Raw genomic sequence first — 115,343 nt, 5'->3', positions numbered from 1 at the left:
ATCGATTTCAACAGGTTTTGAGATATATGGTACCGTTGCGGATGCCTGTACAGCCTTGAAGATATCTGTACATTTTCCCTTCTCAAAATAGACTGGCTTTCCTGTTTCCAGGTTTGTTGCAACAGCGACAAATCTTCTGTCGGGATTTTCAAAGGCAGCCTGATCAAATCCCTCGCCCTGATGAAACAGTGTATCAAATGCATAGCTGAAGCCGGTGATGCCATGGTCATTTTTCATTGCCCCGATACCGCAATAATTCTGATCATTGCGATAGGTCAGATTCAGCCTGCCGGAAAAGCCGATCTGTCCGCTTACGTAGGCAAGACCTGACATGGCACCGGCGGAAACACCAATCGTGCAGTCCATATTGATGCCGTTTTCCATCAGGGCATCCAGTGCCCCCTGGGTATACAGGCCGCGCCAGGCACCGCCTTCCAGCACCATGCAGCCATGAAAAAGACCTCCGGCTGCCCTTCCCTTTGGCAGCTGATCCAGTCCACTGTAAACTTTCATCTCATATCCTCCTTCAGATGATGCCGAGCTGTTCCACCATCTTTGCAACGCCATCGTTCTCACAAAGATCTGCACTCAGATCAGCATGTTCTTTTACCCCATCCTTGGCATTGCCAAGGGCAACGCCGATGCCTGCTTTTTCGATAAATGGAATATCATTGCCGGCATCACCAAATGCCAGTACATTGTCCCACGAAAGGCCTTCATCATCCAGTACCCGCTGCACGGCAGTTGCTTTTGTCACATTGCGTGAGAAGACATCATAGCCATCCCGCTGCGACCAGGCAAAGATCAGATCGGGCAGTGTGTGGGAAAATGGCTCAATGACAGATTCATCACCAATGATAAATGTACCAAGCGGTGTACCGGCAGTCAGATGATGTGTTCTTTTCTCATCATCATTGATAACCAGTTTCCATTCTCTGGGGTTGCGGACATAACCCTTCATGAACTTGTCATAGTTGGCATAGGTCACGATGGCATCCTCAAACTTGAAGCCAAGACCGATGTCATGGGCAATACACAGATTGGTAATGGCATTCATATCTTCCAGAGACATCGGGTGTTTATCAATGACTTTGCCAGACCGGTCCACCAGGCAGGCTCCATTGATCGTGCCGATGATATCCATTGGCAGATCATCAAAGAAGCTCGGCGGTATGAACGTATAATGTCTGCCTGTGCAGATCATCAGCTGATAGCCATTGTCCATTGCCTTGTGCAAAGCCTTGACGGTATATCTGGACAAAGCATCATGACCAGCAGGTAAAAGGGTATTATCAATGTCACATACGATCAGCCGGATGTTACGAACATTTTCTCTCATTGCTTTGTAATCTCCTTCATTCAATGGTATTATTTTAACGTTACGTGCCCGTGGCGCAACTGGATAGCGTATTTGATTCCGAATCAAAAGGTTGTGGGTTCGAGCCCCATCGGGCGCACCATAAGTATTTGAAGAAAACCGTTTATTAAAGCGGTTTTTTCATTTGTGAAATAGTTTATGCACAGTTTTTCGCGCAATTCGCACACAGTTTTTCTGCTTTTCAAAAGAAAAAGCACTCAGTGTGCTTCCTCTTCATCAATAAAATTCAGATCTGTGCGCTGGCCATCATGAGCAATGACAGTGTTGGCGAAGATCGCCTTTACCTGATCTGCATACTGGTCGGGATCTATCATGCTGGGTGAATAATGGGTCAGCCAGAGCTGTCTGACATTTGCCTTTGCGGCAATGGCAGCTGTCTCATACATCATGCTGTGCTGGTTGAGTTTGGCTTTATCGGCTTTTTCGGGGTCGCCATACATACCTTCCCCAATGTAAAGATCCGCATCTCTGCAATAGGTTTCAAGTGCTTCTACAGGCCTTGTATCGGTACTGTAGACAACTTTGAGTCCCCTTCTTGCCTTGCCGCAGACCATATCCGGGGTATAGGTGACACCGTCCATTTCCACCGTATTCCCCTTCTGCAGCTGATTCCATGCTTTGAGCGGCACATGGTTGCTTTCCGCTTTGGCTTTATCAAAGCGCGGGCTGCGCCGGAGAATAAACTGATACGAATAGCATGGCACAGAGTGGCGCACAGCAAATGCTGTGATCTGCAGGCCTGCTTCTTTGAATTGTTCCTGGCGTTCTCTGATCTCATGATAATGGATGGGAAAAGGAACATAGCGGGCAATCATGGAAATGCCCTGCAATAGATCCGGCAGACCTTTTGGTCCATAGATTGTGATCGGATCGGTGCGGTCCGCCTTTGCCATGGACAGCAGCAGACCTGGCAGGCCGGCTGTGTGATCGGCATGATAATGGGTCAGCAGGATCGTATCGATATGCTTAACGGAGAAGCCCATGCCATGCAGCGCAATCTGGGTGCCTTCCCCACAGTCAATCAGTATCATCTTGCCATCACACCGCAGCAGGCACGATGTCAGCCATCGCTGGGGCAGCGGAACGGTTCCACCCGTTCCCAACAGACATACATCCAGCATGTCAGATTCCTTTCAGTATCTGCGACAGGCGCGGCATCAGCTGCTGCTTGCGGGAGATGATGTTGGCATCAAATCCGCTGTGCGCATCAAAGGTTGTCTGCAGCATGTCGCTGAGTACATAGCTCAGCGGTCCATAGTAGACAAACAAGGAGCCTTCACCCATCACATCCGTAAACAGCATGACCATCAGATCAAGACCATTGGCAGCCTGCTCCTTCTGCAGATTTTCCTTGAAGGCAGGCAGAATCTTCTGGACTTCTTCCATGTGGGAGTAGTTTGTCTGGCCAATGGCAAACTGAAAGCGGCCGATCTGGTAGGTCTTCAGGTCACGGTTGAGGATCTCATGCGGTGTGGAATCCTTCAGAGCAACTGAAGCACCAAGCATTTCTCTTGCATAGGCAGGCACATCATCAATGCCGGCAATCGGAGCCAGCCAGGATACAGCAAAACGGTCCTGATCGGTTGTGGTTGCACTCTTGAAATGGAGTGTGTCTGACAGAATGGCCGAGAGTAACAGGCCAGCCATGTCATGATCCGGCAGCATGCCGTTTTCCTGATACATGGACGCAATGATCGTGCATGTACAGCCTACTTTCTGGTTTCTGTAGAGAATCGGATGATCAGTCGTGATGCCGCCGATGTGGTGATGGTCGATGATCGCCAGCAAATTGGCGTTTTCAATGTGATTGATCGTCTGGTTCAGTGCAGAATGGTCAACCAGAACAAAATTACGGTGATGATAGTTGCGGGTATGGTAGCGGGAAATGCCACCGATGACTTTTCCATTTTCATCGAGCACCGGATAAGAGCGGACTCTGGAATTCATCATCTTGGCAGCTACATCTTCCACGTATTCTGTATCACGGAAAGTGATGATCTTTGTTGTCATGACCTGCTCGACACTGTAGCTTTCGGTGATGACTCTTGCTGTATTCATCGTATCGGCATCGGTTTCAATGATGGCAGTATGGTGTTTCTCTGCAAGATTCCTGACATCCTGGCTTACCTTCTGCCCACAGGTGATGACCAGACAAGCTGCTCCTGCCTCAATGACCATCTTCTGCTTGTCTTCACCGCTGGACAGTACACAGATACCATCCGCAAGGGAATACATACTTGCTTCCCTGCCCTCCAGGGTGATGATGTGCACTCTGCCATTGGAATGAAAATCAGGCATATCCAGCACAATGGTGCCGCCCACTGTATGGGCAATATTCTTCAAAGAACATGTGCTCATCAAAGAATCCAGATCTGCCTCCGGATGAATGCGAACCCGGGAGAGATCCGTGGTTGTACAGATGCCGGCAAGGCCGCCCTGATCATCTGTGACATACAGGGAGCGGTTTTGTGTCCGCAGCATCACGTGCCAGGCATGATGCACCGTCGCATCGTGGGGAATCATTGTCGGTGCATCCAGATCAATATCCTTCAGCATTGCTCTGGCATCTGTCAATAACAGCGGATTTTCCTGATGAAAACGGCGCAGAATAAACTTGGTTTCTTCATTGAGCGGTCCCTGCCGGCAGGCAATGGCATGATGGCCAAGCCGGTTGAGCAGATTGCTGTACGTCAGGGAAGCGCAGATGGAATCCGAATCAGGATGTTTGTGGCCGATTACATAGATATTGTCATTCATTGTGCATCCTCCTGCACGATGGAAAAGATATTCTTTTTGCGGTTTGTGGGAACAGGCCGTTTTTCATCCGGTACGCCGATAGCCAGAGCCCCAACAGCAAAATAGTCATCCGGTACACCAAGTGCTCCTGCCAGCTTGTCATAGGCCGGGCAGTTGAATACTTCCGAGACAAAGTTGATGTAGCATGACCCAAGTCCGATGGCTTCGCATGCATACATGATATTTGCCAGGGCAAAGATTGTATCCCTGACTGGCTCCAATGCCTTTTTGTCGGCAAAGGCACATAACAGCAGCGGCGCATTGTAGCAGTTTCCTGCTGGTTCATGAAGCTGCTCGATCTGGTGAATAATCTGTTGATTTTCAATGGCACAGAAGAACCACGGCTGCTCGTTGCGGGCACTGGGAGAAAGCTCGGCTGCTTCCTGCAGCAGTGCCAGCTGCTGTGATGTGACTGGGACTGGCTGAAAGCGGCGGATGCTGCGGCGGTTTCTGATCAGATCCAGACAGATCTCAGTACGAGAGGATTTCATTGCCGGTTTCCGTAATCAGAATGGTGTGTTCCCACTGTGCAGAATCGCTGCCATCCTTTGTGTAAATTGTCCAGTCGTTATAGGGGTCAATGACAACTGCGGCTTTGCCGGCATTGATCATTGGCTCAATCGTGATCACCATGCCCGGTACCAGCACCATGCCGGTGTGGGCTTTGGCAATGTGGGCAACAAACGGATCCTCATGGAAGCCGTTGCCAACGCCATGTCCGCCCAGTTCACGGACGACGCTGTATCCCTGATGATGTGCATATTTGGCAATGGCAGCACCGATATCACCGACGGTGTTCCAAGGCTTGGCTGCTTCCATGCCGATCTCAAGACACTTCTTTGTCTCAGCAACAAGTCTTTCCCTTGCTGGAGAAACCTTACCGATCATGAACATGCGGCTGGCATCGCCATAATAGGAATGATAGATTGTCGTGCAGTCCACGTTGATAATATCGCCGTCATGAATCTTGCGGTGGCGGGCCGGGATGCCATGGCATACTTCATCATTGATGGATGTGCAGACATTCTTCGGATAGCCCTCAAAGCCAAGGCATGCACAGATGGCATCATTGTCTTTGGTCACTTTGGCGACAATATCATCGATCTCCTGGGTGCTCATGCCGTCATGAATCTCTTTTGCGACGGCATCGAGTACCAGCGTATTGATGCGGCCTGCTTCACGGATGCCGGCAATCTGGGAAGGCCGCTTGATCAGCTTCTCATCCGGCACTTCCATATGCTGCTGACGGCAATGCTCCATATGTTCCAGAATATGTTCCGGAATTGGTTCACTCTTAAAATAACTTTCTTTTAATTCCTCATCTGTCATTGATATATCTCACTCTTTTCTATCTGTACTGCCGAATCCGCCGGTGCGCTTTGTGCTGACATCATCATCTTCGCTGATGCCAAATGGCACAAAGATCCCCTGCATAAAGGCCTGTCCTGCTGACAGTTCCAGCATCTTGCCATCAGATTCATTGGTCATTCTGGCAAAGATGTGGCCTTCATTGTCAGCCTGATAATAGTCACTGTCAATCACTCCGACCGTGTTATCGAGCCGCAGTCTGTATTTAAAGCCAAGCGAACTGCGCGGAAACAGCAGAAATACGTAGGCCGGATCCATTTTAACACGGATCCCGGTCGCCACCAGAACACTCTGCCCCGGGGCGATCCGGATATCATACGGCATGCAGAAATCATAGCCTGCTGAACCGGCGGTTGCCCTTTCCGGCAATACAATGGCTTCATATGCTGCCTGGACATCACCGGTAAAGCCGGCTTTTTCTGCACCTTTGACAAACTGGCCGAAACTGACCTTTTCGAATTTTCCTACTGCCTGTCTCATTCCTGTGAAAACTCCTTCATCCACATATAGATAAAATCGGCAGCTGCCTTTTCAAACGGATACAGGGTCAGAACGGTATTCTCATTGGCAAAGACATGATCCGGATAAAAATCCGCATGCAGCAGCCGGGCGATGGTTTCCTTCTGATCCAGCATCGTGCCAAGCTGACTGAATCCGTTTGGCTTATAGGAAAAATCTTCTTTTGCACAATCCGCAAATGATGCAAAGATCAGATTGCGTGCTTCCTTCAGTGTATACACCTTTGTTTCCTCAGCCTGGATCAGATCCAGCAGGAAGTCCATCATGCCTTCAAAGTAATTCTGCGGCTTGAGATACGGCAGCTGCATCCTGCTTTTCAATGTATCGGTGATAAAGGTATCTGAACGCAGACGGTCATTGATCATACCCGCCTGCTTGATGCGTGCTTCCAGCAGTTCGACATTGACATACCAGCGGTCAAAGAAATGCGGCCGGTGATACAGTGTGAATGTATACTTGTATCCCTTATAGCGGTCAAACATTTTGCCGGCATCATTGTAGCCAAGTGTGAACAGACGGTTCAGACGTTCCCGGGAGAAGTCCAGGAAGTCACCGGTTTCACTCTTGGGAAACATGTAGCGGATGTTTGCCCTGCCAACATAGCCGGGATGGTTTGGTGAATGGTTGAGGTCCATGACCAGTACTTCATCTGCGCCTAACCGCAATGCAAAGTCGATCGGACAGTTATCAAAATAGCCGCCGTCCACATAGTCAGTGCCGTCAATATTGCGCATTGGAAAAGCCGGGTAGGCACTAGCGGTAGCGACCAGCCAGTCTTCGCCATGTTCTTTCATCATGTCTTTGGTTACATAAACGCCTTCATGCCCTTTTGCTGTGGCAGCGATGCAGCCAAAATCGATTGGTGAAGAGAAGAATCTATCCGGATTGTACAGTTCATGCACGCGGCTCAGGAATGGTGAAATATCCAGTCCCTGGTCCTTGACATATTTGCGCAGTTCCTTGATGAATGCATCGCGTTCATTGAAGATTGTGCGCAGGTTCATGTCTGCCGGTGACATGCCGTTGAGGATCATATCCACAGACAGGTTGTCATACAGGGCAAACAGTTTATCGTAGTCTTTCTGCACGACCAGGCATGCATTCAGGGCCCCGACCGATGTGCCGGTCACAATATTCCAGTCATTCCGTCCCATTTCAATCAGGGCTTTGATGGCGCCGGCCTGATAGGCGCCTCTGGTGCCGCCGCCCGCCATTACGAGTGCTTTCTTCATATCTGCAGTCCTTTCTTGTATTCTCTCACTGACATTTTAGCATCCTGTGCCCTCATTTCTGATTCCATCCTGCAAAATGTGCAATTCAGGATATAATATCTTCCGGAGGTTTTGACTATGAAACTGAATGTTGGTGTCTTCTTCGGCGGCGAGTCCGTCGAGCATGAAGTCTCCGTGATTTCCGGCCATCAGGCCATGGCTGCCCTGGACCCGGAAAAATACAATGTAATTCCCGTTTATGTTGCCAAAAACAGAAAGCTGTATGTGTCTGATCTGCTGAACGACATCAGCAATTTCCGTGACCTGAATGCCCTTGTGTCCAAGTGCACACAGGTCATGCTTGCCAATGTAGACAATCAGGTACAGATTCTGCCGGTCAAGCATTCGATGTTCGGACCGAAGAATCTTGGCACGATTGATGTCGCCATCCCGGTGATGCATGGCACCAATGGTGAAGACGGCACCATTCAGGGTTTCTTTGAAATGCTGAAAGTGCCGTATGCAGGCTGCGATCTGTATGGGGCTGCAGTCGGTCAGGATAAGGTTCTCATGAAGCATATTCTCCACGATGCCGGTCTGCCGATGACTGACTGGTTCTGGGTCTATGGCTCTGAGATGGATACGAATCAGGATGAAATCCTGAAAAAGGTGCATCAGCTGATTTATCCGGTGATTCTGAAGCCGGCAAGAACAGGCTCTTCGGTAGGCATTGCCATTGCCCATAATGATGAAGAGTATCTGTCCTGCTTTGAAGATGCCCGCCAGTATGATGAGAAAGTCATTACGGAAAAGGTTGTCAAGCCGATGCGTGAGATCAACTGCTCTGTATTGGGTGATGGCCATCATTGTGAGGCTTCTGTGCTGGAAGAGGTTACCAAGCAGTCTGCTGAGGACAATATGCTTGATTTCAAGGACAAGTATATGGGCAACGCCAAGGGTTCTGCCAAGGGCGGCGTCAAGTCCGGTGCTTCCAAGGGTATGGCAAGCACAGCCCGCAGAGTGCCGGCGCCGTTAAGCAAAGAAGAAACCGAGATGATTCAGAAGTATGCCAGACAGACATTTGAAGTGCTGGGTGCTTCTGGTGTATGCCGCATCGACTTCATGATGGATGCGGAAACAAAGCATATCTATGTCAATGAGATCAATACCATTCCAGGTTCCCTTGCCTTCTATCTCTGGGAAGCAGGCGGTGTATCTTTCCCGCAGCTGATGGACAGACTTGTGCAGCAGGCACTGGACAGAGAAAGAAGAAGATCCCGTATGACCTTCTCATATGAGACAAACCTGCTGGCAAACTATTCTGCTCAGGGTGTCAAGGGTGCCAAGGGCGTAAAGTAAACAGATTTCTGAAAAGATGCTGTCACAGCATAATTGCTGCAGCAGCACCTTTTTTTACATCAGATTTTCGTCATAGATGGCGCGCTGGCCGCCAACATACTTTGGTCTTCTGCGGGCACAGATGATATGCGCGGCGCCGATATGGTCAAATGAAATTCTGACTGGTACCACGACCGGATGGATATGCATGCCGATCAGGGTGCCGCCGATATCAATGCCGGCAGATGCTCTGGCATTGAGGCTTTCAACAAGTACCGGATGATGCATATGCGCATATGCCTGGGTGCCAAAAGCACCGCCGGCATGGTTTGGCTGAGGGATCGCATTGACCTGTTCAAGATCATATTTTTCCATGCATTCTGCTTCTACAACAAGTGCCCGGTTGAGATGTTCGCAGCACTGGGCAGCCAGGTAGAGTTCATGTTTCTTCAGGACGCTGGCAATGCCTTCATACAGCTGCGCGGCTGTATCCATCGAACTGTGGGTGCCGATCTTTTCACCAAGCACCTCACTTGTTGAGCAGCCGACCACAAAGATATCCCCTGGTTTCAGATGGGCCTGGGCAAGAATCTCTTCCACTGCTCTGGCTGCCTGTTCCCGTATATTCATTTCTTCCATGGTGCACACTTCCTTTCCCTATCATGATACTATGTGCCTCCGGATGTGTGGCAAAGGTTTGTCTTTTGCATGCATGATTTCTGCTATAATTGAGAAAAAGGAGTTTTGTGAAATGTCAACACCTCATAACAGTGCAGCGCCTGGCCAGATCGCTAAAACCGTTCTGATGCCGGGTGATCCGCTTCGTTCTAAATTCATTGCTGAGCACTTTCTCGACAATCCTGTGCTGGTTAACAATGTGCGCGGTGTACAGGGGTATACCGGCAGCTATCATGACGTACCGGTTACCGTCATGGCCAGTGGAATGGGCATGCCTTCAATTGGCATCTATTCCTGGGAATTGTTCAAGTTTTATGATGTCGACAACATCATCCGGGTTGGTTCTGCCGGTGCTTATACTGCTGATCTGAACCTGTTTGATGTCTTCCTGGCAGATGCAGCTTATTCGGAAAGCACCTATGCCCTTGTGCAGGGCGGCAATACCGCCCATACGCTGTATCCTTCTGCTGCATTGAATGCAAAGCTGGAAAAGGCAGCCGCAAAGCTTGGCATTGAACTGCATGAAGGCACGACCCATTCTTCGGATGTGTTCTACCGTGCCAATGATGGCTATCTGCAGGATGTGATTTTAAATCATCACTGCAAGGTTGTGGAAATGGAAAGCTTTGCCCTGTTTGCCAATGCGGCAGTTCTGCATAAGAATGCGGCGACAATTCTGACGGTGTCAGATTCTTTTGTGACACATCAGGAAACAACCCCGCAGGAGAGAGAAGAAAGTTTTACAAGGATGATGCAGGTAGCGCTGGAAGCTGCTGCAGATCAGAGCTTGTGATGCTGACTGTACAACACTACAATAAGAGCAGAGGAAAAAATGGTCTATTGGGGACCGGGAGGTAATCATGTTACGAATTGGAATGCTTACCAGCGGCGGTGACTGTCAGGCACTGAATGCTGCGATGCGCGGCGTGTTCAAGGGTGTGATGAACAATGCCAAGGAACCAGTAGAGTTTTATGGCTTTGAGGATGGCTACAAGGGAATGATCAATTCCCGTTTCCGCCTTCTGACAGAGGATGATTTCTCGAATATTCTGACTGTCGGCGGTACGATTCTTGGCACTTCCAGAACACCGTTCAAGGAGATTCACAATCCCCTGCCGGATGGCCGTGACAAAGTGGAGTGCATGAAGCAGACGTATTATAAGCTGCAGCTTGACTGCCTGGTTATGCTGGGCGGCAATGGCTCTGCCAAGACTGCCAACCTTCTTTCTGAAGAAGGACTGAATGTGATCACCCTGCCGAAGACAATCGATAATGATCTGTGGGGCACAGATATGACATTTGGTTTCCAGTCCGCTGTGGATATTGCGACACGCTGCATTGATGAGATTCATACAACTGCATCCTCACATGGCCGTGTGTTCATTGTTGAAGTGATGGGCCACAAAGTTGGATGGCTGCCGTTGAATGCGGGCATTGCCGGTGGTGCTGATATCATTCTGCTGCCGGAGATCCCGTATGATCTGGATAAGATTATTGATGTGATTGAAACACGTGACCGTCAGGGCAAGCGGTTTACGATCATGGCTGTTGCAGAGGGTGCTATTTCCAAGCAGGATGCACGGCTGAGCAAGAAAGATTACCGCAAGAAGCTGGAAAAGTATACATTCCCTTCTGTTTCGTATGAACTGGCAGATCAGATTACCAAGAAGACCGGCCGAGAAGTGCGTGTGACGATTCTCGGCCACATTCAGCGCGGCGGCACGCCGGTTGCGTATGACCGTGTCTTTGCATCAAGGCTTGGTGCAGAGGCTGCAAGACTGATTCTGAAGAAGAAGTATGGTGTCATGGTTGCCTATAAGAACCGTGAGATGACAACCGTTCCGCTGGCAGAGGTCGCTGGCAAGCTGAAATATGTAGATCCTAATGCAGAGATCATCAAGGAAGCCAAGTCGATCGGCATCAGCTTTGGTGACTGATACAAAAAAGGAGACAGCTACGGCTGTCTTTTATTGTGCTGTTTATGACTGCACTCTTGGAAGTGACCAGCGGTAGCGGGCTGCCAGCAGGCGGATGAGCACGATGATGCCGGTGCCAATATAGATCGCTGTATAGGGATCACTGTGGCGGAAAAGATACAAAGAAATCAGTGCCCCGGCAATAGAAGCCACGGCATAAACATGCTTGGAGAAAATCTCCGGCAGGATATGGATGGATACATCTCTGAGAAAGCCGCCGCCTACACCAGTGACAACACCGGAGAAAATGACCAGGAATCCATTGTCTGCGGAAAATCTGGTGATGGCAGTATACATGCCTGCGGTTGTGAACACGCCAAGGCCGATCGAATCTCCTAACAGAAGGATTACCCGGAAAGAATGGTTGTTCATGGAGGTGCCGGAGCGGATTTCATCTCTGGCAATCAGAAATACAACAACAGAAATCAATGCCGCCGTGAGGACATACATGGAGTTGACGAACGCAATCGGCGGAAAGATGCCAAGGATGATGTCACGGATGACACCGCCGGCAGTGGCAGTCATCACGCCAAGGGCAATGATGCCGAACAGATCAAGGCCGGCATGGACAGCTGTAATGGCACCGCTGATGGCAAAGGCAGCCGTACCAATCATTTGGAATACAGTCAGAAAATCTTCCATATGAAAAAACCTTCTTCCCTATTGTACGGGAAGGAGGCTCATTGCGCTAATACTTTTCGATTTTGCGGCGTTCTGGTTTCAGATTATGCTGCTTTGCCTCACGCTCTTTTGCTACACGGTCAAAATCTGCCGGCGTAATACCTTTGGCAGCCATCAGCACCAGCAGATGGTAGGCAAGATCATTCAGTTCATTGATCAGATCCTCATTGCTCTGTGACAAAGCTGCGATCACTGTTTCGGTGCTTTCTTCTCCTACTTTTTTCAGAATTTTCTCCAGTCCTTTGTCAAACAGATAATTGGTATAGCTGCCCTCTTCCGGATTCTCTTTGCGGTCCAGAATGACTTCATACATCTTCTCAAGCTCACTCATCCACTTCTCCTCCTTCCATATTGCGGTAAAAACAGCTTGTATGGCCGGTATGACATGCCGGTCCATCCGGGTCTACGAGTAATAAGATGGTATCCTCATCACAGTCTACCATAATCTTTTTCACATGCTGGAAATTGCCGCTTGTTTCTCCTTTTGTCCACAGTTCCTTCCGGCTGCGGCTGTAGAATACAGCAAGCCCGGTTTCCATTGTTTTCTTCAGGCTTTCCTGATTCATGTAGGCAAGCATCAGCACCTTTTTGCTTGTGGCATCCTGCACAATGCAGGGCACAAGGCCATTGCCTTTTTCAAAGTCAATTTTCATCATAGGCGTACCGGAATCCCTTCTTTCTGCAGATACTGCTTGACCTGTTTTACCGTCAATGTGCCATAGTGGAAAAGCGAAGCGGCCAATGCGGCATCGGCAGCATCCGCCTTGAACAGGCTGCCAAAGTCTTCCAGACAGCCACAGCCGCCGCTGGCAATGATCGGTACTCTGACTGTTTTCCGCACTGCCTGGCACAATGGCAGATCATAGCCTTTCTTTGTGCCATCGGCATCCATGGATGTTAACAGAATTTCACCTGCCCCCATGGCAACGGCATCCTTTGCCCACTGAATGGCATCGATCCCGGTATCCAGCGTGCCGCCTTCAATCACAACATTCCAGCCAGTGTCATCTTTTCTGCGGCGGGCATCCAGAGCCAGAACCATGCACTGACTGCCATAGCGGCGTGCACCTTCCTGCAGCAGATTGGGATTACGGACTGCAGCACTGTTGAGGGACACTTTATCTGCACCAGACCACAGCATGCGGTGTACATCTTCCAAAGAACCAATACCGCCGCCGACCGTAAAGGGAATGGCAATGCGGGAAGCTACTTTTTCCACCATGTCTGCCATTGTTTTTCTGCCTTCCTGGGTTGCCGCAATATCGAGAAAAACCAGTTCATCAGCACCCTGTCTGTTATAGCCATCTGCCATTTCAACCGGATCACCAACTTCTTTCAATCCCTGGAAGTGAATGCCTTTGACTGTTTTTCCATCTTTGACATCCAGGCATGGAATGATTCTTTTTGTCAGCATGTCCCCTCCTTTTTCTCATATCTGGCAATTGCCTCAAACAGGTTGATTCTGCCTTCATACAATGCCTTGCCGCAGATCACGCCTGCCACTCCCGTATGCGTCAGTGCCTGCAGGTCATCCATACTGCCAACGCCGCCGCTGGCAATCACATTTACATGTTTCAATTGACACAGTTCGCTGTACATTGCCGTGTTGATGCCGCGCATCGTGCCATCCCGGCTGATATCGGTGGCGATGATTGTCTGTACGCCAAGTTCCGCCATCTTTTCAGCCACCGACTGATAGGTTTGATCTGATGACTGCAGCCAGCCATTGAGTGCCACGATGCCATTTCTTGCATCGATGCCAACAGCAATGCGGCTGCCATAACGGGCAAGTGCTTCTTTCAGCAGCTCTTCATTCTCCAGGGCAGCGGTGCCAAGGATGACTCTGGAAATACCGCCTTCCAGATACAGGCGGATATCAGACATGGTACGGATTCCGCCGCCGACTTCTGTATGAATGCCGGCTGCGATGGCGGCATCGAGAATGGCACCTGAGTTTACCGGATGCTGGGCCTTTGCCCCATCAAGATCCACCATATGCAGCCAGGAAGCGCCCTGATGCGCAAATGTAACCGCCGTATCTTTGATGGAACTGGCAACTTTTGTCTTTCTGCTGTAGTCACCCTGGACAAGACGGACCGGTACCCCGTCGATGATGTCAATAGCCGGAAGGATGATCATATGTCTGCCTCCGCAAAATAGCGCAGTACTGCTCTGCCGTCATCACTGCTTTTTTCAGGATGGAACTGACAGCCAAGAATATGATCTCTGCCAACCAGGCCTGGCACGTTGTTTTTTCCATCCACTGAGATGCCGAATACCTGGGCAGGATCCGTACCGGAAGCGAAGTAACTATGCACATAGTACATATACGGATGCCCGGACAGCAGAGAGAAGATGGGGTGTGGATTCACTCGTTCCAGCAGGTTCCAGCCGACTTCCGGGATACGGATATCATCGCCCTGCAGGCGGATAATGTTTCCTTTCAGCAGGCCGAGTCCTTTGTGAAAGCCGTCTTCTTCACTGCTTTCATACAGCATCTGCATACCCAGGCAGATTCCAAGCAGCGGCTTTCCTTTGGCGGTCTGTGCAAGAATCATCTGATCCAGACCGTTTTCTTTCAGCATGGCCATACCGTCACCGAAGGCACCAACGCCTGGCAGAATGAGTTTGTCACAGGCAGAAAGGACTGCTGGGTCGCCGGATACAACAGTTTTGGCAGCAAGATCAGCCAGGGCATGTTTCAAAGAAAACAGGTTGCCTGCTCCATAATCGATGATGCCGATCATGCCAGACTTCCCTTCGTGCTGAAGACACCGCCGCCGGTTGTTGTCACAGCAGCCTTAAGAGCATGTCCAAGTGCCTTGAAGACTGCCTCAATCTTATGGTGGTCATTTTCACCATACAGGATATTGACATGGAGAGTGATCAGGGAATTGAAGGCAAAGGCACGCAGGAATTCCGGTACCATTTCTGTTGACATGGCACCGACTGTTTCACGGTCGAAATTGCCATGAAAAACAATAAAAGGCCGTCCGGAACAGTCCAGGTCCACTCTTGCCAGTGCTTCATCCATGACGCAGGAAAAGGATCCGTATCTGGCAATACCCGCCTTGCTGCCAAGTGCTTCTTTGACAATGATGCCAAGCACAATTCCGATATCTTCAATGGTGTGATGATCATCCACGTCAAGATCCCCTTTTGCTTTCACGGCCAGATCAAAGCCGCCATGGAAGGCAAACAGGGTAAGCATATGATTGAGAAAACCGATGCCGGTATCAATATCTGTTTTTCCTGTGCCATCCAGGTTAATGCTGGCAAAGACGTCTGTTTCTTTGGTCACACGGTGATATTCTGCTTTTCTCATGACTTTTCTCCTTCATATGACTGAATGGCTTTCCAGACAAGCTGATTTTCTTCCTGGGTGCCAATGGAAATACGGAAATACGATGTCCCATTGTATGTGCGGATCACAATGCCTTCTGCCTGCAGGCAGGCAAGCAGTCCATCCAGATCCTCTGCTTTTCCATAGATGAAGTTTGCCTGGGATGGCCAGACTTTCAGCCGTTTACAACCGGAAAGTCTTTGATAAAGCCATTGCCGCTGTATCCTGATGTCTTTGACAAAACCTGCCACATCAATTTCAGGAATCAGAGCAGCCGCAATCGCCATTGACAAAGAGTTCATTGCATATGGTACAAAGTCTGCCTTCAAAGCTGACATCCTGTCGGCATTTCCAACCAGAAAACCTACCCGCATTGCGGCCAGTCCATATGCCTTGGACAGCGTTCTTGTTACAAACAGATTGTCATGCTGATCAATCAATGGCAGTACCGATTCATCATCCGCAAAGTCCATATACGCCTCATCGATGACGACCGGAATATCTTTGAAGTTCTGCACAAGTTTTTCGATATCCGTACGGGGAATCAGGGATCCGGTTGGATTATTGGGATTGGAGAAAAGGATCATGTCAGCATTTTCTTTTTTTCCAAAAGCGATCAGATCATCGATCTTGACGCCGCCGCCTTCGTCCTGCCTGTATCCAACCGTCTTTGCATCAATGGAGCTGGCATAGTACTGATACATGGAGAAATCCGGATTCAATGTCAGTAAAGTCTTTCCTTTGCCAAGATATGTCGTAATCAGATAGCCAAGCATCTGATCGCTGCCATTGCCAGCCAGCAGGCAGTCTTCTGAAATACCCATCTTTTTGCCAAAGGCAGAAAGCAATTCTGTTTCAGCAGGATCCGGATAGCGGTTGTAGGAAATCTTTGTGACAATGTCAGCTGCTTTCTGCAGCAGCTGTGCAGAAAGATTCAGGCTGCTTTCATTCGCATTGAGCAGGATTCTGCCATCCCGCTTTGCGGCTGTATAGGCATTAGTTTTTCCCATTGCGCACCTCCACTGCCCTGGCATGGGCTTCCAGCTGTTCCTCTTTTGCCAGAATCATGATATCGTCTCCATCCTGCTGCAGAGCCTTTTTTGAATAGTGCAGGAAACAGGAGCGGTGGACAAAGGCATCGACGCCAAGGGCACTGGCAAAGCGTGCTGTGCCGCCGGTTGGCAGCACATGGTTGGTTCCGCCATAGTAGTCACCGATTGGCTCACAAGTATCATAGCCAAGGAATACGGAGCCTGCATTTTTGACCTGAGAGAGATACGGCATCGGGTCCTTGATCATCAGTTCCAGATGTTCCGGGGCAATGGCATTTGCATAGGCAATGCACTGTTCCAGTGATTCCGCAACAATCGATCTGCCATAATCACGGATCGAAGCACTGGCTATTTCTTTCTTTGGCAGTGTTTCCAGCTGTCTTTCAAGTTCTTTGTTGACATGATCCAGGAAAGAGCGGGATGTCGTCAGCAGAATGGCTGATGCCATCGGATCGTGTTCCGCCTGGGAAAGAAGATCTGCAGCACAGCAGGCAGGATCAGCGCCATCATCCGCAATAACAAGGATTTCACTGGGGCCGGCAATCATATCGATATCAACTCTGCCAAAGACAAGTTTCTTGGCTGCGGCGACAAAGATATTGCCAGGACCTGTGATCTTATCTACCGGGGCAATGCTTTCTGTTCCCCAGGCAAGTGCGGCAATGGCCTGAGCACCGCCGACCTTATAGATTTCACAGACGCCGGCCAGTCTTGCCGCAAAGGCAATATCGGGATTCAGACGGCCGTCTTTTCCTGGAGGAGTTACCATGACAATACGCTTGACGCCTGCCACTTTGGCGGGGATGACGTTCATGAGTACGGAGGAAGGATACTGGGCACGGCCGCCTGGGACATAGATGCCAACCGATGCCAGCGGCAATACCCGCTGACCCAGATAAACACCAGGCTCCCGTTCCATCAGATAGGAGTTTGTCTTCTGCGCCATGTGGAAAGCAGTGATATTGTCTTTGGCTCTTGTCAAAGCTTCACGGAATTTCTTGTCTGTCAGAGCACATGCATCATCGATTTCTTTTTCAGAGACACGGAAATTCTCAATCTCGACACCATCAAACTGACGGGTATAGTCCTTCAGGGCAGCGTCGCCTTCCTGTTTGACACGTTTGATGATTTCATTGACTTTCAGAAGAATGTCACTGGAGATATCACTTGTGCGGCTGTCCAGATACGCACGCAGCTGCTTTGGATTGTCTGCTTTGATTTCACTTAACATTTTCTGCCTCCTTCACGGTTTCCAGATCTTTCAGAAATGCCGCGACTTCCGGCCGCTTCAGTTTGAATGCGGCTTTGTTTACGATTGCCCTTGCGCTGATGGGACAGACGGTATCATAGACTATCAGCCCGTTTTCCCTGAGTGTTGTACCGGTTTCCATGATATCGACAATGCCATCGCACAGTCCCAGGATCGGAGCCAGTTCCACTGAGCCATCAATCTTGATAATTTCTACATCTTTGCCTTTGTTCAGAAAATACTGCCTGGTTACTTCAGGATATTTGGAGCCGATCTTGATGTGGCCGCTTTTGGTCAGGGGATTGTGATCCGGCAGTGATGCACAGATGAAGCGGCATCTGCCAATGCCAAGATCCAGCATTTCATAGTAATCACTGCCGCCTTCCATCAGGGTATCCTTGCCTACGATGCCAATATCTGCCACCCCATGTTCAACATAGGTGATGCAGTCATTGGCTTTCACCAGGAAATAGCGGATATCTTTGCGTGTATCTGGAAAGACAAGAGTGCGTCCTTTGTTTTGCAGTTTTTCAACACCATATCCGGCCTTGGCCAGCATCGCGGTTGTCTGCTGTTCCAGTCTTCCCTTGGTCAGTGCAATCGAGAGACTCACAATACCACCTCCATCTTTTCTACATCCGCGGCTTCCAGAACAACCGGGCCGTCTTTGCGCAGCTGTTTTGCTTTCTGCAGAGCAGCCTCAATCTGTCCTTTTGGATAGCGCAGACGCCGTACCTCTGTATTCTCATCGTCGAAAAGGTCCAGCAGGTAGTCCAGTTTGATGCCAAAGCCGCATGCTGGCAGGTCACGGCCGAACTTCTTAAGCAGGTCATCATAACGGCCGCCAGAGAGAATCGCGGTGGCAGCGCCATCGGCATAGGCTTCAAAGATGATACCGGTGTAATAGTCAAGATGCGGGACTTTGCCAAGGTCATATGCGATATGGCTTTCCGGATCCAGGCGTTTCATCATTTCGCCAAGTTCCTTCATGCGCTTCACTTCTGCTTCCAGACGGCTGTCAAAGCAAAGTGTCCGAGCTTTTTCCAGACATTCTTCTGTTCCGGAAAGCAGCGGCAGCTGCGTGAAGAAAGAGGTTTCCGGCTCTGACAGTGACAGCGAGCTTACAAACGTTTCCAGATCAGGCATTGCCTTGCGGTCGACCAGGTCTGCCATCGCGGCAGTATCTTCTTTGGAGATCCTGCAGAGTCTTGCCGCAAGGCGGAAGAAATCAGAATTGCCGATTTCAAGAATATAGTTTTTCAATCCAAGCTGTTTGAGAACTTCATCGGCGAGGCTGAGAATTTCCGGATCACTCTGGCTGTCCTCTCCGATCAGTTCCACACCGCAGTCACGCACTTCATTGCGCTTGCCTGCAAAGGACTGGCGTACCTTATACACATTCTCACCATAAAAGAAACGAAACGGCGGTTTTTCATCACGGTACTTGCTGGCCGCAACACGTGCAATCGGCACGGTCATATCTGTCCGCAGGGTCAGAATCTGACCGTCCTGGTCAAAGAACTTATAGATTTCCGTGTCTTTCAGACTGGCATATGCCCTTGCATACGTCTGATAAAACTCAATATCCGGCGTGACAATCTGCTGATAGCCGGCATTGGCAAACACAGCTTCTACTTTCTGCTGCAGCCGCTGGCGTTTCTGAGCCTGTGCCGATGTCAGATCCCGCAGACCGGACGGTGCTTCAATCATCTTCATCTTTCTCATCTCTCCTGTAAACAAAAAGGACATCCCACGCAAGGGACGTCCGCAACGTTGTTCCACCCAATTTCACTGTCATCTCACGATCAACAGCCTCATGAAGTACTATCATACTCCTGTGCTGTAACGTGCACTCACGGACCTTCTTACTTTTTTCAGAAGAACAGCTCCAAGATGTGTTTTCACAAAGACCTCCGTATTTCCTTTCACCAAAGCGGAAACTCTCTTGCAGCTTCAGTCTGTGTTACTTTTTCTCTTCCCTGCTTTTGTGCTTTCATTGTAGTTTCAGCAAAAATGTATGTCAACGCATTTTTAATGAAACTTTTTACATGCAAACAGGATGCCTGTAACACCTGCCAGTGCCGCAGCTGCCATGATTCCTTTATTCTGCTTCTGTTCCTTTACAATCTGTTCCATGTCTTTCACTGGTTCAGCCTGCTTCTGTTTTTCCTGTTTTCCTGTCTGGAGCTTTGTTTGGATCGTAATGGTTTCTTCCTGCTCCGGTTCATCAATGGGAACGGTATAGAGAACCGGCTTTGTGTATGGGTGATAGCCATCCGGGGCAGAAAGCTCTGCAATCTGATAGCTTTCTCCTGGTGAAACGATGCCCATGCCAATGCGATCTGCCTGCTCACTGCTTGTCCAGCTGACAAGCTGATTACCGGCAAGATCAAGCAAAGCCATCTCAGCGCCGGAAACATGTCTTCCCTGTTCATCCACCCGTTCTACCTGCAGGGATGCCTGCTGCAGCTGCAGAAAGACCTGCACAGTCTGTTTTGCCTGTGCCTCAACAGACACCGTTTTCTTTGTACGGTAATGATATCTGCCTGGCTGTTCCATCATGACATAGTACGTACCCTGAGGCATCTCAAAGTGAATCATGCCATTGTCATCTGTGTGCCCTCTTGCATACTGGCCATAGATATCTTTGGCCATACTGGATAAATTCTTTCTGGTGCACAAAGCCACTGCAGCACCGCCAGGCGCTGCTTCCATTTTGAGCGAAACAGACGCAAAAGACTGCAGTTTCAGCACTGGCTCTATATCTGTTTCCGGTTTCTGTAAAGGCATGCGGAAACGGATGGCACGGCCGCCTGTATAGCCTGCCGGCAATGTTTTTAACTGCAGGGAGTACACCCTGCCGCGCTGCAGCTGTATCTGTCCGGGAGCACCTTCAAATACGATATCGCCGTTTTCATCCAGCAGCTGTACTTGTGCCTCGTGTACATCACTGTCAGAATCTTTGACGGCAAGGCTGGCGATGACTGGCTGTGCGGCTATGGCAATTGTGCGTGCACTTGCCTTCTGGGAATCGATCACAATTGGATGGATTTCCTGATCCGGATACTGATCCAGTCCGCAGTCTGTCTGTTTCAGGTAATATGTCCCGTCTTTCAGCATCAAATTTTCCCATCCCATCAGCGGATGGCGCAGCACATCGAAGGCGGGCAGCGTACATTCTTTGTCTGCAAACAGTTCATACCCTGCCGACTGCGGCAGCTGAAAGTCGGTCAGAACATACGGGATCACATCCAGCATGACATCGAAGCTTTCCAGCTTTTCTGCCTTGATTTCTGTGCTGCCTGCAGAGACATAGCCAGAAGGCAGATTGACCGGTGTCAATCGCAGAAGGTCATGTTCTTTCAGGCCGCTAAGAAATACACGCGGCTTTGCCGGAAGAATGGTTTCACTGTGCTGGCTGAGGTTTTCCACGCGGATGTCGCACTTGTCCAGCAGCTGGCGCGTTGTCTGATTGCGCACAGAAACGGCAAAGGAAAATGGTTTTCCTGCCATGGCAAGATGCAGATCTTTTTCTTTATGCAGCGGAACAGATACCTGTATAGGATCGATTGCATAGCAGTCAGAAAGCGGTGAAGAATACAGGGTATATGTGCTGTCCCTGTGAACAGGGATATCATGAATCTGCTCATCACTGTCCCACTCTGCCACTTTTTCCTTCTGCTCATTTTCCAGCCAGAGATGGTACTGTCCGCTGTCAATGGAAATGGACAGTACCGGTTTTTCCAATGAGATTTCCAGCCGGACAGTTTCGTGCCGGGATGGATCAACGGTAATGGCATGCAGGGTATCGTCCTGGTAGTATGATGGATCATCTATGGAGCTGCGGTAATACCATGTACCTTTGGCAAGCCCGCTGTCTGTATCAATGGGATGCTCTCCTTTTTCATCCGCAAAGAAGGAAACGGACAGCCCCGGGATCTGTGGAACCTCAATCACTGCTGTATCTTCATACCGATGCGTAATTTCCTTTTTTTCGGGATGACGGGAATCCATATAGATTTCCGTGTCAGGAAAAGCAGACACATTCGGGATTTTCTCTTTCTGGCGCAATGTATAGGAATGATCAGGAAGAATCAGGCTGCCAATCTCCAGTGTTCCATCTTTCACCAGCAGTTCTGTTTCCTTCTCATCATCCTGCAGGATAAAAACCGGATCTGTGACTGCATTTGTCTCAGTGGCATCTTCCAGACTCACAGAAACCTGGATTGGCTGCAGTGTGATCTCTTTCTTCTGTGTCATTTCCACAGGTTCTGCAAGGTCATAATAGCCAGTCAGCGGCTTTTCAAGGCGGATGAAAGATCCCGCCGGCACTTGAAACGTGCCGCTGTCATCTGTGATGCATACCGATTCTTCCATGAAGTCTTTCTGCTGGCTGACAAGCAGGCGGACATTGGCAGCCGGCTTTGTATCTGTTAACAGCCGTGTCTCAATCAGTGCGGGCTGTTTGTCCAGCTGCCAGATGGCAGCCCCGATGAAAACGCCGAGCAGCAGCGGCTTATGCATAAGCTGTCTCCATCGACAGGTGTGTCTGTGAGATCAGATCATGAAACAGCAGATCTTCAATGCAGGTATTCAGTTCTATGGGATCCATGCCTTTTTCAACTGCCACATGGCGCAGATCCTCATGGCCGATGACAGTGCGCCACAGCAGAATCCGGCTTTCAATGCCATTTTCCTTTTCAATCCTGTCCAGCATGTTTTCAATGGAGGCAATCTTCTCATCTACTTTGTTTAGTGCTTCAACCTCCGTACTGCACGGACTGCCATTGGAACGGGCCATTCTGATTCTGTCACGCAGAATCTGCAGCTGCACGACATAGCTGCTGTACTGCCCGCACTCGTGTTTCAAATGCATCAATGTTGTGTGATTGGAATTCATCTTTTGTCCTCCTTGCTGTGCTTCCTTCTCTCTATGCCCGCAAAAAACGCGGATTCCCTGAAAAAAGATTGGTTTCCGGATAAAATGTATGCAAGCTGGAGGCATGTGTATGGATGAGCTGCGTGCATTGCGGTGGTATGAAGGTGATGTAACAGGAAATGATCCGCTGTGGGCAGATTCCAAAGCCTATGTCACATTGAATGCCATCTTCTTTGATGGGATCGAAAATGAAATGATCAAGGCAAAAGAGAACAAGCATCTCAATCCTGCCCTGCTGTCAAGATGGCAGGAAGTCTTTGGACAGGACGGCGCATGTGCTGCCCTGTTCTGTCTGATGCAGTCCCATCCTCTTTCCCGGCCATGCCATGTGCGCAGGGTAGAGCGTCTGTATGACTTTGAGCAGATTTCTCAGGCAGGTCATACCATCGCCTTTACTTCCACCTCAACGGCCAGACAGTTTCTGAAAGCCTATGGCGACAAGGATGGCATTGTGCTGCTGGAAGCAGATCTTCCAAAAGGCACATATGCCATTGACCTGTCGGCTGTTCTTCCCCATTATGCCAAAGCAGAAGAAGCAGAAATTCTGCTGGCACCCTGGCTTGGCGTCAAGATGGCTGAAAAGCAGATGGATGAAAATGAAAAAGACATTCTCGACCGCAATGGCAATCCGCCCTCCGGTCTGTATCAGATGGAAGTTTCCAAGATCTCACTGCCAGGGGATGAAGCGCTATCTGTGCAGGAAGAATTGATTGAACCATCAATCCGTGTGTATGATGCATTGAATGAAGGAAGAAAGCCAGTGGCATCAGAGATCAAAGCCTATGTACAGTTGAAGAAACAGCTGCGCAGCCAGTGTGCCAGAGCATGGGAAAACTGCTGTCATCAGAAATGTAAATCATGAGATAAAGGAGAATACAGAATATGGAAAAGATTGCAAGTTTTACGATCAACCACCTGAAGCTGGAACCGGGAGTCTATGTATCCAGAAAAGATAAAGTCGGCAGTGAAGTGCTGACAACGTTTGATCTGCGGCTGACTGCCCCTAACAGAGAGCCTGTCATGAATACAGCTGAGGTGCATACGATTGAACATCTGGGTGCTACCTTTCTGCGCAATGATGCCAGATGGAAAGACCAGACGGTCTACTTCGGGCCGATGGGATGCCGGACAGGTTTCTATGTCATCTTTGCCGGTGATCTGGAATCAAAGGATATTGTGGATGTCATTACCCGCATGTTTTCGTTTATTGTTTCCTTTGAGGGTGAAATTCCTGGTGCAAAGCCGGCCGAATGCGGCAACTATCTGGATCAGAATCTTGCCAGTGCAAAATGGTGGGCAAAGCGGTATCTGGAAAAGACACTGCAAAATATTGATGATGCCCATATGGTATATCCACAGTAATCATGCATATAGAAAAAAGGCCTCCGTGGACAGAGAAGATTCTTCTGCTCTGTCCGGGAGGTCTTTTGTGTGTTTTGTAAGTTATGCAATGATGCCGGTGTACTTCAGAACATCTTCCACGGTGTCAACCGGGACAATCTTCAATGCGTCTCTGGCTTCCTGTGGTACATCTTTGAGATCATCGACATTATCCTTCGGGATCAGAACGGTCTTGACGCCCGCTCTGGCAGCGGCCATGAGTTTTTCAGGCAGACCGCCGATTTCCATGACTTTGCCGCGCAGCGATACCTCACCAGTCATACCAATGGAAGGATCTACCGGATGGCCGGTGACAAGGGATGCCAGTGCCGTCGTCAGTGTGACACCCGCAGAAGGTCCGTCTTTCTTGACTGCACCTTCCGGCACATGGATATGAATGTCATGATTGGCAAACACATCTGCTTTGTCCGGGAATCTGTGTCTGACCAAAGACATGGCGATAGAAACAGATTCTTTCATGACATCGCCCAGCTGGCCGGTGACTGTCACCTTGCCGGTTCCCTTCATCATCAGTGATTCAATGAACAGGATTTCACCGCCGGCTGCTGTCCAGGCAAGCCCTGTCACAATACCGGGCTGATCATTCTTCAGAACACGATCATGGTGAATGGGTCTGGCATCGAGATAACCTTTGAGATTATCCTGATTGATCACAAGCGTATCTTTGCGGCCATTGGCAATTTCAACAGCGCAGCTGCGGCATAACGTATCCAGTACTTTCTTGAGGCCGCGGACACCGCCTTCCATCGTATAGGAAGCGACCATTGCCCGGATGGCATCATCCGTCACCTCAAGATCCTTGTCCTTGATGCCCATGGCAGACATAGCCTTTGGCAGCAGATGCTTTCTGGCAATCTGGAACTTGTCGGATGCCGTATAGCCATTGAACTGGATGACTTCCATACGGTTCAGCAGCGGTTCCGGAATGTTGTCGATGCTGTTGGCTGTGCAGATGAAGAAGACATGGCTCAGATCATATGGCACGTTCATGTAGTGATCTGTAAAGGTGGCGTTCTGTTCCGGATCCAGCACTTCCAGCAGTGCACTGGCTGGATCGCCATTGTAGGAGGCACCAAGTTTGTCTACTTCATCCAATACCATCACAGGATTGCTGGCACCGCTCTTCTGGATCCCGTCCATGATGCGGCCTGGCATTGCCCCGATGTAGGTTCTTCTGTGGCCGCGGATATCTGCCTCATCCCGCACACCGCCAAGCGATACACGTACATATTTGCGGTGCAGTGCTCGTGCAATCGATGCAGCAATGGATGTCTTGCCGGTGCCAGGTGCACCAACAAACAGCAGGATCGAACCGGACTGGGAATGTTTCAGATTCATCACAGCAATCTGCTGGATGATTCTCTTCTTCACCTTCTCAAGGCCGAAATGATCTTCATCGAGAACTTTCTGTGCCTCTGACAGAGAAATCTTTTTCGCAGAAGGCGTCTTCCAGTTCAGAGATGTGACAAAATCCAGGTATTCATAGATATTGCCGTACTCTGGTGAATTCTTACCCTCCTGCTTGAGTCTGTTCAGCATCTTGTCTGCTTCTTCACGGGCCGTAGGGTTCATGCCGGACTCTTCGATTTTCTTCTGGAAACGGGCAGCATCAGATACATTTTCCGGATGCATCTTATCAAGCTCATTCTGCAGATATTCCATCTGTTTCTTGATAGCCTGCTCTTTATACGCCTGCTCATATTCCTGGGCAGTGGCAGTCTGGGCATCCGCATTCACGCGGGCAACTTCCAGATAGCTGTACAGGATTTCTTCATAACGGCGGTTGCGTGCTTTGCGGCTGTCCTCTGCCAGCAGTGCATACTTTTCTTCCGGTTTCAGCGGCAGCCACATGCCAAGAGCCGCAATGATCTCGCCTTCATTGGTCCACTGATCCACAAAGCCATCCACAAACTTGCCCCACTGGAAGTGTGACATGTAGTCTTTGACAAGCTTTTTCAGATTGACCAGGTGCTCTGCCTCTTCCTGAGGATCCAGGTCTTCGATATCAGCACGGCGTGAGATATTGGCCATCAGTGTATGGTCTGCCCGGACCGTAATGTTTTCGATATTGACGCGCTGGTCAGTATGAACAACGATGAAGCCGGACATGTTTTCTTCCTGAATGTAGCCGGTGACACCGATCGGGTAGAAGCTGTCTTCGGTATACTGGGTACGCGGAATGTTCTCACGGGCGATGACAAAGATGATCTTTTCACCTGCGGACAGATGGCTGCCGGCGGCGGCCTGGAAACTGTCTGACGGGAAGAACAGATTGGCATCTGGCAGTACAAGCTGGTTGTATACAGGAACGATTAACATAAGCCTCCTTTCGCACTCTTACCAATAGAGTGCTAACTCATTTGTAAAATAAATGGGGATAATCCCCGAACACTGACATCTGTCAATGTACTAATAGGATGACACTATGTTGGACACTTGTCAAGTTTTATGATACATTTCTGGTATGTATAACGGAAACAATAAAACAGCATGTCATTCCCAGCAGGTAATTGCGGATGCTCTGTTTGATCTGCTTGCACAGGAGCGTTATGAAAAGATCTCCATTACGGAGATCTGTACGAAGGCAAATGTGTCCAGGCAGACATTCTATTCCCTGTTTTCCTCCAAGGAGAATGTGATTGCCTATCAGCTTGGCAGAGATCAACAGTATGTGCCATCCCGCTGTCAGGACCATTTCTTTAAAAATGTATGTCTGGATTACAGCCGCTATATCATGCAGGAGAGGGAAATGCTTGCGATCCTGTATGAAAATCACCTGCTGGGACTGGTCCAGAACATGCAGATGCGGCATTTCCTGGACTGTCCTGATTTTCTGCCCGATCATGATGGCTTATACCGTCAGTATGCCGCATCGTATATTGCCAGCGGCCTGCTGGGCATTGTGCGGATTTATCTGGAAAATGAGGACAGCCTGAATGAAGAAGAGCTTGCGGCTGTCATTACAGATCTGCTCAGCGGTGCCTATCTTCCTTCTGCTTCCTGATCAGAGTACGCGCACACGGATGACGCCATCCAGATCATTCAGTTCCTGGATGGCTTTTTCAGGGACATCCGTATTGACGTCAAAGACGGAATACGCGTAGCTGCCTCTGGACTTGTTGGTCATGTTTTCAATGTTGATGCCGTCACGTGCAAACAGCGGCATCATGTTTGCCAGCATGCCGGGCAGGTTGCGGTGGATGATGCAAATGCGGGATGCACCGCTGCGTTCCAACTGCACATCCGGCAGATTGACAGAATTGCGGATATTGCCATTGGTCAAATAGTCGTCCATTTCCTTGGCTGCCATGCGGGCACAGTTGGACTCTGATTCAAATGTCGTGCCGCCCAGATGCGGTGTCAGTACGGTATTCTTTGTTTCAATCAGCCGTTTGGTCGGAAAATCTGCCACATATCTGGCAACCTTGCCATCATTCAATCCTTTGATCATAGCATCTTCATTGACGACTTCCCCACGGGCATAGTTGATGATCCGCACACCATTTTTCATCAGGGCAATGGCTTTGTCATCAATCATATTTCTGGTTTCATCGGTCAAAGGGGTATGAATCGTGATGTAATCACTGTAGCGGAAGATATCGCGCAGATCAGAAACGCGGAAAACGTGGCGGGAAATGGCCCAGGCGGCATCCGCACTCAGGTATGGATCATAGGCATATACCTTCATGTTGCAGGCAAGGGCAATATTGGCAACTCTGGATCCAACGTTGCCGGCTCCGATGACGCCAAGCGTCTTGCCGGCAAACTCCGGTCCGGCATACTGTTTCTTGACCTTTTCCATGCGCTGCTCTATCGGTCCCTGAGAACCGTCGTATGTTTTAACCCATTCCATAGCCGGTAGGATTTCACGGGATGCCATAGCCAGGGCAAACAGGAAGAGCTCCTTGACACCGTTGGCATTGCCGCCGGGTGTATTGAAGACAACGATTCCCTTTTCAGCACATTCATCCAGCGGAATGGTATTGACACCAATACCTGCCCTGCCGATGCACAGCAAATTCTTTTCAAACGGATACTTGTGAAGGTCCGAAGCACGCACAAACAATGCGTCCGGATGTTCCACCGTTTCGGACAGTTCATAGCGGTCAGCAGTCAGAATGGTCCTGGCACTGGGCGAAATATTATTCAATAGTTTAACTTTGTACATGTCTTATCCTTTCCTGTTCTCACTTGCAAACTGTTCAATCCACTGGCACAGTGCTTTGACGCCATCCAGATCCATGGCATTGTAAATGGAAGCACGCATGCCGCCAAGCAGACGGTGTCCCTTCACATTCACCAGACCATGTTCTGCTGCGCCCTGAATAAAGCGGGCATCCAGATCAGCATCACCGGTTGAGAATGTCACATTCATGCGGGAACGGCTCTCCTTTTCAGCATACAGATGAAACAGCGCATACTGCTCCAGGGTGCCATAGAGAAGATCTGCCTTTTCCTGGTTTCTTCTGCCGATTTCTTCCATGCCACCCTGGTCTTTGAGCCAGTCCATGACCAGACCGAGCATATAGATCTGCCAGCATGGCGGCGTGTTGTACATACTGTCATGAGCAATCTCACGTGGATAAGAATACATGACCGGAGTAAGCCTGTCAGGTTCTCTGGCAAGATCTTTGCGCACAATGACCAGCGTCACGCCTGCCGGAGCAAGATTCTTCTGTGCACCGGCATAGATCAATCCGAATTTTGAAACATCCACGGGACAGGACGCAATGTCACTGGACATATCTGCCACAATGGGAACACCATTGGTCTCTGGTACATAGTGCCATTCGGTGCCATAGATTGTGTTATTGGCACAATAATGGAAATAGGACGCATCCGGATGGATGTCCAGTTCCTTCTGCTGAGGAATATGGCGGTATTCATTTCCGCTGCCATCATAGGAAACATGCATCTGGCCATAGCGGTTTCCTTCTTCATAAGCAAGATTTGCAAAGTGTCCCGTCACCGCATAATCTGCCTGACGGTTTTCTTTGAGCAGGTTGAGTGGAATCATCGTGAACTGACTGGATGCGCCGCCTGCCAGAAACAGAACAGCATAGTCATCCGGAATGTTCATGACATCCCTGACTCCCTGTTCGGTATGACCCATGATCTTTGAAAAAGCAGCAGAACGATGGCTCATTTCCATCACAGACATGCCGGTACCTTCATAGTCCAGCAGTTCTTTCTGTGCTCTTTCCAATACGGGCAGCGGCAGCTGGGACGGTCCAGCCGCAAAGTTGAATACACGGTGCATAGTCATCTCCTGATCCCCCTTATGGGCCATTTTAGTACAAAAGGCAAAGACTGCGGAAATAAATTTCGCAAGCTTACAGAAAATGTATGACACGATTGTAAATTTTGCCCGTATTTTTCATCCAATAAATTCGGATGCACTTTCATACGATCTTCACGCTTCTTTGTTATAATGGGTCCTGCACGATGTATCATGCGTTCAATCATGATGAAAGGAGCTACGAATGAAATTTAAGCGATATGGCGCCCTTCTCGCCGCTGCCGCTGTTACTGCCTGCCTGTTTCCAGTGCAGGCAAAGGCAGATGAGGATTATTCCGATATCAATTACTGGACTACAAAGTGTTCCAATGTTTCTTCTTTGACCAGTGATGAAACAAATGCATGCCAGGCATTCCTGCAGTATGCTGCTACGCAGTCTTCTACATTGAAGGATCAGCTGCTTGCCATTGATGCACAGCGTTCTGATGTACAGACAAATATTGATGATTATCAGGCTAAGATTGCGGATTATCAGAGTCAGATTGATACACTGAACTCACAGATTTCAGATCTGAATGCACAGATTGATGATCTGAATGATCAGATTGCAGATCAGCAGGATAAGGTTGCGGATCTGCGTGCCAAGGTCAATACACAGATTGAAAATTCACAGTCGACAATGCGTCTTTCCAAGTATGTGGATATTCTGATGGGAGCCAAGACCTTCGGAGACTTCCTGAAGATTGCGGCGGGTCTGACTGACCTGACTGAGCATAATCACAGTACGCTTGTTTCACTGAATGATGCCATTGATCAGCTGACTGCTTCCCAGCAGGAGCTGTCCAGCAAGCAGACTGAGCTGCAGACTGCGCAGGATGATATCCTTGCCAAGCAGTATGAAGCACAGCTGACCGAACAGGATTATGAAAACCAGAAAGCAAATCTGGAGAATCAGTCCAATGATACATTGACACTGATCTCTTCCCTGCAGGATGCATCGGATACAATTACGGAAGCACAGAAGGAAGAACAGGAAAGACAGATTGCCGAGCAGCAGGCAAAGGCTGAGGCCGAAGCGGCTGCAGCCGCAGCTGCCCAGGAAGCTGCCAACAATTCTGGCGGATCCGGTAATTCCGGCAGCGGTTCTTCTACAAATGGTTCCCAATCCAGTGATGCTGCCATCGACGGCTATGCGGTTGTTGCCTATGCCAGACAGTTCCTTGGCCTGCCATATGTATGGGGCGGCAATGGTCCGAACTACTTTGACTGCTCTGGTTTGACCAAGTATGTCTATGCCCACTTCGGCATCGTCCTTGGCCGTACATCTTATGTACAGGAAACTGCTGGCTATGCAGTCTCCTATGCCGATGCACAGCCGGGTGATCTGATCACATGGACAGGACACTGCGGCATCTATGCCGGCAACGGTATGGTTATCAATGCCATGAATCCAAGCATGGGTATCAGAGAATGTCCGATCGGCTGGATCACCAATGGCAACATGATCATTCACCGTCTGTGGTAATTGCATCTAGAGAGAATGTACTCCCTGTGGCAGAGATATCTGCTGCAGGGAGTTTTTTTCTGGGGTCTGAAGAGCGACATATCACAGTTGTTAATACGCAGATGATTTCTAAATTGTAAAAATATGATACTGTCAAATGAAGCAGACTTTTTGGAAATCATGTCAGCGTTCTTTGGCACGATAAAAAGCAGTTCATGTCAGAAGAGAATTCTCTGCGGACATAAACTGCTTTTTCTTTTCATTGCTTTGATTACAGATTCGTATAACCCATCAGATCTTCATCCACTTCTCTGGCACAGGCTCTTCCTTCTTCAATTGCCCAGACGACCAGTGACTGGCCGCGGTGCATATCACCAGCAGAGAACAGATGGTCTTTAATGCGGTAACTGTCTTTTTCTGTGACCGCTCTGCCGCGGTTGAGTTCCAGATTGAATGCCTTGGATGTGTAGGCTTCACAGCCAAGGAAGCCGGCCGCAATGATCAGCAGCTCACATGGCAGCACCTGTTCACTGCCCTCTTCCTGCACCATCTTTCCATTTTCAAAGTGAACTTTGACTGTGTGCACAGCCTTGAGCTTTCCTTTTTCTGTCTCAATGCCAGTAACCGTTGTCTGATAGATGCGCGGATCATGTCCAAAGACGGCAATGGCTTCTTCCTGCCCATAATCTGTCTTGAGAACACGGGGCCACTCCGGCCATGGTTTGTCCTTTGCCCTCTTCTCAGGCGGGCATGGCATCATTTCCAACTGGGTCACACTGGCACAGTTCTGGCGCAGGCAGGTTGCCACACAGTCATTGCCGGTATCACCGCCGCCGACAATGACCACATGCTTTCCTTCCGCTGAGACAGCACCTTCAGCCTTCTTCTCTGCCAGCACTGCCTTGGTTGCGTTCTTCAGGAAGTCAACGGCAAACAGAATACCTTCTGCTTTTTCACTGCCTTCCAGCTTCAAAGAGCGTGCCTGCTTGGCACCGCAGCAGAGAATAACAGCATCAAAGTCTTTCTGCAGATCAGCTGCACTGATGGTTCTGCCTACATCACTGTTGGTATGGAAGATGACACCTTCCTTTTCCATGAGTTCAATGCGTCTTTCGACAACCTTTTTATCCAGTTTCATATTAGGAATGCCATACATCAGCAGTCCGCCCGGTTTGTCATCCCGCTCAAACACTTCCACGTGGTGGCCGCGCTGGTTCAGTCTGTCTGCAGCAGCCAGACCGGAAGGGCCGGAACCGACGACAGCCACTGCGCGGCCGGAGCGCACCTGTGGAATGCGCGGCTGCATCAAGCCAAGTGCAAAACCATCTTCAATCACAGCATATTCATTGTCTCTGATCGACACTGGTTCTCCATTGACGCCGCACAGGCACGCCTTTTCGCAAAGTGCCGGGCATACTCTGGAAGTGAACTCCGGGAATGGGTTTGTCTTGATCAGTCTGGCCAAAGCATGGGCAGGATTGCCCCGGTAGATTTCATCATTCCATTCCGGAATGAGATTGTGCAGCGGGCAGCCGGTTGTCATGCCATGCAGGAAAAGTGAGGACTGACAGAACGGTACGCCGCAGTTCATGCAGCGGGCACCCTGCAGGCGGCGCTGCTCCTTTGTCAGCGGCTGGTGAAATTCCTGATAGTTTTTGATTCTGCGCAAAGGATCTTCAATACCGTTTTCTCTGCGCTGATACAGCAGAAATCCATTGTCTTTTCCCATCTTCATCAACCTTCTTTCTGCATTGCATAGAACGCTTCCAGCACCGCATTCTCATGTTTGATGCCCTGTTCTTCATAGCGCCCTGTCACGGCCATCATCTTCTGATAGTCAATCGGGACAACCTTCTTGAACTGAGGAACCCAGCTTTCAAAGTGATCCAGGATCATGCGGCCATGTGCAGATCCTGTTTCTCTGACATAATCTTCCAGGATCTGCCGTAGCTCCTGGATATCGTACTTGTCTGTGACTTCATTCAGCCGCACCATTTCCTTGTTCAGGTTCTGATACAGATCATGGTCACGGTCCAGGACATAGGCGATGCCGCCGGACATGCCGGCCGCAAAGTTCTTGCCGACTTTGCCAAGGATGACTGCACGGCCGCCGGTCATGTACTCCAGGCCATGGTCGCCGCATCCTTCTGCTACGGCTGTTGCGCCGGAGTTTCTGACACAGAAACGCTCACCGGCAACGCCGGCAAAATATGCCTTGCCGGATGTTGCGCCATACAGGGCAACATTGCCGATAATGATATTGACTGCCGGATCAAAGCTGATGTTTTCAGGCGGTACAACAACGATCTTGCCGCCGGAGAGTCCCTTGCCGACATGGTCATTGGCATCACCTGTCAGCCGCAGAGTCAGTCCTTTTGGAATAAAGGCGCCAAAGGACTGTCCGCCCCCGCCCGTGCAGTTGACAACATAAGTATCATCTTTCAGGCTGTCGCCAAACTTTTCAGTAATCACGGAGCCAAGGATCGTGCCGGTTGCACGGTTGACACTGGATACTTCAATGCTTTCGGCATGCGGCTTTTTCTGCTTGAATGCCTTCTCGAATGCTGGCAGAAGCACTGCTTCATCAACAGTGTTTTCCAGATGGAAATCATAGACATCATGTGCATTATAGTGACGCTCTTTTGCACTTGCATAGCAAGGATCCGGCAGCCAGCCCGCCTGCTCTCTGCCTGCATTCGCAAAGGCGAGGCAGTCACTGCGGCCGACCATTTCATCGACTGTCTTGAAGCCAAGCTTTGCCATTTCTTCACGCAGCTGCTGCGCGATGAATTCCATGTAATGGATGACATCTTCCGGTCTGCCGCGGAAGCAGCTGCGCAGCTTTGTATTCTGGGTAGCAATGCCGAATGGACAGGTATCCTTGGCACAGACCCGCATCATTGTGCAGCCCATAGCGACAAGCGGTCCGGTCGCAAAGCCGAATTCCTCTGCACCAAGCAGTGCAGCCACGGCAACATCCCGGCCGCTCATCAGCTTGCCGTCTGTCTCCAGACGTACTCTTGTACGCAGCCCGTTGTCAATCAGAGCCTCCTGTGCTTCGGCAATGCCAAGTTCCCATGGCATGCCGGCATGATGGATGGAAGACCATGGAGCAGCACCAGTACCGCCGTCAAAGCCGGAGATCAGGATAACCTGGGCACCTGCCTTGGCAACACCACAGGCAACCGTGCCAACGCCTGCCTCAGAGACAAGCTTGACGGAAATACGTGCTTTGCGGTTGGCATTCTTGAGATCGAAGATCAGCTGGGCAAGATCCTCAATGGAATAAATATCATGATGCGGCGGCGGTGAAATCAGGGAAACACCTGGCGTCGCAAATCTGGTCTTTGCGACCCATGGGTAGACTTTTCTGCCTGGCAGATTGCCGCCTTCACCTGGTTTTGCGCCCTGTGCCATCTTGATCTGAATTTCATTGGCACTGTTGAGATAGGCAGAGGTAACGCCGAATCTTCCGGAAGCAACCTGCTTGATGGCAGAGTTGCGGATTGTCCCGAAACGTTCTGGATCCTCTCCTCCCTCACCGGTATTGGATCTGCCGCCGATGGTGTTCATGGCGATGGCCATGCACTCATGTGCTTCCCTGGAGATGGAGCCAAAGGACATGGCACCGGTCTTGAAGCGTTTGACAATAGACGATACCGGTTCCACTTCTTCCAGCTTGACCGGCTTCTGTTTTGGCACCAGGACAAGCTCATCACGCAGACGGTGGGGCTTTTTCTTCTCCAGCAGATCTGTATAGGCACAGAAGGTCTCATAGCTGTTCTCTCTGACTGCCTTCTGCAGTGTCACAATGACATCCGGTGAATACAGATGGTCATAGGCACGCTCGTTGGAACGCAGGCGGTGGTAGCCGATCGCATCCAGCGTTGTATCAACGCCCAGGCCCAGGGGATCAAAGGCATGGTCATGACGGGCAAGCACATCGGCTTCAATCTCATCCAGACCGACACCGCCGACCCGGCAGGAGATGCCTGGGAAGTAGGTGTGTACAACATCTTCGCTCAGACCGATGGCTTCAAAAATCTTGGCAGACTGGTAGGACTGCAGAACCGAGATTCCCATCTTGGCTGCTGTTTTGACGATACCTGCAAGCAGTGCATTGTCATAGTCCTGCAGGGCTGTGTGATAATCTTTATCCAGCAGGTGCTTGTCAATCAGTTCCGTGACGCATTCATGAGCCAGGTATGGATTGATGGCTCTGGCACCAAAGCCAAGGATGGCCGCACACTGATGCACGTCACGCGGCTCACCGGATTCCAGGATCAGCGACACCTTGGTGCGCTTCTTAGTGGTGACCAGGTGTGTTTCGACCGCAGATACAGCCAGCAATGATGGAATTGGAACATGGTTTTCATCGACGCCGCGGTCACTGAGAATCAGGATGTTGGCACCATTGTTATAGGCACGGTCACACGATACACAAAGTGCATCCAGTGCTTTCTTTAATGATGTGTGCTTGTAGTACAGCAAAGAGATATCGGCGGTCTGAAAGCCGGGACGGTGCAGTGTTCTGATCTGCATCATCTGCACTTCACTCAGAATCGGCTGGGTGATTTCCAAGACACGGCAGTTTTCTGCCTCATCATGGAGCAGGTTGCCATCGGAACCGATATATACAGTGGTATCTGTCACAACCTTCTCACGCAGACAGTCAATCGGCGGATTGGTGACCTGGGCAAACTGCTGCTGGATATAATTGAACAAAGATTCCGGCTTGTCAGAGAGAACTGCCAGTGGGATATCATGGCCCATCGACATGGTTGGCTCATTGCCATTGGCAGCCATCGGCAGGATCTGTTCCTTGACATCCTCATAGGAATAGCCGAAGACTTTATACAGGCGGTCACGTTCTTCCTGCGGGTACATCTCTACTTTATGATTCGGAATTTTGAGATCATGCAGGTGCAGCAGGTTGAGGTCAATCCACTCGCCATAGGGCTTGCGGCTGGCATAATACTGTTTCAGCTCTGCATCTGAAATGACCTTCTTTTTCTTTGTGTCTACCAGCAGCATCTTTCCTGGCATCAGTCTGGACTTGGTAACAATATGGGCTGGATTGAGATCCAGTACACCAACTTCGGACGCAAGAATCACCCTGCCGTCATCCGTAATGTAATATCGTGCAGGACGCAGGCCATTGCGGTCCAATGTGGCACCAACCAGATCGCCATCTGAGAACAATACTGCTGCCGGACCATCCCACGGCTCCATCATCGTGGCATAGTAATGATAGAAATCACGTTTCTGCGGGTCCATGTTTTTCTGGTTTTTCCATGGCTCCGGCACCATTAGCATCATGGCCAGAGGCAGATCCATGCCGGCATAGTAAAGAAATTCCAGCGTGTTGTCGACCATGGCAGAATCACTGCCGCCGGCATTGATGACCGGATAAATCTTGTCAAGATCATTCGCCAGCAGATCAGAGGACATCGTCTCTTCTCTGGCCAGCATGCGGTCAACGTTGCCGCGGATCGTGTTGATCTCACCATTATGGGCGATCATACGGTATGGATGGGCACGCTGCCAGCTTGGCCGTGTATTGGTAGAAAAACGGGAATGCACAATGGCAATTGCGGTCTCATACAGGCTGCTCTGCAGATCCGGATAGAACTGGCGCAGCTGATTCACCAGGAACATCCCCTTGTAAACAATCGTGCGGGATGACAAAGAGCATACGTAGGTATCTTCTGAGCCCTGCTCAAATTCACGTCTGGTGATATACAGCAGGCGGTCAAAGGCGATGCCTCTTTCCACCTCTTTTGGCCTTTCCAGGAATACCTGACGGATGCGGGGCATGCAGCTGCGGGCTGCTTCACCAAGAATTTCCGGACATACCGGCACACTCCGCCAGCCCAGTACCTTCAGGCCGTTTTTGCGGGCAATGACCGCAAACATTCTCTCCGCAAAGGTTGCCTTGAGCTGGTCAGCAGGCAGAAAGAACATACCGATGCCGTAATCTCCTCTTTCCTTCAGATGGATTTCTTCCTTTGCACAGGCATCCGCAAAGAAACTGTGGCTGATCTGTATCAGAATACCGACACCATCGCCAACCTTTCCGCTGGCATCACGGCCAGCTCTGTGATCCAGTTTCTCTACAATCTTCAAGGCATCATCCAGCACGGCATGGTCCTGATGACCGTCAATATTGACGATTGTGCCAATACCGCAGGCATCATGTTCCCAGCCTGTTTCATACAGTTTGTCCATATGCATCTCTCCTTCCTGGATTTTCTTTGAAACAAGCGTACGGCGGATATACTATAATTACAAATATATAGAATTCATGAATCTCATAACCAAAAGTTATAAGACGGAGGATGCAGAATGAAAAACGATTATCTCTATGTCATGGCACTGTGTCAGAAGCGCAGTTTCTCCAAAGCAGCAAAGAGTCTGTATATCTCCCAGCCTGCTTTATCCAAGGCGATCTCTTCACTGGAAAAAGAGCTTGGTGCTGTCCTGTTTGACCGCAGTACCAATGATCTGCAGCCAACCGAGGCCTGCCTGTTCTATCTGCAGTGTGCCAAGCAGATTGCGGATACGGAAAACAGCATTCATGACTATTTCAATTCCCTGCGCAATCTGGAAGCAGGAACACTTTCCATCGGCACCACGTCGTTTTACTGCTGCTATTCCCTGCCCCGCAGCCTGCAGCCTTTTTCCCGTCTGCATCCCGGTCTGCAGATTAATCTGATTGAGCAGACTTCCAACCAGCAGCTGCTTGCAATGTTAAAAAACGGGACGCTGGATCTTGCCCTGAGCGTTAATCCGCATGGCTTTGAGGCCTTCCAGCGTCAGTTCTTTGAGAAGGAATATCTGATCCTCAGTGTACCGGCCTCCTGGCCCATTAACAGCACACTGCAGGATGCGGTATTAAGCTATGAAGATATCATGAATGGCAGCCACCGCCAGAAAGACTGTCCTTCGGTTTCGCTTTCTGCCTTTGCGGATCTGCCCTATATTTCCCTGCGCCACGATTCTGAACTGTATGGCAGAGTGATGGGGATGTTTGGACGTCTTGGAAGCCATCCGCATATCCAGATGTATGCCGACCAGATGCCGACAACGTATTTTCTGTCTCTGTATGGCTATGGCTATGCTTTGATTCGGGACAACACACTCAAGACGGTGCCAAAGCCAGAAAAAAGCCAGGTGGTCTTCTATCGGATCGATGACCCCCTGGCTGTACGTGATGTATATTTCTATTTCCGGCCGCTGGCATATCAGTCAGCAGCTTTGAAAGCATATCTGTCTTTTCTGCATTAACGGACCATGCCGCCCTGTCCGCCCTTCTGTACACAGGCAAGTACTTCTGCCTCTGACAACAGCGGCAGATCACCTGGTATGGAATGCTTGAGGGCAGCGGCCGCAGCACCGAATTCCACCGTTTTCTGCAGATCATCAAAGTGAAGCAGGCCGTGGATCAGGCCGCCTGTAAAGGTATCGCCGCAGCCGATCTTTTCTACCACCGGCACAATGTTGTACTGATGGGACAGATAGGTCCTGCCCTCTTTGAGGATCACTGCCTGCACGCTTTGATCGCTCAGGCCATGAGCGCCCTGGCGCCATGCGGAGGCTGCCACATCAAAGTGGAAGTGCTGCCGCATCGCTTCCAGCACCTGGATCTCATGCATATCCACATTCTCATCTGCCCCGGTCACATCATAGAAGAAGTTCAGGCAGTTGACGGCATCTGCTTCATTGGCAATCACGACATCCACATACTGCATCAAAGGAATCATGATGCTTGCAGCTTTTTGAGGCGTCCACAGACGGCTGCGGTAGTTCAGATCACAGGATATCTTCAGACCATTGCGCTTTGCGGCCTGGCAGGCCTTCTCCGTCAGGGCAGCAGCCTTGTCGGAAACAGCAGGTGTGATGCCGGACCAGTGGAACCAGTCTTTGCCTTTCATGATGGCATCAAAGTCAAAGTCAGAAAGATCTGCCTGGGCAATGGCGGATCCGGCCCGGTCATAGACAACCTGGGATGGGCGGCTGCCGCAGGCTTCTTCTTCAAAATACAGGCCGAGACGGCTGCCGCCATGTACGATACCGTCGGTATGAACACCTGTTTTCTTCAAAGCTGCTTCCGCTGCATCACCAATTGGATTGGCTGGCAGTTTTGTCACAAACCAGGCATCTTCACCAAAGCAGGCAAGGGAAGCCGCCGCATTGGCTTCTGAGCCGCCGAAGTTGGCACCATAGTCGTCTGCCTGCACAAACCGCCTGTGATCATGCGGCGTAAGCCGCATCATGATTTCTCCCAACGTTACAATCTTCATCTGTCTCCTTCTTTCCAACCTTATTCTACTCTTGTCATGCTGTATCCAATGCCAATATGTGTCTGAATATACGGTTCACTGAGATCCGGATCATTCAGTTTCTTGCGCAAAGATGCCATGTATACACGCAGAGAAATGATATCGGTATCGACACCGGTGCCCCAGATATGACGGATGATATAGGCATGGGTTAGCACCTTGCCGACATTCTTGCTCAAAAGAACAAGCAGCTTGTATTCAATCGGTGTCAGATGAACCGGACTTCCATGCAGGGTGACGCTGGCCGCCGCATAGTCAATGCGCAATGCACCGTCTAGGAATACACTATCCTCATGTGTATTAGGCACATAGTTCAGCCTTCTCTGGGTAGTCCGGATTCTGGCAAGCAGTTCCTCCACAGAAAACGGCTTGGTCAGATAGTCATCGGCACCGGCATCCAGAGCAGCGATCTTATCCGCATCTTCACCTCTGGCACTGATGACGATGATCGGCATCTGTGACCAGGAGCGGATGCTGGCAATGACATCCATGCCATCAATATCCGGCAGGCCCAGATCCAGAAGCACAAGATCCGGCTGGCTGCTGGCAGCCATGGATATTGCCTCTTTGCCATTGTGTGCCATCAGATATGTATAGTCATGCACTTTCAGCGTGGTCGCAATCAGGTTCATGACCGGCTGATCATCTTCTACAATCAGGATTTTAAACGAGTTCATCTGTAAGCTCCTTTACATGAAGAGAAAAACTGAAACATGCCCCATGAGGTACATTATCGCTATAGACAAGCTGCTGGCCATGGGCACGCATAATTGACTGGCAAAGGTTCAGTCCCAGGCCCAGACTGCGCTGGGAGTCCGCAATCTTGTGATGGCCGGTATAGAAGCGCTCAAAAAGATGCGGCTGATCTTCTTTGGCAACACCAGGGCCATTGTCTTTGACACGCACCCAGAGCAGGCCATGGTCGCGCTCTGTTTCAATGGTAATAGCCGATCCCTTCTGGGAATATTTGACGGCATTGTTTACGAGGTTGATGATGACCTGCGAAATCAGATGCACATCCATTTCTGCCATTGTGAAGTCTGTATCCCGCACGACCTTGAGATGGTGCTCTTTGATGTGACGGTCCACATGCTTCAATGATTCATCAATCACATCCTGTACGACTTCTACTGAAGGATGCAGACAGCTGCCCTCTTCCAGCCGCGTCACGGAAAGCATATTTTCAACAAGCTCAATCAGCCACATGGAATCATCATAAATATCTGTATAGATTCCCTGTTTCTGCTGTTCACTCAGAATATCTGCATGATGGACAAGGTTGCTGGCATTGCCGGAGATGGATGTCAGCGGGGTGCGCAGATCATGGGAAACGGAACGCAGCAGATTGGCACGGAAACGTTCATTTTCTGCTACAATTTCCATTTTCTCTCGTTTCCTGTTATTTTCATTGTTTTCCAGTGACAGTCCGCACTCGCCGATCAACGACAGCAGGATGTTTTTTTCAAACTCCGTAAATGGCCGTCCCTGCATACGGATGCCAATGACGCCATACATCTGCTCCGATACCCGTACAGCAAGATACTGGCATTCATATTGCGGGAATTTGGATGTAAAAGCACCTGAGCGGTGGTTGTTGGCAAGTGTCCAGTTGGCGGCATCACTTTCATCCGGCAGTACTTCTTCCTGCTGGGAAGCTGGAAAATACAGCGGCTTTGCCAGCTTGCCGTCCTGAACAGGATAAAAGATCACGGAGCGTCCCATGAGCTGGACAAGCTGATTGGATGTGATCCGGATGATATCAGAAGCATCCACGGCATGCTGGAGAAGCTCGGACGCATCCAGCAGTACCTGTGACTGATCCGCACTTTCCATGGCAACCCGCGTGCTCTGTTTCAGTCTGGCTGCAACTGTGGAAGTAATTAAAGCCGCAATGATACTGACAGCATAGGTCACAATGTAATATGGATCATAGACCATAAGCGTAAAGCGCGGCTCAATAAACAGATAGTTAAACAGGAAGACAAACAGCAGTGCACTGGCTACGCCGTAGATTCTTTCGGCAGTGACAACGGAAGTGACAAGAACTGCCAGCAGATAGATCGTGATGATATTGTCGTTGGAATATTTTGAATGAAAGAAGAATGCACAGATGATCGTAGCGATGCCCATGATGGCAGCCATCTTGCCGGTTTCAGCAAGGGAAAGACGGATGTGGCTGGACTGGTGGAGATGGGATGGTTTCAGAATGACTTCGGCATCCGGAATCACATGGATATCCGTATGCGGCAGTGCCTTCATCAGCCGTGCATATGGCGGTTTATGAAAGCGGGATGGGCCTGACTTGCCGATGTAAACATCTGTGACATGATTAACGACGGCAAAGTCGGCAATGGAAGAAATGATATCGCTGCCCTGGATCTGTGTTACCTGGGCACCAGCATGCTCTGCTGCGGCAATGTTAGCGGCCTGGCCTGGATTTTCCTCATTGAGATGACGCAGTACGCAAAGCGCAGTAAAGCGGCAGTGATAGACTTCTGCCGCTGATGATGCTGCCCGGATCACGCTCAGACTGCTGGGTGATGATGACAGGCAGACAAGTATATGACGTTCTTTGCTGGATTTCTCTGCAAGCATGACTCTATTATACAGCGAGCTTATGCGCTGCAGGAACGATACCGGCTTTTTCTACCACCTGCACAAGCGGTGAGCGGTAGATGATGCGGAAGGAACGAACCTGATTGGACAGCGGTTCCAGGCGGACATCGCTGCCGGCAATGGTAATCGGCTCGCCGCTGCTTTCTGTATACATGACATCATAATCGCCAAGCTGCGGCATATCGGCTGTGCTGGAGACAATTGCCACATCGATCGTGCGATCCTCAAGGGCATTTGCAATTTCACCAGCTGTACCGGTAAACATGATGACTTCTGTATTCTCAGAAAATTCCTTGGAGATACGGGAAGCAATACCATAATAGCTTGGATTATCAATGGCAATGCGGTATGTATGGCGCGGCTCCATATAGCGGGTCACCGGCACTTCCGTATTTGCCTTTGACACCATCTTGAAAATCTTCTCAATCAGAAAGTACAGCAGAAGTGCACATGCACTGAATAATACCAATCCAATCATAATCTCCACCTTTTCCTTTTCTTACAGTTTCAGGATCTTCTGCATATCATCCTGTTTGCCAAGGATCAGCATTGTCTGCCCTGCCCGCAGGACAGTATCGTAGGCAATGTTCATATCAATCTTTTCCTGCGGTCTGCGGATGCCAAGAATATTGACGCCATATTTCTTGCGGACATCAAGCTCGCCGATCTTGCGGCCATCCCAGCTGTCCGGCACCCTGACTTCAAACACGGCATAGCCATCCATCAGTTCAAAGAAGTTTTCGATATTATCGGAACTGTACCGGATGGCTGTCCAGGTACCTAGCTGGCGTTCTGGGAACACCACGTAATCGGCTCCATTGCGCAAAAGGAATTTCTCCTGGGATGCCATGGTTGCCCGGGACACTACCTTTTTGGCACCATAATCTTTCAGCAGCGATGTTGTCTCCAGGGAACTCAGGAAATCATCGCCAATGGCAACAATGCACAGATCATAGTTAGGTACACCAAGGCTGGCAATGAAGTCCTTGTCTGTACCATCCCCAATGACCGCATTGGTCACATAGTTCAGCACTTTGGAAACACGTTCTTCATCTTTATCTACTGCCATCACCTGATGGCCAAGATCATACAGTTTGCTTGCCGTATAACGGCCGAATCTGCCAAGACCAATCAACAAAACATTTTTCATATCAACCCACCATCAACCTTTCACAAGGCAAAGTGCCTTTTTTCTTTGGCTTTCTGGTCACTGTGGCATATGCCATCGTCAGTGCACCTACCCGGCCAAAATACATAAATGCAATCAGAATCAGATGCGACCACACATGCAGTGTCGGTGTGATGCCGGTTGTCAGACCAACCGTGCCAAGTGCGGATGCACACTCGAACATGCACTTCATGATCCCAATATTTTCTGTTGCGGACAGGATCATGGATCCGATCAGAAACAGCAGCAGATATGTGCCGCACAGCGCAGCGGCATCATGGATGACGCTGGTATCAATGCCGCGCTTGAACATTGTCGCCTGATCATGTCTGCGCAATGCACCGGCCACAAACACAAGCAGCACGGCTGCCGTTGTGACTTTCATGCCGCCGGCAGTAGAACCAGGTGCGCCGCCGATCAGCATCAGGATCGTCGTGATCATTAAGCCAGTATCACTCATCTTGCTGTAATCCGCTGTATTAAAGCCGGCAGTACGCGGTGTCACACTCTGAAACAGTGCCAGCAGGATGCGGCTGCCAATTGATCCATCCCTGTATTCCACGAAGAAGAAATACAGGAACGGGATCAGGATCAGACACAGTGTGGTGACAAGTATCACCTTTGTCTGCAGGTGCATGCGGCGGAAATGGATGCCGTTATGGACAATGTCTGACCAGGTCAGGAAACCAAGGCCGCCGACAATGATCAGTGCCATGATCGTGATGCAGATGACAGAGTTGTCACTGTAGCTGGTCAGGGAAGAATATGGTTGGCGCACACCCATCAGATCAAACCCGGCATTGCAGAATGCAGATACAGAATGGAATACCGCATAGCCGATGCCGCGCATCACGCCAAAGTCCCTGATGAAGACCGGACTCATCATGGCAGCACCGATCAGCTCAATGCTAAGTGTGCTTCTGACGATGAACTTGGTCAGTCTGACAATACCGCCGATGCTTGGTGCAGAGATAGAACTCTGCATCAGGCTGCGCTGCATCAGACCGATCCGGCGTCCTGACATGATCGCCAGCGTAACGGCGATGGTCACAACGCCAAGACCGCCGATCTGAATCAGACACAGAATAACGATACGGCCAAACAGCGACCAGTACGTTGCGGTATCATGGACGATCAGGCCGGTGACACAGACTGCTGAAGTCGATGTGAACAGAGAATCGATATAGGGTGTCCAGACATGCTGGATGCTGGATACCGGCAGGCAGAGAAGAAAGCTGCCGATCAGAATCACAATGGCAAAGCCGGCAAGAATCACCTGGAAGGTGGAGAAATGTTCCAGCCTTTCACGCAGTTGTTTCATACAATCCCCCCTCTTTGCACTTGTATTATCGTCTGGATGGAATTAAGACGGGATTAATGATCACACCGACGGCATTAAGATTGCATTAAGACGTTGAAAAGAGTTGGATTGAACATTACAGAAGCGTATAAGTGTCCATGCTTTTCCCCGCAAAGCAATGGGAAAAATGATATGATTGATGGCAGTTAATATAGTTAAAAAGAGGTGGATTGAGAGTATGATTAACAATATCAAGGCACTGGCAGCAGACATTGATATGACCCTGACTGCCAAGGGCGGTGATCTTCCGGAAGTTACTATTGAAGCATTTCAGATTCTCCACAAGCATGGTGTAAAGCTTGGCCTGGCAACAGGAAGAGAAATTGATGAAAAGCTGAAAAACACCGGCAGAAACTGGGGACTTGGCTTTGAGTTTGATTATATTGTCGGCATGAATGGCGGCATGGTATTTGACCGCCTGCAGAACAAGAGCTGGCAGACAGATTATCTCAGCATCGATGAGATGAAGGCCATCCTGCACTGGATGCTGCCGCTGATTGACAAGTACAAGATTGCCGTCAATGCGGAAGGCGGCGGCAATCACAATGCCATGTACATCGGCGGTGAGCTGATGGAATCTGCCCAGCGCCACGGCTTCCACTTCATTGATAAGACCGATGATATTGATGGCTTCTGTGAAAAGCCGACATTCAAGTTCCTGTTCCGTGCTGAACCTGCCTATGACCATCTCATCCGCAGCCGCTTTCTGGAAAAGTTTGGTGATAATTATCAGATCTTCGGCACCTATCCAGGAACGGTGGAGATCATGCACAAGGGTATTGATAAAGGCAAAGGCCTGCAGCGCTATGCCAGCTGGAACAATTTCGACATGGGTGAAATCATTGCGTTTGGTGACAATGAGAATGATGATGCCATGCTGAAGGATGCCGGCTGGGGTGTCTGCTTAAAGAATGGCTCCGATGGCACCAAGGCATGTGCGGATGCAGTGACGGAATATGACTGTGAAGACGGCGGTGTCGGTCACTATATGTTCGATCATTACATCAAGGAAAAAGGCTGGAAGTAAAAGAAAAAAAGCGATCTGTTGCACAGCGGTCAATTGATGCAAACCATCTGTGCCAGATCGTTTTATTTTATCTTCAGGCGTCCTTCCAGACATCCTCAGCAATCTTTTTCACCAGAGCAAGCTTGTCCCACTCCTGCTGTTCAGAAAGTTTGTTGCCAATCTCACAGGACGCAAAGCCGCACTGTGGAGACAGGCACAGACGGTCCAGATCAATGAAGGCTGAGGCCTGGCGGATTCTGCGCTTGATCAGATCCGGATCTTCCAGTTCACCGGACTTTGTTGTGATCAGGCCAAGCACGACCTTTTTATCTTTCGGTACCTGGCGCAATGGCTCAAAACCGCCTGCTCTTTCTGTATCATATTCCAGATAGAAGGCATTGACGTTCTCACGGGCAAACAGGAAGGATGCGATGCTGTCATAGCCTCCGGCGGCAGCATATGTGGAATGGAAGTTGCCGCGGCATACATGAGTATTAATGGTCAGATCCTCTGGTGCTCTGGCAATGACAGCATTATTAATATCCAGATAGCGCTCCTTGATTTCTTCAATGCCTGCATCATCCGTATCAAAGAACTGATAACGTCTTGGATCTGCCAGCAGTCCCCATGAACAGTCATCCAGCTGCAGATTGCGGCAGCCTTCTTTGTACAGATCTCCAATGAATGCTGCATATGCTTCCACGATATCATGGATCAGATCTTTCTCATCCGGATAAACACGGCTTGTTGTTTTCTTTGCAAAAGGCATATCAAACTGTTCCAGAAACTGTGCCGGTGCCGGAATGGTCAGCTTGGCTGCTGTATTTTCATCAGTGCGCTCATCCACAAAACGGAAATGATCCAGAAATGGATGATGTCCCTTGTAAGCAATCTTCCCCGTTACCCAGGTATCATCAATCATCGCTGCCTCGCCGGCAAAAGGAAGACCGGTCTTGGTTGGCGCATGCGTGATGCCGTCAAACCCCCACATGAAGTCAAGATGCCATGCCGAACGGCGGAATTCACCATCCGTCAGAATGTGGAATCCTGCTTTCTTTTCTTTGGCAATCAGATCCTCAATTGCTTTGTTTTCTGCTTCTGTCAGTTGTTCTTCACTGATCTGCCCTTTTGCTTTCTGTTCTCTGGCTTCCTTGAGATATGCCGGTCTTAGAAAACTGCCGACAAAATCGTACCGCCATGGTGCCCGAATCGTATTTGTCATATAAAAACGCCTCATCTTTCTCAGCCATTGTAGCGAAGTGTTGATGAGGCATCTAATATGATTATTTTGTTTTCAGCAATAGCTTTTTTCTATTACTTCGGCTCATGTGTCTGGGCAGCAGGCATCTCTTCTGTATCCATCAGAGATTCTGTATCCAGGCAATTTTCATTCTTGGCTACTGCCATTGCGCAGGCTGTATCACTGACGACATTCAGTGATGTAACCAGCATTTCAATCGGTCTGTTGATTGCCAGGATGAGGGAGTATGTCATCAGCGCCATGTCGTTGTTGATGCCGACACCGGAGAGGATGGTGAACAGGATCACGGCACCAGCACCCGGGGCAGCCGGTGTGCCGACGCTTGCAACAATGGCCAACAGGCCGATCAGAATCAGAGTCGGCATCGTGATGTGGTAGCCGCTGACACCGGCGATGAACAGTGTGGCAATAACCTGCATGACCGCGGTGCCGTCCATATTGACGGTCATGCCAAGCGGCAGTACGAAGCTTGCGATTTCAGACGGTACGCCAAGCTCTTCCGTGGCTGTCTTCATGTTCAGCGGCAGTGTTGCGGCTGAGGAAGATGTGGAGAAGCCGAACAGTGCAACCTTGGCAATGCGTTTCTGGAAGACGGATGCTTTGACGCCGGTTGTGATGCGTACAAACAGTCCGTAGCCAAACAGCAGCACAATCAGCAGGAGCGCGACGGTGAGCAGGACATAGGCCATAGCCGGTTTGAGGTAGGAAATGCCGTAGGATGCGCATGTTCTGGAAATCAGGCAGAAGATGGCAACCGGACCGAGGCGGTTCACGATGAAGGTCAGTACAACTGTGATGATGTCACTGACTTCTTCACAGAGCTTGGGCAGTGCTGTGACTTTGTCACGCAGCTTGTTGACAGCAAGGCCGCACATGACGGCTACTACAACGATGGCAAGCACGCCGCCGTTATTGGTGAAGGCAGATGCGAGGTTGTTCGGCACAGCATTGATGATGATCATCAGCGGATTAGCAGCCTCTGTACCCTGCGTACTGTCTATAGCCGCTGCGGCGCTCTGGTTGAACAGGCCGGCATTGTATGCCCCCATGCCGACTGTGGACGCAAGCAGAATGGCAATGACAGTTGTTAACAGGAAGTAGCCAATGGTACGGCGGGATATGCGGCCAAGCTTGCTGGCATCCTTGATGCGGATCATGGCCAGCACGATGCTTGTGAATACCATCGGTACGATGACCAGCTGCAGTGATCTGACAAACAACTGTCCAATGATGTATAACAGACCAATGGCATGTTCGTTGCCTTCTGCTGAAATATCCGCAAACAGAACTTTGTTCAGAACATTCCAGATGGCTTCGTGGCCATTTCCCTTCAGTGTTTCACGCAGGGCAATCATCGCAATGCCGAAGAGCAGGCCGGCTGCCAGGGCAGCCATCATACGTTTCGTAAGCTTCTCAGTTCCCTTTTTCATTTTCCTTCTGTCTCCTTACCGGAAGAAAAAACAGCTGACATGTCAGAGAGCACATGTCAGCTGCAGGTCACCCATGCATACAATCCCGTCCAGGATCACAACAAGCCTTCATAGTCTCTCTGTACTATCTTAAAAGCATGTCTTTTCTTTACCGGGATTTATCCTACTCCCGGTACGTTATCTGGTCAACCACAAATTTAATTTTTTCAGTCCTCCAGAACTTCCTGCACAAAGCGCTGCTTGGCATATTTACCGCAGGCTTCCTGGTTCAAGATAATCTCCGGACGCATATCATCCATACTGACAGAGACGCAGATCTCTTCTCCATTCAGCACTTCCGGTGCTGCGATCATCACAATCATGGACAATTCGGGATCATCCATGCCCTTCATATCCTGCAGGGACACCGTGGATCCAGGGACAACCATACGTACATCTGAACGTTTGCTGCCGGTATAAACATGAACACTCTTGGCACCAATATCTTCATTGGCAATCAGGCTGCTCAGCCAGGAAGCTGCAGCCGCTGCCTTCTCTTCCAGTGAATCTCCAGACACAATGGCATCATCAAACTTCACATAGCACATCGGTCCGCAATATGTTTCTGTATACTTCATCTTCTTTAGTTCCTCCGCCACAAGGTTTTACCATAAAGCATCAAGAAAAAGAAAAGAAAAAGAAAAATCCGGCTATGTAAGCGCATACCTTATGCTTATAGGTGCTAAGTACCCTGCTATTTATATCGATTAATACTGTTTTTTGATGATGATTAGCAATATAATGCTAACTTATGTATTAAAACAATCAGATCCTGATGACACCAAGTGCACTCAGAATCGAGGACAGCAGAATAATCACGACAAAGATGATAGAAAGATATTTCAGGACGAATGCATAGATTCTGCGCAGTCTGAATCTGGATGATCCAATGTATATGACTTCCTGTTCAATTGCTTTCAGGCCGACATGGCGCAGCACAAGTACGCATGTGCAGATCGCGGCTACCGGCATCATGATGGAATTTGTCAGGAAATCAAAGAAATCGAGGAGGTCCATATGCAGAATCTGAATGTTTGCCAGCGGCCCAAAGCCAAGACATGACAGAATGCCAAGTCCAAACTGAATGAATGCCATGATAACGGTGCCCTTTTTGCGGCTCCAGCCTGCTTCATCCTCAAAAGTTGACACAACAGATTCTGTCAGAGCAATGGAACTTGTCAGTGCCGCAAACAATACAAGCAGAAAGAACATGAAACCGATCAGGCGTCCAGCCTTCATGCTGGCAAACACCTGCGGCAGTGTCACAAACATGAGTGATGGACCGGACTGCAGAATTTCCTTTGTATTGCCGCCGGAGAAGGCAAACACAGCCGGAATAACCATCAGACCTGCCAATACGGCAACAACGGTATCTGTCAGTTCCACCTGTAAAGAGGAAACTTCCATATCTGTATCTTTCTTCATATAAGAGCCAAAGGTGATCAGAATGCCCATAGCAATGGAAAGTGAGTAGAACATCTGGCCAAGAGCAGCGACAACAGTCATCCATGAAAAGCGTGAAAAATCCGGTACCAGAAGATACTTCACACCTGCAAGTGCACCTGGTCTTGTCATCGAATAGATGGCAACAAGCACGGCCAGGATGACCAATACCGGCATCATGATCTTGGATACTTTCTCGATGCCGTTCTGTACACCCATAAAGATCACAAGCAGTGTCATGGCAGAGAACAGTACAAACCAGAATGTGACTTCCGTGCCATTGGTGATGAAACTGCTGAAATAGCCTGAATCTGCCAGCACAGCATCTTTGCCGATGAGATAGTTGAACAGGTACTTGCATACCCAGCCGCCAATAACGCTGTAATACGGCACAATCAGCATCGGAATAATGGCATTGATCCAGCCGCCGAATTTAATGGCAAGGCTTTTTCCAAAATGCTGGAAAGCGGACACCGGACTCTTGCCGCTGATTCTGCCGATGGCTGTTTCCGAAATAATCATGGTATAGCCAAATGTTAATGCCAGACAGATATAGACCAGCAGGAAGATGCCGCCGCCATATTTTGCTGCAAGGTAAGGAAAACGCCAGATATTACCAAGTCCCACCGAAGCACCTGCCGCTGACAGGACATAGCCAAGTTTTCCTGTAAATGAACTTCTCTTCTTTTCTTCCATCTTCAATTTTCCCAAATCAAACCGCATAAAAAGGCCTGTGTTCACCATCAGTGTCCTGAATGAACATGAAAACAGCTTTTTATACGATAGTATAATATTATAGCAAAACTGTCCTTTTATACATTTGGTTTCCAACAAAAAAGCCCGGAATTCCGGGCTGATTTCGTTAGATGTTCAGCAGATCGCTGTAGGCAGCAAGCGCACCATCTGTCTGGTGGGCAAGCACCTTCTTGGCAAGCACTTTGCCAAGCTGGACGCCTTCCTGATCGAAGGAATTGACATTCCAGGCAAATCCCTGGAACATGACCTTGTTTTCAAAGTGGGCAAGCAGAGCGCCAAGTGTTCTTGGTGTCAGCTGATCGCCGATAATGATGGAAGAAGGTCTGTTGCCGGCAAATCTCTTGTTCGGATTTTCATCATCCTTGCCGGTTGCGAAGGCAACGATCTGAGCAGCCACATTGGCGCACAGCTTTGCCTGGGAAGTGGAGCCCTCAATAACATCATCCATACCGCACTGGTTCTTGCGGAAGCCGACAAACTGCAGCGGAACGATGTTGGTTCCCTGATGAAGCAGCTGGTAGAAAGAATGCTGGCCGTTTGTGCCTGGCTCACCAAAGAGGATCGGGCCGGTCTTGTAATTCATCGGTTCACCAAAACGGTTGACAGACTTGCCATTGGATTCCATGTCAAGCTGCTGCAGATGAGCCGGGAATCTGCTCAGTGCCTGTGAATACGGCAGAACAGCTGTGCATTCATAGTTCAGCACATTTCTTTCATAGACACCGATCAAAGCATCGAGCATTGCCGGGTTCTTGCGGATATCTGTTTCCTTTGCGGTCTTGTCTTCTGCTGCCATACCTTCCAGGAATTCAGCGAAGGTTTCCGGGCCAAAGGCGAGGGAAAGAACAGCACCGCCGACGGCACTGGAAGAAGAATATCTGCCGCCAATATAATTATCCATATAGAATGCATCCAGATAGCCTTCGTTATGGGCAAGCGGAGAAGCCTCGGAAGTGACGGCAATCATATGCTTGGAAGGATCCAGTCCCTCTTTTTTGAGCGCATTCTTGACAAAGGTCTCGTTTGTCAGTGTCTCAAGCGTTGTGCCGCTCTTGGAAACAAGGATGAACAGAGCATGGGCAACATCGGTGCTGTTCAAAACAGCTGCTGCATCATCCGGGTCAACATTGGAGATGAACTTTGCATTCATCTTGAGCTTTCCATTTGCCTTTGCCCAGTTCTCCAATGCCAGATACATGGCTCTTGGACCAAGGTCAGATCCGCCGATGCCGATCTGCACAACGGTTGTGAACTTCTCACCCTTCTCATTGGCAATCTCGCCGCTGTATACCTTCTTTGCAAAAGCAGCGATACGGTTCTGCTGTTCTACATAGAACTCTCTCTTGTTCTGACCATCCGCAATGACATCATTGCCAAGCTGGCCTCTGCACAGATGATGCAGAACATATCTCTTTTCACCGGTATTAACCATGCCGCCATTGTAAAGTTCGGCAAACTTGTCTTCCAGCTGTGCCTCATCCGCAAGCTTCTGCAGTGCAGCAAGAACATCATCATTGACAGCCTTTGCAGCAAAATTATAGGACAGTCCTTCTGCCATCGGCACTGTGTATGCCTTGACTCTTTCGGCGCCCTTTTCACCTGTCATTTCTGTCTTCAGATCAACAGCCGGCAGCTCTTTCAGTGCTTTGAAAGATGCCAGCTCATCGAGATTTTTCCAGTTAACCATCTTATGCTCCTCCTTTAGGATTACCTATATAATCATAGTATTTTAGCCCGGCTTGTCCACTTATTTTGTAACGGCATCCACATAGTCCTGCAGGATCTTTCTTTGTTTTATCGTGATCACGCCATAGCTGTAATTGATCCAGCCCCGGCTCCGGAAATCAGCAAGAATCCGGCTGATGGTCACCCGGTTCATGCCGGATTCAGCCGCCAGATGTTCATGGGTATACGGGATAGAAAGACTGTTTTCAGACAGTTCCAGCAGAAGATCCGCAAGGCTGTGCGGTGCATCCAGGAATGTGGAACGCAGAATCTTTCTGGTCAGTACTTTGCAGGTACTGCTGAGATAAGAAAGCACCTGCTGCAGCAGCTTTGCATTCTGCATCAGTGCCGGCACCATCTCTGCGGCATTTGTCACCAGAATCTCACTTGGCACCACTGCCCGGGCAGACACCATGTATACCGCATTGGTCATAAAGGAGGCATCTGTGAAGATCCTTCCTTTGCGCAGCACTTCCAGATTCACTTCACTGCCATTTGCCGAGACTGCATAGATTCTGACTCTGCCTGAAATGATGACATAGATATGATCTGCTTTTTCCTGCTGCAGATAGACTGGCTCATTCTCATGAAACAATCGAACATTTCCGCATCTGCGCAGATCATCAAAGTAATCTTCATCGATCAAAGTATCCATGCTTAAAATGTAGCACAGGCTACAGTTAACATCTAATCTTTTTGTCACAATGCATCCTGTCAAAAGGAGGAAGACGACATGAAACGGATTGTAATGACAGTAACAGGAACAGCTTTGACAGCAATGGCATTCGGAATGTTTATTCTGCCTGCCGGTATTGCATGCGGTGGCATGACCGGTCTTGCTCTGGTAATAGCAAACCTGACATCACTGCCCCTGCACACGCTGGTGCTGATCGTCAATGTGACATTCTTTCTGATCGGCAGAATTGTCCTGGGCAGATCTTTTGCCATGCGCACCCTTCTGTCCGTCATCTGCTTCACGCCATTTCTGACTCTGTTCTCTTATTTTCCGATTGTTCTTTCAGACTGGCTGAACGCCATCAATGGCGGTATCCTGCTGGGCCTTGGCTCAGCAATGATCCTTGCGGCCAACGCAAGCTCCTGCGGCTTTGATGTACTTGGCACCATCGTCTGGAGAAAAACCGGACATTCCCCAACCATGATCATGTATGGCATGGATACCATCATCATGTGCGCCAACACTGAAAGCCTCGCGAAACTGCTGCCGGGAATTCTGGTCAGTCTTGCAGCATGGATTGTTTCCACCATCTGCCTGCATGTCTCCATCGAAAAAAGAGCATGTGCAGAACATGCTCTGTTAAACTCCAGAGGAATCTGAAGACTGATTCTGATCAGGACGGTTTCCCGGCATCATGCCGCCACCACCGCTTGGATTGCCGCCGCCCATACCGCGGCTGTTGATCGTGCCGACCATGTTTTCTCCAGATGCCAGCGTGACACTGCCAAGCAGCTCATCACCCTGATAGACGCTGTATGTATTGCCAACTGTCAACTGATCGCTTGTGAAGCTGACAGCGGCATAAGTCTTTGTAGATGAATAGCGCAGGATCTCATTGCCGGATGCATCTTTGACAATGATGTCTTCGCCGTTTGAGGAAGCGCCTGCCACCAGTGTGGCAAGGCTTGAATCATCCGAAGGTATCTGCATCATGCCTGATGAGCCGCCAGCGATCAGATTGCCGCTGCTGACTTCAAAAGTGCCTGCATAATCCAGAGCGCCATTGCCATCATCCTGCGGTCCATAGACGGTCACTGTGCCGCCTGTCATTTCACCGCTGCCATTGAGATCGATGCCATCACCTCCGGCATCGATGGTTGTCGTGCCGCCCTGGATCGAGAGCCAGCTGTCATCTGCCTGCATGCCATCGGATGTACCTGCAGATGTATTGATTCCATCATCTGATGACACAATCTGAATCGTACCGTCTGTAATCACCAGATTCTTTGCTTCAAGACCCTCATAGCTGGATGTGATATTGATCGCACCGCCATTGATGGTCAGATCACTGTCACTGTGAACACCATCATCCTGACAGGATATCTGTATCTCACTGTCCAGCGTGATACTGCCAGCGGCATGAATCGCGTCATCTTTTGCATTCAGATTCACTGATGCCGAAGATACGGTTATATCTCCATTTGCATTCATGCCATGGTTTGAGGATGACGCATCATCGGAAGATGCTGTCAAAGACAGCGTACTGCCGGCAGATACAGTCAGTGTCCCGCCGCTGAGCGTGATATCCTTTTCAGCCTGCATACCATCATCATCGGCAGTGATCGATACGGTATCATCTGTCAGGACAATATCGCCTTCACCTTCATCATTGCCAGCCTTGATGCCATCTGATCCCGCATCTACTGTTATCACGGCATTGTCAGCCTCCACCAGCTCATGTCCCTGAATGCCATCATCTCCGACATGAAGATTCAAGGTCACATCAGAAACAGTCACCGTATCATTGCCGTGAATGGCATCTCCGTCAGCACTGATATTCAACGAGCCACTGCCGTCAAGCACCAGGTCATCTTTGGCATAGATTGCGGCATCATGGTCCTCACTGTCAGTTCCGGTAGACGCAATCATATTCTCACTGCCTTCGCTTGCCGTAATCACGGTCTCATCTGCCTGGGTCACAATGATGGCAGGGCCATCAGATGATGTCAGAGAAATACCTTCCAGCACCAGCACAACTTCACCTTTGGAAACTGTATTGACAACGATCTGGCCATCTTGCAAAGAGCCTGAGACTGTGTACGTTCCCGGCACAGAGATCGTAATGGTGGATCCGGCAATAGATACACCGGCAGATGCCGTGGTGGTGCAGCCGTCATCTGACAGAACTATTTCTGCCTGGATGCCGGCAGATGCCGAAGATGCAGAAACAGCAGAAGAAGCAGAGCAGCCCGCCAGAATGCCGGCTGCACCAATCATCCAGATTTTCTCTTTCTTCATATCACAGCTCATTGGCATTGTCAGACTGCAGGCTGACACGCACGGTCAGATTGCCATTGCGGGTGCGGATGGCATTGATCATTTCCTGCTCCTTGGCTGGATCTTTCAGAATGGCGGTGTAATGCAGCTCATACAGCATGCCCATGCGGACAGTTCTGACATCCTGCAAAGTGGCAGAGGATGTATAGGTGTCAAAGATATCCTGAAAAGCAGATCCATAGTTAAGATCTTCCGGAATCTGAATTGTGATATAGCGCATCTGGGCATCCGGCTGCAGGAATGGGAAGTGAATGGCAATCATACCTGCTGTACAGGCAATTGCTGTGATCATGAATGCAAAGGTGATGTAACCCATGCCGCAGGCAAGTCCTGCCGCCACGGTCAGAAAGATCACACCAATATCGCTTGCCTTGCCGGGTACAGAACGGAAACGCACCAGCGAGAAGCTGCCCGCGACGGCAACGCCGACACCGAGGTTTCCATTGACCAGGATGATGACAGCCATGACCAATAGCGGCATCAGAATCACGGTAGTGGTAAAGGCACGGGTAACTCTGGCATAGTGATGATAGAGAATACCAATCAGTAATCCGCAGGCAAGTGCACCAGAGGCACACATGGCAATCTGGGCAAATGTCATGCCGGATACGGCACCGATCAATACTGAACTGAACATACGGTTTCCTCCTTGCTGTGATAGCTGCCTTTCTGGGCATGCAGCGGTGTATGGTACTGATTGAGCTGGGTAAAGATTTCACCATATTTTGAAAAGCTGGATGGGTAGATGTGCATAGACGTCAGGGCTTCGACAAGCCAGATCGGATAGCTGCATGCCAGCTTGATTTCCATCAGCACTTCCGGAGCATGCAGCAGATGGTGTGATGTGCCTTCGTTATACAGAGAAAGCTGGTTTGTACGGAAAGTCAGATTGCGGTCAAGGGTCAGTCGGATCATGCCGGTCTGGTCCGCAAAGGCCTGTCGGTCATAGGCAACAAAGACAGCTGGAGAAAGATCATATCTTGATGCCGTGCTGGCAATTTCTCTGGAAATCTGTGAAGATGGCAGATGTTCAAAGAGATTCTCATGTTCCATGCCTTTGTGATACGGAACGGCAATCCGCCGTTTCTGGCCAAGACCATGGTACTTCTTCTTGATTTCCACATAGACAGCCCCTCCTTCTGTGGGATCGCCATAGCTGCGCAGGCGCAGCTTCTCGCGGTACAGGGGATGATTCAGGCAGTGGGAAATCATCGCATAATTTTCCGTGTCATAATACAGAGAATGCAGTGTATAGCTGGGATAGACATCCGGCACGATGTGTGACTTGATTTCATCAAGAAATATTGCGGCCTGCTCCTCTGTCAGATCAAATTTTTCTTCTGTACGCAGGAATGTTTCTGTTTCTTTCATCATCTTTCTTCCTCCTGGACAAAGAAAATATACGTAAAGTTTTTGTTAACTGTCTGTTGGACAAGTGAAGATTGCCTGAAGTTGGAAACCAGCAATGTTATCATGGCAGTGTCAAGAGAGGATTCTGTCACGTCATGCGTAATCTATATCAGAAACTTGTCGGTGTCTTCTGTACACTTTCTCTTTTCTTGTTCGGCTGTACTGCCGCAGGTACATCAGCTGTTTCTGCACCATCTGCTTCCTCAGCAGTTCCTTCCGCATCTGTCCCTGTTTCTTCATCATCTGCACAAGCCTCTGCGGCTATTGCCTTGGAAAGTACGGATGATGCCGGGTTTGAAGCAGTGATGCTGGATGTACATCAGGGCTTGTCCATCCTGATTCAGGCTGATGGACATACCATGCTGTTTGACGGCGGCCCGCGCAGCCGCTCATCCTATGTGGTCGCCTGGCTGAAACAGCACAATATCACTTCGCTGGATTATATGATTGCTTCACACTACGATGAGGATCATATTGCCGGCCTGGTAGGCGTTCTTCATACCGCTTCCGTGAATACGATTCTGTGTCCGGATACAACCTCGGATTCCAAAATCTACAATTCCTTTGTGCAGGCATCCCAGGGCATCAACACCGTTCATCCGGAACCCGGGCAGGCCTATGCACTTGGCAATGCAAGCTTTCAAGTCGTTGGCCCGATCGACATGTCCCTGCCATCGGACAACAACAAATCCATTGCCATCCGCATTGCCTATGGCGGCTTTTCCATGATCATCACCGGTGATGCCGAAGCAGAAGAGGAAGCAGATATGGTTTCATCTGGCTATACCCTGAAATCGGATGTGTATGCAGCAGGCCACCATGGCTCCTCCACTTCCAGCTCTGATGCCTTTGTCAGTGCGGTTTCTCCTTCCTATGTCTGGATCAGCTGCGGCAAGGGCAACAGCTATGGCCACCCTTCTGCCCAGGCACTGCAGGTATTCAAAGATCACGGTGCCCAGATCTTCCGTACAGATGATCAGGGTGAAGTAACGGTTTACAGCAATGGTACAAACTATTGGTTCTCATGTGATCCGGATACCAACTGGACACCAGGTCAGACCGAAGAACAGCAAACACAGAGTACACAGGCTGCGCAGACTGATACGTCCACAAATGCTGAGACTTACTATATCCTGAACACTTCCACAAAGGAGTTTCACCGTCCGGGCTGTTCTGCTGTCAAAAAGATGAAAGAGAAGAACAGGCAGGAAAGCAGGCAGAGCCGGGATGAATTGATCCAGATGGGCTATACGCCATGTGCGCTGTGCAATCCGTGATCGGGATGAAAAAATAAATCTTGCATCTGATCGGAGCGTATGTTACTATCAATGAGCACCATTTGTGTGGCGAGTTGGTGAAGCGGCTTAACACACCGCCCTTTCACGGCGGCATTCACGGGTCCGAATCCCGTACTCGTCACCATTTTTAATAGGGGTATCGTACAATGGTAGTACATCGGTCTCCAAAACCGTTGATGGGAGTTCGATTCTCTCTACCCCTGCTAATGAGAAGGCATTGTAGTGGTGCCTTCTCATTTTAGTATGTAAGATACGATTGCAGATGTACCACGGCATCATGCAATCTGTTTGATAAATAAGAAAAGACAGAGATTCACTTCGCTATACTGCCATTTGAATACTCTGATCGCGAGGTAATTTCAACAATGCAAAAACAGCCTGTCAGAGGCAATCTCTCTGACTTTATTAAAGCGAACATGGGTTCACAGTTTGTGATTCCTGTGTATCAGCGCAATTATGCGTGGAATCCTGAAAAGGAAACAGCACGCTTTATGGATGATATCCAGGATCTTCTGGTGCAGACAAATGCATCCCATTTTCTTGGCATCATCATCTACATGGAAACAAGTCTTTCCGGTGTATTCCGGCAATTGCAGATTGTGGACGGCCAGCAGCGTCTGACAACTGCGTTTATCTTTCTGCTGGCTCTAAAGAAAACCGCTCTGGAAAAGAACGATGAAGAGACAGCCGGCATCATTGATGACTACTATCTGTTTAACAAGCATGCACCGCAGAATGCAGCACTGCGGCTGAAGCCGGCAGTATCAAGTGATGATGTGTATGCCAGGCTTGTCTATGGCAATGTGGACTCTTTCAGCCAGCACGATAAAGACACGTATGTATACCGCAACTATGAATATATCTGCCGGCGGATCAGAAAACTTGCCGAGATATATTCTCTGCAGCAGATTCTGGATACGCTGTCCCGTGTCGACATTCTGGAGTTTCCCCTTTCTGCCGGAGACAATGCCCAGCAGATCTTTGAGTCCATCAATGCGGCTGGTGCCCCGCTGACATCTGCCGATCTGATCCGCAATTATATTCTGATGAATCATCCGGATGACCTGCAGGAACGGCTGTACAGGATGTACTGGCAGCCGCTGGAGCAGCAGTTTACGGATTCCAGACGTCTGGAAGAGTTCTTCCGCTATTATCTTGCCATCAAGACATACAGCCTGCTGTCCAGGAAAGATGTCTATGAAGGGTTCAAGCAGTACTGGCACAGCAGAAAGGAATCCACAGAAAATCTGCTGCAGGAGATCAACCGCTATGCAGGCTACTATGATCGGATTTATCACGGCGAAATGGAAGGAAAGGAAGCAGAGGCGGCCTGTGCTGCATTCCGCGTTTCTGCCTCCCGTCTGCCTGCTCCCTTTCTGATGGAAGCAGCACGCCTGTATCTGCAGAATCAGATTCCGGAATCTGCTTTTGCCAGAACGGTACGCCTGATAGACTCTTATCTGACCAGAAGAGCATTATGCGGCATGGACAACTCACAGCTTGGCCGCTATTTTCCGATCCTGCTGCGCAGTGTGATGCGCACATTTACAAAAACACATGGTGACTTCCATGCTATTACGGTCAATGATCTTGTGACTTATAACCGTTCCAATGCCAATGTGATGCCTACTGACGAACAGCTCAGGGTACAGTTGAGAGAAATCAATGCCTATTCTCTGATGGTCCTGCGGCCGGTGCTTGAACGCATTGAACAGGATGGTGCCAGTGTGAAGGTCGATACATCCAGCCTGAATATTGAGCATATCATGCCGCAGCATCCTAATGCCTGGTGGAAAAAACATGCGGGTACGGCAAATGAGGATGAATATGCGTTCTATGCCAATCTGATCGGCAATCTGACTCTGTGTGCCCAGGATGACAATACCCGCATGGGCAATGAAGACTTTGCCTACAAGAAGAAAATTCTTGGAAAGACAATGCATATCCGTATGAATACGGAGATCCTGCAGTCTCCTGTCTGGAATAAGGATACGATTCTGAAACGGTGTGATGAACTGGCTGAACGCATCATTGCGATTTATCCGTATGAGGAGGAAAATGTACGTCAGGATGAGCGTACCGAGGATGATGTCCTGGTGCTCTCCTCACCCAGTGCCAATGCCCGGGCAATCTTTCATCACAGCATGAATATTGAAGTGCTGCCTGGTACTGTGTTCAAAGCCTATGGCCAGCGGGATATGCGCCGCATGCACAGAATGTATGATGATTTCCTGGCAAGAGGCATCGTCAGTGAAGATGACAGCGGTATGGCGCACTTTGTACAGAATGCAGAATTTGCCAGCCTGAATGAAGCAGCGCAGTTTCTGATGCATCGAGGCGGCGAAAATACATCCGCATGGACCTATGAGGATGGCAGAAGGATCGGCGGCACAAGCAAGGAGCTTGCCGAAGCAGTCAAACGAAAAAAGGAGGCATTTAATACGGAAGATATACAGAAGAAAACAAATCCTGAAAAACAGGAACACAAACAGAACAGAAAACCGGTGCATCACCGCAGTACACATACAGCGGATGCACACGGTAAACATGCACATGGTGAAAAGAAAAGCCGGCCTGCAGATGCAAAGCCGGTAAAGAAAGCCGCACATCAAAATGCGTCTGGACATGCCCATACAAACACAAAGGCAAAGACCGGCACCCATGCAGGGAACACAAAGCACAGATCTGCATCTGTGAAAGCAGCTTCTTCTAAAAAGCCAGGTGCACAGGCAAACCATCGGGTTTCAGGAAAAGCTGGGAATCGTTCTTCTTCCCGCCGCCGGAACAACCGCGGCTTTGCCCCGCAGTCTGCACATTCTCTCAGTGAAAAGCAGACAGTTGCGATCACCCGGTTTGCCGGTCAGGGCAGCTGACTAGCCGTGCAGTGAATACCAGTCAAGATATGTTTTGAATGCGGAAGGAACGGCACAGTTTGCCAGTTCCTTTTTTGTAACCAGAATCCAGTCAGATGGCAAAGCAAGATCCGCCTGTGCGCATTGAATTTCCCAGGCATGCATATGCCATTCCAGATGGGTAAAGACATGCCTGGCCTCAGGCAGTGCACGGATATGGACGGGCGCAAAGCCAAGTGTCTCCACCTGGTGCAGGATCTTCTTTTCATCCGCAAAGCCATCCATGGCCGGGAACTCATACAGACCTGCCAGCAGTCCTCTTTTGGGGCGCTTATGCAGCAGAAAGCGCTGGCCGTCTTTGATGATATACAGTGTCCGTTCCACAATCCTTCTGTCTTTTAATGAAGAACGGTACGGAATACGATCCCAGCTGCCATGGCTGCTGGCAAGGCAGGACATACAAAGCGGGCAATGGGAACAGGATGGTGTGCCATTGGGTGTGCATATCGTTTCACCAAGCTCCATCAATCCCTGATTGAATGCTTTGACAAAGGATGGATCATGATCCTGTTCAAAGACCGTCCTGATGGCTTTTTCAGCTTCCTGGCGGACAGATGGCAGGCGGACATCTTCTTCGTTTTCAACATAGCGCGATAAAACACGCAGCACGTTGCCATCCACCGCGGGAACACCAATGCCAAAGCTGATCGAAGCAATGGCCCCTGCTGTATAGGGGCCGATGCCAGGCAGATGCTTCAAAGCATCCTCATCCGCAGGAAGTTCGCCATGAAAATCCCTCATCAATACAATCGCGCATTTCTGCAGATTTCTGGCTCTGGCATAATAGCCAAGTCCTTCCCACAGTTTCATCAGTCTGTCTTCAGGACATGCAGCCAGCGAAGCAATATCCGGCAGTTCCTGCATGAAGTGCTCATACTTTGGCTTTACTGCTTCAATGCGGGTCTGCTGCAGCATGATCTCACTTACCCATACATGATAAGGATTTCCTGTATCACGCCATGGCAGATTCCGCTTATGTGTCTGATACCAGTCTGCCAGATTGACGGCATCTGTTAGTTTCATTTCAAACATGGCTCTATTGTAGCAAATCCCGTCAGAAAACTTCATGTTTCCAAGTACGGTGCTTTTCGCTATAATCAATATATACGCAGACGTAATTCAATGGTAGAATGTCAGCTTCCCAAGCTGAATACGCGGGTCCGATTCCCGTCGTCTGCTCCATAGAATACCGGATGGTGACAGATCTCATGATCCGGTTTTTCTTTTTTTTCAACTTCGCTATTTTCAAATAAATAGTTGATGTACCCGAACAAGTACATCAAGTTAATATCTATAACTTATCATGACTTCAGTTGAGGTGATGATATGCTCGTTAATCAGAATTTCCTGAATTCTTTATCTCCTGTCGAAATTGAATTCATTCGTGTTGGTTTAGAAAAGCTATTCAGAGAGAAAGTAAACTGTACGACAACAAATTACGAGAATCTCTCTTTGCATGTTGAGAAATGTCCTCATTGTGGTTCAACTCACTTTGTTAAGAATGGCTTTAACCCACATAATCGTCAGAAATACAGATGTAAAAAATGCAAATCTGTTTTTATGGCAACAACAGGTACGATGTTTACTCATTCCAGAACAAGCTTTGATATCTGGACTACTTTTATCTCTGGCGAGCTTAACGGAATGACTCTGACTCAGCAGAGTGTAGCTACAGGCTTATCAGTTACTACCTGCTTCAACATGCGTCACAAGTTATATCAGGCTGCAGCAAAGATTCAGAATAATGTGGTCTTAAGTGGAAATGTTGAATTGGATCCTACTTATACCAAAATCAACCTGAAAGGGACCAGGAAGGATAAAATGCCAAGATTCAGCAAACAGCGTGGAAAGCATCGCCGTCATTCAACCAAGCGTGCTTTACCTGGCACCAGCCATCACAAGATCTGCCTGGTAACAGCTATTGATGAGCATGACAATATTCTCTTTAAAATTGGAGGATTAGGCAGAGAGAGTGCAGAAATTCTGAATCAATACAGCTCTCACTTCGCAGCGCATTCAACAATTATCAGTGATGACAGCCATAGCATTCAAACTTTCGTGGGCGATAATCACTTCAACAGTGACATTATTCCATCTAACGGTTATTTAACACCAAAGGGCAATACAGTATCTGAAGTAAACGAGCTTCACTCTGAGCTAAAAAACATGATCAGGCAGAAACATGGTATCAGCACAAGACATCTCCAGGGTTATTTGAATTGGATCGTCATGAAGAAATATTTAAAGTACAGGCTGGACATGCGCAAATGGAAATCAGAAGCATACATGGAAACAATGTTTGAACAGATTCCATTTACCTGTGCGGAGATCCCAAAGCTTAAAATGCCAATTAACCTCTATGAGGCATATAGCTCATGATATTTTGGTGTTTACAGCCTCATCAACTAAATCTTTGAAAATAGCGTTCAACTTAAAAAACCGCATCTGCGGTTTCTCTTCATGGATGCATCAGCCGTTGTTTTTTCTGCTGGCGGGATGACATCCCATAGCTGACCATCGCCAGAACCAGTGTTGCAGAAGTTGCGGCCAACAGTGCCTTTTCGGTAGGCTTCAGTTTGTTCCAGCTGATCTTGGCCAGTTCGCTGACTGCATCAATAATAATCTTCACCTTTGCGTCCTCCTTCAAGACATCTGTCTTCGAAATAATCATAGCGGGCAGACGTATTGTTTTCAATCAGCCATCTATGTGCAAATGTCTGCATCATATACAAAAATAAAAAGCTGTGCAGCCACAGCTCAGGCTTTCGGTTCTCTGCCCTTTCCATAGATGACAACAGCCAGAAAGCCAGGTCCGATATGTCCCATGATCACCGGGCCAAGTCTGTACAGTCCAACATTGTGCAGATCCGGATAAGCAGCCATGAATTCCTGACGGAATGCCTCACCGTCTTCCTTTTCACCAGAGAAGATCAATGCCGTTTCATGCTTTGGCGTCTCATCTGTCATAGATTTTGCGACATCCTCAATCAGGGTGTGCAGGCATTTCTGTCTGCCTCTGATCTTGTTATAAGCAACAAGTTTACCATCATCATCCACGATGATCAGCGGCTTGATGGAAAGCAGAGATCCAACAATGGCAGACGCATTGGAAAGCCTGCCGCCGTGGCGCAGCCACTTGAGATCATTGACCATGAAACGGCCGACAAAGTTGTTCTTGTTTGTTTCAATCCAACTGACAACTTCATCAAAATCACTGCCGCTTTCATGCATGGCAACTGCCTCTTTCAGAAGTAAACCAAGAATCAGTGTCACTGCGTTTGTATCAATCACGGCAATCTTTCTGTCCGGATATTTTTCCTGCAGATCACGGGATGCCATGACAGCATTGGAAAAAGAAGAAGACAGTGCTTTTGTCATATCAAGAAAAATAATATCCCTGCCCTGCTGCAGGATCTTCTCAAAGAACTGCTCATAGGCATATACAGAAATGGCAGCTGTAGAAACCGGCTTATCCTGTTTCATCTGATCCAGAATAAATTCCTTTGTTTTCTCTGTGCAGTCATCATTGTAGGAATGATCATCGATAATAAATGTATATGAAATAAATGGAACCTGATGTTCATCAAGCCAGGTGCGGTCCAGATCACAGGTTGATGCAGTTGCAATCACATAATCACGCATGGTTAACTCCCCTTCTTGCAAGCCGATGGTATTTTACCATGGCTGCAAAAGAAAAAACAGGGCTGTCAAAGCACCTGTTCATGCCAGTGTTTCTTTGCGCAGGGGATGAATTCTCGCCAGTACCATTTTTGCAATGATGCCGGTGATGATTCCCATTGGAATGGATGCCAGCAGCAGATATGGCAGTAAAACGGCAATACCAGGCTGCATGTAGAACAGAGCCACAATAATCACCTGCCCACAGGAATGGGCAACGGCACACAGAATCGATGTAAACAGCAGAGACGCATGGAAATGATCCAGGATGATCAGGACAATGCTGGATAAGACAACGCCTCCCAGCGAGATCCAGAATACCGAGCCAAAGATCGTGCCCTGCATCAGTGTGGATATGACAACCCGCATGGTATTGACGATAATCATATCCCTGACGCCAAGCAGCTTGATGGTAATCAGAGCAATGATATTGGCAAGGCCGATGCGCAGAATGCCAAACAGCAGCGGTCCGATGAAGATGGACTCTACCAGAGAAAGTGTGATTGCCATGGCGGAAAGCAGTGCCAGCCAGACAAAGTGTTTTGTCTTGTTATTTCTCATTTGCTGGATGAACCCTCCTGCACAACCACAATGTTGTTTGGCAGGCAGGTGATCGGCAGATATTCGCCAGGTCCAACCCAGCCCATCTGATGGCAGATATGATTCGGGCACTCTTCATTGGTCACATGCCACTTGTCATCCTTTACCTCTACATCCAGGGTCCCATAGTCACCTTTAACGGTATAAACCGCATCCTTGGCAGGATCAAACTCTTTCACAATCTGATCGCGGTAATAGATCGCAACCGTCACCCCAGATCCAGCATTTTTCTTCTGTATCAGTTTGATGATGCCCAGGGCAGCCACAGCCGCCACCACCAGCACAATTAAAATCTTAATTTCTTTCTTCTTCATATTCTGCTAAATATCCCAACATCAGACATACAGCCCGACATGGACCATATTCTAGCATTTTCAGTCAGTCTTTCCAAATTTCCAGCTTATTCACCAGCTGTATATGTCACCCATTCACCGCCATCATCCGCAATCCATTTCTCACTGCCGATACAGTACCATGTATAGCTGCCATCTGTTTCAATCTCATAAACATCATACTGATCATCCTTCTGCACAATGCCAAGCACACCGGCATCCGTATTGGGCTCGGTTCTGATCTTGATCGTATCCGCAGTAATGACAGCTTTACCAATCGGCTGGCCATCGGCTCTGGCAGTTTCTCCGGCAGCCTGGGCACTTGCGGATGCCGTAGCACCTGCAGTTGGAGAAGCTGAAGCAACAGCCGTCTTTGCCGGTTTTCTGGATACAGCTGCCACGATACCGACAACCAGCACAATCACGACAAGTGCGCTCAGGATCATGATCAGCACCCGCGTGACAGGCGGAAAACGCTTCAGCAGATGTTCGAAGTTCACACCGGTATGTTCCCCCTTTTCAGATGCTTTCCTTGTTTCCGCTTTCTTTTTCGGTGTCTTTTTCTTCTTCGGCATCTGTTTCTTTGATGGTTTTTGCGCTGCATCATCTTCTGGATCACGCTGCACAGTATGATGGTTTCCTGTCAAGGGAAACAGCTTGGTTGTATTGTCACTGCCATCCGGTGCCCAGTCCAGTGTCTGGGTTTCTTCCTCCGGCTCATCGACAATCGTAAAATCTGTGGTGCCGCAAACCGGGCATTTCTCTTTGGACATAGGAACACGGGTGCCGCACCCTCTGCAGACTTTGTATTTCATTCTTCTTCACTTGCCTCTCGTGTTTATTGTACCTTTTACCGCCCGAAAAAAAACAGAGAATCTTACTTCCCTGCTTTGGCTGCTGCAATCGCATCCATTGCGTCTACATAACCTGCAAGGCCATGGCCCTTAATCTGGGTAAGACAGTATGGAGCAGCATAACTGTGATGGCGGAATTCTTCGCGGCTGTTGATATCACTGATATGAACCTCCACAACCGGAATCGGTGCAATGGCTTTTACGGCATCGGCAATGGCAATGCTTGTATGCGTATAAGCACCCGGATTCATGACCACGCCGTCATAGCCATTGAAGTACGCTTCCTGAATCCAGTCTACCAGATCTCCCTCATGGTTGGACTGGCGGCAGTCTACTTCAATCTTTCTCTTCTCTGCTTCCTGCTTGATCATCTCGATCATGCACTGATAAGACACCGTCCCATAAATACCCTTTTCACGGATGCCGACCATATTCAGATTCGGTCCGTTCAGCACCATCAGCTTCATTTCTTTTCTTCTCCTTTTTCCTGATCCTTGTTAAAAGCTTTACGCCGCTTTGTTGCCAGTATGAGCTTCTGTTTCATGCGGTCATAATCCTCATCCTGAATCAGCTTTTCAAACGACTTCATCTCTGCCACAAAGGCATCAATTTCACGGCTCAGATTATCCTTGTTCAGCACAAACAGCTCCGGCCACAGTTCTTCATTGATGTTGGCGATACGGGTCAGATCACGGAAGGAATCACCTGTATAGGCAGCCAGATGTGTATTGTCTGCCACATTCATAAGGGAAACAGCAATGACATGTGTTAACTGTGACAGAAAGCCGATCATGCGGTCATGTTCTTCCGGGCTGAGTTCTGCGATGCGTGAAAAGCCAAGAATTTCTGCCAGCTGATGGGCTGTGGCAATCGCAGCAGCCGTATTGTTTTCGCCAGGAACGATGATGAAGTTGGCACCAAGGAATCGCTTTTCATCTGCATAGGCAAGACCGCGGCTTTCCCTTCCCGCCATAGGATGGCAGGCAATATACTCAACGTCTTTGCGCAGCTGCTGATTGACTGCCTGCATGACCTCACGCTTGACGCCTGTCACATCACTGAGCAGACACCCGGATTTCAATACATCCTGATGCTCTTTGAGCCAGTTGATGAATGTATGTGGATACAGACAGGAAACGACAATATCGCAGGCAGACAGAAGAGATGGATCCGTGCTGCCTTCCGTAATCCAGCCGTTTTTTTCAGCTTCCTGCAGAGCGGATGTATTAATATCAACAGCAAGCACTTTGTAGTGTTTTGCGGAAAGTGCCTTGGCATAGCTGCCGCCAAGAACACCTAAACCGATGATGCCAAATACGGTTGTGTCAGTGATCATATGAAATCTTCGCTCCTGTACGGGCGAGGTCCTGATAGAAGTCCGGGTAGCTTTTGTTTACTGCCTGGGCATCTTCAATCGTGATGGGCTGCTCACTGCAGGCTGCCAGAATGCTTAATGCCATGACAATGCGATGATCGTTATGGCCAAGCACTGCTGATGGCCGCAGGGCGCCCTTCCCGCCGTGTACGTATACTGTATCACCATCGTCTTCCAGCATACAGCCAAGCTTTGCCATTTCTTCCTTCATACAGGCAATCCGATCACTTTCCTTGATGCGCAGTCTGCCTGCATGCAGAAATGTACTGTCACCCTTGACACAGGCGGCCATGGCAAATTCCATCGGGCCTAGATCCGGACAATCCCCCAGATCAATCACAGCCCCATGTGGATCAGCGGCATGGATATGGTAGCCATTGGGAATTTCGCTCACTTCGGCGCCAAAGGCACGCATATGATCCAGTATGACATGATCACCCTGGTGAGAGTCATGGTCCATGTTGAGGATGTCACCGTCTTTGCCGCTGATCAAAGCCAGAGCCGCAAAGAACGCTGCCTGGCTGTCATCACCCGGCACCGTATACGCGGGCATGTGATAGGCCTGATTCCCCGGGACTGTAAAGGTATTGCCCTGCCGGTTCACACGGATGCCTGCTTTATGCAGGATATCCAGTGTCAGACCGACATAGCTTTCTGATTCAAAGGGTTCTGAAACGATAATCCGGCTTTCACCAGGCAGCAGCGGCAGTGCAAACAGCAGGCCGCTGATAAACTGGCTGGAAACATCTCCTGCCGCCTGATACGTACCGCAGGACAATGGTCCTTCTGCATATAGAATGTCACCTTGTTTTTCAAAGCGCAGACCCTGTTTTGCAAAAAGATCTGCATAAACAGACTGAGGCCGCTGCATCAGCCGGCCATGTCCTGTAAACGCTGCGGTACCGGGCTGGGCAGCAAACAGAGGAATCAGAAAACGAAGTGTGCTGCCGGACTCACCGCAGTCAATGGGCTGCGCAGGAATTGCACCATGACTGCAGCCATGTACAAGCCAGTCTTCTCCATCTTTTGCAAAGGAGGCGCCGCGCATCTTTAGTGCGTGCATGGTTGCCGAAGTATCGTTGTTGTCGGCCACATGATGAAGGCGGCATGCCGTGCTGCTTAATCCAGCCGCAATCAGTGCCCGGTGGGACAGGGACTTGCTGGCAGGAAGACAGACAGAAAAGTCATGCAGGTTTCCTTTTGAGACAGTGACGTTCATCTGACTTCACGGTCAACCGCTTCTGCCACTCTGCGGCAGCGCTTCACAAGATGGGCAAACTTTTCCGGCTTGAGTGACTGGGCACCATCGCTCCATGCACATTCAGGATGATCATGTACTTCAATGATCAGGCCATCTGCACCGGCTGCCACCGCAGCCAGTGATACGGCTTCCACATACTTCCAGTCGCCGGTGGAATGGGAAGGATCGATGACAATCGGCAGATGTGTCTTTTCCTTGATGATTGGAATGACGGCAAGATCCATGGTGTTGCGGGTATATTTCTCAAATGTGCGGATACCTCTTTCACACAGTATGACATTGGGATTACCGGAAGCCATGATATATTCAGCGCTCATGATCCAGTCTTCAATTGTTGCGGACATCCCTCGCTTTAACAGCACCGGTTTCTTCATTCTGCCCACAGCCTTAAGCAGATCAAAGTTCTGCATGTTTCTGGCCCCGATCTGGACAAGATCGACATTTTCTTCGAATTCCGGAATGTGCTCAGCGCTCATCAGTTCAGAAACGATCGGCATGCCTGTCTTTTCACGTGCCTTGACCATGTCCAGGATGCCTTCATAGCCAAGTCCCTGGAAAGAGTATGGTGAAGTACGAGGCTTGTATGCACCGCCGCGCAGGATGCATCCGCCGGCATCCCTGACTTCCTTTGCAATACGGACAACCTGCTCTTCTCCTTCTACAGAACACGGGCCGCCCATAATCACAACCGGTTCTTTGCCGCCGATTGGAATGCCGGCAACATTGACAATTGTATCCTGGGGATGGAACATGCGGTTGGCCAGCTTATACGGTGCGGAAACTCTCTGGACATTCTCAACCCATTCATTGGCCAGAATGTCACGTTCATCCAGGTGGGCGGTATCACCTACCAGGCCGAAGACGTTGAAGTCTTCGCCAAGAATCATATTGACCCGCAGGCCTTTACTCTCGAAATTGGCGCGGATCTTCGCAACTTCCTGTTCAGGTGCATCTTTCTTTAATGTGATGATCATTTTCGTTCTCCAATCTTCTTCAGTATCTGTTCTGCTGTATCTTCCAGAGTGCCATTGTTTTCCACCTGGATATCACTGTACATTTCGTACAGCCCTCTGCGCTGTTCATAAAGCTTTTTCAGCGAAGCCTCATCAGCACTTAACGGCCGGTCACTGCTTGGAAACAAACTGTTTCTCTGCAGCCACACAACCACGCCATGCTGTGATAACACCTGCATATTTTCCGGATTTTTGATAATGCCGCCGCCGCAGGAGATGATCACGCCTTCTTTGTTTGCAAGTTCTCTGGCAAGTCTGGTTTCCTTTGCACGGAAATATGCTTCACCATGGGTTTCAAAACATGTGCGGATACTGGTGCCAAGCTGCTGTTCCAGCAGTGTATCCATGTCGTATACCTGCTGGCCGCTCTGCTTGCCAAGCATCTGTGCCACGCTGCTTTTGCCAGATGTCGGCATGCCGATCAGCACGATATTGCGGCGCTCTTTCAGCAGTGTGCCAAGGCAGGCATCGATACGCTCCTGCGGGACTTTCTGCCCGGTAAACAGGGCATCAGCTGCGGCTGCCTGATATACTAGCATGCCAAGCCCGCCCGTCGAGGGAATGCCTTTGCAGGATGCCTGAAAGCAGAGCTTTGTACGCAGCGGGTTGGCAACGACATCCACAACCCCTTCCAGATGTTCAAAGACATCCAGATCCGCCGGTGTTTCATCCATATGCGGAAACATGCCAACCGGTGTTGCATTGACCAGGAAGGAAAAACGGTTCTGCATGGCATACATCTGCTGGTAGCTGATCATGTCATCATGGGGATGCCTGGATACCATCACCGGTATGCCGCCAAGCTGTGATACACCGGTCATGACGGCCTTGGCAGCACCGCCGCTGCCAAGCACCGCCGCATGCTTTCCTTCCATATGCATGCCGGCTGTTTTAACGAGTTCCATAAATCCATCACAGTCTGTGTTATAGCCATACAGCCTGCCATCACGGTTGATGATGCAGTTGACGGCACCGATCTTTTCGGCCGTGGGGCTGATTTCATCCAGCACCGTCATCACTTTTTCTTTATATGGAATCGTGACATTGATACCCGTAAAATCTTTCTTTTCCAGAAACGGAATCACTTCATCTTCTGACAGTTCCCAGTTCTGGTAGTGTTCATGGATCAGCATATCATGAATCTGCCATGACCATGAATGGCCAAGCGTTTTACCAATCAGTCCCAGTTTCATCCGTGAAAATACTCCCTGCCAAATCGTTCCATCATGAAGTCTGCCATGACAAGACAGGCTACACTGTCGACAACCACTCTTGCCCGGTGGATGATGGCTGGATCGTGGCGGCCATGAATGGCAATCTTCGTTTCTTCTTTCGTTACAAAGTTAACGGTATCCTGAATCTGCGCAATGGACGGTGTTGGCTTGATGACAGTCTGAAACAGAACAGGCATGCCGTTGGTGATACCGCCATTGATGCCGCCATTGTGATTGGTCACCGTTTCAATCTTTCCGTTTCTGATGCAGAAGGCATCATTTGCCTGCGAGCCTTTCATGCCTGCAAAGCCAAAGCCTTCACCAAAGCTGATGCCTTTGACAGCCGGAATGGAGAAAATACCATGGGCAAGCTGACTTTCAATAGAGTCAAACTCCGGCTCGCCAAGTCCTGCCGGCAGCCCGATGACGGCTGTTTCCAGGATGCCGCCGACAGAATCCAGCTGTTTTCTGGCTGCTTCAATCTCTGCCTGCATGGCTTTGGCAGCCATATCATCCAGCACGGCAAACTGTTTCTGGTTCAGCTGGCTGATCTGCTCTTTGAGATGTTCGCTGTCAAATGGCAGATCATCAATGCCATGAAGCTGTCTGATATGGCTGCCGCAGAGAATTCCTTTTTCAGCAAGCATATGCTGGACAATTGCTCCGCAGGCTGTGATCGGTGCGGTGAGACGGCCGGAGAAATGACCGCCGCCGCGGGGATCTTCGAAGCCATCGTACTTGATGTGGCCGGTATAGTCCGCATGGCCTGGACGGGCAAGATCTGCCAGGGATGAATAGTCTTTGGAATGTACATTGCTGTTGTCGATCACAAGGGCAATGGGTGTTCCCTCGCTGTATCCGTCTTTGACACCGGACAGAATATGAACCTGATCGGCTTCCTGCCGTGCGGTGGAGATTGTACCGACTGCCCTGCGCAGCTGCATGCGTGAGGCAATGTATTCCTCATCAATCTTCACACCGCCTGGCAGGCCATCCAGTATGGCGCCAATGGATGGTCCGTGGCTTTCTCCAAACAACGTGATTTTCAAATGTCTGCCGAAAGTATTACTCATGGTACAGCCTCTCTTTCAGTTTTGGCAGCGGCCAGTCTTCCAGATGGCCTTTGCCAATCTCATCTACCTGCACAATTGTGACATGATCATGGTCTGCCTTCTTGTCATGGCATAACAGCTGATAGACAGCTTCAGGATCATATGTGCAGGAAACCGGGCAGTTCATCCGTTCCAGCACTGCCTGCAAGCGTATTTTCAGCTCTGGGTTATTCATGATCATCATCATGCCCATGCCGACACATTCTCCATGGTAATAACCGTTCAGGCCAAAGTAGGATTCCAGGGCATGGCCGTATGTATGACCGAAATTCAGCAGTTTGCGGATGCCGCCTTCCCGTTCATCCTGCTCCACGACATCTCTTTTGATCTGCAGACAGCGTGCAATGATTTCATCAATATGATCCAGATAGTCATCGTGTTCAAAGATGGCAAACAGCTGTGGATCAAAGGTCAGTCCTTCTTTGACTGCTTCCACCAGGCCATTGTGCAGATGACGCACAGGCAGTGGGGCAAGCAGATCGGGATCTACCAGAACCAGATCAGGCTGCCAGAACGCACCGATGCTGTTTTTGACGCCATTGAAGTCAACGGCAGTCTTGCCGCCGATGGAAGAATCAATCATGGCAAGTGAGGTCGTCGGGATATTGATATACGGAATCCCGCGCATGTAGGCTGCGGCCGCAAAACCTGCCATATCGCCGGTGACGCCGCCTCCTAATGCAATCACGGTATCTTTTCGGCCGAGATCATGCTCCAACATATCTTTGAGAATCTGCTGCCAGGTTGTCAGATTCTTGGATTGTTCACCATGCGGAAACACATACATGGCAGCCTCCGGGTACTGCTGCTGCAGCGTATTGCGGAAGGCAGCAGGCACACCGTCTTCTGAAACAAGATAGACATGGCCATGACGGCCGATCAGGGTGGATGCCTTCTGCAGCAGACCGCGTTCCAGCATGACAGTATACTGTTTCTGTTTTGTCTTTACCTCGATTTCCATTGTTCCTCCTTGAACAAAAAAAGCCATACGGCATCATCCGTATGGCTCGTAAGATCTTGCTTTCCATCAGATAATGCCGGATTCATCACGAAACGGGCAATATCTTTCAATCGCCCGGGCTATCTAAAGTAATAAAAGCAAGTTCTGTATGTTTTGCTCATGGGCCAATTATAAGTCCGGCTTTCTGAAAAGGCAATCAGATATTTCTGAAAGAATGTTACAAAGATGCGGCACGGTAAGAGCCAAAACTGCGGAGTTCCACGCAGTACTTCTTCATCTGCGCCAGTGCCTCTTTGACCACAGGATCCGCCGGTGTCCCCATGATATCGACATAAAACAGATATTCGAACATCTTGCCTGGGATCGGTCTGCTTTCCAGCTTTACCATGTTGATCTGTTTATCTGCCAGTGAGGCAAGTGCACGGTACAAAGAGCCTGGTTCATGATTGATAACAAGCATCAGGCTCGTCTTGTTGGCATCTGCCGGGATATCGTCCTTCCATGTCACAACAAGAAAGCGGGTCGTATTTGTTTTGGAATCCTGAATAGCATGGCATAATGCCGGCAGATGGTAATACGCAGAAGCAGCAGAAGAGCCGATTGCGGCCTTGGAGATATCTTTGCAGGCTTTAATATATTCCACGGATTTTGCCGTATCCTGGTAAGGAACAGAGCGAATGTCAGGATGTGCCTCAAAGAACCCCTGGCATTGAGAGAGTGCCTCCGGATGAGAATAGACTTCTTTGATATCAGACAAAGAGGCACCTGGTAATGTGATCAGATCCTGCACAATCGGGACAAGTACTTCGCCAACGGCATGGACGTGATAGTACTTGAACAGATCATAGGTGCGCGCAATGATGCCGGTCGTTGTATTTTCTACCGGCAGAACAGCATCATCAATCGCATGGTTTTCCAGATCCTGCATGATTTCCACGAAGTTTCGATATCCCTTTGCCGCAATGCCGTCTTTGCCAAAGTACTGATACACGGCCATTTCACTGAAAGTACCATGTGCTCCCTGCATGCCAACTGTCTTCATAATGTCTCCTTTGAATGGATATAATGAATGATAGTATGACAAAACTGTTTCTGCCAGCACCAAAAAAAGCAAATATGATTCTCTGCGGGATCATCGCCCCTGTGATCACTGCTCTTCCTCTGCTGCTCAGCAATCCCATCAGATACAACTGGACCGGACTGCTGCAGATGCCTTCCTGGCGTCCGGCAATCCTGATGATTACCTGTCTTGACGGGCTGCTGTGCCTGCATGCAATCCATATGCTGCAGAAGAACAGTGTCATAAAACACGAAAGGTTTCTGATCATCCTATTGGCAGTGCTGATGGTCAGTGCCATCTGCATGCCATATTCGCATTCTGCGTCTCTTTCAGCACAGATGCATATTCTGCTCGCTCTGGCTGCATTTATCCTGCTGCAGTATTTTCTGTATGCATTGCGTGATCTCAACAGGAATGCATGGATGTGGTATCTTGCCTGCCTGTTTGCAGCAGTACTGCTGATCGTGACATATGATGCCATCACGGGTCTGGCAGAGCTATGCTTATGTTTTGGCGTATGCGGCTTCTTTGCCATCTGCTTTGCAAAATAAAAAAGCTGACTGATCACAGCCAGCATAGGTTCGTCTTAGTTCTGGAAATACTTTTTACGCTCAGGGCTCAGGTTATCGCAATAATAACGCACTGTCATGTTTGCGTCTGTATCACCCTTCGGCTCAACAATGAATGTATCGCCCTCCAGCATGCAGTTGCGGATTGCCTGGCATACTGTAGCAAGGTTATCAAGTCCTGCTTCCACTTCAGTCAGAAGATCATCAGCCTTGATCTCGATATAAAGCCAGTCCATACCATTGGCTTCGCCCTTCTTCCAGTTAATGATGTCTTCATAATCTTTTACAGACTTCATGTTAACAGCAGGCTTAGCTTCCTTGACTGGTTCTGTCTTCTTGACTTCTTCCTTCTTAACCTCTTCCTTGCGGACGGCCGTTTCCTTCTTCACTGTCTTCTTAGCAGTTGTTTTTCTGGCAGCTGGCTTCTTCGCAGCAGTCTTCTTCACGGCAGTCTTCTTTGCAGCAGCTTTAGTTTCAGTCTTCGTTTCAGCTTTAGCAGGTTCTTTCACTGCAACTTTTGCGGCTGCTGATGCTTCTTTTACTCCTGTTTTCTTCGCTGGCATATGAGCACCTCCCTATGGACTACTTGCCATTTGCATTATAGCATAATTTTTTGCATGCAATCCCTTTTCTACCACTATTTATGCCCTTTTACGCGCATGCAGGCGGTCATATCACACATAATACAGCCAAACATTACTTTTTCGTGCTACCATGAGTGCAGAAAAGGCAGGGGTATTTATGATCATCGACAGCAAGGGAATGCGGCAGCTGGAAGCTTCATCTGGCTTTACCAATGCACAATTGATGGAAACAGCTGGAAAAGCATGTGCAGACTGGATCAGCAGCCATTTTTCCGCCTGCCGGAATATTCTGCTTCTATGCGGCAAAGGCAATAATGGCGGTGATGGTTTTGTCATCGGACGCATACTGGGGTCTGCCTTCCATGTCACGGCTGCCTGCGTGGATGGTGCCCCTGCCACCAAAGAAGCGCAGGATGCCTTCACCTTGTTATCATGTGATGTTCTTCAGGATCCGGATGCCATCCTGCAGGCGGCACAGCACACGGATCTGCTGGTAGACTGTGTGTATGGCGTTGGGTTCCATGGCGCCCTTTCCGCTCGCATGAAAAAGCTGTTCTCATCGATTAACAATATGCACCTGCATGTATGCAGCATTGACATCAACAGCGGTGCTGAGAGTGACAGCGGCCGTTATGATCCGGATGCGATCCGTTCTGATGTGACCATTGCCCTTGACTGCTATAAACCTTTTCATATGCTGCGCAAGGATCATCAGCTGTTCAAGCATGCATACATGGTGTCACTTGGCATTCCTCATCCTGACCATTCTGCTTTTCTGGAAATGAACGAGGACAGCTTCTTCGCTGGGTATCCCCGGAAAAAAGAGAATGCCTATAAAGGGACCTTTGGCAAGACGACAGTCATTGGCGGCAGTTATGGCATGGCCGGCGCTCTGGGCATGAATATCATTGGGGCAAAGACGGTTGGTGTTTCCTATCTGAATGCCGTATGTCCGCATGAGATCTACCCTGTTGTGGCTTCCCGTTTTCTGACACCGGTCTTTCATCCTTTTGGCGATCAGGATATGTACAGGGTCATTGAACCGCTGCTTTACGATACAAGGGCAATTGCCTTTGGGTCCGGCGCTGTCAATATGCCGAAAAAGGAAGAAATTCTGGATCTTGTTTTGCAGGCGGCTGATTGTCCGGTGGTGCTGGATGCCGAAGCAATCCGCCTGCTGAACCATAATTATTACATTCTGCGCTTTGTACATGAGCCTGTTATTCTGACACCGCATATTGGTGAATTATCTTCCCTGATCAACCGGCCTGTGGATGTGATCCAGCATGACCGGATTCATCTTGCCCTGCAGTTTGCAAAAGACTATAAGGTGTTCCTTGTGTTAAAGGGCCCGCACACGATTGTAGCTTCGCCAACTGGTGATCTTTATATCAACCAGTCCGGCTGCAGCGGTCTTGCCCAGGCTGGCAGCGGTGATCTTCTGACTGGCATGATTGCTGGTTTACTGACGATGAACAATGATGTATTTCAGGCTGTATGCATGGCTGTCTGGCTCCATGGTTATCTGGCGGAAGAAGGCACAAAGGACCACGCTGCCAACATGCTGGATCTCAGCCGCTTCCCTGCTTTGGCTGACAGTCTGTATTTCCGCCATGGTTTCTGATCTGATAGGAAGAAGGCACTGACATGTTTGGGAAGAAGAGAAAAACGCGTGCAGACAGAGAAAAAGAGCTGCAGAGAAAAGCAGCTGCATGCAAAGTGAAGGCTGAAGAGCTTTCAGGATATGATCGTTTGACAGATGAACAGAAGAAGGAAGAAGATTTTCTGTTTCTGATGGATGACATTGATGATTTTGACCAACATCATTAAGCATTCAAAAAAGGCCACTTTGGAGTGGTCTTTTCATGTGATGGAAATCAGCCCTTGAGGCCTTCTTCCTGGCGCTGCATGTTTTCAACGACAACATCATAGATGTCACCGATGGACTGTCCATATTCCAGGATTTTCCAGGGCTCATTAGTATGAAAGTGAATCTTGACGGGATCGCCATCGCCGCCAACAGCCAACAGGCAGTCTCCTTTGAAGTGATTCAGAATATAATCATGGATTTCATCTTCATCAAGATCTTCACCATCGATGAGAAGCTGGGTATCAAACTTAAACTCCAGTTTTTCCATATTTCCTCCTTGTCATCGATATTATAGCATGCGGCAATTCCTGTTTCCTGAATATCAGGAAATCTTGCTGGCAGCCCAGGTTGCCACACACGCACCAACCACTGCCATAATAATGGAACCGATGATGTTTGTATCACGCAGTCCGATCAGCCAGCCGATCAAGGCACCTACAAACGAGCCAATCAGGCCAAGAACCAGATTCTTGCCCGCATCAGAGCTGTCCTTCTGCATAATCCTATTGGCAAGATAACCTGCCAGAATACCTACAATAACTGTTCGAATCAGCCAGCCAATCATTTTCTGCTGCCTCCTTTGTTTACGCAACTATTTATAGCACTTGCCTGACCGGCGGTCAATGCCTGGCGAAAATCTTAAGAGTGTTCTTCCTGGTGGAATTCCTGTGCTTCTTTGATCCAGCGCGGCATATTTGCCTCAATCGTTGTAAAGCCAAGTCTGGCCACAGGCAGCTGTGCCTTGGGCAGGCCAGGCTTTTTCCGGTTGCGCACTCTTCCTTTATGAAGTGCCTTCAGAGACAATCTTGCCTGGTTCTGACGGGGATCAAAATCAATGATTTTCACCCGCACTGTCTCACCAACATGAACGTACTGTTCAACATCTCTGACATATCCTTCTGAGATTTCGGAAATATGGATCAAACCGCTGGTATGGGAATCAAGTGCTACAAAGGCACCATACGGCTGTATGCCGGTCACTCTGCCTTCCACGATCTGTCCTGTTCTGTATACTGTCATATCATTCTCCAGCAGTGATTATACACCATGGGCAGATATGATATACTTAAGACCGGGTGATGTTATGTATAAACCATATGGAGTAACGGCGCTGTATCCCTTCTGGTCCGCTATCGTTGCGGCACTGCTTGCACAATTGTTAAAGCCACTGTTCTACTGGCTCATTCATCATGAATGGCGCTGGGGACTCTGCAAGGATTCCGGCGGCTTTCCTTCTTCACACAGTGCACTTGTTTCGGCACTTGCCCTGGCAGTTGGTATCCGTGAGCACTTCAGCTCTACGATTTTTGCCGTCACACTGTCCTTTGCCTGCATCGTTGTCTATGATGCAGCCAACGTGAGGTATTACAGTGGACAAAACATCCGGATTACGCAACAATTAGTAAAGGACGTTCAGGATAACCTGCATGTCCGGTTCATTGATCCGATCTACCAGACAAAGGTCAAGGAAGTGCTTGGCCACAAATGGGTTGAATGCTTTGGCGGCGTACTGCTGGGCTGTCTGACAGCGTTGATCTTCCATCTGGTGGCGATCAGCTGATTGAAAGGATGCAATATGAGTGAGGAGAAAAAGGAAGAACAAATGAGCGAGGAAGAAAAGCAGGCTGCTTATGTCCGCGCTGAGAATGGTGAAGTCAGTCCGCTGACTCCGGAAGAAGAAGCTAAGAAGAAGGATGTCATGGGACGCATCGAGCATACACTGAACAAGATCCGTCCATACATTCAGGCTGAAGGCGGCGATCTGCGTCTGCTGGATTACAGCAATGGTATTGCTTATGTATCCATGATTGGTGCATGTGCCGGCTGCATGATGGCCACGGTTGATATCTCACAGGGTGTACAGGCACTTGTGGTTGATGAAGTGCCGGAAGTACAGGCTGTCAAACTTGCACCGACTTCTTATTATTGATACAGGATGGGAGCACAGAAGTGCTCTTTTTTAGTATTTGCAGAATTGCAAGATATAAATTCTGATATTTTTGCGAAATGTTTGAATTTTTTTGCTGTTCTGCAATATTTTTTCATTTTTTCTTGATTGTTTTCAATTTTATATGCCATTTTCTCTGATTTTTTCTTGTCTGTCTTTTTTCTATGGATTAAGCTTGTACAAGTAAAAAGGAGAGAGAGATTATGGAACATCCATTCGAAGAATTTGGTTCAATGGTATTTGGCGAAACGCAGATGGAAGAGCGTCTGCCGCGTCCTGTCTATGAGGCATGGAAGAAGACAGTTGCTTCAGAAGGTGTTCTGGACAGAGCAACCGCTGATGCAATTGCTCATGCGATGAAGCGCTGGGCAATGGAAAAAGGCTGCACGCATTTCACCCACTGGTTTCAGCCGCTGACCGGCGGCACCGCTGAAAAGCATGATGCTTTTGTGGAGCCAGGCAAGGATAATCTTCCGATTGCAAGATTCTCCGGCAAGATGCTGATCAAGGGAGAACCTGATGCGTCCTCCTTCCCTTCCGGCGGCCTGCGTGCCACCTTTGAAGCAAGAGGCTACACCTACTGGGATGTTTCCTCTCCGGTATTTATCCGCGACAAGGTACTGTGTATTCCGACTGTGTTTGTATCTTACACAGGCGAGGCACTGGACCGCAAGGAGCCGCTGCTGAAGTCAGTCAAGGCAGTTTCTGATGCCGCAACAAGACTTGTTAATATCTTTGGTGACAAGGAAGTCAAGTTCTGCAAGCCTTCTATTGGTCTTGAGCAGGAATATTTCCTGATTGACCGTGAATACTTTGAGAAGCGTCTTGATCTCAAGCTGACCGGCCGTACGCTGTTTGGCATTGCTGCACCGAAGCGTCAGGAACTTTCCGATCACTATTTCGGTGCCATTCCGGACCGTGTGGCAGCCTTCATGAAGGACGTCAACCAGGAGCTCTGGAAGCTTGGTATTTATGCCAAGACAGAACATAACGAAGTTGCTCCGTCACAGTTCGAGCTGGCCCCGGTTTTCTCCGAGTGCAACATTGCCATTGATCAGAACCTGCTGACCATGGATATCCTGCGCCGCACCGCCAAGAAGCACGGTCTTGCCTGCCTGCTGCATGAAAAGCCGTTTGATGGCATCAATGGTTCCGGCAAGCATAACAACTATTCTATTGTGACTGACAATGGCCAGAACCTGTATTCTCCAGGTGACAAGCCTGCTGAGAACATCCGCTTTTTGACCTTCATCTGTGCCTTCATCAAGGCAGTTGATACGTATCCGGTGCTGCTGCGCATGAGTGCATCCTCGGCTGGCAACGACTTCCGTCTGGGTGCCAACGAGGCTCCTCCTGCAATCATTTCCATTTATCTGGGCAGCTACATTGAGGACATCCTGTACAGCATTTATCAGGAACATCCTTCTCAGAAAGGCAAGAACGAAGCCAGGCCGGATTTCAACCCGGTCAACGGCCTTGCCTATGTACCGCATGACAACACCGACCGCAACCGTACTTCCCCTGTTGCCTTCACTGGCAATAAGTTCGAATTCAGAATGCTTGGTTCTTCCATGAGTGCATCTCTGCCGAACATTGTGCTCAACACGATCAATGCCCAGGCCATCAATGAGATTGCGGATCAGCTGGAAGGCCTGAAGTATGTGCAGGATATCCGTGACAAGGCACTTGGTATCTGCCGTCAGATCATTCACGATCATAAGCGTATTCTGTTCTCTGGCGACGGCTATTCCGCTGAGTGGATCAAGGAAGCCGCAAGACGCGGTCTGCCGAATGTCAGATCCTACATTGAATCCACCAGAGTACTGGATGATCCGAACGTTGTTGATCTGTTTACAAAGACCGGTGTCTTCACAGAGAAGGAAATTGATGCCAACCGCAACATCATGGAAGAGCAGTATGTTCAGATCGAAGGCATTGAGGTCAGAACATTGATGGAAATGACCAGAAAAGATGTTCTGCCGGCAATGGCAGAAGAGATTAAGGCTTATGCCGAAGGTCTGAATGCCTGCGGCAAAGCTGCTCCGAAGTACCTTACAACAAGAGTTGAAACCATTGGCGGCCTGATTGATGATGTCTATGGCAAGCTCAAGGCACTTGAGGCAAAGTATGATGAGGTATCGAAGAAAGGTTCTACCTACGATATCGGCTATGCACTGTATTATGAAGTCAATCCGATGATGATTGACCTGCGCAAGTCTATTGATACATATGAGAAGATTGCTTCTCCGCGCTACTACAAACTGCCGCTGTATCAGGACATGCTGTTCTCACTCTGAGCAATTGCATTCAAACAAGACCGTCCTGTCCGACGGTCTTTTTGATTGCGCAAATCGCACAAAAAACTCTGCGGTATCCGAAGAAGTCTTCAGATGCCGCAGAGCATTTATTTTCGTTACTTTGTATTCAGATCGATCTGATTCTCCATCATGCGGCGGTTGAGGGCATTGGCCACAAGTGTATAGATGACTGAGAAGATCGGGACGCCCAGGAACATGCCCACCACACCGAACAGCGCGCCGCCGACGATGATCGCAAACATGACCCACAGAGTTGGCAGGCCCATCGAATCTCCCAGGATATGGGGTCCAATGATATTGCCATCGACCTGCTGCAGAATGATGATGAAGATCAAGAATTCCAGGCTCTGCCATGGGTTGATGATCAGCAGGATGATCAGGCATGGAATGGCACCGATGAAAGGACCGAATACCGGGATCATATTAGTAATACCGACGATAAAGCCGATCATTGGTGCATATGGCATCTGCAGGATTGTGACAACCAGCCAGCAGACAATGCCGATGATCAGTGAATCCACGGCTTTGCCGGCAATGAAGCTGTTGAACATTCTGACGCTCAGACGGCCGACATACATGATTTCATCTCCTGCCTTTTCAGGGAATGCCCCATATGCCAGCTTCTTAACCTGGTGCTTGAACTTTTCTTCATCCAGCAGAAGGTAGAACATGATGATCAGGCCGATGAAGAAGTTGATGATGTTTTTCACGACTGATACAGAGAACGAAATGATCTTGGTAAGGCCGCCCTGTGCCCCGGTCAGCCATGATGTCAGCTGATCAGAACCAGTGCGGATCATTTTCTGGATATTATCCAGCAGTTCCGGATCGGATACGGAGAGCTTAGCCAGTGCTTTTTCAATCGAGTCGATATAGCTCTGCAGGTTCTCTGCAAAGGACTTCAGGCTGCTGATGAGCTGCGGCATGATGATGGCAAAGAATGCGGCCAGTACAAGCAGAACAACAATGAGGCACAAAAGTGTTGCCGCCCTGCGTTTTGTGCGTGCCCGCCAGTGCACATTCTTCATCACTTTCTTTTCAATCCATCGCCGCAGAGGTGTCATAATCAATGCCAGCAGCATGCCAATAAGGAATGGCATCAGTGCTTTGAGCATGACGCCAATGCCATTGCCGATGGCAGGCAGATTCTTGATAATCAGATAAAACAGAACGATCAAAATACCCGAGATCGTAAATGCAGATATATTTGCCTTGAGATTGGGATCCAGTTTCTTCCAGCTCATAATACTCTCCTGTCAATATGGCATTATACCATCCAGATGAAAAACCTATTGTTAAGATTTGTTCACCGTAAAAAAGAACGTTTTTATTGCATAAGATTTACAGAGCGGGCAATGTGTATAGGCATATGGACGAAGATTCATTGAAATCCAAAAGTCTGAATGCTTTAATATACTCGTCTTTTATCAAGAATGGGTGAGAGAGTCAGCTCTGTGATCCCATACCAGCCTGCCGTGACACACCGGTAAGGTGGTAAAGCTGACAGCGATAAAGAAAGAGAGAACTGAATCCTCTTTCCGCAGCTCGTTGAAAAGACAAACAAAAGAAAGGGAGTTTTTTTATGGCAAAACGTTATTTTACTTCTGAGTCCGTTACAAGCGGACATCCTGACAAAGTCTGCGATCTGATTGCAGATTCGATTCTTGATGAGGCAATTCGTCAGGATCCGTATGCGCACATGGCTGTTGAGGCTACCATCAAGGATGACCTGATTCTGGTCTATGGTGAAGCCGGCACAACTGCCAAGATCGATTATGAAAAGATTGCTCTTGGCGTCATGAAGAAGATTGGCTATAACGAAGAGTACCATGTGCTGACCAAGGTCAACAAGCAGTCTCCTGAGATCAACAATGCTGTTGCACATGATGAAATTTCTGCAGGTGACCAGGGTATCATGTTCGGTTATGCGGATGATGAAACCGAAGACCTGATGCCGTTTGCAATTGACTGTGCGCATAAGCTTGCAGCAAAGCTTGAGGAAGTACGCCGTCAGGATGACAGACTGAGACCGGATGGAAAGACGCAGGTCACAGCTGAGTATGATGATGGCAAACTGAAGAGAGTTGATACGATTCTGGTTTCCACCCAGCATACAGAAAAGATTACACAGGCTGAGCTCCGTGATCTGATCATTGAGAAGGTCATCAAGCCGGTTGTTGATCCGAAGCTGGTTGATGAAAATACCAAGTATCTGATCAACCCTTCCGGATCCTTCATTGTCGGTGGTTCCTGGGGTGACTCCGGCACAACCGGCCGTAAGATTGTCGTTGATACATATGGCGGATATGCGCCAATTGGCGGCGGCTGCTTCTCTTCCAAGGATCCTACCAAGGTTGACCGTTCTGCTGCATACTATGCACGTTATGTCTGCCGCAACGTTGTTGCCAACGGTCTGGCTCACAAGTGCCAGCTTGAGCTCTCCTATGCAATCGGCGAGCCGAAGCCGCTGTCTGTTACAGTTGATACATTTGGTACTTCCAAGTACACAGATGAGCAGCTGCTTGACATCATCAACAAGAACTTCGACTTCTCTGTTGCAAACATCATTTCTGAACTGAATCTGCGCCGTCCGATCTACGCTTCCACAACCAACTATGGCCACTTCGGAAGAAAGGGCCTGCCTTGGGAAGCATACAAGAAGCTGGATTTCTAAGACAATTTGAAAAAGGACTTCCGTCGAAGTCCTTTTTTGTACTCAGGCAAGAGCCTGTTTTCCTGCCGGCAGATCTTCAATATGATCTTCTTCCATGCGGATGGCAAACCAGATCTTGGTACCATCCGTATTTTCTTCCGGGTGTTCTGTTTCAAGCTGCAGCACCTCATAGCCAAGATGTCTCATAACTGCCCCGTTCTGCCTGCGTACAGGCTCATCTCTGTCATATTGATAGTAATATGGGTGGTCCAGTGCATCGGGCCCATAGCATGGGATATCCGGGTCCAGAGAAAGGATATGGAGATAGCATGCATTGCCTGTTTGATCATCCATGGCATATGCATGAATCATATCCAGCATCTGTACAAAGATATTTTTATGCCGGTATGCTCTGGTGACATAGGTGCTGCCCGTCAGAAAGGCCATGCCTTGTCTGTGTTCCATGCCGTTTTCCTGCAGCATTTGTGCAGCGATCTGCCTTTCCAGGTACATCCAGTCACTTTCCTTGCTGCATGCATCCAGAAAGCCTTCATCCTGCATCAATACATCCAAACCTGTCAGATACCCGCTGGCATCCGCAATGACCTGTGCGCCATCAAAGACAAGCAGGATCAGATTCTTCCAGTTTTCTTCCGGAATGGCAAACAGGATATAGGCATACCTGTCATCTGTCTCAAAGGAATACAGAGAAGGATCTTTTTCATACAGATCCATATACCATGAGGCAGGATGTTCCAGTGATGATTTCAACAGATCAAGTGCCCTCTTCAGATACATCTGTGCATTCATTTCCATAGTTGAAAAAGAGGATGGTTGTTCAGCCATCCCCTGTTCATTAACCCTTCAATACCTTATGGCAGCGCGGGCACAGTCCGTCTTCATCCGGATTCAGACTGTAATTCCAGCAGCGCGGGCACTTTGTACCCTGTGCTTTCTGCACCTTTGCACTCACCTGATCTGCAGGCTTGACATCAGCTGCCGAAACAATCAGCCACTGCGATACCTGATCTGGCAGCTGCTGGTTCAGCAGGCTGCACAGATCTTCCGGTGCTGTCAAAGAAATGTCTGCTTCCTGGCTGGACTTGATCAGCTTCTCATTGCGGGCATCTTCCAGCGCCTTGAGAACAACGGAACGCAGCTCCATGATTCTGGCACCATCAGCCTTCACCTGTTCAGCATCTGCGTAGTTTTCAACAGCCGGGAACTCTGTGTTGTGCACAGACTTCTCACTGTCATCGTTGAAGTGCTGCCATACTTCCTCAGCTGTATAGACAAGGAATGGTGCCCACAGGCGGACAAGCTTGTCAACACAGAGCCAGTATACAGACTGTACCTGTCTTCTGCGTTTGCTGTCCTTAGCCTCACAGTACAGGATATCCTTTGTAAAGTCACAGTAGTAAGAGGACAGTTCATTGACCATGAAATTGGTCAGTGCCTTGGAACATGCGACATAGTCGTATTCCATGACATCTTTTCTGACAGTGCTGACAACATCATCCAGCAGAACGAGGATATACTTGTCAACAGGTTCCAGATCCTGGTATGCGACCATATCCTTCTTTGGATCAAAGTCAGCCGGATTCACATTGCCGAGCAGGAAACGGAATGTATTTCTGATCTTGCGGTACTGCTCAGATACCTGCTTGATGTTGCTTGGACCAAGCTTAAGGTCCTGCTTGAAGTCGGAAACCATTGCCCACAGACGGAAGACATCAGCACCGTTCTTATTGATGATGTCCATCGGATTCACGACATTGCCCTGAGACTTGGACATCTTTTCACCCTTGGAGTCAACAACATAGCCATGAGAGAGCACTTCACGGTAAGGTGCCCGTCCCTTTACTGCTGTTGCCACAATCAGTGAAGAGTTGAACCAGCCGCGGTACTGATCTGATCCCTCAAAATACATGTCGCAAGGGAATTCCAGTCCCCTGTCTTCCAGTTCTGTCCAGGACGATCCGGAGTCAAACCAGACATCCATGATATCTTTTTCCTTGGTGAAGATACCATTAGGAGACTTCGGATTTGTATAGCCTTCCGGCAGAAGATCCTTTGGCTCACGCTCAAACCAGACATTGGATCCATACTGGCCGAACAAATCTGCAACGTGTTCGAAGACTTCCTTTTCCATGATCGGAGAGCCGTCTTCGCAATAGAAGATCGGAATCGGCACACCCCACAGGCGCTGACGGGAAATGCACCAGTCGCCGCGGTCATGGATCATATTATGCATTCTCTTCTGACCAAAGGAATTGTGCCAGACAACATGGTTGTCAATCTGGTCGAGCAGCTGCGGCTTGATCTTGTCAATGGAGCAGAACCACTGCTTCACAGCTCTGAAGATGACCTTCTTCTTGAGACGGTCATCATGCGGATACGCATGGACAATGTTTTCAATAGCCAGCAGGCAGCCCTTCTCATTCATATCATGGATGACAGCTTTGGAGCAGTCCTCGAAGAACATGCCCTGGTACTTGCCGGCATTCTCATTCATCTTACCGACAGAATCGACCGTATTGATCGGGCCGATGCCGTATTTCATGCATACATTGAAGTCATCCAGGCCATGGCCGCCGGCGGTATGGACAACACCGGTACCATCATCAGCTGTGACATGGGCACCAAGCAGTGTCGGACATTCCTTGTCAAAGACAACGTGATGATACGTAATGCCTTCCAGTTCTCTCCCCTTGAAGGTACGCAGAATACCCTGGTTTTCCAACTGGAACTTGGCCAGCAGCTTATCAACGAAGTCTGCCAGCATGATCAGCTTGCCCTTTTCTGTCTTTACCTCGGCATAGACCAGATCGGCATTTAAGCAGACTGCTTCGTTGGAAGGAATGGTCCACGGTGTGGTTGTCCAGATGACATAGTAGTCATCCTGATCGAGAACACCCTTGCCATCCGCAATCTGGAAAGCCAGATAAATGGTGGCGTCCTTGACATCACGGTACACGATTTCAGAATCCGCAACAGCAGTCTCATTAAATGGTGACCAGTAAACAGGTTTGAGTCCCTGGAAAATCAGGCCATCCAGTGCCATCTTTTCGAAGCAGCGGATCTGTCTGGCTTCAAATCCCTTCTTCAGAGTGATGTAACGATGCTCATAGTCAGCAATCTGACCCAGACGCTTTTCGGTTGCCATCTGCTGGGCAATCTGCTGATGAGCATATTCCTCACACTTGGAGCGGAATTCTGCCGGAGAAAGCTTCTTGCGGTCAACACCAAGCTTCTGAATGGCATTCTCGATCGGCAGTCCATGTGTATCCCAGCCTGGGAAATACGGTGTATAGTAGCCGCTCATCGCATGGGAGCGGTTGATGAAGTCCTTGATGACACGGTTCATGGCTGTACCGGCATGCAGGTTGCCATTGGCATATGGCGGACCATCATGCAGAACAAATGCTTTCTGCCCTTTATGATGAGCAAGCAGATCCTGGTAATAGTTATTTTCCTCCCACTGTTTCAGAATAACCGGCTCTTTCCTGGCCAGATTGCCTCTCATCTCAAAGTCGGTGTTCGGCATGTTCAATGTGCTTTTGTAATCCATTCTTTGCCTTTCCTTTCCAGAGGACGCCAATAAAAAAAGCGTCCCATTCTCTAAGGACGCTGTCAGCGCGGTACCACCTTAGTTCATGGCAGAATGCCATGCCCTCACTTATTCCTTAACGCGGAATGCACGATTGCTCACAGGTGATGTCTTGCTCTTTTCCACATGTCTGTTTCCACCATCCACAGACTCTCTAGAGTGCTGCTAAAGGCAAGCGCGTCCTGATCAACGCATTTTCTTCTCTGCTTCATCCAGCCAGCGCAGATCCGGCATCTTTGGCAGCTGGAATTTATCCAGCTCTGCCTGCAGATCACTGAGCTCCTTCTTCATGTCCGTCTTGACATCACCGGCAGAATTGTACAGTCTTGACAGGTCCATCAGAATCAGACGGGCGGTGCCAAGTGCTTCACGGATGATCTCATCCGCATTGTTCTGTGCAGTTGAGATAATCTCATTGGCTTCCCGCAGGGACAGTCTGGCGATATCATCCGCCGCTGCCTGTTTTGCCTGCATATTCTGCAGCACTGCGTTGTACTTTTTCTGCATGTCATCCAGACGGGCAGCATCCTCAGCTGCCTGCTGCTGGTACAAAGCAATTCTTTTTTCCAGCTCATCTACCTGGGCAGCATACTTCTCGACAGCATCATCCACCGCAAAACGATCATATCCATTCTTCATCACACGGAATGTCGGCCTTTTTGCTGTCAAAATCGTCACCTCTCAGATATACTGCTGAAACTTTGCCACGATCCGGTCCGAATGTGTCTTACGGTCGTATCCTTCATACAGAAAACGACCGAACCCTCGGATCGAAATCGTAACGTTATTATGGCACACTTCATCAGGTACATCAAGCGCAACATGATCGAACTGCACCATTCCAGCATGAATCATTTCCTTCGCTTTTGAGCGGGAAACATGCGTAATTGCCGCAATGATGGCATCAGCCCTTTCACTGGCAGCCACGGCTGTAAAGCTGCGCATCTGAAACACCTGAGCAGGATAATCATCAATCTGTTCAAACTGGACACTGAGCTGGTTGATCCTGGTCAGATTGTCAATCAAAAACGGTGCCATGGAAGTGGATGTATACAGATAGATGCAGTCATCACTGATCCAGAAATCACCGAAGGCATGCCGATCGATCTGCAGTGACATGAGTGCCCCGAGAATATCACGATGGGAAATCTTCCGGAAGCGCTGATCTGCTTTTGCCTGCAGACAGACAATATCAGAAAAGTCATCTTCCTCATCAAAGAGAAAAATGACTTTTTGCTTTCTTGCCTGCGGATAGCCGCCAAACCAGCGGACATGAGCAGATGGCATAAAGATTTTCTGCATAGCCGCTGTCTCTTCTTCATTCAGAAAAGACGAGCATGTATGTGTATGCCAGCGCTCACTTTTATCCTGCAGATCATGCAGATGTGCTTCCAGAGATGAATAGTCAGCCTTCTCAGTCATCATCGCCGTCGAGCTTGATTTCCCCATCAACGGCAACATTGCGCGGTGCGCACAGAATCACATTATGGCCGATCTTCTGAATCGTGCCATCCAGTGCAAAGACAACACCTGTCAGGAAATCAATGGTGCGCTGCGCATAGTCTCTCTGCAGACGATGCAGATTGACAACACATGCTCTTCTGTCCTTCAGATGTCTGGCAATTTCCTCAGCCTCTTCAAAAGAACGCGGCTCAAACAGAACCATGGCAGCATTTGTCGGCACACCGGTTACTTCTGTCCGTTTCTTTTCATAGGAGCTCAGCGGCTTTGCCTCACTCTGTCTGTATTCCAGTTCTTCATCTGCACCTTCTTCATCGTCGTCATCATCTTCGACCGGTGCAATAAAATTTTTCAGTTTTTCTAAAGCCACGTCTGGTACCTCCAATCACGTCTATCATTATAGCATGTAAGGTTGCTCATTCAACGTACGAATCATACAGAAAAAGAGCCTTGCTCAGGCTCTTTCAGAACGATTCCACCGCAGCTTTGTCCAGTCTTTCCAGCAGTGCACATGCCAGTCTGACTGCATTTTCATAATCACAGTACTTCACAAAGCAGTTGGAACTGTGAATGTAGCGGACCGGGATGCCGATGACAATTGCCGGTACACCGAACTGTGTATTGACTGCAGCACCATTGGTACCGCCGCCGCTGCGCACTGATTCCTGCACCGGAATGCCAAGGTTTCTGGCTGTATCCAGGGCAAACTTCTGGAATCTCCAGTTGGTGATCATGGAGACATCCATATGCCGCAGCATTGGTCCTTTGCCAATAGCCGCCTGGATCATGTAATCCGGTGAGAAGGTATCATCTGCAGGACATCCTTCAAAGCAGATCATGACATCTGGCTTCAGCGCAGCCGCATTGGCACGAACACCTCTTTCCCCTACCTCTTCCTGGGCAGAGAAACAGGCACTCAGTGCACACGGCAGTTCCTTCTGATACATTCTCTTCAGCGTTTCAATTTCAGCAGCGACGCCGATCCGGCAGTCAAATGCCTTGCCAAAGAACAGATCACGCTTTTGATCATAGCGGCATACGACATCCGGTACAGCCGGAGAGCCGATATGAATGCCAAGTGCCATTGTTTCCTGGGCACTTGTACTGCCGCAGTCCAGAATCATATCATCAGGGTCCAGCGGCTTATTGCGGTCTGCTGCACTCATGAAATGAGGCGGCTTGGCAGCAACAACTGCAGGAACAAAGGTACCCTTATCCGTCTTGATCAGAAAGGAATTGGCAGGCAGGGAAGACGGCGAAATACCGCCAAGGCGCAGGAACTTCATGGTGCCATCCGGACGGATTGCCTGTACAATCAGGCCGACTTCATCCAGATGGGAATCCAGCATGACTCTTGGCTTGTCACTGTGTGCATCCTTCTCACAGCGGACATTGCGCATATGATCCTGTACGGTATCATACTCAGGCAGCTGGGATCTTACAAATTCAGCGGCGTCATCCTCAAAACCGGATGCACCGAATACATCAGAAAGCTTCTCAATACGTTCAATTTGATTCATCTGCTGTACTTTCCTTCTTTTCCTTGTTTGCCTTGATCACCTTCATACGTGAGAATTCCTCACGTTCCTTCTCTTCAAGGTCTGCACTCATGACGCGAATTTCTTCCTTATAGCGGGGAATCACAATGTTGCGAAGCGCATTGGCACGTTTCTGCGTTGTAGAAATAGCGTGGGCAAGACGGTAGACCGTATTGTCTACCTCCGCCAGCACCATCGTGATCTCCTTTACCTTCTGAAACTGTATGTACGCTTCATCGATGGTCGCATTGGTATCTTCCATACCATATGGAATATCGTAGGAATCCGGTTTGTGATAGCTCACCTTGGGGACTTCAACACCCATGACACTCCGATATGTAACATGGATCGAATCCTCTACCTTGGTGCGCCTGGCAACCCGGTCAATAACGCCGGAATAGACATTTGCCTGCTGCAGAAGGAAATATCCGGTCGCATATGCATCACTGATCTGTTCACGCAGTGCTTTTACCTTCTCAACTTCACTCATCATTTCCTTGACAAGGATATTGCGCTTGCGGTCCATCAGCTCATAGCCATTCTCAGCCAGAGCCAGCGACTTCTTCGCTTTGATCAGATTTCCTTTTGTTGCAGGTACGCCCGCCATTTATTTTTCCTCCTGCTCAAGAGCAAGAGCAATCGTGCGCTCAGCATGTTCCGGATCATAGTTCTGCTTGATCAGCTTCGGATCCAGACGGTCAAGAGCACTTGCAGGCAGTGTCGAAAGAAGTGCCCAGCCCAGGTTCAGCGTCTCCTGAATGGAGCGGTTGGTATGGGTGCCCTGGCCGATAAAGATCGACTCAAAACGGCGTCCAAACTCCATGTACTTCTTATCCAGATCTGAGAGTTCGTCCTCACCGATGACGCTTGCCAGCGAACGGGCGTCCTGGACCTTGGCATAAGACGCAAACAGCTGATTGGCAACATCCTGATGGTCGCCGCGTGTATATCCTTCACCGATACCATCTTTCATCAGACGTGACAATGACTGCAGAACACCGATCGGCGGATTGATTCCCTTGAGATACAGATCACGGTCCAGTACAATCTGGCCTTCGGTAATATAACCGGTCAGATCCGGTACCGGATGGGTAATATCATCATTCGGCATGGTCAGGATCGGAATCTGGGTCACACTGCCCTTGCCGCCTTTGATGATGCCGGCTCTTTCATACAGCGATGCAAGATCGGAGTACAGATAGCCCGGATAGCCTTTACGGGAAGGAATTTCACCCTTACTGGAAGAGATTTCACGTACAGCTTCGCAATAGGAAGTCATATCGGTCAGAATGACAAGCACGTTCATGCCGCATTCATAGGCCAGATATTCCGCTGCGGTCAGTGCACAGCGCGGGGTTAACATTCTTTCGACGATCGGATCATCAGACAGGTTGACATACATGACAACCTTCTCCATGACACCAGTCTCTTCGAAGGATCTGCGGAACATGTCGGCGACATCGTTCTTGACACCCATGGCACCGAACACAATACAGAAGTTTTCACTGTCTTCACCAGTCAGATGTGCCTGACGGACAATCTGAATGGCAAGCTGGTCATGCGGCAGGCCGCTGCCGGAGAAAATCGGCAGTTTCTGGCCGCGGATCAGTGTATTCAGGCCATCAATGGCAGAGATACCAGTCTGGATATAGTTACGTGGGTACACACGGGAAACCGGGTTCAGCGGCTTGCCGTTGACATCCTCAAACTTTTCCGGATAAACCTCTCCCAGGCCGTCAATCGGCTCACCGACACCATTGAAGGTGCGGCCGAGGATTTCTCTGGAAAGACCAAGTTCCATTGGATGACCGAGCAGCTTTGTCTTGACATTGGTCTTGGACATGCCATCAGTGCCTTCAAACACCTGAATGACTGCTCTTTCACCTTCGATCTCTGTGACACGGCCGATACGGGTGCTGCCATCAGCGAGCTCAATGGAAACCATTTCTTCGTTGGAAACATTCTTGACATGATCGAGGGCAATCAGAGAACCTCTGACATCACTCAGTCCTAATAACTGCAGGCTCACACAAAGCCCCCTTTCTAAGCGATCGATGCCAGTGCGGCATCAATCTTGGCCGGATATTCATCCAGCATCTCAATTTTGTCATTCGGTACTTCGTACTTGATCTGAATCACCTTTTCGAAAATACCTGTCTCGACCATCAGCGATACCGGAATCTTCTTGGCCACATACTGGCTGCAGGCACGCTTCAGGTAATCAATCGTCTTCAGCATCTTGTACTGCTTCTGCAGAGAAACAGATGTGTCATCCTTGTGGAAGGCATTCTGCTGCAGGAAGCCGACACGGATCACACGGGCAATCTCAAGTGTCAGTTTCTGATCTTCCGGCAGAACATCTGAGCCAATCAGCTTGACGACTTCCATCAGATTGGACTCTTCATGCAGAATCTCCTGCATCTCAGCACGCAGATCCAGGAAGTCATGGGCAACATTCTGGTTGTACCAGTGGGACAGATCATCCACATATTCGGAATAACTGTCTGTCCAGTTCATAGCCGGGAAATGTCTTGCATAGGCAAGTGATTTGTCCAGTGCCCAGAAACATCTGACAAAACGCTTGGTATTTGCCGTAACCGGTTCAGAGAAATCGCCGCCCTGCGGAGAAACAGCACCAATCAGTGTAACGGATCCTTTGGATCCGGACAGTGTATCCACATAGCCGGCACGCTCATAGAACTGGGCAATACGGCTTGGCAGATAGGCCGGGAAGCCCTCTTCTGCCGGCATTTCTTCCAGACGGCCGGAGATTTCACGCAGAGCCTCTGCCCAACGGGAAGTCGAGTCAGCCATCAGGGCAACATGGTAGCCCATATCACGGTAATATTCCGCAATCGTAACCCCAGTGTAGATACTTGCCTCACGGGCAGCCACCGGCATGTTGGATGTATTGGCAATCAATACGGTACGGTCCAGCAGCGGCTTGCCGCTCTTCGGATCGGTCAGTTCACTGAACTCTTCCAGGGCCTGGGTCATCTCGTTGCCACGTTCACCACAGCCTACGTAAATGATGATATCGGCATCACACCACTTTGCAATCTGATGCTGCATCATGGTCTTGCCGGCACCGAATCCTCCCGGCAGGGCACTGGATCCACCCTTGGCAATCGGGAACATTGTGTCTACAACACGCTGCCCGGTAACCAGCGGCATGGAAATCGGTTCACGCTTGAGAATCGGACGGGGTTTACGGATCGGCCACTGCTGATGCAGCGTAACCTCTGTCTGTCTGCCGGTATTGTCATTCTGCACAACAGCCAGGACGTCATTGACGGTGTAGCTGCCATTTTCAACAGCTTTGACAACGGTGCCATTGACGCCGATCGGAATCATGGAACGATGTTCAATCAGACTGGTTTCAGGGCAGGTCGCAAAGATTTCGCCTTCTTTGACCTTGTCGCCCACCTTAATCTTCATGGTAACATCCCATTTCTTGTCTGCATCCAGAGACGGAATGCTGCGGCCTTCGGAAATGAAGGCGCCCTGTTCATCAGCGATCTGCTGCAGCGGACGCTCAATACCATCATAGATATTGCGCAGAATGCCAGGTCCCAGTACTGCATTCAGCAGATTGCCGGTACCGACAACTTCCTCACCTGGCTTCAGGCCTGTCGTGGATTCATATACCTGAATCATGACTCGATCATCATCAATACGGATGACTTCACCAAGCAATTTCTTTTCACCGACATAGACCATCTCACTCATGGCAAGTGTCAAAGAATTGCGGACCGAAATGACGGACCCATTTATAGAATAAATGACATCACTCATGCCGCATCCTCACTTTCCTCTACCCGGAAGCCGGAATGGTTGCGGAACCAGTCTCTGGCTTCTTTCAGCTTGTCATCGAGTGTGCAGCTGTACTCAATTCCTGCTGCATCGTCACGGTACAGAAAACCGCCGATTTCAAGATAGGCAGTTTCTATTTTGTTATGCAGTCCTCTGGCTGCCAGCAGTTTTTCCAACAGCTTTTTATCCTGCTCTCTGGCCGCAAAGACACCATCTTCAGAAATATGTACTTCCTCAAGATGTTTCTGCAGCCATTTTTCATAATCGCCAGAAGAAGTAAACCTGTGCAGATCGCTGCTGACTTCATCAAACAGCTGGCCGGTCAGAGACTGCCGCAGCTGCAGAAGTTTCTTCTTTGTATCCATCTTATCCTTGGACGATTTGGTTGCCGCATAGAAACGCAGCTCGCTCAGTTCCTTTTCCAGGTATGTATCTGTTTCCTTCTTCAGACCTTCCTTGTAAAAAGAGAGCTGATCCTGACGCAGTGCTTCTGTCTCCTGCTCAACCTGATTACGCACAAGTTCGGCGTTGGAGCTGACATCCTCGTCAATCGTCTTCAGGATTTTCTCTTCATAATTTTCCACTCACTTCACCTCACAGTTTAATGCCGATGGCTTCACTGATGTAGGCATCAATGGTTTCGCCAATATTGCCTGATCCGTGCCGGTCCGCAATCTCGACGATCAGCGGCTTGGGCAGGTTCAGCTTATAGTCAGAAACCACATCGCCAGCCATCTCCACGCATTTGGTTGTCATCAGAATAATGGCAATCTCCGGATCATGGATGAGCTCATCCAGTTTCTTGACAATCGCTTCACGGTCGTGAAAGACACCGCCCTCAATCCCGGCAAGTCTCATGCCGGTCTTTGTGTCTGTATTGTCACTGATGCAGTATGCTTTCAAAACTCACACCTCAGGATCAGAGATTGTTGATGATGAGAATGGAAATCAGAAGACCATAAATGGCAATACCTTCACCAAGAGCGACGAAGATGATGGCTTTACCAAAGTTATCAGGATTCTCAGAAATGGCACCGATTGCAGCCGGGGATGCTTTTGCAACAGCCCAGCCGGCACCGATACATGCACAGCCAACAGAAAGAGCAGCAGCGATGTAGCCAAGACCTGTAGCGCTGGAAGCAGCAGAAGCTGTCGTAGCATCTTCAGCCATAGCAGCGAACTTAGCGCCGCCGACAATCAGGCAGATGGCAAAGACACCGGCAAACAGAGCAACCTGGCCGAGCAGTCTCTGCTTGGCATTCTTACGGTTCAGACCGCCTCTGACAATGAGCCACAGCGGACCAATTACAAGAGCAACAGCAATCAGCGGTACCAATACTTCACTAAGAGATAACATCATTTTTTCCTCCTGGACAATCGTCCTTATTCTGCTTGTGCAGTTAATGCTTTATATTTTCTGCCGCCACCAGTGTAGTAACGGGAGAACATTTCATAATACTCAAGACGCAGAGCCTGAATACCAACAACCAGACCCTCCAGCGCCATAACGAAGATGTTGCCGAATACCAGAACAAGCGGTCCGGCATTGCCTGTCATCTTGACCAGTGTCATGACTACCAGCATCATGCCGGCATGGGAGAGAACGAATCCTCCGACACGCAGATAAGACATGGAGTTGGTAACGAATGACAGCAGGATTTCAAATACTTCGAAGAAGTTCTGGAGAATGTATGCACCCCATGACTGGGAAGCTCTGAAACCATGGCCTGTCACCAGATTGGTCAGCGGCTCCTTCATCAGGAAGCAGAACACCGGCACCAGAATGAATGGAATCACAAACTGAACATGGAACAGATTTGCACCGCCCGTCAGTTTCAGGCCTGCGGCAATAATGACATACAGGTAGAACACCAGACCGGCAATGCCATTCTGTGAGAACAGCACTTCACCAGGTTTCTTATGGCGGAGGTTGTTCACGATATTAATGGTCATGGAGCAGACAATCAGCACAACACCGATGATCAGTGCACCGATCAGCAGTGTCATCGTGTTGGACTTTGCCATGACATCGAACAGCTTCTCACGTACATGGAACAGTTTCTGATGAATCGGATTCAGCAGATCTTCATAGCCGAACACAGATCCAAACAGGAATCCCATGATGGAACTTGTGATGCCGACTCTGCCGATAATGCCAAACAGCTTGCCCTTCTTCTCAAACAGGAAGCCAATGATCATCAGGATGATGCCCTGGCCCATATCGCCAAACATGATGCCAAACAGAATACAGTAAGTAACTGCCAGGAAGAATGTTGGATCGAAATCACCATAGGCAGGTGTCGAGTACATATCCACAAACAGTTCAAACGGTTTTGCAAACCAGTTGTTCTTCAGCAGTGTCGGGCACTTGAACTGCGGTACATCCTCTGGCTCCTTCACTGTGAAAGTGACCGGTTCCCCATTGAATGCATCCTCGTATGCCTGTACCTGTGAAGCCTGTACAAAGCCAGACAGCAGGTACTTCTCATCAAAGATTGAAACATACTTGTACTGGGAGATGATTTCATTGCGCTGTGAACAGTAGGCAAAGATATCATTCAGCTGGTCTTCATACTGATGCAGCAGTCTGTGTACATCCACCGGCGGAATTTCCATTGGTTCAAAATACAGAGACTGGAAGATTTTGGCAACCTCTTCCGCGTAGGAATCGGATGTGACATAGACCATCCAGATGTACTGCTTGTTTTCATGCAGACGATGGTGAACAAAGTTCACATCCCGATAGGCTGAAAGCTTGGGGAAACTCTCCCGTGGCATTCTGCCAAAGCCAAAATTCAGATAATTGCAGGCATGGATTCTCTCAAACCCGCACACACTCAGGGCATCCAGTGCCTTTTCATCATCAGGAGTAAGAATTACCTCCCCGGCATCACTGGTAATGCCAAACTTCTCATTCAGTTCGCCCAGAAACTTTTCGATTTCTTCCTTGGAATATGTTCTGGAAGGTTTCCGGTCAGGATCAAATGAGAAGCCAACCGCATGGGCGAAGTTCTGCAGTGTCTGCCTGTAATCGGCATACGGATTTTCCTCGCTGATCATCTTGCCGCCGTTGTCTTCGGTCACAATATTGCTGGCCGGTTCGACATCAAGCATGCCGGATCCAATGCCCTTCAGCAGCATTGAATCCAGATGATCACGGTCCGTGGATGCCTCAACGAACTTCATTTTTACAATTGCCATCCGCTGGCTCCTTTCCTAGTACACAAGCAATGCCCGAATCCGGTCATTGGAGATATGATATCTGACACCTTCGCAGATGTTGATCACATTGTGGATCTCGATCTGGGACAGATTCATATAACTCAGCAGAATCAGATTGGACCTTGTGTCTGTCTCAATCATCGTGTAGTAGATGTTGTATACGATCTTCTCGATATAGCGGTCTATATTCTGAGGATTCGCACCTTTGGTATAGAAGTGGTATTTCCGCTGCAGTGCTGCAAGCACTTCATCCGCTGTATCTTCTTTGATCATGCGGCGGATCTCAGCCTCCTTGAACAGGCAGCTGCGGATCACAACAGTGCGTTCAATCACTGCCGGTGCAGCCTGGAAGTACTTCTTCAATCGGTAGATGATTGAGACTGCCTCAAGCTCTGCACGCATGGAGACAAGCTTCAGCACCTGCTGGCGCTCATCACCGCGTGTATCACTGTTGGCAAGCACAATCATATGCTGGTAATACGCATCGCGCAGATCATGTTCCAGCGATACCGCATCAATTTCCATCAGGTTATCCTTCCGGTATCTGCGCAGAATGTCATAGTAGCGGGTATTCTTGAGGAACGCGAGCAGATCATCATAGCTGGTGATCTCAGCAAGCTTGCCGATGTCAAATGACATGTAATGCGAGATATACATCGGCATCTCGGCAATCATCTCTGCCCTTTCATCACTTTCCGGATTCATCAGCACACGGATGCAGCGCAGGATCATCTCGATCTCCGTGGTCATGACCGCGGCTACCAGGAATCTGCCGTCCGCATCACTGCCATAGCGCAGCAGTTTCTGCAGGCGTTCATACATGCTCCGCCGCAGCAGGACTTCGAGCTGACCGCGGTGAATTGCCTTCTCGTTAACACCTTCCAGCGCATGCCTGTACAGCGTATTCGTCTTCAGATAGGCAACGATTTCCGCCAGTGATTTCTTCTGCAGCAAAGCCGCATAGGCATCCGCATTCAGACGTTCCCCGAACATCGCTCTGGCCTTGGCAGCCATTGCGCCATCAGAACTCATGCATGATCCTCCACAATCCGTTCATACAGTTCTTTGCGCCACTTGTCATGGCTGGCATCAAACTGTTTCTGCAGGTCAGCACTTGCCTTGCTGTAATATGCCTGGTTCTGGGCATCGTCAGCCTTCACCTTTGCCTCCAGCTGCGCCTTGGTACTTTCCACCTGTGCATTGACAGCTGCCCAGGCATCATCAGACATTTTCTTCTTTTCATCCACAATGGCCTGTTTCAACTGTGCCCTGCGGTCATACACATCTTTGATCTCTTTGCGAACTTTCTCATCCGTATCAATCAACTTCTGGATCGCATCAATTTCCATCTCATCACTTCCTTAATCGTGAATATTCTATACCATTCCGGTATGCACAACGTCTGTTATCTTATGCCCGCTTTTTCAGAATTGCAACCGGAGACTGAATGCATGTCGTTTATAGTTCCCTGCTTATTGAGTATCCTGCTCTTATCCTGCAGATAGGCAAGCAGTGCAGGCCATGACATCGGTGCCTGATGATACTCTTTTTCAAGCATCTCGTTGTAAGCTTCCGTCATCCGCTTCACCTTGTTCTGCACATCTGCGTTTTCAATGGACAGCAGGTCTTTGACACTGAAGTAATCCGGGTCATCACCGATCTGTCCCCGCAGCTGCATGCACGCCATATCCCATGGCATCAGTACCCTGTCTTCAGGGGAAAGCTGTTGTACCCCAGGAAGATTCTGCAGATCAATCAGCTTCATGTTCTGCCTCCTTTGGGATCATCATCACGAAGCTGACCAGCAGTAATCCACAGCTGATCCAGATCGTATGCAGTCCCAGCAGGCGGATCATCTGATAGCCTGTTACAGCGCCAAAGGCAAAGGCGAATACAACCAGCAGATACTTTCCGCACAGATGCAGCTCCCGTCTGCTTCTTTCATGGATGGACCGGTCAAGATGGTCCATGGCAGAGCGCAGATTGCCGATGCACATCGTGCTGGCATATGGTGAGCCGCGCACTGTCCGGAATGCCTGTACCTGCATCGCACAGGCAAAGGAAAGCAGCGCATTGGCAATCGGATTGATATCCGCAGGGATCAGGCCTACGATACCAAGCATAACCATTTCCATAGCGATGACGATCTGCCGCCAGTGCAGTCCCTGGTCACCTGGAAAGCGGGTATGGATCTCCTGGGCGGCAATGACGCCAAGCGCAAATGCACATAATGGCAGCAGGTAGCGGAGACTGGCCGCAAATTCGCCATCTGCAATTTTTGCGCTCATCAGCACAATATTGCCAGTCTGTGCATTGGCAAAGACCTTGCCCCTGCCAAAATAGGAGTAAGCGTCCATCAGGCCGCCTGACAAAGCAAGAAAGACCATGGTCCGCTTTGCCTCAGACATCTGTGATCCTGATTTATTCAATATGCTCCTCCTTTCCCAAAACATGCCTATTATAAGGACCTTACGGAAATGTGTAAAAAGTATTTTTGAGATTGCCGGCATATCAGAATGATATGGTAAAATATGACCATGAACATTCCGCTGGATTATTATCGTACCTTCTATTATGTTGCCAAATATGGCAGTCTTACCAAAGCAGCTAATGCCCTGCACGCCAATCAGCCAAATGTTACCAGGACAATGAACAAGCTGGAACAGAATCTGTCATGCCGGCTGATGATCCGCTCTAACCGCGGCATCGTGCTGACTGCAGAGGGCCGTAAACTGTTTGCCCACGTGGACCGTGCCATGCGCCAGTTTGATGATGCCCAGAAAGAGCTCAATGGAGATATGCAGCTGGAACAGGGCATTATTACCATCGGTGCTTCTGAAACGGCACTGAACCTGTTGCTGCTGGATGTGCTGAAGCAGTTTCATTATGACTATCCACATATCAGCCTGCGCATTCTGAATCATGCCAATCCACTGGCATTACGGTCCGTCGAGGATGGCGAAGCGGACTTTGCGGTTTTGACGACACCACACCGGAAACATCCGGGTTTTGTCAGTGTGCCGCTGCTGTCCTATCAGGAAATTCTGGTTGGCGGAAAATCTTTTACAGCCCTGTCATTTCAGAGTCTGTCCCTGCATGACCTTGAGAGCTACTCCATGATTTCCATGTCCCGTGAGACTCTGAGCTATCAGTTTCACAGTGATTTGTTTGCCAGTCATGGCGCTTTGTATCATCCTGATACGGAAGTGGCAACAGCAGACCAGATTCTGCCGATGGTCAAGCATGAACTTGGCATTGCTTTTCTGCCAGAGATCATGGCAAGAGAAGATCTTGCCAATGGCAGCATTGTGCAGCTTCATCTGCAGGAAGAAATTCCCCGCCGTCAGATTGCCCTTGTGTATGACCGCCATAGACCAATCAGTCCGGCCGCCAGGAGACTGATGGACCGGCTGATGGCACTGTCAAAGCAGAATAACGCGCATGAAAAACGCATCTGGTAAGATTCCTTCCAAATGCGTTTTTTACTTATTCGATGCCGCTCAGATCATATGCATCCAGATACTGTCCAGCCTTTTCACAGATATCCTTCAGCGTGCTGCCATCAAACGGTGATGCCAGACCTGCCTTTTTCAACATATTCGTCCAGGTATCAGAGCCGCCCTGCTCTGTATAAGCCATATATGTGTTCCAGGCTGTCTTTTCATCTTTCTGGATCATCGCCCAGAATTGCAGTGAAACCGTCTGTGCCAGGCAGTAATCAATGTAGTAGAACGGGCTGCTGTAAATATGGTGCTTCAGCTGCCAGTGCTCGCCGTCACTGTAGAAAGGAATTTCACCATCCAGACGGTACCATGGCATGTATTTGCCGCACAGTTTCTTCCAGACGTCATGGCGCTGGCGGGGAGTCAGTTCAGGATGTGCATAGATCTCGTGCTGGAATTCATCCACTGCCGTGCCGTAGGGAATGAAGCGGATTGCCCCTGCCACATGAGAATACCGGTACTTGCGCGCATCTTTGCCAAAGAAATCATCTGCCCATTCCTGACCAAAGAATTCCATGGACATGGAATGGCACTCACATGCTTCCATAGTGGGCCACATGGTACGCATCGGCACCCTGCTGCGATTCAGGTATGCTTCAAAGGCGTGACCTGCTTCATGCGTGATTACTTCGACATCTCCCTGTGTTCCGTTGAAGTTGGCGAAAATGAACGGCATATGATAATCACCCAGGTCTGTGCAGTAACCACCGCCTGCCTTGCCTTCTGTAGAAAGCAGGTTCATCAGCTTCATATCCTTCATTGCATGGAAGAATTCACTTGTTTCCGGGGAAAGTTCATCATAGAACTTTGTGCCTGCCGCAATAATATCATCCGCACTGCCAGCGGGCTTTGCATTGCCCGAACGGAATTCCAGGGCAGCATCCGCAAAGTTCATCGGATAACTGACACCAAGACGCTCTGCTTGTGCCTTGTAGACACGCTCTGCCACCGGAACAACATACTTTGCCACAGCATCGCGGAACTTTGCCAGATCCTCTTTTGTATAGCAGTTGCGGTCCATACGGTAATAGCCAAGCGTCGTATAGCCTTCATAGCCCATACGGCGGCCCATGGCATCACGCAGATGAACAAGCTGATCATAGATTTCATCCATCTGCGGCTGATGATCCTTGTACCACTGTCCTTCTGCCTTCCATGCAGCAAGACGTCTGGCATCATCCGGATCATTCTTGAACGGTGTCATCTGTGAAAGCGTATATGTTTTTCCTTCAAACGGCACCTGGGCAGAAGCCAGCAGGTTTTCATAGTCCTGGGCAAGCTGGTTCTCCTTCTGCATATCCGGAATATTGTCAGCAGAGAATGCTTTTCTGGCAATTTCTGCATTCAGAAATACGATCCTGCCAAATTCCTTTTCAAAGTCAGAGCGGAACGGACTGACAAGCAGTGCATCTGTAAATGCCTGTTCCTGCTCCTGCAGATGCGGAGCTGCTGCAAGCCAGAACTCGTTTTCTGCCTTGTAGTACCCATCATTGGTATTGATATCGTGACGGATCTGCGCAAGCGTGCTCAATGTCGCCACATGGCGCAGTGCCTTGTCCTGGGCGAGAAAAACATCACGTGCCTGACTATAGTTCTCAGCCTTCTTCAGGTCTTTTACATAGCCAGAAAGCTCATCCTGTACCTGATCAAGATCAGGACGTTCATACTTCATTTCATCAAATGTTATCATATCGTCTTCTCCCTGATGCCTACCATCATACCATATCGTACAGACGAATCTTTTTCTTTCAACAGATGGAATGCCTATGATATACTAATGAATGCATTTGGAGAATTACCCAAGAGGCTGAAGGGGACGGTTTCGAAAACCGTTAGGCGTGCAAGCGTGCGGGGGTTCAAATCCCTCATTCTCCGCCATCATAAAACAAGACTGTCAATGATCCCGGCAGTCTTGTTTTTCTTTCCTGTTTCCTTTTGTTACAGTGACTGAATCAGTATATCCAGCACATCCAGTGCTTTCCTGCTGCTTTCATTAAAAGCACTGAAATATTCTTTTTCTCCGCCGGTAATACTGTCTGCGACCATCTTGATCAGCACACAGGGGACCTTGTTGCGGTTGGCTGTCTTGACGATGCCGGCACTTTCCATTTCACAGATATCGGCATGGAACTGCTCATGAATCTTTGTTTTCTCCTGCACACTGCCGACAAACTTATCACCAGAAGCGCAGATGACTGGTTTCAGATCCGGATACATCTGCTTTGCCCTGGCAAGCAGATTTCTGTCTGCAGGCATATATATAGTCGGGTATTCATTGAGATAAAGACCCGGTTCACAATGGTCTACTTCGGATGTATCAAACTGATAATGTACAACCTTGTCTACGATGCAAAGACGCACCTTGCTCATTTCCTCACTCAATCCGCCGACGACACCGAAATTTGTAATCAAAAAGACATGAAACTCTGAGATCAGTGCCTGTGTCCCGGCAGCTGCTGAGATTTCACCTGGTCCGGAATGGAGAATATAAAGGTTCCCGCTGTCTGTTACATAATGATAGACCGGAAATCCTCCTGCCTGCAGCATTTCTGCAGGTTCCCCGTATTTTTCTTTTACTGCATCAATTTCCACTGCAGCAATCATGCCTGTATTTTTCATTGTATTCCTACCTCGCTCACCTATCTTACCAGATAATACGGTTTTATATAGGCAGGCAGACCGGTTTCATCATAGATGATTTCCGGTGTTCCTTTGATCAAAGGCAGCATGTATTGTCTGGCTTCCTCACTGATCCCGCCATAATCCGGCAGCAGCCACTGCGATGGAAAATTCTTTACGAAATTGGCAACTTTTTCAGCATCAACATCAAAGCATGATACAGCATACTGCTCTGTGGGCAGCCGTTTCAGACCCACCATTCTGCCTGTGAACGAAGGATCTGCCGTATGCATGTGGGCAGACATGCCAAGCTGAAAGCTCTCTGTTACATCTGTCAATGACTGTTCCGTGGCATGGCAGCGCTGGGCAATAGACAGATCCTGCACCTTGCATCGGCTGGCGATCCCTGCATCCAGAATCATCTGTTCCAGTGCCCTGCCTGCTCCGCCTAAGACTGTATGTCCAAACAGTTCACTGCGCGCTTCTCCGCAGGAAAGATACGTGCCATCGATGTAGCGTGCCCCTTCCGAAACTGCTACAAAGCATTTGGACCGCAATGCAATCACATCTTTGACTCTGCTGAGAAAATGCTCTTTGTTAAACGGTTCTTCTGGCACGATCAGGATATCCACTTTGTTGCTGAGGCAGGCAGACGCGGCGAGCCAGCCGGCATCTCTGCCCATTGTTTCCAGGATGAAGACTTCGGTGCGGCTGGAAGGATATGCATTGATGTCATACCAGCACTGCAGCGCAGTTGCCGCAATAAATTTTGCAGCAGACCCAAAGCCGGGGCAGTGGTCTGTTTCCACCAGATCATTGTCAACCGTCTTGGGACAGCCGACAAAGCGGTGATTGGCAATCTGATGACTGGCTGTGTATTCACTCAGAGCAGCCACCGTATCCATGGAATCATTGCCGCCGATATAAAACATGGTTTCAATCTGGTAATGGTCCATGATTGAAATAATCTTCTGGAAATCTGCCTCATTGTCTCTTTTCAGCTTATAGCGGCAGGAGCCAAGGGCACAGGAAGGTGTCTGCTGCAGCAGCCTGTTTTCCAGATCACTCATATTGGTCAGATCCACAAAACGTTCCTGCAGAATGCCCTCAATGCCATTCAGGCCGCCATAAACATGTTCATACAGCGGATTCAGCTGATTGGCTTTGACAATGCCTGCCACCGTGGCATTAATGACAGAACTAGGTCCGCCTGATTGGGCAATGATGCAATTCGACATATGCAATTCTCCTTTTTACTGTCATCATTATAGCGGCAATCCCGATAAAAAAAGAAGCTCTCATTCTTCAGAGAGCTCCTCCCAGTCCGCATACATATGGGCAAGTTCATTGTGGATGTCATCAATGTGGGCATCCAGCTCATCCATTTTTGCCTGATCCTGATAATACTCCGGTTCAAAGCGCAGTGCCCTGCTTTCTTCCAGTTCCTGTTCCTTGGCAGTAATGGCTTTTTCCAACTGGGCAATCTGCCGCCGGATTGCTTCTGGATTCTTGGCTTTCTGTGTTCTTGGACGCGTAACTTCCTTATTTTCCACAGGCTTTTCTTCCTGAACCTGTTTTCCTTCCATATATTCCTGATAGGTTTCATTCAGGAAATCAGCTTTGCCATCATGGAGTACAAGCATCTTGGTGGCAAGCTGCGAGATGAAATAACGGTCGTGGGAAACAAACAGAATCGTACCGGTAAATCCGCGCAGGGCATCTTCCAGTGCTTCTTTACCGGGAATATCAAGATGGTTGGTCGGTTCATCCAGAATGAGCAGATTGGCATGCTGTAGCATGAGCTTAGCAAGGGAAAGCCTGACCTTCTCTCCGCCAGACAGTACATCCACCAGCTTGAAAACATCATCTGCCGAAAACAGGAAGCGGCCCAGTACAGATCGTATGGCAGTGCGGTCCATATCCGGATGTTCATCCCAGATTTCTTCCAGCACGGTTTTACCGCTGGAGAACTGGGCAAGCTGCTGGTCAAAATAGCCGATCTCGATCTGATGGCCAAACAGGAATGATCCCCCAAGTTTTGGCACCAGATTCATCAGAGTCTTGACCAGAGTTGATTTGCCGGTGCCATTGTCACCAATGATCGCAACCCTGTCACCGCGCCGTATTTTCATTGTCACCTGGGCAAGCGGGTGGTCATAGCCAATGACCAGCTTTTCTGTTTCCAGCACCTCTTCCCCACCCTTCAGGCGCGGTGAGAAGTCGGCATGGAATTGCTTGTCATTGTGCTGTACTTCTTCTACCCTCTCCATGCGGTCCAGGTACTTCATTTTGGACTGGGCAAAAGCAGCTTTGTTTTTCTTATAGCGGAATTTTTCAATCAGTGCTTCCAGACGCTGGATATCTTTCTGCTGGCGGACATAGGCTGCCTGCTGGCGTTCCTGATCATTCTTCTTCTGTTCCACATATGAAGTGTAGTTGCCTGCATACCGCTTCATCCTGCCAAATTCCATATCATAAACAACGGAAACAACATGATCCAGAAACATCCGGTCATGAGAGACGACGACAACGGCACTCGGATAGTTTTTGACATATCCTTCCAGCCATTCAATAGCAGCCAGATCCAGATGGTTGGTTGGCTCATCCAGCAGAAGAATATCCGGTTTTGACAGAAGCAGACGGACAAAGGCAATTCTGGTCTTCTGACCGCCGGAGAATTCACCGATTCTGCGGTGCAGATCTTCGAGCTGAAAGCCGAATTTCGTAAAGACCGTCTTCATTTCGGCTTCCCAGTTGTAACCGCCGCTCCGCTCAAATTTCTCCTGCAGATCCGCATACTGGTTCATGACTTTTTCGTCAGGATTTTCTGCCATCTGTGCTTCCAGTGCTTCCAGCTGCTTCTGCAGAGCAAATAATGGCGCATAGACAGCTTTCAGTTCCTGCTCCACTGTATTTTCATCATGGTCAAGAACCTTCTGGGACAGATAACCAATAGTCAGGCTGTTGGGACGGGAGATATTTCCTTTGTCAAAATGGTCCTCTCCGCACATACAGCGCAGAAAGGTTGTTTTACCGCAGCCATTGCGGCCGACAATGGCAATCTTCTCATTGCCGCGTATTTCAAACTGTACATCCTCAAAAACAGTATTGGCGCCAAAATCTTTGGCGCCATGACTTACCTGGTAAAGCATCAATCATCCTCCTTTGGCAGGCGGATATCACGGATATGCTTGGCATAGCGCTTGTTTTCAGGCGGGAGCTGCATATATCCGGGGCCGATTCCCATGGTTAAGAATTCATGGGGGTGGGCCGCAATGGGCAGCTGTGTATCCTCAAAGGGAACATACTGCACCGGGAAAATATCATCATACCGGAAGATAAAAGGCTTGAAAGGGCTCTTCCATACCCATGTCAGATCAAAGCCGATATAGTCGCTGTGCTTCTTCTCACAGTGTCTGCCATAGGCATGCGCATTGTTCATGATCGCTTTTTTAATGCCGATCGGGTTGATATGCAGCACATTATCTGCGACAACTTCCGGCACCATCAGCACATCATTGAGCAAACGGCGCGGCAGGTCTTCAAACATGTTTATAGAAACATAGTCATAGACAAAGACATCCACAAAGATACCGTCACAGCCTTCATATCCTTTGCAGCGGTTATCCAGCAGTGTATTGACTTCCTGCAGATAGGTACCTTTCATGCGGATCTTCATGCCAGGGATCAGCACATTGTAACGGTCATCGGTCGCAAAGCACTGGAAGACATATTTTTCCGGGCATTCCTTCTTCATGATTTCAATGAAGCGCTCAAAATCAGAACGCATCATGGCAATATCCGCATCATCATCCCAGGGAATGAAACCCTGATGGCGCACAGCACCGAGTGCACTGCCGCCATTGAGCCAGTAAGAAATGGAATGGCGCCGGCAGATGGCATCAATATCTTTCAGAATTACCAGCAGTACCTTCTGTACATCGGCAACGGTAATTTCTGAGCCATCCGGATTTTTCTTGACAACGTACTGTTCCATTTCTGCTCCTTTCGGTATTAATACATCAGATTGCGCGGTGTACGGGCAAACGGAATGACATCACGGATGTTTTCCATGCCTGTGATATACATGATCAGTCTTTCAAAGCCAAGACCGAAACCAGCATGCTGGCAGCCGCCATACCGGCGCAGATCCAGATACCACTGGTAGTTGTCCAGGTTCATGCCAAGTTCCTTCATACGGTTGACAAGAACATCCAGACGTTCTTCTCTCTGGCTGCCGCCGACCAGTTCGCCGACTCCCGGTACAAGCAGATCTACCGCAGCAACGGTCTTGCCATCGTCATTCTGGCGCATATAGAACGCTTTGATATCCTTTGGATAGTTGGTCAGGAACACCGGTCCCTTGACAACCTTTTCGCACAGGTAGCGCTCATGTTCCGTATTGAGGTCCATGCCCCAGAATATATTCTTGTTTTCAAATTCATCCTTGTGCTTTTCAAGGATTTCAATGGCCTCTGTATAAGGCATCTGACGGAACTGGGAAGAACGCACATGTTCAAGACGTTCGATCAGTGTCTTATCAATACGCTCATTGAAGAACTTCATCTCTTCTTTGCAGTTATCAAAAACATAGTTAATGCAGTACTTTACCATGTCTTCGATCACAGCCATATCGTAGTCCAGATCCGCAAATGCCATTTCCGGCTCAATCATCCAGAATTCAGCCGCATGGGTTGTTGTGTTGGAGTTTTCAGCACGGAAGGTAGGACCGAATGTATAGACATCGCGGAATGCCATTGCATAGGCTTCGGCGTGCAGCTGTCCAGAGACAGTCAAAGAGGCATGCTTGCCAAAGAAATCTTTCTCCCAGTTGCCATCTGTGCGGGTTGTAACCGTAAATGTTTCGCCGGCACCTTCGGCATCATTGCCGGTAATCAGCGGTGTGTTGACATAGACAAATCCCTGGTTCTGGAAGAATTCATGAATGGCCATCGCAAGGCAGCTTCTGACTCTGAAGACGGCTTCAAATGTATTTGTGCGGGGACGCAGATGTCCGATTTCACGCAGATATTCAAAGCTGTGGCGCTTCTTCTGCAGCGGATAAGTCGCATCGCAGGCACCTTCCAGATCAATTTCAGTTGCCTGCACTTCAAATGGCTGACGGTTGTCTGGTGTCAGCACATAGCGGCCGATCACAGAAACAGCCGTACCAGTCAGATAATGAGAAACTTCCTCATAGTTGGAAAGACTGTCTGCACTGTATACAACCTGGGCATTGGCCAGATATGTACCGTCATTCAGAGCAATGAACGAAACGGCCTTACCGCTGCGGTTGGAACGGATCCACCCCTGAAGCTGGACATATTCAACCTGATCTTTTTCAAGCTGTGATCCCTCAGCAGTCAGCTCATAGAGCTCACGCACACTCATTTCAGTTGGCATAATTTATTCCTCTTATTTTTCCATCAAATTTGCCTCAAAAACCAGTTCCTGAATTGATGAGACAACATCCACCTGTTTTACAAATACGCCGGCAGGCACCGAGAAGTGATCCATGGCAAAGGATACAATGCCACGGATTCCATTGGCTACCAGCAGATCAACCGTCTCCTGTACGCTCTGTGAAATACACAGAATGGCAATCCGGCACCCTTTTGGCATCTTCTCATGAAGATCCTTAATATCATAAACCGGAACCGACGCCTTGATATTCTGCGGTGCAATATCAAATGCGCACACAATCTCACCAACGACATGGTTCCAGTTATTATAGTTCAGCAGTGCCTTGCCGAGGTTACCTGCACCGATCAGAATAATTTTTTCATCAAAGTTCACACCGAGCTGTTCAGAAAAGATACTGATGAGTTTATCCACATCGTATCCGTATCCCTGTTTGCCAAGCTTGCCGAGAAAGCTGAAATCACGACGGATTGTCGTTGATTCAATTCCGACATAGTCCGCAAGCTCTTTTGACATAATACGGTCATAGCCATTATTTTTCAGCTTGCGCAGGGCTTTCAGATAGACGGGATAGCGCTGCAGTGTTGCTTTTGGTACTACATAGTCTGTCATAATATCACCGTCGATATCATAACATAAATTTACGACTTTGTGAATTTATTATCGTTTTTCACTCGCCTTCACCAGGCATCTCCAGACTTGGATCAGCCGAAGCCGTGAAATCACCAAACAAATGGTGCTGATAAGCAACATACCCTGCTGCACCAATCATCGCCGCATTATCTGTGCAGTACTTGATGCCCGGAATAATCAGTTTGACTTCCGGGAACTTTGTCATCTTTTCTTTCATCAGCTCACGCAGACGGGAATTAGCAGCGACACCGCCAGCCAGAACAACTGTTTTTGGATGCAGGTCGGCGACGGCATTCAATGTCTTCTCTACCATAGAGCCAAGAGCTGCTTCCTGGAATGCATAGGCAACATCTTCCTTGACAATCGGGTTTCCCTTCTTTTCTTCGCGCTGAATGAGCTGGGACACAGCTGTCTTCAGACCAGAGAAAGAAAAATCATATTTCCCCTGTACGCGGGGTGTCGGAAGTGTATAGTGCGGATGGCCAAGTTTTGCCATTTTGTCAATGACCGGGCCGCCCGGATATCCGGTGCCCAATACGCGGGATACTTTGTCATAAGCTTCGCCAATGGCATCGTCCCAGGTTGTACCGATGACTTTGAAATCCCAGTCATTCTTCATCCAGACAAGCTGGGAGTGGCCGCCGGAAATAACCAGGGCCAGCAGCGGAAATTCCAGTGTATCGACAAACCGATTGGCATAGATATGTCCGGTCATATGATTGATCGGCACCAGCGGTTTATGGAACTCCCAGGCAAGTGTCTTGGCAGCCTGCACACCGACATGCAGAGAGCCGATCAGACCTGGTCCTTGTGTATAGGCGATGGCATCGATGTCATCCATCGTCACACCGCTTCTGCGGACAGCTTCATGGATCACCGCTGAGATGTTTTCAACATGAATGCGGCTTGCTACTTCAGGCACAACGCCGCCATACAATGTATGTACATTAATCTGACTCGAGACGATGCTCGAAAGGATCTCACGGCCGTCTCTGACGACGGCACAGGCTGTCTCATCACAGCTTGTTTCAATTGCGAGAATCAGTGTCATTTGAACCTCCTACCGGCTTTACCATCAGCCAGGCATCTTCCCCGTCTGAATAGTAGCCTTTTCTTTTTGATGCTTTGATAAAACCATTTTTTTCGTATAAGTGTACTGCCGCCTGATTGGACAGACGTACTTCCAGACTCAGATATTCGCATCCTTGTTCCGCGGACTGTGCGCACATATGATCCATGAGCATCTGCCCGAAGCCCTGCCTCTGACAGGAAGCAGATACAGCAATATTGGCAATCTGTGCCTGCTCATACATGATCCATAAGTCACAATAACCTTTTACGATGCCATCCTTTTCAATCACAAACAATTTGGCAAAAGGATTTTCATGAAGCTCGTACAGAAACTGTCTGCGGTCCCAGCAGTCTCCGGGAAACAATTGTTCTTCCAGAATGCTGACTGCATCAACATCCGCATCAACCATCGGCCTGATCATTTGACCAGATATGCTGTGGAAGGCTTCAGGTACTCCGGTTTGACCAAATTTGTATTGGCTGCTTTGACCCAGCGGTCTTTCAGAGCAAGGAAATTCTGAGCAAGATCCGGATAATAGTCTTCGCGTCCAAACAAATGGCCATCACCGACAAGTTCAAGTGAATCAATCTGATCTTTCAGATCATCAACCATCACAATGTGCGGCTTTTCTTCGTATTCCCCATCTTTCAGCACTGCTGTATAAACACGGCCGCCGCGGGCATCCAGAACGCATCTTGCATGGCGGCTTCCGCAGTACAGCTGCAGTGTGCCAATCGTATACAGTGGAAGATCACGCATAACGCAGAATACTTTGCCAATAGTCATGGCAATACGCACACCAGTATAGGAACCTGGTCCTTCGGTCACCACAATCTGATCAATATCTTCTGTTGCAAGATGCTGACGTTCCATCATTGCCATCAGTTCCGGAAAAATTTCTTCGGACTGCTGCTTCCAGCATTTCTTCTGTACTGAATCAAGGAGCTGATCATCCTTGATCAGAGCAAGAGCCAGGAAAATGTGGCTAGTATCCATACATAATGTAATCATTTCAATTCCTCCAGCAGTTTTTCGTATTCCTCGCCTTCTGCGTGGAATGTAAACCGGCGTGAATTTTCTTCCAGCAATTCAATTGTAATCGTCATGTGACATGGCGGTACAAGCTGCGGAACGTACTCACTCCATTCAATCACGGTCAGCCCGCCGTCATCCAGGAATTCATCAAATCCGAGATCCTGATGAACCCCCTCAAGACGATATGCATCAATGTGGTAAAGCGGCATTGTGCCATGATAAATTTTCAGAATATTAAATGTAGGACTAGTGACATTGCGCTTAATCCCCAGTCCCATTGCAATGCCCTGTGTCAGCGTTGTCTTGCCGGCGCCAAGATCACCATCCAGTAAAAAGACCATACCAGGTTTGGCTGCCTGTGCAATGCGGCGGCCAAGGTCATGTGTTTCGTCTCTGGAATATGTTTCAATCGTTAATTCTTTCATATAAATAGCCTCACGCGTGCCCTATTATATAACGTTTCCCGTTTGTTTCCAGAGAAAAAGCACAAACAGTAGTAAGCGCTCGATAATCCGTACCTATGATAAAAACCATTTCCAGGTACACTTAACGGTGTCAATGGGAATGGTTTTACATACCAAGCTTTTGATGGACTTCTTCTGACCATGGCAGAAGTCTATCAGGTATTGTTGTACAGCCTTCATTGATGATCTTTGGAAGTTCTTCAAGCAGGTAGGTGAAGTATGGATACAGTTTTAATCCATTTGCTTTTGCTGTTTCGACGATGGAATAGATGCCTGCACTGGCTTCTGCTCCTCTTGGTGTGTCGATCAGAACCCAGTTCTTCCTTCCTACTGTGAATGGGCGGATTGCGATTTCTGCCGCATTGTTGTCCAGAGGCACTTGTGCATCCTCCAGAAATATCCGAAGATATTTCTCCTGATTCAGTGCATATTGAAGGCTCTTTCCTGTTTCTGATGACTTATCCGTGCTTTCTGCTGCTGATTTGTCCTTTACCCACGCGAAAAACTCATCTACCAGAGGTTTGATCTTTTCCTGTCTCTTCTGCAGGTGCTCTTCTGGTGGAAGATCCTGGATCAGATGTTCTTCATGGTAGATTCTTTGAATTCTCCGTACCGCCTCTGTGGCAATTGGATTGTTATACTTCCTGCCATTTGCCTTCACGATTGTTGAAAATTTTCGTTTCAAATGTACCCAGCATCCTGCCACTTTGAACTTTGCCGGATCCTCTTTCTCCAGCTTGTGGTAGGCTCCGTATCCATCTGTCACCAGAGTACCTTTAAAATCCTTCAGGTAATTCTTTGGATTCTCATGTCCTCTGGTTGGACAGTACTGATAGAGAATCACTTTATGCCCAGGAATCTTTGCATTGGTCCGGTAGACCCACATGTAGGATTTGGAACCTGCTTCCCGGCCATCCCGGATTACTTCGAATGGTGTTTCATCGGCGTGAAGAATTCTCTGTTTTGTCATTTCCTGCTTCAGGGCTTCACACACATATCTCAGATATTGATCGTAGGCGCGGATGACCCAGTTTGCCATCACTGCTCTGCTGATATGAATGTCATTCTGCGCATAGGCAGCTTCCAGTCTGTACAGAGGAATGGCATTCACGTATTTTGCAGTTATGATGGAAGAAACCAGAGATGGGGTGGCAATACTTTTTGGAAACATTTCTGCCGGCTTAGGTGCTCTGACAATTGTCTGATTGTCATCTTTGGCATAGACAGCGATATGATAGGTGACTGCTTCAAAAGAAGCTGGTCTGTGTTCCAGCTTATAGATCAGTTCTTCAGACAGTCTTTTCCACTTTCCTTTGCCGTACTGCTTGTTAAGTTCGTCTTCCGTAAGCTCAAGATATTCATCTCTGTGATTGGTAATCTTCTGCCAGTCTTCCTGCTTTTTACCTTTAGCCTTTTTCTTCTTTGGTGCAGCTTCATCCAGTACAGGATCAGCTGCCTTTTCATCAGAAATCTCTTCTGCCTCATTCAGGCCGAGATCAAACTGCAGCTGCTGAACAAATTGGGATGACTCTGTCTTTCTTCCAAATGATCTCTGATTCATCAGGCGGATTTGCTCGGTAAGTTCATCAATGTGACGTGTCAGGGTTTCAATAGTTTCCTGCTGATTCATAATCAGCTTTACCAGAATGGAAACTGGCATGGCTTCAAGTTCTTCCTGACTCATCTTCGGTGTGCTCATGCCATAGGTATACACGAATAAAATGCACGTTTCAACCAGCCGAAATTGTGGAAAACTTCCGCAATGTTCAGTGGTTATGAAGACGTGCGCCTGCCTTTTTATCACGTATTATCAGGCAGTTTTCGAGCCGCTGTAAAGCAGCACAGGCAGTAGCTGAATACAAACAGTCCTGCCTGAAAGCGAGCCTTAAATGGCTTCTAATCAGGCCGTTCTCCAGAAAAACTGTGGAAAAGAAAATTTTTATCCTGTGTACTTAGGATGAGAAGGATGAATGGATGATTCGATAGCGAATCCGGTCATCAGGTTGTGATACTGCTCTGGTGTCATCGCTTTCAGCTCGCTGCTTGATCTTGGCCACTGAAACCTGCCATTCGCCAGGCGTTTGTACAAAAGCAGAAAGCCGTCTCCATCCCAGAGCAGGCCCTTCAGCCGGTCGGTTCTCCTTCCACAGAAGAGAAAGAGTGTTCCTTCGTCATATGGATCCAGCTTGAATACTTCCTGGATCGTGCAGGCCAGTCCATCAACTCCATATCTCAGATCCGTATAGCCGCAGGCAATATAGATCTTCTTAAACGAATTCCCGTCTTTAAACATTGGACAGCGCCCTCATGATCCGGACAAGCATAGCATCCGATATGTCTTCATTCAGGTTAACCGTCATGCCATCTTTTTCAATCTGGGCGACAGAATGCGGCTTTACCGGAACCGAGCATTTCAGCTCAGCTATATCCAGAGCAGGTCTGTTCGCTTGAACAGGTTTGTTTACTTCAGAAAGAAGAAGATCTGTGCCTACCTGCATTCTGAGCTTCTGCTGCCATCGGTAGAAAGCTTTTTCACTGATATTGTGCTGGGCAAGCCACACCTTCTTCTTCATTCCGCTTTCGTTGCATTCCTTGATAACGCCAGCCCAATACTGTGCCCGCATAGCATGGGTAACCCGCTCCATAAAGACATCACTCTCCTTTGTCGAGTCCCGAAAATCCCTGGACTTTACGGACTCATCTTGTCAGAGTGTCTCTCTTTTTAACAGGTACGAATTATCGAGCGCTTACAAACAGTACATGCATGCTGAAGGGAAAAAAGAAAAGGATCCGTAAGGATCCTTGCTAACCTGGCAGCGTGCTCTTTTTGCCCGTAAGGCTATCTTCGCCGCTGAAGTGCTTAACTTCTGTGTTCGGGATGGGAACAGGTGTGACCACTTCGCCATTGCCGCCAGATCTCATCAGGTTTCATTCCCTGAAAACTGAATAACAGTTCTTTGACAGTTGTCTTTCTTACTTCATTTGGCGTTCTCTTAGCTTGATTAAACCTTCGACCTATTAGTATCAGTCAACTCAATGAATCACTTCACTTACATCCCTGACCTATCTACCTCGTCGTCTTCAAGGGGTCTTATTTGA

At 49.0% G+C, this 115,343-nt stretch carries 113 protein-coding genes, 5 tRNA genes, 2 rRNA genes, 1 riboswitch and 2 other annotated features (2 of these 123 cut by a window edge); of the genes, 26 read left to right on the top strand and 94 right to left on the bottom strand.

Translation table 11 applies throughout. The features are described from left to right. On the bottom strand, positions 1-513 hold the 5' portion of the coding sequence (locus DHU66_RS11735; RefSeq protein WP_108776121.1) for a patatin-like phospholipase family protein. Its footprint begins 396 nt before the window's first position; 513 of the gene's 909 nt are visible here — the first part of the coding sequence; its start codon is at positions 511-513; its stop codon lies beyond the left edge, outside the window. A gap of 13 nt (positions 514-526) precedes the next feature. Beyond that, positions 527-1,339: an HAD family hydrolase gene (locus tag DHU66_RS11730; RefSeq protein ID WP_108776120.1), complete on the bottom strand. Its 813-nt coding sequence runs from the start codon at positions 1,337-1,339 to the stop codon at positions 527-529. A 44-nt stretch (positions 1,340-1,383) separates the two neighbouring features. On the opposite strand from DHU66_RS11730, the gene DHU66_RS11725 reads away from it, so the two are divergent. Beyond that, a tRNA-Arg gene (locus DHU66_RS11725) sits at positions 1,384-1,460 on the top strand. 115 nt (positions 1,461-1,575) lie between these two features. Here DHU66_RS11725 and DHU66_RS11720 read toward each other — a convergent pair. The 6 genes from DHU66_RS11720 to DHU66_RS11695 are packed head-to-tail and all read right to left on the bottom strand — an operon-like array spanning position 1,576 to position 7,293. After that, entirely contained in the window at positions 1,576-2,499 is a 924-nt protein-coding gene (locus DHU66_RS11720; RefSeq protein WP_108776119.1) for a ribonuclease Z, read from the bottom strand. A 1-nt stretch (position 2,500) separates the two neighbouring features. After that, on the bottom strand, positions 2,501-4,135 hold the full coding sequence (locus tag DHU66_RS11715; RefSeq protein ID WP_108776118.1) for a putative manganese-dependent inorganic diphosphatase: 1,635 nt from the start codon (positions 4,133-4,135) through the stop codon (positions 2,501-2,503). Continuing rightward, positions 4,132-4,665 (bottom strand): nitroreductase family protein, encoded by a 534-nt coding sequence (locus DHU66_RS11710; protein WP_108776117.1) that lies wholly within the window; start codon positions 4,663-4,665, stop codon positions 4,132-4,134. Before DHU66_RS11710 ends, DHU66_RS11715 begins: the two co-directional genes overlap by 4 nt. Next, positions 4,646-5,503 (bottom strand): type I methionyl aminopeptidase, encoded by an 858-nt coding sequence (map, locus tag DHU66_RS11705; RefSeq protein WP_108776116.1) that lies wholly within the window; start codon positions 5,501-5,503, stop codon positions 4,646-4,648. The genes DHU66_RS11710 and map overlap by 20 nt, the downstream gene beginning before the upstream one ends. Before the next feature lie 9 nt (positions 5,504-5,512). Then, entirely contained in the window at positions 5,513-6,022 is a 510-nt protein-coding gene (locus DHU66_RS11700; RefSeq protein WP_108776115.1) for a dCTP deaminase/dUTPase family protein, read from the bottom strand. Continuing rightward, on the bottom strand, positions 6,019-7,293 hold the full coding sequence (locus tag DHU66_RS11695) for a patatin-like phospholipase family protein (protein ID WP_108776114.1): 1,275 nt from the start codon (positions 7,291-7,293) through the stop codon (positions 6,019-6,021). Before DHU66_RS11695 ends, DHU66_RS11700 begins: the two co-directional genes overlap by 4 nt. Before the next feature lie 117 nt (positions 7,294-7,410). Between DHU66_RS11695 and DHU66_RS11690 the strand changes: the two genes are divergently transcribed. Further along, positions 7,411-8,631 carry a D-alanine--D-alanine ligase family protein gene (locus DHU66_RS11690; protein ID WP_108776113.1) on the top strand — a complete coding sequence of 407 codons (1,221 nt, stop codon included), beginning with the start codon at positions 7,411-7,413 and terminating at the stop codon, positions 8,629-8,631. A 54-nt stretch (positions 8,632-8,685) separates the two neighbouring features. Here the strand turns inward: DHU66_RS11690 and DHU66_RS11685 are convergent, their stop codons facing one another. Beyond that, positions 8,686-9,249, bottom strand: coding sequence for a TIGR01440 family protein (locus DHU66_RS11685; RefSeq protein ID WP_108776112.1), 564 nt, complete (start codon positions 9,247-9,249; stop codon positions 8,686-8,688). Between the two features lie 112 nt (positions 9,250-9,361). Here DHU66_RS11685 and deoD point away from each other — a divergent pair, with 112 nt between their 5' ends. Continuing rightward, positions 9,362-10,081, top strand: coding sequence for a purine-nucleoside phosphorylase (deoD, locus tag DHU66_RS11680; RefSeq protein WP_108776111.1), 720 nt, complete (start codon positions 9,362-9,364; stop codon positions 10,079-10,081). Between the two features lie 67 nt (positions 10,082-10,148). Then, on the top strand, positions 10,149-11,225 hold the full coding sequence (locus tag DHU66_RS11675; RefSeq protein WP_108776110.1) for a 6-phosphofructokinase: 1,077 nt from the start codon (positions 10,149-10,151) through the stop codon (positions 11,223-11,225). 42 nt (positions 11,226-11,267) lie between these two features. Here the strand turns inward: DHU66_RS11675 and DHU66_RS11670 are convergent, their stop codons facing one another. The 13 genes from DHU66_RS11670 to DHU66_RS11610 form a co-directional block, all read right to left on the bottom strand. Continuing rightward, positions 11,268-11,906, bottom strand: a complete 639-nt coding sequence (locus tag DHU66_RS11670) for a trimeric intracellular cation channel family protein (RefSeq protein WP_108776109.1) — start codon at positions 11,904-11,906, stop codon at positions 11,268-11,270. A gap of 46 nt (positions 11,907-11,952) precedes the next feature. Next, on the bottom strand, positions 11,953-12,276 hold the full coding sequence (gene hisE, locus DHU66_RS11665) for a phosphoribosyl-ATP diphosphatase (RefSeq protein ID WP_108776108.1): 324 nt from the start codon (positions 12,274-12,276) through the stop codon (positions 11,953-11,955). Beyond that, positions 12,269-12,601 carry a phosphoribosyl-AMP cyclohydrolase gene (hisI, locus tag DHU66_RS11660; RefSeq protein ID WP_108776107.1) on the bottom strand — a complete coding sequence of 111 codons (333 nt, stop codon included), beginning with the start codon at positions 12,599-12,601 and terminating at the stop codon, positions 12,269-12,271. The genes hisE and hisI overlap by 8 nt, the downstream gene beginning before the upstream one ends. After that, on the bottom strand, positions 12,598-13,359 hold the full coding sequence (hisF, locus tag DHU66_RS11655; RefSeq protein WP_108776106.1) for an imidazole glycerol phosphate synthase subunit HisF: 762 nt from the start codon (positions 13,357-13,359) through the stop codon (positions 12,598-12,600). Before hisF ends, hisI begins: the two co-directional genes overlap by 4 nt. Beyond that, on the bottom strand, positions 13,353-14,084 hold the full coding sequence (gene hisA, locus DHU66_RS11650; RefSeq protein WP_108776105.1) for a 1-(5-phosphoribosyl)-5-[(5-phosphoribosylamino)methylideneamino]imidazole-4-carboxamide isomerase: 732 nt from the start codon (positions 14,082-14,084) through the stop codon (positions 13,353-13,355). Before hisA ends, hisF begins: the two co-directional genes overlap by 7 nt. After that, positions 14,081-14,692, bottom strand: coding sequence for an imidazole glycerol phosphate synthase subunit HisH (gene hisH / locus DHU66_RS11645; protein ID WP_108776104.1), 612 nt, complete (start codon positions 14,690-14,692; stop codon positions 14,081-14,083). Before hisH ends, hisA begins: the two co-directional genes overlap by 4 nt. Beyond that, positions 14,689-15,270, bottom strand: coding sequence for an imidazoleglycerol-phosphate dehydratase HisB (hisB, locus tag DHU66_RS11640; protein ID WP_108776103.1), 582 nt, complete (start codon positions 15,268-15,270; stop codon positions 14,689-14,691). Before hisB ends, hisH begins: the two co-directional genes overlap by 4 nt. Then, a complete protein-coding gene (locus tag DHU66_RS11635) occupies positions 15,267-16,298 on the bottom strand; it encodes a pyridoxal phosphate-dependent aminotransferase (protein ID WP_167836379.1) in 1,032 nt (343 codons plus the stop codon). The genes hisB and DHU66_RS11635 overlap by 4 nt, the downstream gene beginning before the upstream one ends. Then, complete coding sequence (hisD, locus tag DHU66_RS11630) at positions 16,285-17,571, bottom strand: histidinol dehydrogenase (protein ID WP_108776101.1); 1,287 nt, start codon at positions 17,569-17,571, stop codon at positions 16,285-16,287. Before hisD ends, DHU66_RS11635 begins: the two co-directional genes overlap by 14 nt. Further along, positions 17,561-18,202 carry an ATP phosphoribosyltransferase gene (hisG, locus tag DHU66_RS11625; RefSeq protein WP_108776100.1) on the bottom strand — a complete coding sequence of 214 codons (642 nt, stop codon included), beginning with the start codon at positions 18,200-18,202 and terminating at the stop codon, positions 17,561-17,563. The genes hisD and hisG overlap by 11 nt, the downstream gene beginning before the upstream one ends. Then, on the bottom strand, positions 18,199-19,305 hold the full coding sequence (gene hisZ, locus DHU66_RS11620) for an ATP phosphoribosyltransferase regulatory subunit (RefSeq protein WP_108776099.1): 1,107 nt from the start codon (positions 19,303-19,305) through the stop codon (positions 18,199-18,201). Before hisZ ends, hisG begins: the two co-directional genes overlap by 4 nt. Positions 19,306-19,343: 38 nt before the next feature. Continuing rightward, positions 19,344-19,578 (bottom strand) — a binding site (T-box leader). Between the two features lie 42 nt (positions 19,579-19,620). After that, positions 19,621-22,113, bottom strand: coding sequence for an MSCRAMM family protein (locus tag DHU66_RS11615; protein ID WP_108776098.1), 2,493 nt, complete (start codon positions 22,111-22,113; stop codon positions 19,621-19,623). Further along, entirely contained in the window at positions 22,106-22,489 is a 384-nt protein-coding gene (locus DHU66_RS11610; protein WP_108776097.1) for a hypothetical protein, read from the bottom strand. The genes DHU66_RS11615 and DHU66_RS11610 overlap by 8 nt, the downstream gene beginning before the upstream one ends. 109 nt (positions 22,490-22,598) lie before the next feature. Between DHU66_RS11610 and DHU66_RS11605 the strand changes: the two genes are divergently transcribed. After that, positions 22,599-23,390, top strand: a complete 792-nt coding sequence (locus DHU66_RS11605) for a hypothetical protein (protein WP_108776096.1) — start codon at positions 22,599-22,601, stop codon at positions 23,388-23,390. 20 nt (positions 23,391-23,410) lie between these two features. Next, positions 23,411-23,890, top strand: a complete 480-nt coding sequence (locus tag DHU66_RS11600) for an S-ribosylhomocysteine lyase (protein ID WP_108776095.1) — start codon at positions 23,411-23,413, stop codon at positions 23,888-23,890. Positions 23,891-23,971: 81 nt separating this feature from the next. Here DHU66_RS11600 and lon read toward each other — a convergent pair whose 3' ends face one another. Beyond that, the gene (gene lon, locus DHU66_RS11595) at positions 23,972-26,248 is read right to left on the bottom strand and encodes an endopeptidase La (RefSeq protein ID WP_108776094.1); all 2,277 of its coding nucleotides are present in this window, start codon (positions 26,246-26,248) and stop codon (positions 23,972-23,974) included. 145 nt (positions 26,249-26,393) lie between these two features. On the opposite strand from lon, the gene DHU66_RS11590 reads away from it, so the two are divergent. Further along, positions 26,394-26,933 carry a TetR/AcrR family transcriptional regulator gene (locus DHU66_RS11590; RefSeq protein ID WP_108776093.1) on the top strand — a complete coding sequence of 180 codons (540 nt, stop codon included), beginning with the start codon at positions 26,394-26,396 and terminating at the stop codon, positions 26,931-26,933. On the opposite strand, the gene DHU66_RS11585 is transcribed toward DHU66_RS11590, so the two are convergent. Together DHU66_RS11585 and serC are read right to left on the bottom strand one after the other, a co-directional pair. Beyond that, a complete protein-coding gene (locus DHU66_RS11585) occupies positions 26,934-28,097 on the bottom strand; it encodes a phosphoglycerate dehydrogenase (protein WP_108776092.1) in 1,164 nt (387 codons plus the stop codon). It abuts the gene before it with no gap. Between the two features lie 3 nt (positions 28,098-28,100). Next, on the bottom strand, positions 28,101-29,189 hold the full coding sequence (gene serC / locus DHU66_RS11580; RefSeq protein WP_425349078.1) for a 3-phosphoserine/phosphohydroxythreonine transaminase: 1,089 nt from the start codon (positions 29,187-29,189) through the stop codon (positions 28,101-28,103). Between the two features lie 223 nt (positions 29,190-29,412). On the opposite strand from serC, the gene DHU66_RS11575 reads away from it, so the two are divergent. Next, entirely contained in the window at positions 29,413-30,693 is a 1,281-nt protein-coding gene (locus tag DHU66_RS11575; RefSeq protein ID WP_108776090.1) for a C40 family peptidase, read from the top strand. Between the two features lie 250 nt (positions 30,694-30,943). On the opposite strand, the gene DHU66_RS11570 is transcribed toward DHU66_RS11575, so the two are convergent. Beyond that, positions 30,944-32,401 carry a glutamate synthase subunit beta gene (locus tag DHU66_RS11570; RefSeq protein ID WP_108776167.1) on the bottom strand — a complete coding sequence of 486 codons (1,458 nt, stop codon included), beginning with the start codon at positions 32,399-32,401 and terminating at the stop codon, positions 30,944-30,946. 5 nt (positions 32,402-32,406) lie between these two features. Next, complete coding sequence (gltB, locus tag DHU66_RS11565; protein WP_342587735.1) at positions 32,407-36,900, bottom strand: glutamate synthase large subunit; 4,494 nt, start codon at positions 36,898-36,900, stop codon at positions 32,407-32,409. Positions 36,901-37,017: 117 nt separating this feature from the next. Here gltB and DHU66_RS11560 point away from each other — a divergent pair, with 117 nt between their 5' ends. Next, positions 37,018-37,959, top strand: coding sequence for a LysR family transcriptional regulator (locus tag DHU66_RS11560; RefSeq protein ID WP_108776088.1), 942 nt, complete (start codon positions 37,018-37,020; stop codon positions 37,957-37,959). Here DHU66_RS11560 and DHU66_RS11555 read toward each other — a convergent pair. From DHU66_RS11555 to DHU66_RS11530, 6 genes are read right to left on the bottom strand one after another with little or no spacing between them, the layout of a single operon-like run. Then, entirely contained in the window at positions 37,956-38,975 is a 1,020-nt protein-coding gene (locus DHU66_RS11555; RefSeq protein WP_108776087.1) for a sugar kinase, read from the bottom strand. The two genes, DHU66_RS11560 and DHU66_RS11555, sit on opposite strands and share 4 nt — an antisense overlap. Positions 38,976-38,995: 20 nt before the next feature. Then, a complete protein-coding gene (locus tag DHU66_RS11550; RefSeq protein ID WP_108776086.1) occupies positions 38,996-39,691 on the bottom strand; it encodes a response regulator transcription factor in 696 nt (231 codons plus the stop codon). Continuing rightward, complete coding sequence (locus DHU66_RS11545; RefSeq protein WP_108776085.1) at positions 39,678-41,609, bottom strand: ATP-binding protein; 1,932 nt, start codon at positions 41,607-41,609, stop codon at positions 39,678-39,680. The genes DHU66_RS11550 and DHU66_RS11545 overlap by 14 nt, the downstream gene beginning before the upstream one ends. A 7-nt stretch (positions 41,610-41,616) precedes the next feature. Then, a complete protein-coding gene (locus tag DHU66_RS11540; RefSeq protein WP_108776084.1) occupies positions 41,617-42,108 on the bottom strand; it encodes a type 2 periplasmic-binding domain-containing protein in 492 nt (163 codons plus the stop codon). Between the two features lie 21 nt (positions 42,109-42,129). After that, positions 42,130-42,780: a potassium channel family protein gene (locus DHU66_RS11535; protein ID WP_108776083.1), complete on the bottom strand. Its 651-nt coding sequence runs from the start codon at positions 42,778-42,780 to the stop codon at positions 42,130-42,132. A 1-nt stretch (position 42,781) separates the two neighbouring features. Next, positions 42,782-44,119 (bottom strand): TrkH family potassium uptake protein, encoded by a 1,338-nt coding sequence (locus DHU66_RS11530; RefSeq protein WP_108776082.1) that lies wholly within the window; start codon positions 44,117-44,119, stop codon positions 42,782-42,784. 217 nt (positions 44,120-44,336) lie between these two features. On the opposite strand from DHU66_RS11530, the gene DHU66_RS11525 reads away from it, so the two are divergent. Continuing rightward, on the top strand, positions 44,337-45,185 hold the full coding sequence (locus tag DHU66_RS11525; protein WP_167836378.1) for a Cof-type HAD-IIB family hydrolase: 849 nt from the start codon (positions 44,337-44,339) through the stop codon (positions 45,183-45,185). A gap of 73 nt (positions 45,186-45,258) precedes the next feature. Here DHU66_RS11525 and DHU66_RS11520 read toward each other — a convergent pair whose 3' ends face one another. The 6 genes from DHU66_RS11520 to DHU66_RS11495 all read right to left on the bottom strand — a co-directional run bounded on the left by DHU66_RS11520 (position 45,259) and on the right by DHU66_RS11495 (position 52,473). After that, positions 45,259-46,386, bottom strand: coding sequence for a 5-methyltetrahydropteroyltriglutamate--homocysteine S-methyltransferase (locus DHU66_RS11520; protein WP_108776080.1), 1,128 nt, complete (start codon positions 46,384-46,386; stop codon positions 45,259-45,261). Between the two features lie 92 nt (positions 46,387-46,478). Further along, positions 46,479-47,855: a dicarboxylate/amino acid:cation symporter gene (locus DHU66_RS11515; protein WP_108776079.1), complete on the bottom strand. Its 1,377-nt coding sequence runs from the start codon at positions 47,853-47,855 to the stop codon at positions 46,479-46,481. 206 nt (positions 47,856-48,061) lie between these two features. After that, positions 48,062-48,472, bottom strand: coding sequence for a hypothetical protein (locus tag DHU66_RS11510; protein WP_108776078.1), 411 nt, complete (start codon positions 48,470-48,472; stop codon positions 48,062-48,064). Positions 48,473-48,659: 187 nt separating this feature from the next. Beyond that, positions 48,660-50,033 (bottom strand): sodium-dependent transporter, encoded by a 1,374-nt coding sequence (locus tag DHU66_RS11505; RefSeq protein ID WP_108776166.1) that lies wholly within the window; start codon positions 50,031-50,033, stop codon positions 48,660-48,662. Between the two features lie 166 nt (positions 50,034-50,199). Next, positions 50,200-51,780: a glucose-6-phosphate isomerase gene (locus DHU66_RS11500; protein ID WP_108776077.1), complete on the bottom strand. Its 1,581-nt coding sequence runs from the start codon at positions 51,778-51,780 to the stop codon at positions 50,200-50,202. Between the two features lie 60 nt (positions 51,781-51,840). Beyond that, entirely contained in the window at positions 51,841-52,473 is a 633-nt protein-coding gene (locus DHU66_RS11495; RefSeq protein WP_108776076.1) for a Crp/Fnr family transcriptional regulator, read from the bottom strand. A gap of 78 nt (positions 52,474-52,551) precedes the next feature. Here DHU66_RS11495 and DHU66_RS11490 point away from each other — a divergent pair, with 78 nt between their 5' ends. Then, positions 52,552-53,154, top strand: coding sequence for a YitT family protein (locus DHU66_RS11490; RefSeq protein WP_108776075.1), 603 nt, complete (start codon positions 52,552-52,554; stop codon positions 53,152-53,154). On the opposite strand, the gene DHU66_RS11485 is transcribed toward DHU66_RS11490, so the two are convergent. The 3 genes from DHU66_RS11485 to DHU66_RS11475 are packed head-to-tail and all read right to left on the bottom strand — an operon-like array spanning position 53,134 to position 56,205. Beyond that, complete coding sequence (locus DHU66_RS11485; protein WP_167836377.1) at positions 53,134-54,792, bottom strand: carbohydrate-binding domain-containing protein; 1,659 nt, start codon at positions 54,790-54,792, stop codon at positions 53,134-53,136. The genes DHU66_RS11490 and DHU66_RS11485 overlap by 21 nt on opposite strands. Before the next feature lies 1 nt (position 54,793). Continuing rightward, positions 54,794-55,468, bottom strand: coding sequence for a DUF4956 domain-containing protein (locus DHU66_RS11480; protein WP_108776073.1), 675 nt, complete (start codon positions 55,466-55,468; stop codon positions 54,794-54,796). After that, positions 55,450-56,205, bottom strand: a complete 756-nt coding sequence (locus tag DHU66_RS11475) for a polyphosphate polymerase domain-containing protein (protein WP_108776072.1) — start codon at positions 56,203-56,205, stop codon at positions 55,450-55,452. The genes DHU66_RS11480 and DHU66_RS11475 overlap by 19 nt, the downstream gene beginning before the upstream one ends. A 131-nt stretch (positions 56,206-56,336) precedes the next feature. Between DHU66_RS11475 and DHU66_RS11470 the strand changes: the two genes are divergently transcribed. The 4 genes from DHU66_RS11470 (at position 56,337) to DHU66_RS11455 (ending at position 60,412) form a co-directional block, all read left to right on the top strand. Further along, positions 56,337-57,518 carry a ComEC/Rec2 family competence protein gene (locus DHU66_RS11470; RefSeq protein WP_108776071.1) on the top strand — a complete coding sequence of 394 codons (1,182 nt, stop codon included), beginning with the start codon at positions 56,337-56,339 and terminating at the stop codon, positions 57,516-57,518. A gap of 68 nt (positions 57,519-57,586) precedes the next feature. Continuing rightward, positions 57,587-57,663, top strand: a tRNA-Glu gene (locus DHU66_RS11465). Between the two features lie 8 nt (positions 57,664-57,671). Then, positions 57,672-57,742 (top strand) — tRNA-Trp (locus tag DHU66_RS11460). A gap of 162 nt (positions 57,743-57,904) precedes the next feature. Next, a complete protein-coding gene (locus DHU66_RS11455; RefSeq protein WP_108776070.1) occupies positions 57,905-60,412 on the top strand; it encodes a DUF262 domain-containing protein in 2,508 nt (835 codons plus the stop codon). On the opposite strand, the gene DHU66_RS11450 is transcribed toward DHU66_RS11455, so the two are convergent. After that, positions 60,413-61,483 (bottom strand): A/G-specific adenine glycosylase, encoded by a 1,071-nt coding sequence (locus tag DHU66_RS11450; RefSeq protein WP_245309553.1) that lies wholly within the window; start codon positions 61,481-61,483, stop codon positions 60,413-60,415. A 76-nt stretch (positions 61,484-61,559) separates the two neighbouring features. Between DHU66_RS11450 and DHU66_RS11445 the strand changes: the two genes are divergently transcribed. Further along, positions 61,560-61,633: transfer RNA gene (locus DHU66_RS11445), tRNA-Gly, on the top strand. A gap of 144 nt (positions 61,634-61,777) precedes the next feature. Next, positions 61,778-62,830, top strand: a complete 1,053-nt coding sequence (locus DHU66_RS11440; RefSeq protein WP_108773885.1) for an IS1595 family transposase — start codon at positions 61,778-61,780, stop codon at positions 62,828-62,830. 79 nt (positions 62,831-62,909) lie between these two features. Here DHU66_RS11440 and DHU66_RS12285 read toward each other — a convergent pair whose 3' ends face one another. From DHU66_RS12285 to pheA, 13 genes are all read right to left on the bottom strand, one after another. Further along, the gene (locus DHU66_RS12285; RefSeq protein ID WP_167836376.1) at positions 62,910-63,080 is read right to left on the bottom strand and encodes a hypothetical protein; all 171 of its coding nucleotides are present in this window, start codon (positions 63,078-63,080) and stop codon (positions 62,910-62,912) included. Between the two features lie 128 nt (positions 63,081-63,208). Then, positions 63,209-64,093 carry a DegV family protein gene (locus DHU66_RS11435; RefSeq protein ID WP_108776069.1) on the bottom strand — a complete coding sequence of 295 codons (885 nt, stop codon included), beginning with the start codon at positions 64,091-64,093 and terminating at the stop codon, positions 63,209-63,211. Positions 64,094-64,171: 78 nt separating this feature from the next. Beyond that, positions 64,172-64,690, bottom strand: a complete 519-nt coding sequence (locus tag DHU66_RS11430) for a Gx transporter family protein (protein ID WP_108776068.1) — start codon at positions 64,688-64,690, stop codon at positions 64,172-64,174. Beyond that, entirely contained in the window at positions 64,687-65,043 is a 357-nt protein-coding gene (locus DHU66_RS11425; RefSeq protein WP_108776067.1) for a NusG domain II-containing protein, read from the bottom strand. The genes DHU66_RS11430 and DHU66_RS11425 overlap by 4 nt, the downstream gene beginning before the upstream one ends. 86 nt (positions 65,044-65,129) lie before the next feature. After that, a complete protein-coding gene (locus DHU66_RS11420) occupies positions 65,130-65,834 on the bottom strand; it encodes an SH3 domain-containing protein (RefSeq protein WP_135358363.1) in 705 nt (234 codons plus the stop codon). Positions 65,835-65,938: 104 nt separating this feature from the next. Next, on the bottom strand, positions 65,939-66,382 hold the full coding sequence (aroQ, locus tag DHU66_RS11415) for a type II 3-dehydroquinate dehydratase (protein ID WP_108776065.1): 444 nt from the start codon (positions 66,380-66,382) through the stop codon (positions 65,939-65,941). Beyond that, positions 66,379-67,251: a prephenate dehydrogenase gene (locus DHU66_RS11410; RefSeq protein WP_108776064.1), complete on the bottom strand. Its 873-nt coding sequence runs from the start codon at positions 67,249-67,251 to the stop codon at positions 66,379-66,381. The genes aroQ and DHU66_RS11410 overlap by 4 nt, the downstream gene beginning before the upstream one ends. After that, entirely contained in the window at positions 67,241-68,509 is a 1,269-nt protein-coding gene (aroA, locus tag DHU66_RS11405; RefSeq protein ID WP_108776063.1) for a 3-phosphoshikimate 1-carboxyvinyltransferase, read from the bottom strand. The genes DHU66_RS11410 and aroA overlap by 11 nt, the downstream gene beginning before the upstream one ends. Beyond that, positions 68,506-69,525 (bottom strand): 3-deoxy-7-phosphoheptulonate synthase, encoded by a 1,020-nt coding sequence (aroF, locus tag DHU66_RS11400; RefSeq protein WP_108776062.1) that lies wholly within the window; start codon positions 69,523-69,525, stop codon positions 68,506-68,508. Before aroF ends, aroA begins: the two co-directional genes overlap by 4 nt. Then, a complete protein-coding gene (locus DHU66_RS11395; protein WP_108776061.1) occupies positions 69,522-70,757 on the bottom strand; it encodes a shikimate kinase in 1,236 nt (411 codons plus the stop codon). The genes aroF and DHU66_RS11395 overlap by 4 nt, the downstream gene beginning before the upstream one ends. Continuing rightward, positions 70,754-71,851 carry a chorismate synthase gene (gene aroC / locus DHU66_RS11390; RefSeq protein WP_108776060.1) on the bottom strand — a complete coding sequence of 366 codons (1,098 nt, stop codon included), beginning with the start codon at positions 71,849-71,851 and terminating at the stop codon, positions 70,754-70,756. Before aroC ends, DHU66_RS11395 begins: the two co-directional genes overlap by 4 nt. After that, on the bottom strand, positions 71,844-72,851 hold the full coding sequence (gene aroB / locus DHU66_RS11385; RefSeq protein WP_108776059.1) for a 3-dehydroquinate synthase: 1,008 nt from the start codon (positions 72,849-72,851) through the stop codon (positions 71,844-71,846). The genes aroC and aroB overlap by 8 nt, the downstream gene beginning before the upstream one ends. A 217-nt stretch (positions 72,852-73,068) precedes the next feature. Then, entirely contained in the window at positions 73,069-73,893 is an 825-nt protein-coding gene (gene pheA, locus DHU66_RS11380; protein WP_108776058.1) for a prephenate dehydratase, read from the bottom strand. Between the two features lie 35 nt (positions 73,894-73,928). Here pheA and DHU66_RS11375 point away from each other — a divergent pair, with 35 nt between their 5' ends. After that, positions 73,929-74,462: a hypothetical protein gene (locus DHU66_RS11375; protein ID WP_108776057.1), complete on the top strand. Its 534-nt coding sequence runs from the start codon at positions 73,929-73,931 to the stop codon at positions 74,460-74,462. A gap of 35 nt (positions 74,463-74,497) precedes the next feature. Here the strand turns inward: DHU66_RS11375 and DHU66_RS12495 are convergent, their stop codons facing one another. Continuing rightward, positions 74,498-75,043, bottom strand: coding sequence for a hypothetical protein (locus DHU66_RS12495; RefSeq protein WP_245309552.1), 546 nt, complete (start codon positions 75,041-75,043; stop codon positions 74,498-74,500). A 151-nt stretch (positions 75,044-75,194) separates the two neighbouring features. Here DHU66_RS12495 and DHU66_RS11365 point away from each other — a divergent pair, with 151 nt between their 5' ends. Further along, positions 75,195-76,688, top strand: a complete 1,494-nt coding sequence (locus DHU66_RS11365) for an NAD(P)H-hydrate dehydratase (RefSeq protein WP_108776056.1) — start codon at positions 75,195-75,197, stop codon at positions 76,686-76,688. A 23-nt stretch (positions 76,689-76,711) separates the two neighbouring features. Next, positions 76,712-76,894: a hypothetical protein gene (locus DHU66_RS11360; RefSeq protein ID WP_108776055.1), complete on the top strand. Its 183-nt coding sequence runs from the start codon at positions 76,712-76,714 to the stop codon at positions 76,892-76,894. A 47-nt stretch (positions 76,895-76,941) separates the two neighbouring features. Here DHU66_RS11360 and DHU66_RS11355 read toward each other — a convergent pair whose 3' ends face one another. From DHU66_RS11355 to DHU66_RS11345, 3 genes are all read right to left on the bottom strand, one after another. After that, complete coding sequence (locus tag DHU66_RS11355; protein WP_108776054.1) at positions 76,942-77,202, bottom strand: kinase to dihydroxyacetone kinase; 261 nt, start codon at positions 77,200-77,202, stop codon at positions 76,942-76,944. 54 nt (positions 77,203-77,256) lie between these two features. Continuing rightward, a complete protein-coding gene (locus DHU66_RS11350; protein WP_108776053.1) occupies positions 77,257-77,499 on the bottom strand; it encodes a GlsB/YeaQ/YmgE family stress response membrane protein in 243 nt (80 codons plus the stop codon). A 74-nt stretch (positions 77,500-77,573) separates the two neighbouring features. Beyond that, positions 77,574-77,954: a CvfD/Ygs/GSP13 family RNA-binding post-transcriptional regulator gene (locus DHU66_RS11345; RefSeq protein WP_108776052.1), complete on the bottom strand. Its 381-nt coding sequence runs from the start codon at positions 77,952-77,954 to the stop codon at positions 77,574-77,576. A gap of 37 nt (positions 77,955-77,991) precedes the next feature. Here DHU66_RS11345 and DHU66_RS11340 point away from each other — a divergent pair, with 37 nt between their 5' ends. The 3 genes from DHU66_RS11340 to DHU66_RS11330 all read left to right on the top strand — a co-directional run bounded on the left by DHU66_RS11340 (position 77,992) and on the right by DHU66_RS11330 (position 81,179). After that, positions 77,992-78,495, top strand: a complete 504-nt coding sequence (locus DHU66_RS11340) for a divergent PAP2 family protein (RefSeq protein ID WP_245309551.1) — start codon at positions 77,992-77,994, stop codon at positions 78,493-78,495. A gap of 15 nt (positions 78,496-78,510) precedes the next feature. Beyond that, the gene (locus DHU66_RS11335) at positions 78,511-78,864 is read left to right on the top strand and encodes a NifU family protein (RefSeq protein WP_245309549.1); all 354 of its coding nucleotides are present in this window, start codon (positions 78,511-78,513) and stop codon (positions 78,862-78,864) included. 221 nt (positions 78,865-79,085) lie between these two features. Further along, positions 79,086-81,179, top strand: a complete 2,094-nt coding sequence (locus DHU66_RS11330; RefSeq protein WP_108776050.1) for a glutamine synthetase III family protein — start codon at positions 79,086-79,088, stop codon at positions 81,177-81,179. A 116-nt stretch (positions 81,180-81,295) separates the two neighbouring features. On the opposite strand, the gene DHU66_RS11325 is transcribed toward DHU66_RS11330, so the two are convergent. Continuing rightward, entirely contained in the window at positions 81,296-82,444 is a 1,149-nt protein-coding gene (locus DHU66_RS11325; RefSeq protein ID WP_108776049.1) for an AI-2E family transporter, read from the bottom strand. 177 nt (positions 82,445-82,621) lie between these two features. Then, a riboswitch (SAM riboswitch) is annotated at positions 82,622-82,716 on the top strand. 66 nt (positions 82,717-82,782) lie between these two features. On the opposite strand from DHU66_RS11325, the gene metK reads away from it, so the two are divergent. Continuing rightward, on the top strand, positions 82,783-83,874 hold the full coding sequence (gene metK / locus DHU66_RS11320; protein ID WP_108776048.1) for a methionine adenosyltransferase: 1,092 nt from the start codon (positions 82,783-82,785) through the stop codon (positions 83,872-83,874). A 42-nt stretch (positions 83,875-83,916) separates the two neighbouring features. Here metK and DHU66_RS11315 read toward each other — a convergent pair whose 3' ends face one another. From DHU66_RS11315 to DHU66_RS11235, 17 genes are all read right to left on the bottom strand, one after another. Then, positions 83,917-84,669, bottom strand: a complete 753-nt coding sequence (locus DHU66_RS11315; RefSeq protein ID WP_108776047.1) for a hypothetical protein — start codon at positions 84,667-84,669, stop codon at positions 83,917-83,919. Positions 84,670-84,709: 40 nt separating this feature from the next. Then, entirely contained in the window at positions 84,710-87,424 is a 2,715-nt protein-coding gene (gene ileS, locus DHU66_RS11310) for an isoleucine--tRNA ligase (protein ID WP_108776046.1), read from the bottom strand. A 49-nt stretch (positions 87,425-87,473) separates the two neighbouring features. Continuing rightward, positions 87,474-87,662 (bottom strand) — a binding site (T-box leader). After that, on the bottom strand, positions 87,650-88,132 hold the full coding sequence (locus DHU66_RS11305; protein WP_108776045.1) for a DivIVA domain-containing protein: 483 nt from the start codon (positions 88,130-88,132) through the stop codon (positions 87,650-87,652). It overlaps the preceding feature by 13 nt. 12 nt (positions 88,133-88,144) lie before the next feature. Then, positions 88,145-88,912, bottom strand: coding sequence for a YlmH/Sll1252 family protein (locus DHU66_RS11300; protein WP_245309547.1), 768 nt, complete (start codon positions 88,910-88,912; stop codon positions 88,145-88,147). Beyond that, positions 88,878-89,294 carry a cell division protein SepF gene (locus tag DHU66_RS11295; protein ID WP_108776044.1) on the bottom strand — a complete coding sequence of 139 codons (417 nt, stop codon included), beginning with the start codon at positions 89,292-89,294 and terminating at the stop codon, positions 88,878-88,880. The genes DHU66_RS11300 and DHU66_RS11295 overlap by 35 nt, the downstream gene beginning before the upstream one ends. A gap of 94 nt (positions 89,295-89,388) precedes the next feature. Beyond that, entirely contained in the window at positions 89,389-90,444 is a 1,056-nt protein-coding gene (locus DHU66_RS11290) for a M42 family metallopeptidase (RefSeq protein WP_108776043.1), read from the bottom strand. Continuing rightward, complete coding sequence (locus tag DHU66_RS11285) at positions 90,431-91,069, bottom strand: V-type ATP synthase subunit D (RefSeq protein WP_108776042.1); 639 nt, start codon at positions 91,067-91,069, stop codon at positions 90,431-90,433. The genes DHU66_RS11290 and DHU66_RS11285 overlap by 14 nt, the downstream gene beginning before the upstream one ends. Continuing rightward, positions 91,070-92,491, bottom strand: a complete 1,422-nt coding sequence (locus tag DHU66_RS11280; protein WP_108776041.1) for a V-type ATP synthase subunit B — start codon at positions 92,489-92,491, stop codon at positions 91,070-91,072. It abuts the gene before it with no gap. Positions 92,492-92,505: 14 nt separating this feature from the next. After that, on the bottom strand, positions 92,506-94,257 hold the full coding sequence (locus DHU66_RS11275; RefSeq protein WP_108776040.1) for a V-type ATP synthase subunit A: 1,752 nt from the start codon (positions 94,255-94,257) through the stop codon (positions 92,506-92,508). Then, complete coding sequence (locus DHU66_RS11270) at positions 94,254-94,859, bottom strand: V-type ATP synthase subunit E (RefSeq protein ID WP_108776039.1); 606 nt, start codon at positions 94,857-94,859, stop codon at positions 94,254-94,256. The genes DHU66_RS11275 and DHU66_RS11270 overlap by 4 nt, the downstream gene beginning before the upstream one ends. Positions 94,860-94,869: 10 nt before the next feature. After that, positions 94,870-95,178 (bottom strand): V-type ATP synthase subunit F, encoded by a 309-nt coding sequence (locus DHU66_RS11265; protein ID WP_108776038.1) that lies wholly within the window; start codon positions 95,176-95,178, stop codon positions 94,870-94,872. A gap of 16 nt (positions 95,179-95,194) precedes the next feature. Continuing rightward, complete coding sequence (locus tag DHU66_RS11260; protein WP_108776161.1) at positions 95,195-95,632, bottom strand: ATP synthase subunit C; 438 nt, start codon at positions 95,630-95,632, stop codon at positions 95,195-95,197. Positions 95,633-95,658: 26 nt separating this feature from the next. After that, a complete protein-coding gene (locus tag DHU66_RS11255; protein WP_108776037.1) occupies positions 95,659-97,476 on the bottom strand; it encodes a V-type ATP synthase subunit I in 1,818 nt (605 codons plus the stop codon). Positions 97,477-97,491: 15 nt separating this feature from the next. Next, on the bottom strand, positions 97,492-98,529 hold the full coding sequence (locus tag DHU66_RS11250; RefSeq protein WP_108776036.1) for a V-type ATPase subunit: 1,038 nt from the start codon (positions 98,527-98,529) through the stop codon (positions 97,492-97,494). Beyond that, entirely contained in the window at positions 98,526-98,846 is a 321-nt protein-coding gene (locus tag DHU66_RS11245) for a hypothetical protein (RefSeq protein WP_108776035.1), read from the bottom strand. Before DHU66_RS11245 ends, DHU66_RS11250 begins: the two co-directional genes overlap by 4 nt. Before the next feature lie 56 nt (positions 98,847-98,902). Beyond that, positions 98,903-99,262, bottom strand: coding sequence for a hypothetical protein (locus DHU66_RS11240; RefSeq protein WP_108776034.1), 360 nt, complete (start codon positions 99,260-99,262; stop codon positions 98,903-98,905). Beyond that, entirely contained in the window at positions 99,249-99,926 is a 678-nt protein-coding gene (locus DHU66_RS11235; RefSeq protein WP_209451825.1) for a YoaK family protein, read from the bottom strand. The genes DHU66_RS11240 and DHU66_RS11235 overlap by 14 nt, the downstream gene beginning before the upstream one ends. Before the next feature lie 102 nt (positions 99,927-100,028). On the opposite strand from DHU66_RS11235, the gene DHU66_RS11230 reads away from it, so the two are divergent. Beyond that, positions 100,029-100,958, top strand: coding sequence for a LysR family transcriptional regulator (locus tag DHU66_RS11230; protein ID WP_209451824.1), 930 nt, complete (start codon positions 100,029-100,031; stop codon positions 100,956-100,958). A gap of 25 nt (positions 100,959-100,983) precedes the next feature. Here DHU66_RS11230 and DHU66_RS11225 read toward each other — a convergent pair whose 3' ends face one another. Continuing rightward, complete coding sequence (locus DHU66_RS11225; protein ID WP_209451823.1) at positions 100,984-102,690, bottom strand: M3 family oligoendopeptidase; 1,707 nt, start codon at positions 102,688-102,690, stop codon at positions 100,984-100,986. 99 nt (positions 102,691-102,789) lie between these two features. Here DHU66_RS11225 and DHU66_RS11220 point away from each other — a divergent pair. After that, positions 102,790-102,878 (top strand) — tRNA-Ser (locus DHU66_RS11220). Positions 102,879-102,938: 60 nt separating this feature from the next. On the opposite strand, the gene DHU66_RS11215 is transcribed toward DHU66_RS11220, so the two are convergent. The 15 genes from DHU66_RS11215 to DHU66_RS11145 form a co-directional block, all read right to left on the bottom strand. Further along, on the bottom strand, positions 102,939-103,619 hold the full coding sequence (locus tag DHU66_RS11215) for a 5'-methylthioadenosine/S-adenosylhomocysteine nucleosidase (RefSeq protein WP_108776032.1): 681 nt from the start codon (positions 103,617-103,619) through the stop codon (positions 102,939-102,941). A gap of 20 nt (positions 103,620-103,639) precedes the next feature. Further along, positions 103,640-104,857, bottom strand: coding sequence for a diphosphate--fructose-6-phosphate 1-phosphotransferase (locus tag DHU66_RS11210; RefSeq protein ID WP_108776031.1), 1,218 nt, complete (start codon positions 104,855-104,857; stop codon positions 103,640-103,642). 60 nt (positions 104,858-104,917) lie between these two features. Next, on the bottom strand, positions 104,918-106,771 hold the full coding sequence (gene abc-f / locus DHU66_RS11205) for a ribosomal protection-like ABC-F family protein (protein WP_108776030.1): 1,854 nt from the start codon (positions 106,769-106,771) through the stop codon (positions 104,918-104,920). Further along, positions 106,771-107,616, bottom strand: a complete 846-nt coding sequence (locus tag DHU66_RS11200) for a LicD family protein (protein WP_108776029.1) — start codon at positions 107,614-107,616, stop codon at positions 106,771-106,773. Before DHU66_RS11200 ends, abc-f begins: the two co-directional genes overlap by 1 nt. Positions 107,617-107,633: 17 nt before the next feature. Then, positions 107,634-109,022, bottom strand: coding sequence for an asparagine--tRNA ligase (gene asnS, locus DHU66_RS11195; protein ID WP_108776028.1), 1,389 nt, complete (start codon positions 109,020-109,022; stop codon positions 107,634-107,636). Positions 109,023-109,034: 12 nt separating this feature from the next. Next, on the bottom strand, positions 109,035-109,652 hold the full coding sequence (locus DHU66_RS11190) for a redox-sensing transcriptional repressor Rex (protein WP_108776027.1): 618 nt from the start codon (positions 109,650-109,652) through the stop codon (positions 109,035-109,037). 58 nt (positions 109,653-109,710) lie between these two features. Then, on the bottom strand, positions 109,711-110,724 hold the full coding sequence (gene tsaD, locus DHU66_RS11185) for a tRNA (adenosine(37)-N6)-threonylcarbamoyltransferase complex transferase subunit TsaD (RefSeq protein WP_108776026.1): 1,014 nt from the start codon (positions 110,722-110,724) through the stop codon (positions 109,711-109,713). Next, positions 110,702-111,166 (bottom strand): ribosomal protein S18-alanine N-acetyltransferase, encoded by a 465-nt coding sequence (gene rimI / locus DHU66_RS11180; protein WP_108776025.1) that lies wholly within the window; start codon positions 111,164-111,166, stop codon positions 110,702-110,704. The genes tsaD and rimI overlap by 23 nt, the downstream gene beginning before the upstream one ends. After that, a complete protein-coding gene (tsaB, locus tag DHU66_RS11175) occupies positions 111,163-111,756 on the bottom strand; it encodes a tRNA (adenosine(37)-N6)-threonylcarbamoyltransferase complex dimerization subunit type 1 TsaB (RefSeq protein WP_108776024.1) in 594 nt (197 codons plus the stop codon). The genes rimI and tsaB overlap by 4 nt, the downstream gene beginning before the upstream one ends. Beyond that, positions 111,753-112,205, bottom strand: a complete 453-nt coding sequence (gene tsaE / locus DHU66_RS11170; protein ID WP_108776023.1) for a tRNA (adenosine(37)-N6)-threonylcarbamoyltransferase complex ATPase subunit type 1 TsaE — start codon at positions 112,203-112,205, stop codon at positions 111,753-111,755. The genes tsaB and tsaE overlap by 4 nt, the downstream gene beginning before the upstream one ends. Before the next feature lie 145 nt (positions 112,206-112,350). Next, the gene (tnpC, locus tag DHU66_RS11165; protein WP_135358320.1) at positions 112,351-113,943 is read right to left on the bottom strand and encodes an IS66 family transposase; all 1,593 of its coding nucleotides are present in this window, start codon (positions 113,941-113,943) and stop codon (positions 112,351-112,353) included. A 240-nt stretch (positions 113,944-114,183) separates the two neighbouring features. Further along, the gene (gene tnpB, locus DHU66_RS11160) at positions 114,184-114,537 is read right to left on the bottom strand and encodes an IS66 family insertion sequence element accessory protein TnpB (RefSeq protein ID WP_108774905.1); all 354 of its coding nucleotides are present in this window, start codon (positions 114,535-114,537) and stop codon (positions 114,184-114,186) included. Further along, complete coding sequence (gene tnpA / locus DHU66_RS11155; RefSeq protein ID WP_108774904.1) at positions 114,530-114,889, bottom strand: IS66 family insertion sequence element accessory protein TnpA; 360 nt, start codon at positions 114,887-114,889, stop codon at positions 114,530-114,532. The genes tnpB and tnpA overlap by 8 nt, the downstream gene beginning before the upstream one ends. A gap of 163 nt (positions 114,890-115,052) precedes the next feature. Beyond that, positions 115,053-115,160, bottom strand: a 5S ribosomal RNA gene (gene rrf, locus DHU66_RS11150). An 82-nt stretch (positions 115,161-115,242) separates the two neighbouring features. Beyond that, positions 115,243-115,343 (bottom strand): 23S ribosomal RNA (locus DHU66_RS11145); it runs 2,799 nt beyond the window's last position.

The organism is Lactimicrobium massiliense, assembly GCF_900343155.1.
Lineage (GTDB): Bacteria > Bacillota_I > Bacilli_A > Erysipelotrichales > Erysipelotrichaceae > Bulleidia > Bulleidia massiliensis.
This window is presented reverse-complemented; position numbering and strand designations above follow the sequence as displayed.

Coding starts and splice junctions, on each gene's coding strand:
- DHU66_RS11600 (WP_108776095.1), top strand. CDS start 23,411: ATGGAAAAGATTGCAAGTTTTACGATCAACCACCTGAAGCTGGAACCG.
- ileS (WP_108776046.1), bottom strand. CDS start 87,424: ATGGATTACAAAAGCACATTGAACATGCCGAACACCGACTTTGAGATG.
- DHU66_RS11275 (WP_108776040.1), bottom strand. CDS start 94,257: ATGAGTGATGTCATTTATTCTATAAATGGGTCCGTCATTTCGGTCCGC.
- tnpB (WP_108774905.1), bottom strand. CDS start 114,537: ATGTTTAAAGACGGGAATTCGTTTAAGAAGATCTATATTGCCTGCGGC.
- DHU66_RS11300 (WP_245309547.1), bottom strand. CDS start 88,912: ATGGGGAAATCAAGCTCGACGGCGATGATGACTGAGAAGGCTGACTAT.
- DHU66_RS11315 (WP_108776047.1), bottom strand. CDS start 84,669: ATGGAAATGAATGCACAGATGTATCTGAAGAGGGCACTTGATCTGTTG.
- DHU66_RS11545 (WP_108776085.1), bottom strand. CDS start 41,609: ATGCTTGCAGAGAAATCCAGCAAAGAACGTCATATACTTGTCTGCCTG.
- DHU66_RS11500 (WP_108776077.1), bottom strand. CDS start 51,780: ATGGTTAACTGGAAAAATCTCGATGAGCTGGCATCTTTCAAAGCACTG.
- DHU66_RS11720 (WP_108776119.1), bottom strand. CDS start 2,499: ATGCTGGATGTATGTCTGTTGGGAACGGGTGGAACCGTTCCGCTGCCC.
- DHU66_RS11285 (WP_108776042.1), bottom strand. CDS start 91,069: ATGGCGGGCGTACCTGCAACAAAAGGAAATCTGATCAAAGCGAAGAAG.
- DHU66_RS11525 (WP_167836378.1), top strand. CDS start 44,337: ATGATTAACAATATCAAGGCACTGGCAGCAGACATTGATATGACCCTG.
- DHU66_RS11730 (WP_108776120.1), bottom strand. CDS start 1,339: ATGAGAGAAAATGTTCGTAACATCCGGCTGATCGTATGTGACATTGAT.
- hisH (WP_108776104.1), bottom strand. CDS start 14,692: ATGATCGGCATCATCGATTATGGAGCAGGCAACCTGTTTTCTTTGAAA.
- DHU66_RS11335 (WP_245309549.1), top strand. CDS start 78,511: ATGAGTGAGGAGAAAAAGGAAGAACAAATGAGCGAGGAAGAAAAGCAG.
- DHU66_RS11425 (WP_108776067.1), bottom strand. CDS start 65,043: ATGAAGAAGAAAGAAATTAAGATTTTAATTGTGCTGGTGGTGGCGGCT.
- DHU66_RS11375 (WP_108776057.1), top strand. CDS start 73,929: ATGACAAAACTGTTTCTGCCAGCACCAAAAAAAGCAAATATGATTCTC.
- hisB (WP_108776103.1), bottom strand. CDS start 15,270: ATGAGAAAAGCAGAATATCACCGTGTGACCAAAGAAACAGACGTCTTT.
- DHU66_RS11450 (WP_245309553.1), bottom strand. CDS start 61,483: ATGTTTGAAATGAAACTAACAGATGCCGTCAATCTGGCAGACTGGTAT.
- DHU66_RS11190 (WP_108776027.1), bottom strand. CDS start 109,652: ATGACAGACTATGTAGTACCAAAAGCAACACTGCAGCGCTATCCCGTC.
- tnpC (WP_135358320.1), bottom strand. CDS start 113,943: ATGAGCACACCGAAGATGAGTCAGGAAGAACTTGAAGCCATGCCAGTT.
- hisF (WP_108776106.1), bottom strand. CDS start 13,359: ATGCTGACAAAAAGAATCATTCCATGCCTGGATGTCAAAGATGGAAAA.
- DHU66_RS11255 (WP_108776037.1), bottom strand. CDS start 97,476: ATGGCAATTGTAAAAATGAAGTTCGTTGAGGCATCCACGGACCGTGAT.
- DHU66_RS11230 (WP_209451824.1), top strand. CDS start 100,029: ATGACCATGAACATTCCGCTGGATTATTATCGTACCTTCTATTATGTT.
- DHU66_RS11550 (WP_108776086.1), bottom strand. CDS start 39,691: ATGAACTCGTTTAAAATCCTGATTGTAGAAGATGATCAGCCGGTCATG.
- DHU66_RS11470 (WP_108776071.1), top strand. CDS start 56,337: ATGCGTAATCTATATCAGAAACTTGTCGGTGTCTTCTGTACACTTTCT.
- DHU66_RS11710 (WP_108776117.1), bottom strand. CDS start 4,665: ATGAAATCCTCTCGTACTGAGATCTGTCTGGATCTGATCAGAAACCGC.
- hisE (WP_108776108.1), bottom strand. CDS start 12,276: ATGAGTGAGCTTGAGAAGATGTATGAAGTCATTCTGGACCGCAAAGAG.
- DHU66_RS11560 (WP_108776088.1), top strand. CDS start 37,018: ATGAAAAACGATTATCTCTATGTCATGGCACTGTGTCAGAAGCGCAGT.
- asnS (WP_108776028.1), bottom strand. CDS start 109,022: ATGCCAACTGAAATGAGTGTGCGTGAGCTCTATGAGCTGACTGCTGAG.
- tsaE (WP_108776023.1), bottom strand. CDS start 112,205: ATGAAAGAATTAACGATTGAAACATATTCCAGAGACGAAACACATGAC.
- DHU66_RS12495 (WP_245309552.1), bottom strand. CDS start 75,043: ATGCCAGCGAAGAAAACAGGAGTAAAAGAAGCATCAGCAGCCGCAAAA.
- DHU66_RS11410 (WP_108776064.1), bottom strand. CDS start 67,251: ATGATCACTGACACAACCGTATTTGGCATCATCGGTTTAGGTGTTCTT.
- DHU66_RS11535 (WP_108776083.1), bottom strand. CDS start 42,780: ATGAAAAATGTTTTGTTGATTGGTCTTGGCAGATTCGGCCGTTATACG.
- DHU66_RS11540 (WP_108776084.1), bottom strand. CDS start 42,108: ATGATTGGATTGGTATTATTCAGTGCATGTGCACTTCTGCTGTACTTT.
- hisA (WP_108776105.1), bottom strand. CDS start 14,084: ATGATCATCCTTCCGGCTATTGACATCATCGACGGGGTACCGGTCCGT.
- DHU66_RS11455 (WP_108776070.1), top strand. CDS start 57,905: ATGCAAAAACAGCCTGTCAGAGGCAATCTCTCTGACTTTATTAAAGCG.
- DHU66_RS11350 (WP_108776053.1), bottom strand. CDS start 77,499: ATGATTGGCTGGCTGATTCGAACAGTTATTGTAGGTATTCTGGCAGGT.
- DHU66_RS11440 (WP_108773885.1), top strand. CDS start 61,778: ATGCTCGTTAATCAGAATTTCCTGAATTCTTTATCTCCTGTCGAAATT.
- DHU66_RS11505 (WP_108776166.1), bottom strand. CDS start 50,033: ATGGAAGAAAAGAAGAGAAGTTCATTTACAGGAAAACTTGGCTATGTC.
- DHU66_RS11200 (WP_108776029.1), bottom strand. CDS start 107,616: ATGGAACAGTACGTTGTCAAGAAAAATCCGGATGGCTCAGAAATTACC.
- DHU66_RS11250 (WP_108776036.1), bottom strand. CDS start 98,529: ATGAGTTCTGATGGCGCAATGGCTGCCAAGGCCAGAGCGATGTTCGGG.
- aroA (WP_108776063.1), bottom strand. CDS start 68,509: ATGAACGTCACTGTCTCAAAAGGAAACCTGCATGACTTTTCTGTCTGT.
- DHU66_RS11715 (WP_108776118.1), bottom strand. CDS start 4,135: ATGAATGACAATATCTATGTAATCGGCCACAAACATCCTGATTCGGAT.
- tsaB (WP_108776024.1), bottom strand. CDS start 111,756: ATGATTACATTATGTATGGATACTAGCCACATTTTCCTGGCTCTTGCT.
- serC (WP_425349078.1), bottom strand. CDS start 29,189: ATGCACCGTGTATTCAACTTTGCGGCTGGACCGTCCCAGCTGCCGCTG.
- hisZ (WP_108776099.1), bottom strand. CDS start 19,305: ATGAAGATGATTGAAGCACCGTCCGGTCTGCGGGATCTGACATCGGCA.
- DHU66_RS11670 (WP_108776109.1), bottom strand. CDS start 11,906: ATGGAAGATTTTCTGACTGTATTCCAAATGATTGGTACGGCTGCCTTT.
- DHU66_RS11700 (WP_108776115.1), bottom strand. CDS start 6,022: ATGAGACAGGCAGTAGGAAAATTCGAAAAGGTCAGTTTCGGCCAGTTT.
- DHU66_RS11495 (WP_108776076.1), bottom strand. CDS start 52,473: ATGGATACTTTGATCGATGAAGATTACTTTGATGATCTGCGCAGATGC.
- rimI (WP_108776025.1), bottom strand. CDS start 111,166: ATGATCAGGCCGATGGTTGATGCGGATGTTGATGCAGTCAGCATTCTG.
- metK (WP_108776048.1), top strand. CDS start 82,783: ATGGCAAAACGTTATTTTACTTCTGAGTCCGTTACAAGCGGACATCCT.
- DHU66_RS11330 (WP_108776050.1), top strand. CDS start 79,086: ATGGAACATCCATTCGAAGAATTTGGTTCAATGGTATTTGGCGAAACG.
- aroF (WP_108776062.1), bottom strand. CDS start 69,525: ATGATCATCACATTAAAGAAAGATGCACCTGAACAGGAAGTTGCGAAG.
- DHU66_RS11575 (WP_108776090.1), top strand. CDS start 29,413: ATGAAATTTAAGCGATATGGCGCCCTTCTCGCCGCTGCCGCTGTTACT.
- gltB (WP_342587735.1), bottom strand. CDS start 36,900: ATGGACAAACTGTATGAAACAGGCTGGGAACATGATGCCTGCGGTATT.
- DHU66_RS11605 (WP_108776096.1), top strand. CDS start 22,599: ATGGATGAGCTGCGTGCATTGCGGTGGTATGAAGGTGATGTAACAGGA.
- DHU66_RS11695 (WP_108776114.1), bottom strand. CDS start 7,293: ATGAAGAAAGCACTCGTAATGGCGGGCGGCGGCACCAGAGGCGCCTAT.
- aroC (WP_108776060.1), bottom strand. CDS start 71,851: ATGAGTAATACTTTCGGCAGACATTTGAAAATCACGTTGTTTGGAGAA.
- deoD (WP_108776111.1), top strand. CDS start 9,362: ATGTCAACACCTCATAACAGTGCAGCGCCTGGCCAGATCGCTAAAACC.
- DHU66_RS11585 (WP_108776092.1), bottom strand. CDS start 28,097: ATGTACAAAGTTAAACTATTGAATAATATTTCGCCCAGTGCCAGGACC.
- tsaD (WP_108776026.1), bottom strand. CDS start 110,724: ATGACACTGATTCTCGCAATTGAAACAAGCTGTGATGAGACAGCCTGT.
- DHU66_RS11635 (WP_167836379.1), bottom strand. CDS start 16,298: ATGGGAAAAACTAATGCCTATACAGCCGCAAAGCGGGATGGCAGAATC.
- DHU66_RS11685 (WP_108776112.1), bottom strand. CDS start 9,249: ATGGAAGAAATGAATATACGGGAACAGGCAGCCAGAGCAGTGGAAGAG.
- map (WP_108776116.1), bottom strand. CDS start 5,503: ATGACAGATGAGGAATTAAAAGAAAGTTATTTTAAGAGTGAACCAATT.
- hisD (WP_108776101.1), bottom strand. CDS start 17,571: ATGTTAAGTGAAATCAAAGCAGACAATCCAAAGCAGCTGCGTGCGTAT.
- abc-f (WP_108776030.1), bottom strand. CDS start 106,771: ATGCTTTACCAGGTAAGTCATGGCGCCAAAGATTTTGGCGCCAATACT.
- DHU66_RS11485 (WP_167836377.1), bottom strand. CDS start 54,792: ATGAAGAAAGAGAAAATCTGGATGATTGGTGCAGCCGGCATTCTGGCG.
- DHU66_RS11480 (WP_108776073.1), bottom strand. CDS start 55,468: ATGTTCAGTTCAGTATTGATCGGTGCCGTATCCGGCATGACATTTGCC.
- DHU66_RS11510 (WP_108776078.1), bottom strand. CDS start 48,472: ATGAAGTATACAGAAACATATTGCGGACCGATGTGCTATGTGAAGTTT.
- DHU66_RS11420 (WP_135358363.1), bottom strand. CDS start 65,834: ATGTCCAAAGAGAAATGCCCGGTTTGCGGCACCACAGATTTTACGATT.
- DHU66_RS11210 (WP_108776031.1), bottom strand. CDS start 104,857: ATGTCGAATTGCATCATTGCCCAATCAGGCGGACCTAGTTCTGTCATT.
- DHU66_RS11345 (WP_108776052.1), bottom strand. CDS start 77,954: ATGACAGTATACAGAACAGGACAGATCGTGGAAGGCAGAGTGACCGGC.
- DHU66_RS11325 (WP_108776049.1), bottom strand. CDS start 82,444: ATGAGCTGGAAGAAACTGGATCCCAATCTCAAGGCAAATATATCTGCA.
- aroQ (WP_108776065.1), bottom strand. CDS start 66,382: ATGAAGCTGATGGTGCTGAACGGACCGAATCTGAATATGGTCGGCATC.
- DHU66_RS11240 (WP_108776034.1), bottom strand. CDS start 99,262: ATGAAGCTGATTGATCTGCAGAATCTTCCTGGGGTACAACAGCTTTCC.
- hisI (WP_108776107.1), bottom strand. CDS start 12,601: ATGATGAAAATTGACTTTGAAAAAGGCAATGGCCTTGTGCCCTGCATT.
- aroB (WP_108776059.1), bottom strand. CDS start 72,851: ATGGAAATCGAGGTAAAGACAAAACAGAAACAGTATACTGTCATGCTG.
- DHU66_RS11475 (WP_108776072.1), bottom strand. CDS start 56,205: ATGATGAAAGAAACAGAAACATTCCTGCGTACAGAAGAAAAATTTGAT.
- DHU66_RS11530 (WP_108776082.1), bottom strand. CDS start 44,119: ATGAAACAACTGCGTGAAAGGCTGGAACATTTCTCCACCTTCCAGGTG.
- DHU66_RS11555 (WP_108776087.1), bottom strand. CDS start 38,975: ATGAAGATTGTAACGTTGGGAGAAATCATGATGCGGCTTACGCCGCAT.
- DHU66_RS11245 (WP_108776035.1), bottom strand. CDS start 98,846: ATGGAAATTGATGCGATCCAGAAGTTGATTGATACGGATGAGAAAGTT.
- DHU66_RS11360 (WP_108776055.1), top strand. CDS start 76,712: ATGTTTGGGAAGAAGAGAAAAACGCGTGCAGACAGAGAAAAAGAGCTG.
- DHU66_RS11435 (WP_108776069.1), bottom strand. CDS start 64,093: ATGCGTGATTATGTGATTGCAACTGCATCAACCTGTGATCTGGACCGC.
- DHU66_RS11215 (WP_108776032.1), bottom strand. CDS start 103,619: ATGAAAAATACAGGCATGATTGCTGCAGTGGAAATTGATGCAGTAAAA.
- tnpA (WP_108774904.1), bottom strand. CDS start 114,889: ATGGAGCGGGTTACCCATGCTATGCGGGCACAGTATTGGGCTGGCGTT.
- DHU66_RS11225 (WP_209451823.1), bottom strand. CDS start 102,690: ATGATAACATTTGATGAAATGAAGTATGAACGTCCTGATCTTGATCAG.
- DHU66_RS11490 (WP_108776075.1), top strand. CDS start 52,552: ATGAAACGGATTGTAATGACAGTAACAGGAACAGCTTTGACAGCAATG.
- DHU66_RS11515 (WP_108776079.1), bottom strand. CDS start 47,855: ATGAAAAAGGGAACTGAGAAGCTTACGAAACGTATGATGGCTGCCCTG.
- DHU66_RS11395 (WP_108776061.1), bottom strand. CDS start 70,757: ATGAAACTGGGACTGATTGGTAAAACGCTTGGCCATTCATGGTCATGG.
- DHU66_RS11365 (WP_108776056.1), top strand. CDS start 75,195: ATGAGTGCAGAAAAGGCAGGGGTATTTATGATCATCGACAGCAAGGGA.
- DHU66_RS11610 (WP_108776097.1), bottom strand. CDS start 22,489: ATGAATTCCAATCACACAACATTGATGCATTTGAAACACGAGTGCGGG.
- DHU66_RS11430 (WP_108776068.1), bottom strand. CDS start 64,690: ATGAGAAATAACAAGACAAAACACTTTGTCTGGCTGGCACTGCTTTCC.
- DHU66_RS11570 (WP_108776167.1), bottom strand. CDS start 32,401: ATGGGAAAAGACAATGGATTTCTGCTGTATCAGCGCAGAGAAAACGGT.
- DHU66_RS11520 (WP_108776080.1), bottom strand. CDS start 46,386: ATGACAAATACGATTCGGGCACCATGGCGGTACGATTTTGTCGGCAGT.
- DHU66_RS11260 (WP_108776161.1), bottom strand. CDS start 95,632: ATGTTATCTCTTAGTGAAGTATTGGTACCGCTGATTGCTGTTGCTCTT.
- DHU66_RS11690 (WP_108776113.1), top strand. CDS start 7,411: ATGAAACTGAATGTTGGTGTCTTCTTCGGCGGCGAGTCCGTCGAGCAT.
- DHU66_RS11290 (WP_108776043.1), bottom strand. CDS start 90,444: ATGAATCAAATTGAACGTATTGAGAAGCTTTCTGATGTATTCGGTGCA.
- DHU66_RS11590 (WP_108776093.1), top strand. CDS start 26,394: ATGTATAACGGAAACAATAAAACAGCATGTCATTCCCAGCAGGTAATT.
- DHU66_RS11340 (WP_245309551.1), top strand. CDS start 77,992: ATGATATACTTAAGACCGGGTGATGTTATGTATAAACCATATGGAGTA.
- DHU66_RS11615 (WP_108776098.1), bottom strand. CDS start 22,113: ATGCATAAGCCGCTGCTGCTCGGCGTTTTCATCGGGGCTGCCATCTGG.
- DHU66_RS11355 (WP_108776054.1), bottom strand. CDS start 77,202: ATGGAAAAACTGGAGTTTAAGTTTGATACCCAGCTTCTCATCGATGGT.
- pheA (WP_108776058.1), bottom strand. CDS start 73,893: ATGAAGACAGTTGGCATGCAGGGAGCACATGGTACTTTCAGTGAAATG.
- lon (WP_108776094.1), bottom strand. CDS start 26,248: ATGTTAATCGTTCCTGTATACAACCAGCTTGTACTGCCAGATGCCAAT.
- DHU66_RS11675 (WP_108776110.1), top strand. CDS start 10,149: ATGTTACGAATTGGAATGCTTACCAGCGGCGGTGACTGTCAGGCACTG.